76 protein-coding genes, 3 tRNA genes and 1 pseudogene (1 of these 80 cut by a window edge) are annotated in these 84207 nt (G+C 42.7%); 34 read left to right on the forward strand and 46 right to left on the reverse strand.

Going from position 1 to position 84207, the window contains the following annotated elements:
* The 20 genes from QYT14_RS03515 to grpE form a co-directional block, all read right to left on the reverse strand.
* Positions 1–39: the beginning of a DUF4421 domain-containing protein gene (locus QYT14_RS03515; RefSeq protein WP_288325194.1), read on the reverse strand. Its footprint begins 1095 nt before the window's first position; 39 of the gene's 1134 nt are visible here — the first part of the coding sequence; the start codon lies at positions 37–39; its stop codon lies off the left edge, out of view.
* 10 nt (positions 40–49) lie between these two features.
* Entirely contained in the window at positions 50–1039 is a 990-nt protein-coding gene (locus QYT14_RS03520) for a Gfo/Idh/MocA family oxidoreductase (RefSeq protein WP_237038346.1), read from the reverse strand.
* Between the two features lie 89 nt (positions 1040–1128).
* Positions 1129–1944, reverse strand: a complete 816-nt coding sequence (locus QYT14_RS03525; RefSeq protein ID WP_288325192.1) for a transporter substrate-binding domain-containing protein — start codon at positions 1942–1944, stop codon at positions 1129–1131.
* A gap of 8 nt (positions 1945–1952) precedes the next feature.
* Complete coding sequence (locus QYT14_RS03530; RefSeq protein WP_237038345.1) at positions 1953–4055, reverse strand: putative porin; 2103 nt, start codon at positions 4053–4055, stop codon at positions 1953–1955.
* A 93-nt stretch (positions 4056–4148) separates the two neighbouring features.
* Complete coding sequence (locus QYT14_RS03535; RefSeq protein WP_237038344.1) at positions 4149–4691, reverse strand: 2-oxoacid:acceptor oxidoreductase family protein; 543 nt, start codon at positions 4689–4691, stop codon at positions 4149–4151.
* Positions 4692–4704: 13 nt separating this feature from the next.
* The gene (locus QYT14_RS03540; protein WP_237038343.1) at positions 4705–5469 is read right to left on the reverse strand and encodes a thiamine pyrophosphate-dependent enzyme; all 765 of its coding nucleotides are present in this window, start codon (positions 5467–5469) and stop codon (positions 4705–4707) included.
* Between the two features lie 18 nt (positions 5470–5487).
* Positions 5488–5655: a hypothetical protein gene (locus QYT14_RS03545; protein ID WP_237038342.1), complete on the reverse strand. Its 168-nt coding sequence runs from the start codon at positions 5653–5655 to the stop codon at positions 5488–5490.
* Between the two features lie 7 nt (positions 5656–5662).
* Positions 5663–6745: a 3-methyl-2-oxobutanoate dehydrogenase subunit VorB gene (locus QYT14_RS03550; RefSeq protein ID WP_237038341.1), complete on the reverse strand. Its 1083-nt coding sequence runs from the start codon at positions 6743–6745 to the stop codon at positions 5663–5665.
* A 14-nt stretch (positions 6746–6759) separates the two neighbouring features.
* On the reverse strand, positions 6760–6990 hold the full coding sequence (locus tag QYT14_RS03555) for a ferredoxin family protein (protein ID WP_005936330.1): 231 nt from the start codon (positions 6988–6990) through the stop codon (positions 6760–6762).
* Between the two features lie 12 nt (positions 6991–7002).
* On the reverse strand, positions 7003–7281 hold the full coding sequence (locus QYT14_RS03560) for a tetratricopeptide repeat protein (RefSeq protein WP_237038340.1): 279 nt from the start codon (positions 7279–7281) through the stop codon (positions 7003–7005).
* 318 nt (positions 7282–7599) lie between these two features.
* Positions 7600–8682 carry a DUF4468 domain-containing protein gene (locus QYT14_RS03565; protein WP_288325191.1) on the reverse strand — a complete coding sequence of 361 codons (1083 nt, stop codon included), beginning with the start codon at positions 8680–8682 and terminating at the stop codon, positions 7600–7602.
* 103 nt (positions 8683–8785) lie between these two features.
* Entirely contained in the window at positions 8786–9220 is a 435-nt protein-coding gene (rpiB, locus tag QYT14_RS03570; protein ID WP_237038338.1) for a ribose 5-phosphate isomerase B, read from the reverse strand.
* Positions 9217–11229 carry a transketolase gene (locus QYT14_RS03575; RefSeq protein WP_288325190.1) on the reverse strand — a complete coding sequence of 671 codons (2013 nt, stop codon included), beginning with the start codon at positions 11227–11229 and terminating at the stop codon, positions 9217–9219. The genes rpiB and QYT14_RS03575 overlap by 4 nt, the downstream gene beginning before the upstream one ends.
* 136 nt (positions 11230–11365) lie before the next feature.
* Positions 11366–13456 carry a TlpA disulfide reductase family protein gene (locus QYT14_RS03580; protein ID WP_288325188.1) on the reverse strand — a complete coding sequence of 697 codons (2091 nt, stop codon included), beginning with the start codon at positions 13454–13456 and terminating at the stop codon, positions 11366–11368.
* Positions 13457–13561: 105 nt separating this feature from the next.
* Entirely contained in the window at positions 13562–14716 is a 1155-nt protein-coding gene (gene galK / locus QYT14_RS03585; protein ID WP_237038335.1) for a galactokinase, read from the reverse strand.
* Positions 14717–14757: 41 nt separating this feature from the next.
* Positions 14758–16029 carry an MFS transporter gene (locus QYT14_RS03590; RefSeq protein ID WP_237038334.1) on the reverse strand — a complete coding sequence of 424 codons (1272 nt, stop codon included), beginning with the start codon at positions 16027–16029 and terminating at the stop codon, positions 14758–14760.
* Positions 16030–16071: 42 nt separating this feature from the next.
* Entirely contained in the window at positions 16072–17166 is a 1095-nt protein-coding gene (locus QYT14_RS03595; protein ID WP_288325186.1) for an aldose epimerase family protein, read from the reverse strand.
* A 94-nt stretch (positions 17167–17260) separates the two neighbouring features.
* On the reverse strand, positions 17261–18547 hold the full coding sequence (locus QYT14_RS03600) for a folylpolyglutamate synthase/dihydrofolate synthase family protein (RefSeq protein ID WP_288325185.1): 1287 nt from the start codon (positions 18545–18547) through the stop codon (positions 17261–17263).
* A gap of 155 nt (positions 18548–18702) precedes the next feature.
* Entirely contained in the window at positions 18703–19878 is a 1176-nt protein-coding gene (dnaJ, locus tag QYT14_RS03605) for a molecular chaperone DnaJ (protein WP_237038331.1), read from the reverse strand.
* 19 nt (positions 19879–19897) lie between these two features.
* Positions 19898–20521 (reverse strand): nucleotide exchange factor GrpE, encoded by a 624-nt coding sequence (gene grpE, locus QYT14_RS03610; protein ID WP_237038330.1) that lies wholly within the window; start codon positions 20519–20521, stop codon positions 19898–19900.
* Between the two features lie 179 nt (positions 20522–20700).
* On the opposite strand from grpE, the gene QYT14_RS03615 reads away from it, so the two are divergent.
* Complete coding sequence (locus tag QYT14_RS03615; RefSeq protein WP_237038329.1) at positions 20701–22317, forward strand: ATP-binding cassette domain-containing protein; 1617 nt, start codon at positions 20701–20703, stop codon at positions 22315–22317.
* A 151-nt stretch (positions 22318–22468) separates the two neighbouring features.
* On the opposite strand, the gene QYT14_RS03620 is transcribed toward QYT14_RS03615, so the two are convergent.
* Together QYT14_RS03620 and aspT are read right to left on the reverse strand one after the other, a co-directional pair.
* Entirely contained in the window at positions 22469–24112 is a 1644-nt protein-coding gene (locus QYT14_RS03620) for a bifunctional aspartate transaminase/aspartate 4-decarboxylase (RefSeq protein ID WP_237038328.1), read from the reverse strand.
* Between the two features lie 21 nt (positions 24113–24133).
* On the reverse strand, positions 24134–25831 hold the full coding sequence (gene aspT, locus QYT14_RS03625) for an aspartate-alanine antiporter (RefSeq protein ID WP_237038327.1): 1698 nt from the start codon (positions 25829–25831) through the stop codon (positions 24134–24136).
* 128 nt (positions 25832–25959) lie between these two features.
* On the opposite strand from aspT, the gene QYT14_RS03630 reads away from it, so the two are divergent.
* On the forward strand, positions 25960–26781 hold the full coding sequence (locus QYT14_RS03630) for a hypothetical protein (protein ID WP_237038326.1): 822 nt from the start codon (positions 25960–25962) through the stop codon (positions 26779–26781).
* On the opposite strand, the gene QYT14_RS03635 is transcribed toward QYT14_RS03630, so the two are convergent.
* Complete coding sequence (locus tag QYT14_RS03635; RefSeq protein ID WP_288325183.1) at positions 26773–28977, reverse strand: tetratricopeptide repeat protein; 2205 nt, start codon at positions 28975–28977, stop codon at positions 26773–26775. The genes QYT14_RS03630 and QYT14_RS03635 overlap by 9 nt on opposite strands.
* A 52-nt stretch (positions 28978–29029) precedes the next feature.
* Positions 29030–30214, reverse strand: coding sequence for a DUF418 domain-containing protein (locus QYT14_RS03640; RefSeq protein ID WP_288325182.1), 1185 nt, complete (start codon positions 30212–30214; stop codon positions 29030–29032).
* A 107-nt stretch (positions 30215–30321) separates the two neighbouring features.
* On the opposite strand from QYT14_RS03640, the gene mfd reads away from it, so the two are divergent.
* The 7 genes from mfd (at position 30322) to QYT14_RS03675 (ending at position 40896) form a co-directional block, all read left to right on the forward strand.
* Positions 30322–33687: a transcription-repair coupling factor gene (gene mfd / locus QYT14_RS03645; RefSeq protein WP_288325181.1), complete on the forward strand. Its 3366-nt coding sequence runs from the start codon at positions 30322–30324 to the stop codon at positions 33685–33687.
* An 83-nt stretch (positions 33688–33770) separates the two neighbouring features.
* Entirely contained in the window at positions 33771–34847 is a 1077-nt protein-coding gene (locus tag QYT14_RS03650; RefSeq protein ID WP_237038322.1) for a CapA family protein, read from the forward strand.
* A gap of 74 nt (positions 34848–34921) precedes the next feature.
* A tRNA-His gene (locus QYT14_RS03655) sits at positions 34922–34995 on the forward strand.
* A 1055-nt stretch (positions 34996–36050) separates the two neighbouring features.
* The gene (locus tag QYT14_RS03660; protein ID WP_288325180.1) at positions 36051–38084 is read left to right on the forward strand and encodes a polysaccharide lyase 8 family protein; all 2034 of its coding nucleotides are present in this window, start codon (positions 36051–36053) and stop codon (positions 38082–38084) included.
* Between the two features lie 11 nt (positions 38085–38095).
* Positions 38096–39079, forward strand: a complete 984-nt coding sequence (locus QYT14_RS03665) for an aminodeoxychorismate synthase component I (protein WP_288325178.1) — start codon at positions 38096–38098, stop codon at positions 39077–39079.
* Complete coding sequence (locus tag QYT14_RS03670; protein WP_237038315.1) at positions 39063–39656, forward strand: aminotransferase class IV family protein; 594 nt, start codon at positions 39063–39065, stop codon at positions 39654–39656. Before QYT14_RS03665 ends, QYT14_RS03670 begins: the two co-directional genes overlap by 17 nt.
* A gap of 91 nt (positions 39657–39747) precedes the next feature.
* Positions 39748–40896: a hypothetical protein gene (locus QYT14_RS03675; protein WP_288325177.1), complete on the forward strand. Its 1149-nt coding sequence runs from the start codon at positions 39748–39750 to the stop codon at positions 40894–40896.
* On the opposite strand, the gene QYT14_RS03680 is transcribed toward QYT14_RS03675, so the two are convergent.
* Both QYT14_RS03680 and pheS read right to left on the reverse strand, forming a co-directional pair.
* Positions 40893–42086 carry an MFS transporter gene (locus QYT14_RS03680; RefSeq protein WP_288325175.1) on the reverse strand — a complete coding sequence of 398 codons (1194 nt, stop codon included), beginning with the start codon at positions 42084–42086 and terminating at the stop codon, positions 40893–40895. The genes QYT14_RS03675 and QYT14_RS03680 overlap by 4 nt on opposite strands.
* Before the next feature lie 83 nt (positions 42087–42169).
* Positions 42170–43204, reverse strand: coding sequence for a phenylalanine--tRNA ligase subunit alpha (gene pheS, locus QYT14_RS03685; protein ID WP_237038312.1), 1035 nt, complete (start codon positions 43202–43204; stop codon positions 42170–42172).
* A gap of 111 nt (positions 43205–43315) precedes the next feature.
* Between pheS and QYT14_RS03690 the strand changes: the two genes are divergently transcribed.
* From QYT14_RS03690 to QYT14_RS03700, 3 genes are read left to right on the forward strand one after another with little or no spacing between them, the layout of a single operon-like run.
* Entirely contained in the window at positions 43316–44176 is an 861-nt protein-coding gene (locus tag QYT14_RS03690) for a DUF4348 domain-containing protein (protein ID WP_237038311.1), read from the forward strand.
* Between the two features lie 15 nt (positions 44177–44191).
* Positions 44192–45205 carry a UDP-N-acetylmuramate dehydrogenase gene (gene murB / locus QYT14_RS03695; RefSeq protein WP_288325174.1) on the forward strand — a complete coding sequence of 338 codons (1014 nt, stop codon included), beginning with the start codon at positions 44192–44194 and terminating at the stop codon, positions 45203–45205.
* A gap of 7 nt (positions 45206–45212) precedes the next feature.
* Positions 45213–45992 (forward strand): MBL fold metallo-hydrolase, encoded by a 780-nt coding sequence (locus tag QYT14_RS03700; protein ID WP_288325173.1) that lies wholly within the window; start codon positions 45213–45215, stop codon positions 45990–45992.
* On the opposite strand, the gene nth is transcribed toward QYT14_RS03700, so the two are convergent.
* Positions 45989–46633 carry an endonuclease III gene (nth, locus tag QYT14_RS03705; RefSeq protein ID WP_237038308.1) on the reverse strand — a complete coding sequence of 215 codons (645 nt, stop codon included), beginning with the start codon at positions 46631–46633 and terminating at the stop codon, positions 45989–45991. The genes QYT14_RS03700 and nth overlap by 4 nt on opposite strands.
* Positions 46634–46796: 163 nt before the next feature.
* Between nth and QYT14_RS03710 the strand changes: the two genes are divergently transcribed.
* From QYT14_RS03710 to queF, 3 genes are read left to right on the forward strand one after another with little or no spacing between them, the layout of a single operon-like run.
* Positions 46797–47483 carry a queuosine precursor transporter gene (locus QYT14_RS03710; RefSeq protein ID WP_288325172.1) on the forward strand — a complete coding sequence of 229 codons (687 nt, stop codon included), beginning with the start codon at positions 46797–46799 and terminating at the stop codon, positions 47481–47483.
* Between the two features lie 3 nt (positions 47484–47486).
* Positions 47487–48143 (forward strand): 7-cyano-7-deazaguanine synthase QueC, encoded by a 657-nt coding sequence (gene queC, locus QYT14_RS03715; protein WP_288325171.1) that lies wholly within the window; start codon positions 47487–47489, stop codon positions 48141–48143.
* Between the two features lie 28 nt (positions 48144–48171).
* Positions 48172–48627 carry a preQ(1) synthase gene (queF, locus tag QYT14_RS03720; RefSeq protein WP_237038305.1) on the forward strand — a complete coding sequence of 152 codons (456 nt, stop codon included), beginning with the start codon at positions 48172–48174 and terminating at the stop codon, positions 48625–48627.
* A gap of 65 nt (positions 48628–48692) precedes the next feature.
* On the opposite strand, the gene QYT14_RS03725 is transcribed toward queF, so the two are convergent.
* The gene (locus tag QYT14_RS03725) at positions 48693–50522 is read right to left on the reverse strand and encodes a DNA polymerase III subunit gamma/tau (protein WP_288325168.1); all 1830 of its coding nucleotides are present in this window, start codon (positions 50520–50522) and stop codon (positions 48693–48695) included.
* A 119-nt stretch (positions 50523–50641) separates the two neighbouring features.
* On the opposite strand from QYT14_RS03725, the gene QYT14_RS03730 reads away from it, so the two are divergent.
* From QYT14_RS03730 to QYT14_RS03745, 4 genes are read left to right on the forward strand one after another with little or no spacing between them, the layout of a single operon-like run.
* Positions 50642–50935, forward strand: coding sequence for a septum formation initiator family protein (locus QYT14_RS03730; RefSeq protein ID WP_237038303.1), 294 nt, complete (start codon positions 50642–50644; stop codon positions 50933–50935).
* Positions 50935–51732: a HipA family kinase gene (locus QYT14_RS03735; RefSeq protein WP_288325167.1), complete on the forward strand. Its 798-nt coding sequence runs from the start codon at positions 50935–50937 to the stop codon at positions 51730–51732. Before QYT14_RS03730 ends, QYT14_RS03735 begins: the two co-directional genes overlap by 1 nt.
* The gene (locus QYT14_RS03740) at positions 51729–52175 is read left to right on the forward strand and encodes a hypothetical protein (RefSeq protein WP_237038301.1); all 447 of its coding nucleotides are present in this window, start codon (positions 51729–51731) and stop codon (positions 52173–52175) included. Before QYT14_RS03735 ends, QYT14_RS03740 begins: the two co-directional genes overlap by 4 nt.
* A gap of 42 nt (positions 52176–52217) precedes the next feature.
* Entirely contained in the window at positions 52218–52535 is a 318-nt protein-coding gene (locus QYT14_RS03745) for a hypothetical protein (RefSeq protein WP_288325218.1), read from the forward strand.
* Between the two features lie 468 nt (positions 52536–53003).
* Here QYT14_RS03745 and QYT14_RS03750 read toward each other — a convergent pair whose 3' ends face one another.
* Together QYT14_RS03750 and QYT14_RS03755 are read right to left on the reverse strand one after the other, a co-directional pair.
* Entirely contained in the window at positions 53004–55190 is a 2187-nt protein-coding gene (locus QYT14_RS03750; protein ID WP_237038300.1) for a S46 family peptidase, read from the reverse strand.
* Entirely contained in the window at positions 55190–57355 is a 2166-nt protein-coding gene (locus tag QYT14_RS03755; RefSeq protein ID WP_288325166.1) for a S46 family peptidase, read from the reverse strand. Before QYT14_RS03755 ends, QYT14_RS03750 begins: the two co-directional genes overlap by 1 nt.
* Positions 57356–57550: 195 nt before the next feature.
* Here QYT14_RS03755 and QYT14_RS03760 point away from each other — a divergent pair, with 195 nt between their 5' ends.
* Positions 57551–58264: a DUF4369 domain-containing protein gene (locus QYT14_RS03760; protein ID WP_237038430.1), complete on the forward strand. Its 714-nt coding sequence runs from the start codon at positions 57551–57553 to the stop codon at positions 58262–58264.
* 3 nt (positions 58265–58267) lie between these two features.
* On the opposite strand, the gene QYT14_RS03765 is transcribed toward QYT14_RS03760, so the two are convergent.
* The 10 genes from QYT14_RS03765 to QYT14_RS03810 form a co-directional block, all read right to left on the reverse strand.
* Positions 58268–59020: a lysophospholipid acyltransferase family protein gene (locus QYT14_RS03765; RefSeq protein WP_237038298.1), complete on the reverse strand. Its 753-nt coding sequence runs from the start codon at positions 59018–59020 to the stop codon at positions 58268–58270.
* 87 nt (positions 59021–59107) lie between these two features.
* Positions 59108–60268: a metallophosphoesterase gene (locus tag QYT14_RS03770; protein ID WP_288325165.1), complete on the reverse strand. Its 1161-nt coding sequence runs from the start codon at positions 60266–60268 to the stop codon at positions 59108–59110.
* 25 nt (positions 60269–60293) lie between these two features.
* Positions 60294–61184, reverse strand: coding sequence for a vitamin B12 dependent-methionine synthase activation domain-containing protein (locus tag QYT14_RS03775; RefSeq protein ID WP_237038296.1), 891 nt, complete (start codon positions 61182–61184; stop codon positions 60294–60296).
* Positions 61181–62521, reverse strand: a complete 1341-nt coding sequence (locus QYT14_RS03780) for a dihydroorotase (RefSeq protein ID WP_288325164.1) — start codon at positions 62519–62521, stop codon at positions 61181–61183. The genes QYT14_RS03775 and QYT14_RS03780 overlap by 4 nt, the downstream gene beginning before the upstream one ends.
* Positions 62518–63267, reverse strand: a complete 750-nt coding sequence (locus QYT14_RS03785; protein WP_237038294.1) for a polyprenol monophosphomannose synthase — start codon at positions 63265–63267, stop codon at positions 62518–62520. The genes QYT14_RS03780 and QYT14_RS03785 overlap by 4 nt, the downstream gene beginning before the upstream one ends.
* 155 nt (positions 63268–63422) lie before the next feature.
* On the reverse strand, positions 63423–64049 hold the full coding sequence (locus QYT14_RS03790; RefSeq protein ID WP_237038293.1) for an outer membrane beta-barrel protein: 627 nt from the start codon (positions 64047–64049) through the stop codon (positions 63423–63425).
* Positions 64050–64082: 33 nt separating this feature from the next.
* Positions 64083–64721, reverse strand: a complete 639-nt coding sequence (locus tag QYT14_RS03795; RefSeq protein WP_288325161.1) for a DUF4136 domain-containing protein — start codon at positions 64719–64721, stop codon at positions 64083–64085.
* A 128-nt stretch (positions 64722–64849) separates the two neighbouring features.
* Positions 64850–65341, reverse strand: a complete 492-nt coding sequence (locus QYT14_RS03800) for a copper resistance protein NlpE N-terminal domain-containing protein (RefSeq protein WP_288325159.1) — start codon at positions 65339–65341, stop codon at positions 64850–64852.
* Positions 65342–65424: 83 nt separating this feature from the next.
* A complete protein-coding gene (locus QYT14_RS03805; RefSeq protein ID WP_288325157.1) occupies positions 65425–66816 on the reverse strand; it encodes a S41 family peptidase in 1392 nt (463 codons plus the stop codon).
* A gap of 36 nt (positions 66817–66852) precedes the next feature.
* A complete protein-coding gene (locus QYT14_RS03810) occupies positions 66853–68013 on the reverse strand; it encodes a DUF1343 domain-containing protein (RefSeq protein ID WP_237038289.1) in 1161 nt (386 codons plus the stop codon).
* A 54-nt stretch (positions 68014–68067) separates the two neighbouring features.
* On the opposite strand from QYT14_RS03810, the gene QYT14_RS03815 reads away from it, so the two are divergent.
* Together QYT14_RS03815 and QYT14_RS03820 are read left to right on the forward strand one after the other, a co-directional pair.
* Positions 68068–68604, forward strand: coding sequence for an HD domain-containing protein (locus QYT14_RS03815; protein ID WP_237038288.1), 537 nt, complete (start codon positions 68068–68070; stop codon positions 68602–68604).
* Between the two features lie 929 nt (positions 68605–69533).
* On the forward strand, positions 69534–72263 hold the full coding sequence (locus tag QYT14_RS03820; protein ID WP_288325156.1) for a putative LPS assembly protein LptD: 2730 nt from the start codon (positions 69534–69536) through the stop codon (positions 72261–72263).
* A gap of 14 nt (positions 72264–72277) precedes the next feature.
* Here the strand turns inward: QYT14_RS03820 and ung are convergent, their stop codons facing one another.
* Both ung and asnA read right to left on the reverse strand, forming a co-directional pair.
* Positions 72278–72940 (reverse strand): uracil-DNA glycosylase, encoded by a 663-nt coding sequence (ung, locus tag QYT14_RS03825; protein ID WP_237038286.1) that lies wholly within the window; start codon positions 72938–72940, stop codon positions 72278–72280.
* Between the two features lie 113 nt (positions 72941–73053).
* The gene (asnA, locus tag QYT14_RS03830; RefSeq protein ID WP_237038285.1) at positions 73054–74094 is read right to left on the reverse strand and encodes an aspartate--ammonia ligase; all 1041 of its coding nucleotides are present in this window, start codon (positions 74092–74094) and stop codon (positions 73054–73056) included.
* Positions 74095–74295: 201 nt separating this feature from the next.
* On the opposite strand from asnA, the gene QYT14_RS03835 reads away from it, so the two are divergent.
* Positions 74296–74367 (forward strand) — tRNA-Arg (locus QYT14_RS03835).
* 52 nt (positions 74368–74419) lie between these two features.
* Here QYT14_RS03835 and QYT14_RS03840 read toward each other — a convergent pair.
* From QYT14_RS03840 to QYT14_RS03855, 4 genes are all read right to left on the reverse strand, one after another.
* Positions 74420–75682 (reverse strand): site-specific integrase, encoded by a 1263-nt coding sequence (locus tag QYT14_RS03840; RefSeq protein ID WP_288325154.1) that lies wholly within the window; start codon positions 75680–75682, stop codon positions 74420–74422.
* Positions 75683–75698: 16 nt separating this feature from the next.
* A complete protein-coding gene (locus QYT14_RS03845; RefSeq protein WP_288325153.1) occupies positions 75699–76727 on the reverse strand; it encodes a hypothetical protein in 1029 nt (342 codons plus the stop codon).
* 648 nt (positions 76728–77375) lie between these two features.
* Positions 77376–77621, reverse strand: a complete 246-nt coding sequence (locus tag QYT14_RS03850) for a hypothetical protein (protein WP_288325152.1) — start codon at positions 77619–77621, stop codon at positions 77376–77378.
* Between the two features lie 46 nt (positions 77622–77667).
* The gene (locus QYT14_RS03855; protein WP_288325151.1) at positions 77668–78222 is read right to left on the reverse strand and encodes an XRE family transcriptional regulator; all 555 of its coding nucleotides are present in this window, start codon (positions 78220–78222) and stop codon (positions 77668–77670) included.
* Positions 78223–78563: 341 nt separating this feature from the next.
* On the opposite strand from QYT14_RS03855, the gene QYT14_RS03860 reads away from it, so the two are divergent.
* From QYT14_RS03860 to QYT14_RS03910, 11 genes and pseudogenes are all read left to right on the forward strand, one after another.
* A complete protein-coding gene (locus QYT14_RS03860; protein WP_288325150.1) occupies positions 78564–78941 on the forward strand; it encodes a hypothetical protein in 378 nt (125 codons plus the stop codon).
* The gene (locus QYT14_RS03865; protein ID WP_288325149.1) at positions 78938–79237 is read left to right on the forward strand and encodes a DUF3853 family protein; all 300 of its coding nucleotides are present in this window, start codon (positions 78938–78940) and stop codon (positions 79235–79237) included. Before QYT14_RS03860 ends, QYT14_RS03865 begins: the two co-directional genes overlap by 4 nt.
* A gap of 6 nt (positions 79238–79243) precedes the next feature.
* Positions 79244–79459: a hypothetical protein gene (locus QYT14_RS03870; RefSeq protein WP_288325148.1), complete on the forward strand. Its 216-nt coding sequence runs from the start codon at positions 79244–79246 to the stop codon at positions 79457–79459.
* A 248-nt stretch (positions 79460–79707) separates the two neighbouring features.
* Positions 79708–79932: a hypothetical protein gene (locus QYT14_RS03875; protein ID WP_288325147.1), complete on the forward strand. Its 225-nt coding sequence runs from the start codon at positions 79708–79710 to the stop codon at positions 79930–79932.
* A gap of 11 nt (positions 79933–79943) precedes the next feature.
* Complete coding sequence (locus QYT14_RS03880; protein WP_288325146.1) at positions 79944–80387, forward strand: DUF4494 family protein; 444 nt, start codon at positions 79944–79946, stop codon at positions 80385–80387.
* 49 nt (positions 80388–80436) lie between these two features.
* A tRNA-OTHER gene (locus QYT14_RS03885) sits at positions 80437–80572 on the forward strand.
* Positions 80573–80659: 87 nt separating this feature from the next.
* Positions 80660–81016 carry a hypothetical protein gene (locus QYT14_RS03890; protein ID WP_288325145.1) on the forward strand — a complete coding sequence of 119 codons (357 nt, stop codon included), beginning with the start codon at positions 80660–80662 and terminating at the stop codon, positions 81014–81016.
* Positions 80997–81431: a recombination protein NinG gene (locus tag QYT14_RS03895; RefSeq protein WP_288325144.1), complete on the forward strand. Its 435-nt coding sequence runs from the start codon at positions 80997–80999 to the stop codon at positions 81429–81431. Before QYT14_RS03890 ends, QYT14_RS03895 begins: the two co-directional genes overlap by 20 nt.
* On the forward strand, positions 81428–82357 hold the full coding sequence (locus QYT14_RS03900; RefSeq protein ID WP_288325143.1) for a hypothetical protein: 930 nt from the start codon (positions 81428–81430) through the stop codon (positions 82355–82357). Before QYT14_RS03895 ends, QYT14_RS03900 begins: the two co-directional genes overlap by 4 nt.
* Before the next feature lie 188 nt (positions 82358–82545).
* On the forward strand, positions 82546–82830 hold the full coding sequence (locus QYT14_RS03905) for a DUF3127 domain-containing protein (RefSeq protein ID WP_288325142.1): 285 nt from the start codon (positions 82546–82548) through the stop codon (positions 82828–82830).
* Positions 82831–83341: 511 nt separating this feature from the next.
* Positions 83342–84207 (forward strand): annotated as a pseudogene (locus QYT14_RS03910) (hypothetical protein); the annotation flags it as partial.

Below are 84207 nucleotides of genomic sequence, written 5' to 3' on the forward strand. Positions count from 1 at the left end.
GAAACTGAGCAGCAAACAGATTTTTCGGGCGTTTGTCATAAATGTGATATTAAAGTTTATTTAAAATACGATCCATTACCCAGTTTGTGGGAGTAGCACTGATTCCGTCACAGGTACAGATTGCCTTTCCTTGCAGATGCTCTACCACCGCCTTGATAAGAGGGAGTTGTACGTGAGGGGGATTTTCGGGAAGGAATTCTTCACGTCCTCTTTCTGTGTGCAGAGCGATGGGTTCGTAAGTGAAGACTGAGAAACAAATCATTCCCTTGTCGCCGATGATTTCGATGCGGTCTTCTTTGGCTGATTCATGTGCCACAAAGCACCATGAGCCGGAACCGGGCAGACCGGAATCAAATTTGAAACAGGCGCTGATGGTGTCTTCTGCCTGATAAAGACCGCCACGGTTACTTTTATATCCTTCAGCTTCGAGTATGCAGCCGAACATATCTTGTAGCAAGTCTAATTGATGGGGGGCGAGGTCGTAGAAGTAGCCGCCTCCTGCAATGTCTGCCTGTACACGCCAAGGCAGGTTCGTGCTGTTATAATCGAGGTTACGCGGAGGTTGGGCAAAACGGATTTGTATGTTGATTACATTGCCGACTTCTCCGTTCTCTACCATTTGGCGTACTTTCTGAAAGTAGGGAAGATAGCGGCGGTAGTAAGCTACAAAACACGGAACACCAGTTTCTTGCGAAATGCGGTTGATGCGGGCGCAGTCTTCATAACTGGCTGCCATCGGCTTTTCAATATAGACAGGTTTTCCGGCCTTCATTGCCATGATAGCAAAGGTGGCATGGGAAGAGGGGGGCGTGGCGATATAGACGGCATTTACATCTTCATCACCAATGAGTTGCTGCACGTCGGTATACCAACGTGGAATATTGTGTCGTTTGGCATAAGATTCTGCTTTTTCTTTGTTGCGACTCATCACAGCCACTACTTGAGAGCCTTCAATCATAGCGAAGGCGGGTCCACTCTTTTTCTCGGTTACTTCACCGCAACCGATAAAACCCCATTTTACTGTTTCTAGCTTGTTCATTACTATACTATTTTCGTCATTCCTCTTGAAATGACAACAATTCAGATTGCAAATATATTAAGATTTTGCAACTTAATCCGTATAAGAAATCACTTATTATAGTATTTCTTCTGTAGTTCTCTGAATTCGGGGGTCTGTGTGTAAGTGTCGAGCCATGCATTCAAACTGTCCAGCAAGATGGGGGAATGTTTGCTTACTCCCCATGAATAGAATTGGGTGAAGCTGATGGCTGTCTCTATGTCCAGTTGCGGAAAATCATTGATGGAGGCTTGGGCTATGCTTTCGTCGCATACCGTGTAGTCTATATCTCCGTGAGCCACCATTGCCAACAGTTGTTCGGGGCCGTATTTCTCTACTTCTTGAATGTAAATGGTATCTCCGATTTCATTGCTCAGATTATGGATGCGGAGCAGGGCGGGTGAGCCTTTGACCACGTGAAGGGTTTTACGTGCCAGCTCTAATTGGCTGTGGATATACATACTGTCGTTTTCCTGTCCGGGTTTACGTTGTACCAGCACTTGCTTGTTGAGAAGGATGGGGTGGGTGAACAGCAATGAGTCTTTTGATTCGCTGGTCACTATGGTGCTGTTTGCCAGTATGTCGTATTTTCCGGTTAATATGCCTTCCTGTCTTTTTTCGAAACTCATTTCCGGAGTAATTTCAGGCGCCAGTCCTTTGCTGCGGGCAAACGCATTCAATAATTCATAATGAAAACCGCTTACGGTATCTCCGTCGGCAAAATAACTGATGGAATTATATTCTGTTACAGCCCGCAGAACTCCCGATTCGACTATAGCCTGGTAGTCTCGCGGTTCACTCTTCTCTTTCTCTTTTTTGGGGAAAAGGAGGGTATAGAGGGCGACAGCCACAATTCCTATTATGATATATTTCAAATATCTCTTCATCACTGCGGTTAGTCAAAGAAATTCCATGAGAGTCCGAACTTAATCATTTTCGGATTGACCGGATAATGGGGTGCAAGGAAGTATCTTGAACTGCCCGAACCCTGATTGATATGATACATCATTACAAAGAAACGAGTACGTTTCAAGTGCAGATTGGCATAGACATTGATGATAGGATAAGAACCGATTTCAATCTTGTCTTCGGGGTTCTGATTATAGAATTGACCGATGGCAGGAGAATAGTCCGGTGCATAATACTTGGTGAAGTAACGCACATCGGCTCCCAGTTCCAGTTGGAGCACTTTCTTGGCAAGTCCTGTTTTGATATAGAGATTGCCATACATAGATAGTTCGGGCAAAGGCAGGATATCTTGCTTGCTCGATTTCTGATAAGCTACTTCACCGTCCAGATGCAGGATGCCGAATTTAAACTTTTGCTGCAACACAGCACTTAATACCTGAATATTTCCGGTGTATTGCTCTACGGCAGCATTGTTCTTAAAGGAGAGGATTTTGCCTTCACTGTCCTTTACAGGGACACTTGTATTGGCAAGGTAGGTGTAGTTCTTGATATTCTCTACGCCGGCACGCAAAGTCGTTCCCCATTTGTCGAAACTCAATTTTCCTTCCAGTCGGGTACGCATGATTTTGGATAGGTCATCATTATTCCACCAGTAATGCTTGGAATGGAAATGCCTGAAATAGAAGACCGGATTCTGGTTCTTGATAAATGCATTGGCTTCCAGCCGAACGGTGTCGCCAAATAGAGGTATATTCAAATCTCCGTTACCTTCGATATTGAATTGTCCGGCATCTTCACCTGCGATAGCCAGCTCGCCTAAAACATTATAGTGCAGCAGTTTGCCTTGACGCTTGGACAATTGGCCTCCAATGGATAGTACGCTTTCTTTATAATGCTCCAAACGGCGTTCTTTGGGAACATCTGTCGTATCTGTCAGTGTAAAGTTGCGGTATTCGTAACTCATAAAAGCGGTAAGTCCTGCCTTGGCCCATTTGTTGAAGCCTTCGTGCAGTGATATGCCGATGGTATTTTTGATGGAAGAGCGTCGGGTCTTGTCAATAGAGTCATTACCCAAATAATTGTGTTCAAAATATTTCTGATTCTGTTCGTCATCATAAGAGATGTATTTGCGTCCGTTCAGGTCGACTTGCAACGTATGGATGAAGCTGGTGACAGGAACAAATTCCTGGATAATCCTTACAGAATCTTTAGCTACACTGTCCGTCTTTTCTTTGTGAAAGCCAAGGTTGTAGCGCTGGGTCATAAATACATGATAGCTGGTATTATGGTTCCACACTTTATTCAGGTTGGTGGGAATATCATAGGATTTGTATTCCTTTTTTCCTTCCGCCATGTCTAAAGGATTGGTGATATAGCGGTCGTCGGCGATACCGCCGTTCTCAGCCATTTTCAGGTTGTCATTGTTGAAGACAAAATGCATATTGTATTTGTCTCCCCGATAGCTGGCAAACAGTCCCCCATTAAAGAATGCTGTAGACTGGCTGGCGTAGAGACCGCGTCCGTAAAGATAATCGATATAAAAACCGATACCGAATCGCTTGTTGGCATTGATGGCGAAGTAAGACTTGAAACGCTCTTCACCGTTACGGCTGTCGAAAGTCTTGTAATAGCTCAGATTGGTAAAGGGGGAAAGCGTATTGGTAAATATGATGTCTTCCGGACGGAGCACGGTAAGGTCATAAGGGTCGGTAAAAAAGAACTGGCTGGCATCCCGGCGGTCGAAAAAAAGACGTGACAGGCGGGGAGAACCTAAGTTACCCAGATAATTATATTGTCCGGTCATGCCTCCGGTGTCGTTTGTATTTTGGAAAGCGTGCGTCAGGGTATCCACCGGCACGACGGTCACATTACCGAAGCGGCTGTCTATTTTCCATGAATATAGTCCGATGGGAATGGTGTTTGCATCGACTACGGCAGTTGTATCTATGGGGTTTCCATTACGGTCGCGCTGCCCCATGCTTAATCCGCTGGCAGAAGAACCGAAGTTATTATTCAGTGTGTTTTGTGCTTGCAACACCACTTGGCTGCACAAAAACATTAATAGAATGAGTGAGAATATTCTTTTCATAACGCCCGCAAAGATACAATATAAAAATAAAAGGAAGAGCTTTTCCACTGTGGAAAGTTCTTCCTTTTATTATTCGTTTAGAGTTATTTTAACTTACTGAGGCTTAATAATCTCCATTCCGATGTGAATTGCTTCTTCGTTTACGGGGATAAGGTGGTGGTGGCGTTCGGGCAATGTCTTGCGTAACGCTTTCAGTACACTTTCAATGGCTACCACCGGACGCAGTTTCAATAATCCTCCCAAAACAATCATATTGAATGTTTTGGCAATGCCGCGTTCATTGGCTGCATCCATAGCATCGATGCGGTAAATTTGAATGTCTTTGCGGGTCGGCGGTTCAATAATGCCATATCCGTCGTAAATCAGAATACCTCCCGGTTTTACCTTGTTTTCAAACTTAGCCAGTGAAGGCTGGTTCAGTATGATGGCCGTATCATATTGGCTGAGAATGGGAGAGGAGATGCGTTCATCGCTGACGATAACTGTAACGTTGGCGGTTCCTCCTCGTTGTTCGGGGCCGTATGCCGGCATCCAGGTCACTTCCTTGTCTTCCATCAGTCCCGAGTAAGCCAGTATCTTACCCATTGACAATACGCCCTGACCGCCAAATCCTGCTATAATTATTTCCTGTTTCATCACTTCTGTTTTTTTATTCTTTATCTTTCAAATCGCCTAACGGATAGAAGGGGAACATGTGTTCCACCATCCACTCATTGGATGCCTGAGGTGTCATCTTCCAGCCTGAGTTACAGGTGGAAACAATTTCTACCAGATTGGAACCTTTTCCGTTCATCGAGTTCTCGAAAGCTTTGCGGATGGCTTTCTTTGCCTTGCGGATAGCGGCAACTGTATGAACAGCCTGACGGGTGACGTAGGCTGTACCCTCCAGCGTGGCGGCTATTTCGGTCATCTTCAACGGATAACCGTGGATGGTTACGTCGCGGCCGTAAGGACAGGTAGCGGTTTTCATACCGATTAGTGTGGTTGGAGCCATCTGGCCGCCGGTCATACCGTAAATGGCATTATTGATAAAGATGATGGTAATGTTTTCTCCTCTGTTTAGCGCATGGATGGTTTCGGCAGTACCGATACATGCCAAGTCACCGTCACCTTGATAAGTGAATACCAGACGGTCGGGCCATAAACGCTTCACGGCTGTGGCAACGGCAGGTGCACGTCCGTGGGCAGCTTCCTGCCAGTCGATGTCCAGATAGTTATATGCAAATACGGCACATCCCACCGGCGATATGCCGACGGTTTTGTCTTCCATGCCCATTTCTTCGATTACTTCGGCTATCAGCTTATGAACCACACCGTGGCTGCATCCGGGACAGTAGTGCATCGGATTGTCGTTCATCAGCGTTGGTTTTTTGTAAACCAGGTTTTCGGGTTTTATGATTTCTTCTTTTGTCATATTTTCTCCTCCTATCGCTTAACACATGAACCGTAAAAAGAACTCTATCAGCTTGGTAAAGATAGCTGCGGCGCAAACATAGATGAATATTTTAAAGTCACTGACAAAGAAGTAGGTAAGAACGGCTGCCAGTGCCAATACCATAAATATGATATTCAATATGTTTCTAATCAGATTCGTGTTCATACGGTTATTATTTAATAATTTTTTCTTTGAGTGCGGCAACTACTTCATCCGGGTCGGGAACGATACCTCCCAAACGTCCGAAGTATTCGACGGGCACTTTACATTCTACAGCCAGACGGACGTCTTCCACCATTTGTCCGGCATTCAGTTCTACGGTGAGGATACCTTTTACCTGGCGGCTGCGTTCGGCAATTGCTTTAGATGGGAACGGCCACAATGTAATAGGACGGAGCAAGCCGACTTTGATGCCTTCTGCACGTGCTTCCTCCATTGCTTTTTGAGCAATGCGGGCACATGAGCCGAAAGCGACAATTAAATATTCGGCATCGTCGCAATGAATTTCTTCATAGCGCACTTCTTTTTCTTCTATTTCGGCATATTTCTGCTGAAGATGGATGTTGCGCTTTTCCATTTCGGCAGGGTCCAATTCTAATGAAGTCACAATGTTGGGACCGCGATGCTTGAGTCTGCCGAAGGTTGCCCATGGACAACGTGCCATGACTTCTTCGTCAGTGAGGCGCGGACGCTGTTCGGGTAATACCACTTTTTCCATCATTTGTCCGATAACACCATCTGCCAGAATGATGGCAGGATTGCGGTATTTAAATGCCAAATCGAAAGCAAGTCCTACAAAATCAGCCATTTCTTGAACTGATGCCGGTGCGAGGGCTATTAAGCGATAGTCACCGTGTCCTCCACCTTTTACAGTTTGAAAGTAGTCTGCTTGACTGGGCTGGATAGTACCCAGACCGGGACCTCCACGCATGACATTTACAATTAAACAAGGAAGCTCGGCTCCTGCGATGTATGAAATGCCTTCTTGTTTCAAGCTCACACCGGGGCTTGAAGAAGAGGTCATAACCATTTTTCCGCTGGCTGCACCTCCGTATACCATGTTGATAGCTGCTACTTCGCTTTCGGCCTGAAGCACTACCATTCCGGTAGTTTCCCATGGCTTTTCATCGGCAAGAGTTTCCAATATTTCCGATTGGGGGGTGATGGGATAGCCGAAATAACCGTCTACTCCAAAGCGGATGGCGGCATGGGCTATGGCTTCATTTCCCTTCATTAAAACGACTTCTTCTGCCATATGTTTCTTATTTTTTATTGTTGTTTTACTTTATATACACTGATGCATCCATCGGGACACACTGTAGCACAAGACGCGCAGCCGTTGCAAGTATCTTCCAATACTTGTTGAGCAAACGTATATCCTTTCTTATTCACTTCTTTGGCGGTGAGCGATATTACATGTAGCGGACACGCCACCACACAGAGATTGCAGCCTTTGCAACGCTCTGTGTCGACCACAATTGCACCTTTAATTTTTGCCATAGGGGTTAGTTATTATTGATTATACATGTCTTTGTTATAGAAATTAAGAATATCCATCAGCATGGTATGGGCCTGGACTGCCGGACTTTTGGGATTTTGTTCGATGGCTTCCAGATAGTTGTTCAGAGCTTGTTGCCAGTCACCTTTTTTGCGATAGGCATTGCCCAGCAAATAATAGGCTTCATCTTTAGAACCCTGATGGTTTCCGATGAAATTAGTTAGCGCGTCAATCGCTGTATCTGTTTCTCCTTGTTCTATAAGTTTCTTTATGTCTGATAATTGCTCTGCCATTGCTTATGGTAATAATCTTGTTGCATACAAAGATACTCTTTATTTGTAACTAACAGGAAGTTTAAAGTGGAAAAAACGAGCTTTCTGCTAAATTCATTTAAAACTTTATGTCCGCGAGGCAGGTGAAAATGTCCTTTTGTTTTTCCTAATGATTTGATTATGATAGAAATAGTTTCAAATGAAACCATTAAAAATCGGCTCTGTTATTTATTCTTAAAGAGAACAATCGTCCCACGACTGTGAAGGGAATCCTCTCAGGGTCGTGGGACGATAGAGCAGTCGGCACGGTATGTCCGGCTGTTTTTGTTTCGGCGGACTTTATTTTATGATTTCACCAACATACATATTGTATGTTTTCTGTCCGTCGTTGTTTGGATTCATTTTTTTCGCTTCTTCGCCAGTGATGTTCTGTTGCATCAGTTTTTTACACTTGACCACTACGCACGGTTCATTGTTGCCTTGCATGTAGAAAGAAACCGTATAGTTGTCGCTTTGTGACAGAAGCATATTTCCCATTGTTTTCTGTGTGTCAATCAGACAAAACGCTACGTCTTTGCCGAATAGCTTTCCAAATCCGCCCCAACATTCTTTGCCGATTTCGAATTGTTCGTCGTTGCCTGCGGTGATGGTCATACGGACAGAGGCTTGTATTTGTGCATCAACGTTTTGGGCTGTTGGTGCAATTGGAGCAGTCGGTGCAACAGGGGCTGTTGGTGCAACCGGAGCTGTAGGCTGCGTATTGGCAGTGTTGGATTGTGTCACAGTTACGCCCGGAGTAGCCATGGTTACGGCCGGAGTCGGTGCAACGGGAGCCGGCTGTAATCCCAAAGCAATCATTCTGTTGCCTAATGATGACTGGATGGATTTGAACAGTTCATCTTTCAGGTCAATTGTTTTTCTTCTGAATTTGCCGCAAATGGGGGCCAGCTTAGTCTTTGACTTGTTGAGTGCCATATCGTCGGTAATCCATTCTTCGGCAGTATATTTCTCGCCGCCGTCACGAGCTTCATCGTACCAGTAGCGGATACGTGTCATTTCCAAATCGCATTTGCCCGGTTTGCAGGTCATAAGAAATTGGTAATAAATGCGTGTTCTGTCTAATGACAATGCTGAGGAGGTGAATACAAGGTATTCTTCTCCACCGGCTGCTATTGTACCTTCTTCTTTATTGGTATAAAGAACACGTGCGTTGAGTTTGCCATCAGGTTTGAAGTATGTATTGGCCCAGTCAAGCAATGCGTCATACAGTTGTTCTTGCGAGAGGGCAGGAACTTGCATTTCTGTGGTAAAAGAAACTTTTCCATCGACAACGGGAATAGCTCCCGCCAAATATTTCTCATCGGTTTGTGCCTTGGCAAATAGTGGCAGACAGATAAGTACTGAAAGTAGAAACTTCTTCATAGTAATAATATTAATTGTTTTAATAGTAAGCAAAGATAGAAATAAAAAAAAAGAGAAGCTATAAAGCCTCTCTTTTTTTACTTTTATTATTATAGCTTGAAATCTACTTCACAGGTATCTTGTCGATACGTTTCTGATGACGCCCGCCTTCGAAATCGGTTGAGAAGAATTCGTTCATGATTTTGTCTGCCATTTCATGGTCAATGAAACGCCCCGGCATTACCAAAACGTTGGCATCATTATGCTGACGTGCCAGATGAGCAATTTCGGGCATCCAGCACAATGCGGCACGAATGCCCTGATGTTTGTTCAGGGTCATGCTGATACCTTCACCGCTACCGCAGATGGCAATACCCGGATAACATTCTCCGGCTTCGACTGCCAGTGCCAATGGGTGTGCAAAATCAGGGTAGTCACAACTGTCTGTGCTGTGGGTACCAAAATCTTCAAACGGATAGTTCTTGGCTTTCAGCCAAGACTTTACATACTCTTTCAATTCAAATCCGGCGTGGTCGGATGCCAAACCTATTTTTTTCATGCCAGCATTTCTTTTACCTGGTTATACACATTCTGTGCCGTGAAGCCCAGTTTTTCATCCAATACTTTATAAGGAGCAGAGAATCCGAATGATTCCAATCCCCATATTTTGCCATTTGCACCTACCAGACCTTGAAGATTGACGGGCAGGCCGGCTGTCAGACCGAATACTTTGGCATCGGCAGGGATAACACTGTTTTGATATTCTTTGCTCTGATTGCGGAACAGACCTTCTGACGGTACTGAGACAATGCGTACTTTGACACCGTCTTTGCGGAGCAGTTCTGCACCTGCCACTAAAGTGGATACTTCGGAGCCGGAAGCTACAAGAACTACGTCGGGGTCAGCATCCGAACCTGCAACAATGTAAGCACCTTTTTCTACTTGGCTGTAGTTGTTGCCTGCGGGCAGGTTGTTGATATTCTGACGAGAGAAAATCAAAGCAGTCGGAGTAGAGGTGTTCTCCATTGCCAGTTTCCATGCAACGGTGGCTTCTTCTACATCGGCCGGACGGAGTACCAACATGGAGTTGTGTCCTTTGTGGTTCTTCAGTTTTTCCATCAGACGGATTTGTGCTTCTTGTTCTACCGGTTCGTGAGTAGGACCGTCTTCACCTACACGGAAAGCATCGTGTGACCAAATGAACTTAATGGGAAGTTCCATTAGGGCTGCCATACGGATAGCCGGTTTCATGTAGTCTGAGAAGACAAAGAAAGTGGCACATGCAGCGATGATACCACCGTGCAAAACCATACCCAGACAGCAACATGCCATGGTCAGTTCGGATACGCCTGCTTGCAAGAAGGCACCGCTGAAATCACCATAAGTGAATGCATGGGTTTTCTTCAGGAATCCGTCTGTTTTGTCGGAGTTGGACAAATCGGCAGAAGATACAATCATGTTTTCTACTTCGGTAGCCAATACTCCTAGAACAGTTGCTGATGCGGCACGGGTGGCGGCATTGGCTTTCTGTTCGATAGCGTTCCAATCGATTTGGGGAGTCTTACCCGAGAACCAGAAGTTCATTTTGGCTGCCAGTTCGGGGTTTGCCTTTGTCCATTCGGCCTTGTATGCATATCTTTCGGCTACGATTTTTTTCAGTTCTTCTTTGCGTTTAGCATAGAGCTCTTCCACTTCTGTAAAAATCTGAAATGGATTTTCGAGGTCACCACCCAGATTCTTGATGGTGTTGATATATGCGTCGCCACCCAAAGGAGCACCGTGGGTACCGCAGTTGCGTTCATAGCTTGAATTATCCGCTTTGCGTGCGCCTTTTCCCATCACGGTTTTACCGATAATCAATGTCGGTTTGCCGGTTACGGTTTTGGCTTCGGTCAGTGCGGCACGAATGGCATCAGGGTCATTGCCGTCGATAGTCATTACTTTCCAGTGCCATGCTTCGTATTTCTTGGCGACATCTTCGCTGGTAACCGCATTCGTTTCGGTAGAAAGCTGAATGTCGTTTGAATCATAGAACATAATGAGATTATCCAAGCCCAAGTGACCAGCCAAACGACCTGCTCCCTGAGAAATTTCTTCCTGGATACCCCCATCTGAGATGTAAGCATATATAGTCTGATTCATCACGTCTCCCAAACGGGCTTTCAGGAACTTGGCTGCGATGGCTGCACCTACCGCAAATGTATGTCCCTGTCCCAAAGGACCGGATGTGTTCTCAATACCGCGCATGATGTTCACTTCGGGATGGCCCGGAGTGGGGCTTCCCCATTGGCGGAATTCTTTTAGTTCGTCTATGGTGAACTTGCCACTCATTGCTAATACGGAGTAAAGCATCGGTGACATGTGCCCCGGGTCGAGGAAGAAGCGGTCACGACCTTCCCAACACGGATTTTCCGGGTCATATACTAAGAACTCTGAAAAGAGTACGTTTATGAAATCAGCGCCACCCATGGCACCGCCGGGGTGACCGGAATTGGCTTTCTCTACCATCGCTGCGGCTAAAATACGGATATTATCGGCTGCGCGATTCATTAGTTTCTTATCATTCATAGCGTAAAATGTTATTTATGGTGCAAAGATAATTAAATCTTTGATAATGTCATTCCTAACTCTATGAAGAATATTCTATAGAATATATTTTCATCTTTCGGTCTAACAAACTGGTATGGTTTATGGTTTGTTTTATTTATAAAAGTTCCAGCAATTGTTTTTTTACTGTATCTACTCCCGGGAAGCCGGTAAACTTATTTTTGATGCTTCCTTCTTTATCAATAATCATATAAGTGGGCACTCCCTGAATGCTGAATTGTTTGTTGATGTAAGCCCATTGTGCATTGGTGAGGCGATAATGCTCTCCATGAATGTCGGAAATCATGTTTTCCCATGTTTCTTTTGGCGAGTTTTCACCGGCAATGAATAAATATACTATGTCTTTGCCTGCCAATTCTTCTTTCATTGGCTTCATATTTTTCATTGCCATTTGGCAGGGGCCGCACCAGGTTGCCCAGAAATCTACCAGCACGACTTTTCCTCTGAACTTGGAGATGATGGATGCGAATAAATCTTCATTTGCTACCTCACCGGTTTCGTTGACGGTGAACCCTGTTTTCTTTTTGTTGGCTTCAATCGTTTCTATCAGCTTATTGTTCATCGAAGTCAGTTTTTCCAGATAGTAAGGGTTTTCCATCTGGCGAATTTCCTGAAAATCGGTTTCTGTCAACGGTCGGAAGTCGGTGATTTTTTCGGCATATTTCATTGCTTTGCGTATATCAAAGAAAAATCCTTTATCAGTACCCATATAGTTGGTCACTACTTTCATGCCGGCTTCTTGTACTTTCTTGCTGTATTCCATGAACAGCGGGTCATATTTCTTTCTCAAATCCTGCATCTTTTCGGCTAATGCTTTGGCACTTTTTCCTGCATCAATACTGTCTTTATATGCTTTGATGACTGCTGCATCTTCGGCCGAAGTCCGGTCTGACGAACTAACATAGCTGAATATGTCTTTCATATTGCCGTCCAATGGAACGCGTATTTCATAGCCTAAATATTTTAGCATTCTGGAATAGCCGTTGCAGTAAAGCATCTCATTGCTGTTCATTGCTCCTATGGTTCTTATATAGTCATAATAGTCGGCTGGCAAATCGGGGGCCTTATAGCTCTTGTATGCTTCTCTTTCGGGTAGCCCACTATAATATATATGTGCATTCATCAAATTTGAGTCGATGCTGTTAAGTGCTGCGATGCATTGGTATTTATTGTCTATCAGTAACAGTTGACGGGATGCATTGTCCAGTTCTTTAGCGTTTTGTATGGTTGAATTTCTGTCTTGGTATTTATTCAGGCAATAGGCTTTATATTCTTCCGCCGACATATTATATACATCTTTCAGAAAATCTTTTCCTTTCCATTCGGTTGCCCATTTGCTGTTCAGGGTTTTGTTGAGTTGCGCCATTGTACCTGAGAAATACAGCTTTTCTCCTTCCTGTTGGTTTTGTTTCAGCAATTTGCTTTGCGAACGGCTGATTTCCCGTAAGTTAATGACAACTTTTGTTTCTTCTCCGGGAGCCACAAATAGTGTGCTTATTTTCTCCCTTCCCATCACTAAATCAAGGCTGGTCGGAGCGGAGAGATCGATTACTGTACAGAAGCTGCCGTCTTCTTTGATTTCGATGGGTATTTCGCTTTCATTACCGGTCAATAACTCACAAAGGTAGGCATTCAAGTTGAGTTGATAGTTTGGTTTATAGTCCAGAAGTTTTCCACTTAGTGTAGCCTTTCCCATTGTCAATTGAGGAGTGGGTAATGTTTCTATAGCGTTCGTTTTTTGTGTTACCTCTTCCGGCAACACTAATTCAGGCAATTTCCCATTTAAAGGAATGCCCCATACTTTGTAGCAATCTTCGCAGTCACTTTCTATAAAGTCTATGGTCTTTACGGTAGCCGGCAGGGTAGGGAATATCAGACTGAAAGTAGCCTCACCGCTGTCGGGCATCCAGAATTCTTTGTCGAGGGTAATGCCGTTGCCCGACCGGATGGGAAATTTTTCACCGTTATCAGCCAGCAGATAACTTTCTCCACTGATTCGAATCCAGTAGTGAGGACGATAATAGGCTTTGATGTCCAGAACGGTAGCGGTGTCAGAGAGGGTGATTTGGTTGATTTCTACTGTAGATGTGTTACGGGCGATGAACGGAGGCTGGTTCACTTTACGTTCTTGGGCTTGTATGGAGCATAAGGTTCCCAGAGCTAACAATAATGTGCATAATGTTTTCATGATATAGTTTTGTTTTAGAAAAAAGCCGCCATTAATTTTCATTGTTCAATGGCGGCTAATTTAAGTTTATTTTGACTTTTGTGTCAAGTTCACATATCCGTGAATTTAGATTAATTTACGAGAACCGTCGCTGATAACTACATCGTAAACTTTCGGGCTGCGACCGAATTTTTCTTTGAATCTTTCTTTTGCGGTAGTGATGAATGTTTCATAAAGTTCATTCTTCACTAAGTTGATAGTACATCCGCCAAAGCCACCGCCCATCACACGTGAGCCGGTAACACCGCAATCGAATGCGATATCATTTAAGAAGTCAAGTTCTTCGCAGCTAACTTCATATAATTTGCTCATGCCATTGTGTGTTTCGTACATTTTCTGGCCGACAGTTTCGTAATCACCTCTTTCCAATGCGTCACAAACATCAAGTACACGTTGGATTTCTTCGATTACATATTCTGCACGCATGTAGTCTTCTTCGCTGATGTCAGCTTTAGCTTCCTGCAACATTTCCATTGTACAGTCACGCAAGAATTCTACGTGCGGATGCTTCTTTTGGATAGCAGCAACAGCTGCTTCACAGCTTTGACGGCGTTTGTTGTATGCAGATGATGCCAATTCGTGTTTGACTACAGAGTCTACCAATACCAAACGGTATCCTTCCGGCTTGAATGGGAAATATTGGTATTCCAATGAACGGCAATCCAAACGAATTAAACTGCCTGCTTTACCGAATACAGAAGCAAACTGGTCCATGATACCGCAGTTTACACCACAATAATTATGTTCAGTTGCCTGACCTATTTTAGCCAATTCGAATTTATCTATTTTGTTGTCGCCAAACAAATCATTGATGGCAAAAGCATAGGTACTTTCCAATGCAGCTGATGAAGACATACCGGCACCCAAGGGCACATCACCCGCAAATGCAGTATCAAAGCCTTTTACGTTTACGCCACGCTTAATCATTTCACGGCAAACTCCGAAGATATATCTTGCCCAACTAGCTTTAGGGGCATCTTCTTCGTTTAAACCGAATTCTACATAGTCTTTCAGGTCGATAGAGTAAGCGCGTACTTTATCTGTTCCGTTAGGTTTGATTTCAGCAATCATGCCTTTATCTACAGCACCCGGAAATACGAAACCACCGTTATAATCGGTATGTTCACCAATGAGGTTGATACGGCCGGGTGAAGCATATACTGAACCTGTTGTGCCATCAAAATGCTTGATGAAGCGACTTCTTACATATTCTATGTCCATGATAATTCTATAATTTAAAGGTTAATATATCGCATTTATTATTATTCTGCTTCTCTTCTTGTAACCTTGCTGCCGATAAGAGCGTAGAACAGCAGGTAGACAGCGCAAGCTACTACACACCAGAAGCTCTGAATATAGCCTACGAGGTCGGCAACGGTGGCTTGGATAAACATCATCACAGCACAACCGAATACCATTGTCATAAAGATACCGGAAGCGATGGCTGTGTACTTGCCAAGACCTTCAACTGCCATATTGAAAATAGCTCCCCACATTACTGAAGTACAAAGACCTACCAGTAGGAATGAGAAGATGCCCAGAGGAATTTCTTCCCAAATAATTTGGAGGGTACCCCAATTCACACCGGGGAAAGCTACTTTGATGGAAGGTGCAAACATACCGAATAAAACAAGAATGATAGTAGCTGATGATACAACGGTAATCATGGTACGGCTTGATACTTTTTCACCGATGCTGGCGCCTACGAAGCGGCCAATCAGCATCATGAACCAATAAACTGCCACAATCATACCTACCGTACTGGCGGGGAGTCCGTAGTCACTAATAAGGTACTGTTGTACAAAGTTAGGTACACCTACTTCGATACCCATATATACGAAAATACCCAAAGTACCCAGTGCAAAGTGACGGTAGCTCATTGCGCCTTTGATAAGGTCGAGCTGCACGGGAGCTTGTTTGGGTTCTTCAATTTTAGTAAATGAGATAACGATGAAAGCCACTACAAAAATAGCAAGTGCAATCATCAAGGCAGGTGTTGCATCAGAAATCTTGGCTTTTGCAGCATCACCGATGAGGGCACCCATCAGGATATAACAAGCTACAGCTGCGGTAGAATTGAATACACCACCAATCTGAATCAGCTGGTTACCGCTGTTACCACCACCTCCAAGGAGATTCAGCATAGGGTTAACCACGCAGTTAAGGATACACATACACAGACCGGCGATGAAAGCACCAATCAGGTAAACAGTAAATACGAGACCGAGATTATTGTCCACATCCATCAGACCGCTAATCCATTGGATAAGGATACCTATACTACCTACGACAAGACCGATAAGAGCTGTTCTCTTATAGCCATACTTGGAGATAAGCATACCGGCGGGGATACCCATTACGAGGTAAGCGATAAAGTTACCATAGTTACCAATCTGTGCAAGCACATTCGAAATTGGTCCCTGGTTTTTGATAATTGTTGCCATAGGTGTACACAAGTTAGTCACGAAGGCAATCATTGCAAAAAGGGCAATCATGATGATGATAGCACCCCATTGTTTTGTTTTTTGAGCCATTGTTAGATCGTTCTTTATGTTTATTTTTAAAATTGTTTTTGCTTATTTTTCTACGCCGAATTTATAGACGGTTATCTGTGTATATGCCTCTCCCGGTTTTAATACACAAGAAGGGAAATGGCCTTTATTCGGAGTGTCAGGGAAGTGCTGTGCTTCAAAGCAGATAGCGCTTCTGGCAGGGAAAGTAGCTCCGTGAGCTCCTTCAAAACCATTGTGCCAGTTGGCGGTATAGACTTGAACACCCGGTTCGGTGGTGTAAACTTCCATGCTACGTCCGCTTTCGGGTTCAACACATTTGGCGGCAAAGCTAAGCGTTCCTTGTTCGCGTTTATTGAGTACGTAGCAATGGTCATAGCCGGCACCAAACTCTAATTGTTCGAATTTATCATTAATGCGGCTACCCACGGCATGAGGAGTGCGGAAATCCATCGGTGTACCTTCTACTTTGGCTATCTCGCCGGTAGGAATAGATACATTATTCATAGGAGTATAAAAGTCTGCATTAATGGTTACGATGTTGTTTTCAACACTTGCCGTAGGATTGGCAATACCTGAAAGGCTGAAAAAGCCGTGGTGAGTGAGATTGACTAACGTTGTTTTATCTGTTACTGCTGAGTAGGTTATGATGAATTCATTCTGGTTACTCAGTGTATAAACTACAGTTACATCCAGATTTCCGGGGAAGCCTTCTTCGCCATCTGCAGATAAATAATGTAGCTTTAAACTTTGCGGAGTGACTTGTTCTGCGTCCCAAACACGTGCGTGGAAACCGGTTGGTCCGCCGTGTAGTGAGTTTGGCCCGTTATTGATTGTCAGTGAGTATTCCTGACCCTCTAAAAGGAATTTCCCGTTTGCGATACGATTTCCATAACGTCCTACCAATGTACTCAGAAAAGGTTCGTGACTGTTGATTACGTGGTCTATACTATCATGCCCTTGGATGACATTAGCAAATTTACCGTTTCTATCGGGAGCCATAATTGCCAAGACAGCACCACCATAATTGGTGACAGCTATTTCAACTCCATTTTCATTTTTTAGTATGAAAAGGTCTGTTTGTTTCCCATCTACTGTTTTTTGAAAGTCGGCCCGTTTCAGACCGCACAAATTCTCATCGGAAGTTGATGTGTTTATCATATTATTGAAAATCTTTTTATAGTAAGTATAAAACTATTGCAAATAAAAAGATTTTCTTCGGTATTCCCAAACTTTTTGTGGAAAAGTGAACTCGCTAAACGTGAAATTTTAATAAATCAGCTACGATAAAGCTGCTTCCGCCAACAAAAATGAAGTCATTTTCGCAAGAATGTTGTTTTGCTGCTTCTACTGCTGCTTTTACGTTGGGATAAGTCCGGCCTTGTAAACCAGCTTGTTGTGCCAATTCCTGTAAGTCATTTTCCGGCAGGGCTCGGTGTACACTGGCATGGGTGAAATAATAAATGGCATCTTTGGGTAGCATACTGAGCACTCCGCTGATATCTTTGTCATTTACCATGCCTATCACGACATGCAAGCGATCATATTTTTGATGTCTCAATTGTTCTACGATGTAGGAAATGCCTCCGACATTGTGTCCGGTGTCGCATACCAATGCAGGATGTTCTTCTAACTTCTGCCAACGTCCCATCAGGCCTGTCAGTTTTGAGACATGGGCGAATCCTTCGCGTACATTCTCTTCGCTGAAGTGGTAGCCTATTTCTTTTAATTGGCGAATGGAGGAGAGCAGTGTGTTCGTGTTTTTAAGTTGGCACAGTCCTCCCAATTCCCCTTTTAAATCAGTGTAGTCGGCTGTCTGATAAATTCGTTCGCCTGTTTCGTTCACAGAGGAACTTTGTAAGAGATGTTCTTCTTCGGCAAATAGGATAGGGGCATGAACTTTCCGTGCGCGTTCAATAAAGACCGGTTTGGTCTCGGGAGTAGTTTCGCCAATGACGACTGGTGTGTTTTCTTTGATGATACCGGCTTTCTCTCCGGCAATCTTTGCCAGTGTATTACCGAGAAACTGTACGTGGTCAAAACTGATGTTGGTAATGAGACAGAGGTCGGGATGAATAATATTGGTGCAGTCCAAGCGTCCGCCCAGTCCCACTTCAATAATAGCTACATCTACTTGTTGGGTAGCAAAATAATGGAAAGCCATAGCGGTGGTAAGTTCAAAGAAAGAGGGGTGGAGCGGCTCGAAGAAGGCACGGTGCTTTTTAACAAAATCAATTACAAACTCTTGAGAAACCGGAGTTCCATTGATGCGGATTCGTTCGCGAAAGTCGATGAGGTGAGGAGAAGTATAGAGTCCTGTTTTATATCCTGCAGATTGTAGGATTGCGGCTAATGTGTGTGAACATGAACCTTTTCCATTGGTGCCGGCTACATGGATGGTACGAAATTTGCGATGAGGATGTTCGAAATATTCATCTAAAAGACAAGTGTTTTCTAATCCTTCTTTATAGGCATCCTTTCCTATATGTTGGAAAAGGGGGGCACTATTATATAAATAATCCAGTGTTTCTTCGTAAGTCATAATCGTAAAAGTTGTTATCCGTTATGATGGCGTGTGACAAAAATGGTCGGATATAAGGGTAAAATACACTTCCATCCACCGTAAAGATGCAAGTATCGTATCTTTATGGTGGATGAAAGTGTTATCTTAGTCATGGCCCGACGGCTATAAAGCAGTTAATCAAAGAAGTTCTTGAATTTCTTGAATATCTTCTCCTTAATGCTCAGGTTCGGTTTGAAGTTGTCAGATTCCTGCATCTTCTCCATGATTTGCTTTTCTTCTTTGTTCATTGTTTCGGGTACGTATACACTGACATTGACCAACAAATCACCGGTGCCTGTGCTATATCCATAGCTGTTTACATTTGGCAATCCTTTACCTCGCAAGCGTAGCACTTTGCCCGGTTGGGTTCCTGCTTCAATCTTTACTTTTACTTTACTGTCGATAGTCGGGATTTCCACAGTTCCGCCCAAGGCAGCTGTAGGGATACTTAATAGCAAGTTGTATATCAAATCATTTTCATCACGAATTAGGTCGGGATGAGATTCTTCTTCAATGACAACAAGCAAATCACCCGGTACTCCGTTGTGTTTTCCGGCATTACCTTTTCCGTTTACTGTCAGTTGCATACCTTCGGCTACTCCGGCAGGGATTTTTACTTCCACCACTTCTTCGCCATATACGATGCCCTCACCCGAACAAACCTTACATTTGTTTTTGATGATTTTACCTTCACCGTTACATTGGGGGCATACACTTTGCGATTGCACCATTCCGAAGATACTTTGTTGGGTGCGTGTCACACTGCCTGTTCCGTGACAAGTAGGACACGTTTCCGTACCTCCTTCTCCTTCGGCACCTGAGCCGTGGCAGTGATCACATGCCACATATTTTTTTAATTTGAATTTCTTTTCTACTCCCGTAGAAATTTCTTTCAAGCTCAGTTTGACCTTGACACGTAAGTCCGAACCACGGTATTTTCGTTGAGAGGCACGTCCGCCTCCACCGAAACCGCTGAAGCCTCCGAAACCTCCACCACGTCCGCCGAATATATCGCCGAACATAGAGAAAATATCGTCCATAGACATACCTTGCCCGAATCCTTCGAAACCGCCACCGGCAGCTCCACTCATGCCTGCATGTCCGAACTGGTCGTAACGGGCGCGCTTGTCAGGGTTGCTCAGTACATCGTATGCTTCGGCAGCTTCTTTGAATTTCTCTTCCGCTTCTTTATCTCCCGGATTTTTATCAGGATGATATTGTATCGCTTTCTTGCGGTATGCTTTCTTTATAACATCAATAGTGGCTGTCTTGTCCACTTCCAGAACTTCGTAATAGTCTCTTTTTGCCATGTTGTTTTATGATACTATTTTATTGAGCCACTACTACCTTGGCGTGGCGGATTACTTTGTCATTCAGCTTATAGCCTGTCTGAACGCAGTCCAGGATTTTTCCTTTTTGTTCTTCAGACGGCGCAGGAACTAATGCGATGGCTTCGTGATAATCGGTATCAAAATCTTTGCCGTCAGTTTCTATTTTCTGAAGTCCTTCCTGATTCAATACCTTTAAGAATTTATTGTAAATCAGTTCGATGCCTTCGCGCATTGCTTTTACGTCGTCCGAGGTTTCTGAAGTTTTCACGGCACGTTCCAAATCATCCAGAATAGGCAGAATGGCGGAGATTGTTTTTTCACCTCCGTTTTTAATTAACTCCGCTTTTTCCTTCATGGTACGTTTGCGGTAATTGTCGAACTCGGCAGAAAGACGTAAATACTTGTCATGCTGCTCTTCTATGGTCTTTTGAGCGTCAGCCAAATCCTTGTTCACCTTCTCTTCAGCAGATAATTCTTCTGCTGCTTCCTTTTGAGTCTCTTCGTCAAGAACAGCTTCTTCTGCCTTTTCTTGGTTTCTCAAAACTTCCTCATCCTGAGGTTGGTTCTTCTCTGTTGGGTTCATATTCTTATTAAACTTTTTGTTTTTCTTATTCTTACTCATAATCAGTCAGGGGTTTTAGGTTAATTTATTGCTAACAAATTTCGTGCCTACTTGTTTCCCCGACTCAAATATTTTGCAAAAGTAGGGAAAATATGTCACACTGGCATACTTTTCTGAATTAAAATGCCTACCTTTGCACTTTCAAAAATCGAAATAACATATAAATAAGGTATATAAGGATGATTACAGTTTCAAACTTAGCCATTCAATTTGGTAAAAGAGTATTGTATAATGATGTGAATATGAAGTTCACCAACGGCAATATTTACGGAGTAATCGGTGCAAACGGTGCCGGAAAATCGACTTTTCTGAAAGCAATTTCAGGCGAGTTGGAGCCGACTAAAGGGTCTGTGATATTGGGGCCGGGCGAACGCCTGTCCGTATTGAGCCAGGACCATTTTAAATTTGATGAATATACCGTGATGGACACGGTTATGATGGGACATACAGTGTTATGGGATATTATGAAGCAGCGTGAAGAACTGTATGCCAAGACCGATTTTACGGATGAGGATGGCTTGAAAGTATCTGAACTGGAAGAAAAGTTTGCTGAGTTGGACGGTTGGAATGCCGAGAGTGATGCAGCTATGCTGCTGAGTGGACTTGGCATCAAGGAGGATAAGCATTATATGAAGATGGGTGATTTGAGCGGTAAAGAAAAGGTGCGTGTCATGTTGGCACAAGCTCTTTACGGAAACCCGGACAACTTGTTGCTTGATGAGCCGACCAATGACTTGGATATGGAAACGGTAACATGGTTGGAAGAATATCTTTCCAATTTTGAGCACACTGTATTGGTTGTGAGTCATGACCGACACTTCCTTGACTCTGTTTGTACACATACGGTTGATATTGATTTTGGTAAGGTGAATCTGTTTGCCGGAAACTATAGCTTCTGGTATGAGTCCAGTCAGTTGGCACTTCGTCAGCAGCAGAACCAAAAGGCAAAAGCTGAAGAGAAGAAAAAGGAATTGGAAGAGTTTATCCGTCGTTTTAGTGCGAATGTGGCCAAGAGTAAACAGACTACCAGTCGCAAGAAAATGTTGGAGAAACTGAATGTAGAAGAAATTAAACCGTCTTCTCGTAAATATCCGGGTATTATCTTTACTCCCGACCGTGAACCGGGAAACCAAATTCTTGAAGTATCGGGTTTGCGTGCCGAGACAGAAGATGGAGTGGTCTTGTTTAATGATGTGAACTTTAATGTTGAAAAAGGGGATAAGATTGTATTCTTGAGCCGTGACCCTCGTGCCATGACTGCTCTTTTTGAAATTATTAACGGAAATCGTAAGCCGCAAGCCGGTAAATTCGACTGGGGAGTAACAATAACCACCGCTTATTTGCCGTTGGATAATACTGATTTCTTTGAATGCGACTTGAATCTGGTAGACTGGTTAAGCCAGTTTGGTGAAGGAAATGAAGTCTATATGAAAGGTTTCTTGGGGCGTATGTTGTTCTCGGGTGAAGAAGTGCTGAAAAAAGTAAATGTTCTTTCGGGAGGCGAGAAGATGCGTTGTATGATTGCCCGTATGCAGTTGCGCAATGCCAACTGTCTGATTCTTGATACACCGACCAACCACTTGGACTTGGAGTCTATTCAGGCTTTCAATAATAACTTGAAGAGTTATAAGGGAAATATATTATTCGCTTCTCATGACCATGAATTCATCGAAACGGTTGCTAACCGTATCATTGAATTAACTCCGAATGGCATTATCGACAAGATGATGGAATATGATGAATATATCACTTCGGATCATATTAAGGAAATGCGTGCACGTATGTATGGAGCATAGTATGTTTCTAGGATAATCATTTTCAAGATAAAGAGATAGGCTGCTGTTTTCATCAGCATGGAGATGTGTCGAAACTCTCCTTTTATCGAAATCACCCTCGCTACAACTATCTGTGGCGAGGGTGATTCTTTATCCGCTTTTTGATTAGCCGTCAAGATTTGCTTTTATTCTTCCATGTTTCGGCATATTCGTTCAGGATTCTGCGAATACTCAGTCCTATCTTGATGTAATCTTTCTCATTGAGATTAGCTAAAGAGACTCGTACGCTCCATTCAGGTCCGTCAAAACCTCCTCCGTTCAACACCACCAATCCGGTTTCTGTTGCCAGACGGAAGACCACATTTAGTGGATTATATGTCGACTTCAGATAATTGACAAAGTCATCGCCATAGAATTTCTTTGCCCATACCAGCATATCTATTTCTGAATAATATCCGGCGCGAAGCGGGTCATCGGGTAAAATAAATCCAGTATTATCCCATAATGCTTTCAGTCGGCTATGAATCAGATGAAGCATGGCGTGACGATATTTATCCTCTTTGTCGAGCAATGAGAAAGCAGCAAACAATGACATTTGCATCTGCTGTGGAAGTGACAGTCCGGCAGTATGGTTAAGAGCAACCTGTCGGCTGTCGGCCACCATGCGGTCAATGAATTTCATCTTTTCCACGTCTGTTGTCAAAGAACCGTATCGCTTGGCAAGCTCGCTTTTACGTTTGCGGGGCAAAGCGGCAATTAGTTTGTCGAATACATTATTCTCGTGGACGGCATTGACGGCTATACGCCATCCGGTGGCTCCGAAATATTTCGAGAATGAATATACGCAGATGGTATTGAACGGTAAATCTGCCAGCAGGCTTCTAAATCCGGGAACGAAAGTACCGTAGACATCATCTGTTACTATCATCAAGTTCGGATTCCAACGATTTACTACATCTTTGATGGCATCTACACATTCCTTGTTCAGTTCATAGCTGGGCGGATTGCTCGGGTTGATTACAAACAGGGCTTTGTACTTCGGGTCGCGCAACTTGTTGATATCCTCTACTTTGTACTGCCAAGTGTGCAGGCCGTTCTCGTCCATCGTGTCGGCACTGATATTCAGTACATCATAATCGTAACGCGCCAATTCGGGTATTTCGATGTACGGAGTAAAGGCAGGAACCATCAAGGCGATACTGTCTCCACGGTGTAGCAGGAAGTTTTCTTCCAGTGAATCGAATACATAGCACATGCCTGCCGTACCGCCTTCGGTGGCAAAAAGATCAAAGTTGCCTTGCGGGGGACGTCCGTCACACATTTCCCGGTTCAGGTAGTCGCGTACAAGTATCTCTGTATACTTCAAGATACGGTCAGGCATTGGATATTGGTCGCCTGCCATACTGTCGGCCCACTCATGTACTAATGAATCAGGGTCGACGGCATGTTCCATCAACATATAATTATAAGTACGCTTCAGCAGGTCAATTCCCGGTTCGCCTTCATGGGTCTTCAGCCACAGTTCAAACCGTTGGGCGATACCTTCTTTTTGAGGAATACCGGCTATTCCTTCCGGCATATCCATGACACGTCGAGATTCTGCAATAGCGAAAGACCCCAAGGTGAAGAAGGCTTCACGAGCTTCGGTAGCAATCCAGTTGGGATTTCCTCTTCCCGCATTCAGCATGACGTGCGCCATCTTCTTTACACTTTCATCTGCCATTTCTATCAAACGGTTCTTGAGCTCAAAGGGACTAATCTTTTCCAGATTCTTGTCCATTTTCGCTACACTGCTCTTATCGCTTAAATATTCCATAATGTTATAAGGTTTAGGTGATTATACTAATAAAACAATGACTACTCCCCAAATAATGAGAAGGGTATTTCCCACAGCGTAAGTCACTGTATAGCCAAGTGATGGGGTTTCACTACCCACAGCCTCCTGAATAGCTCCCAGTGCAGCAGTGGTAGTTCGTGCTCCGGCTGTACATCCCAATGCCAGTGCAGGGTGGAAGTGAAATACATATCTGGCCAATATCAGTCCCAACAGCAGAGGCAATGAGGTGGCAAGAACACCGATGACAAAAAGCATCGGTCCCACTTCTTTTAATCCTTGAATGAAGCTGGGCCCTGCAGAGATTCCCACTACAGCTATAAACATATTCAGTCCTACATTATTTAACACCCATAGAGAGGATTCGGGTATTTGTCCGAATGTGGGGCGTTTACTGCGTAACCATCCGAATACCAAACCTGCAATCAGTGCTCCTCCGCTGGTGCTAAGGCTGATGGGGACTCCGCCTATATGAATGGCTAAGGCACCGATGATACCTCCTATTAAGATGCCGATGCCGACAAATACCATATCGGTAGCATTGGTCGGGCGGTCGATATATCCTAATTGCTTGGCAGCTGTCTCTACTTCTTTCTTCAATCCAACCAATTCTAATGTATCACCCGAATCGATTACCGTTTGAGCAAATACGGGAATATCGATGCCTGCACGTTTGATGCGTCTTACACTTACTCCGTGCATGAAAGGTTGTTTGCGGATGAATTCAAGTTTACGGTTGGCATACGGCTTTTTATGTATCATGACCGGCAATACCTCTACAGGAAAATCAAGTAACTGGGGATCTATTATTTCTTCGCCAATCCAATCTTCTTCGCCTATAGCAAATTCACGGCGTCCGCTTAATACTACTTCGTCACCTTTTTGTAATAATTGTCCTGGCAGAATTTCGTTGATGATAGTATGATTATGTCTCATCCTTTCAACAAACAGCCTTTTCCCTTGTGAAACAAAGTAAGATTCGAGTTGCTCTACCGTTTTGCCGTTTCCAAACCAATCGTTTTCTATATTGTAGGCACGGAATACGACCGGTCGACGCGCGTGTTCAAAACCGGGTTCATCGGCTTCGCTGGTTCCCATTTGGGCTTCCAATTCTTTACAGGCAGCTTTCACTTTTTCAAGTCCGCCCAACATTTTCGGACCCAAGGAAGAGAGTACCCACGCCGATCCTGCAGTTCCGTAAATATAAGTAACAGCATAAGCAACGGGAATGATATTTATCATGTTGCTTTTCTGCTCTGCACTGATGTTTAATCCATTGATGGTGTCGTCCGCTACTCCGATAACTGCGGAAATGGTCTGTGCGCCTGCCAGTAACCCGGCTGCTTCGCCTGCATTATAGCCCATAATAAGTGCTAAAAGCCAGGTTATAACCAAACAGCCGACACACATCAAAACGGCAAAGCCCACTTGTGGTAAACCATCTTTTTTTAATCCGCGAAAGAATTGCGGTCCTACTTTGTAACCGATGGCAAATAAAAATAGCAGAAAGAAAACGGATTTGACAGGTTCCTCAATGGTGATGTTGAGTTGACCTACCAATACTCCGACTAAAAGTACGCTGGTAACAATTCCTAAACTGAATTGTCCTACTTTTATTTTACCAATCCAGAATCCTGCGGCAATAGTGAGAAAAATTGCCAGTTCCGAATGTTGTCTTAACAGGTGTATTATCCATTCCATATATTCCTATTTCTTTTATAATTGCAGTCTACAACAGAAGGGAGAAAAAGAAGTTGAGTTAAAATCATGCAAATTGTGCATAGTTCTAATATTTTTTGTTTTATTTGCACAGATAGGATGATTGGAGTATGAAAATTGAAGCGATTGTAAAATATATTGTAGTAAGCTTCTTACTGTTTGCAAACTTGAGTTGTAAAGATAATAAAGACGAAACACTTATAGCAAAAGTAACAGATCTGACAGGAGAAGAAGAGGTTATATCGGATATAGAGTATGATAGTGACGGCAGAATAATACGTTATGGTGATACTCCGATAGTATATGAAGGCGATAAGGTAACCGTAGGAGAAATGGATTGCCTTCATTCGGGAAGTAAGCTTTGCTCGGTAACTTTTAAAATGGCTAAAGGCAAGGCAATAGAAAGTCGTACACGTTGTTTGCTGAAAAGAGGTGCGGAAACGTGGGATGCTTTTAAGACTTCGACTTATGAATATGGGGCTGATACGCTGTGTATCAGGTCGGACTATTTTGGGGTGGAAGAAAAGAATTTCTTGAAACACGTCTGTACGAAATATATATTTGGCGATGATGGAAAACTGACGGAATCCATTACTTCACATCGTGAATCAAACGACAGTACTTATGTGTGTCACAGTTATTATAATTATGATAATCACATTAATTATCGGGCAAATTTGAATATACAGGCTTATGTAATGGATAGTGACGGCTTGGACGGCTTTTTCTATTTTTTACTGAACCTGGGAGATTTTAGGGTAGACACGGTTTTACCCAATGATATCGGACGTTGTATAAATCATGGTAGCGAGACTTATAACGTGCATGCTAATTATAGGTTGGATGATGAATCTCCGATAAAGATAGAAGTCCTGTATAATTACACAAAACTTCTATCCCGTATCGAATTATCTTATAAATCATTAAAGTAGCGCATCCAATAAGATGTAGATATCCTCTTCCGAAAATCCTTTTTCGATAAGATATTCTTTGTCTTCCAGACAGAAAGTAAGGAACGAGTCACTGTCTTCGCACATGCTCCGTGCTTTTTGATAATACTGAATGGCTGTTTCGGTATTTCCCAATGTATAGTATAAATGCCCTGCATTCATCCAGTCTTGCATTTTGGGTTTGGGAGCCTGAAGCAGCAGATCATAATATTTACGTGCTTCTTCATACTTGCCGATGACAAATGAACACCAGCCGATAGCACGGCGTGCATTGTTGGGATTCTTTTCCAGATATTCCACTTTAAAGAAGTAGCCTAAAGCCTCTTCGTATCTTTTCAAAGCTACCAGACATTGGCCTATCTGCAAGGACAGGTTTAAGTTGTCGGGCTGAACACTTTCTATTTTTTTGAAGTATTGCAGTGCTTGTTCAGGCATATCTAGCTTTTGATAGCATAAAGCTAAATGACGATTGGTCCATAAAGTATCCGGGGCAATAATATCAGCCTGTTTATAATAATCCAATGCCTCATTGTAACATCCCGTTTTCTGGAGGGAATAACCGGCTTTTTGCCATAGCTCGGAATTTGCTTTATTCTCTTCAAGCAGAATACTGTAGAGTTGGAATGCCTCCTCCATATAATTTTTCTGAAAGAAATAATCTGCCAGCTTTTTCAGCTCTTCCGGCCGGGTTATTGCTTTTTTAAGGCTGTTATAATTCCACAGTTCAAAACTATTTTCGAAGATGTCTTTTTCTTCGGAACGGCGTGACCATAATTTAAAGAAGCGATATAAATCATGAATATACTGGCGGCTGATATTCTCTTTTTTCACGGTAGCCTTGGCTAGCTTTGTTATCTGTTCCATTTGTTCTTGCGATACAGAACTTTGCTCGTTCATCTGATGTATCATCATCTTTTTTTGTGGTTCAGGCATTTGTATTAAGCTGAAACAGAAAGAATATTTATCAGAGCTGCAAAAGGTATTACTATTGAGTATAACGTCCAATAGAGATACTCCCTTTTCCTCATCATTTCCAAACATAGAAACGATATCGGGGAATTGGCGGTCGAAAGGATAAAACCAGTGTGACATCTGGCGGAAAAACGGGAACTGTTTTAGTTGGGAGAACGTACTCATATAAACATCTGCTCCTTCCATTTGTAATTCGCCCATTTCACGCAACTTGTCACTAATGCCCGATTTGTCAATCCAAATTTCCCATTCCGGGTTAAGATCGTCAGAGTCTTCTGCTTCATCTAATCCGATTCGGTTGGAGTTTCCGATATTCGGACTTTTCATCATTTCAGGAAGGATTTCTTCCCGCATCTTCCTGTCTATTTCCTGTGTTTCGCGTGAAAGCAGCAATTGAATCTGTACGGTATGCAGATTTTTGATAAAATCGTCATCTTCATTGAGTAACGAGAGCTTTGCACGTGCTTCGGGATACATCATGATACGGTGCTCATAGAAAAGTATAGTTATCACTATACCTACGATAGCGCGTTGGTTCACCATAGGGTCAGGGTGATTGTACGCTTCGAGGAGTAGCATAAATTTCCGTATATCGAAAATCTTGGATTGGTTCATGGTGATAGCACTGATGAAGACACAAAGGTCATTGACCGGTACCAAAAGAGAATTAAGCAGTGCCTGAGCTTCCAAAGCTTCGGCTTCCGTCCAATATAAAGAAGTCCAAGTTCTTTCGAATAACTCATTGAGTGCTTTTTCATGACGTTCGCGTATTCCTGCTAATTCTTTTTCACGGCGATTGGCATCACTGTAAATCAGAGGAGCTGTCGCTGTATCTTCCGTATAGGCTTCCAATTGCATTTGTAGTTCGGGAAGAGTATGCGGTTTAGTATGTTCATAAGTGCGTATCAAATCATAATATAAAGCAAAAGATGATGTACTTTTCTTCATGGTATATGTTCGTTCTGCCATTTCGTAGGCCGATCGGAATATTTTATTATACATATCCTTTTGTTTTGGATCTTTCATGCCTTTCGCATTGTATTGCAACATCAAATCGTATGTCGTTTGCAGTGCTTCTACATCAGTGCGCAACTGCCAGTTGGAACATTGAGTGGCAATTGTATAGATTTGTACCAATGCTTCTTTCAAACGATGACGCTCGAGTAAGTTGAAGATGTATTCTATTTCATCATACATATTAGTCATAAGTTATATTGTTTATTTATGTGTAAAAACAACCGAAAGCTCTTTTAAGTTCTCATTTTAACCAGGTAGCACGCTTCCATATATATTCCATCGGCCCATGTGAATGATGACTCATCCACCAGCGGCAGAATGTAAATTGCAAAATGAAGAACGCGATACCGGCCAGACAACTGACGGTGATACCAAACTGGTTGTGAAGAGCAAATCCCCAGTTATAATATAGCATAGAACCTACTATGCTTTGAGTAATATAGTTGGTAAGACTCATTTTTCCATAAGGAGTGATTTTCATTAAAAGATGGTGTAGGTTCGTATTATAGAATGCAAAAATAACCCCCGAAACCAATACCAGCATAAATGAGAAGTTAGAAAGCGAGGTGATGATAAGTAACAAGGGGGTCAATATTGATTTGTTGACAATGAACGTCGGCAACATATTGCCTAATCCGTATAAAGGAAAGAATGCGATAAGCGCACCGGCAAGTATTTTATTCCATACCTTCAGGTGCTCTTTTTGGAATAGTCCGCGTCGTCCGATTAACATACCCAACAAAAACAAAGCTGCTGTTTGGAATACACGTCCATGGTCCCATGCCCAGGCAAGGCTGGCTATTTGCCCTTCCCATAAATTCACACGGACGGTTTCCAGGAATGAACCGTGACTTTGTACAGCAAAAGTAGCATCCCAAAAACTACGGGTGGGAATGGCCGGAGTGACAAAAGACGAATCCAGACAGGCACGTATTACATAATAAAGAGGCAAGGGCTGAATCAGTAGTACACAAGCCAAAAGAAATACCCATTTATCTTTTAGCCGGCAGGTAAGCGGCAGGATAAAACCGACCAGTGAGTAAAGTACCAGCACCTCGGCTGTGAAGAAACTGGCATTGATATTGCCTATCAGGAATAAAAGAACGAGTCGCCAGCAAAATCGTAACCGGAAATCATTACCGCGCATACGTTGGTTATCGTTCTGAATAAAGAAACTGAAGCCGAACAGAAGAGCAAATACAGCGTAAGCTTTTCCTCCGAACATGAAGAATAATCCATCCCAGATAGCTTTGTCCGTAAAGTTAAGCCAGTCACTCTGAGTGGCTGTGTCAGGAAATGAATAGAAATTGAAATGTTCGATAGAATGCAGAATAATGATTCCCATTACTGCTAATCCACGTAGCACATCAGCTACATCTATACGTGCGTGTCCTTTAATTGCGTTTTTTATTACTTTTGTTTCCATGATTAAAGCATTGAGTTGCAAAAGTAGGCAAAATATTAAATAGTTGGTTATAATTAGAGGAAGTAAAAAGAAAATTCTCTAATTTTGTTCCCATCTTAAACGAAGATATGGACATTTCGGAATTACAACGTATATATGCCGGACACCCGAATACTGCGGGCTTGGCTGCGTTACTGGAAGATTCCTCGGTGAGGACTATTTTCCTGGGAGGATTACATGCTTCAGCGGCACCTTTATTTATTTCCTCCTTTATCAGAGAGAATAAACAGACGTTTGTCTTTATATTGGGCGACCAGGAAGAGGCAGGTTATTTTTATCATGACTTGACGCAAGTAAATGGAGAAGAGAATATTTTATTCTTTCCTTCTTCATATCGTCGTGCCGTCAAGTACGGACAAAAGGATGCGGCCAATGAGATTCTCCGTACGGAAGTATTGAGCCGTTTGCAAAAAGGTGATACACTGTGTATTGTGACCTATCCCGATGCTCTTGCCGAGAAGGTTGTTTCACAAGAGGAACTGACTGATAAAACATTGAAGCTGAGTGTGGGTGAACATGTGGATACCGAGTTTATCGCAGAAGTGCTTACCGGCTATGGGTTTGAGCATGTGGATTATGTGTATGAACCGGGACAATATGCAGTGAGAGGAAGTATTATCGATGTTTTTTCTTTTGCCTCAGAGTTTCCTTATCGTATAGACTTCTTTGGCGATGAGGTGGACAGTATCCGTACGTTTGAAGTTGAGAATCAGCTCTCGAAGGAAAAGAAACAAAGCGTGGCTATTGTACCGGAGCTGACAAAATCAACGGATGGAAGCGGCGTTTCCTTTTTTGAGTTTATATCAAGGGATGCTGTATTGGCTATGAAAGATTTCTTGTGGGTACGGGAAAGAATTCAATCCGTCAGAGATGAGGCTCTTTCTCCACAGGCCTTGGCCGCTTATGAGGGGGAGAAAACAGAATTGATGAGTCTGGAGACAAAGTTGATAGATGGTGCCGAATTTACAGTCCGTGCGGTAGAGTTCAAAAGAATAGAATTCGGAAATAAGCCTACAGGTACTCCGCAGGCAACCTTGACCTTTGATACAAGTGCGCAACCGATTTTCCACAAGAATTTTGATTTGGTAAGCAGTACGTTTACCGATTATTTGGAACAAGGCTATACATTATATATATGTACGGACAGTGAGAAGCAGGCAAATCGACTGAAAGACATTTTCGAGGAGCGAGGAGATAAAATAGCATTTACTCCGGTCAATAAGACTTTGCACGAAGGGTTTAGTGATAATAATCTGCGGAGCTGTTTCTTCACCGACCACCAAATATTCGACCGTTTTCATAAATACAATCTTCGGAGTGATAAGGCCCGTAGTGGCAAAGTGGCATTGACGCTAAAAGAGTTGAGCCAATTTGAACCGGGGGATTATGTGGTGCACATTGACCATGGAGTGGGAAGGTTTGCCGGATTGGTGCGTATTCCTAACGGTGATACCACACAAGAGGTTATCAAATTGGTTTATCAAAATGAAGATGTTGTCTTTGTATCCATTCATTCCTTACACAAGATTTCCAAGTATAAAGGGAAAGAAGGAGAGACTCCGCGCCTGAATAAACTGGGAACCGGGGCTTGGGAGAAAATGAAAGAACGCACCAAGACTAAGATTAAAGATATAGCCCGTGACTTGATTAAGTTATATTCTCAGCGTAAGCAGGAGAAAGGTTTCAGTTATACTCCTGACAGCTTTTTGCAGCATGAGCTGGAGGCTAGCTTTATTTATGAAGATACTCCCGACCAACTTAAAACGACTCAGGATGTAAAAGCTGATATGGAAAGCGAACGTCCGATGGACCGCTTGGTGTGCGGGGATGTTGGTTTTGGAAAAACGGAAATTGCAGTACGTGCTGCTTTTAAGGCTGTGGCGGACAACAAACAAGTGGCGGTACTTGTACCGACTACCGTATTGGCGTATCAGCACTTTCAGACTTTTTGCGAACGGTTGAAAGATTTTCCTTGTAAGGTGGATTATTTGAGCCGTGCCCGCAGTGCAAAAGATAGTTCGCGCATCGTAAAAGAACTGGAAGACGGTAAAATTAATATTTTGATCGGTACGCATAAGATTATCGGTAAGAGTATAAAATTCAAGGATTTAGGACTGCTGATTATAGATGAAGAACAGAAATTCGGAGTCAGTGTGAAAGAAAAGCTTCGCCAGATAAAAGTAAATGTTGATACCTTGACCATGACAGCTACTCCTATTCCGCGTACGTTGCAGTTTTCACTGATGGGAGCGCGTGACCTTTCTGTGATACAGACTCCCCCTCCCAATCGTTATCCTATCCAGACTGAGGTACATACGTTCAATGAAGAGATTATTACTGAAGCAATTAACTTTGAGATGAGTCGTAACGGTCAGGTGTTTTTTGTCAATAATAGAATCCAGAATTTGGTGGAGCTGGAGGCTATGATTAAACGGAACATTCCGGACTGCCGTGTTTGTATCGGGCATGGACAGATGGAGCCGGAGAAACTAGAGAAGATAATCTTTGACTTTGTGAACTATGATTATGATGTGTTGTTGGCGACTACAATTATTGAAAGTGGAATCGATATCCCCAATGCCAACACTATTATCATTAATCAGGCACAGAATTTCGGCTTGAGTGATTTGCATCAGATGCGTGGACGCGTGGGACGCAGCAATAAGAAGGCATTTTGTTATTTATTGGCTCCTCCACTCACTTCGTTGACTCCCGAAGCTAAACGCCGCCTGCAGGCTATAGAGAATTTTAGTGATTTGGGTAGCGGCATCCACATTGCCATGCAAGACTTGGATATTCGTGGCGCGGGAAATATGTTGGGCGCTGAACAGAGCGGTTTCATCGCTGATTTGGGATACGAGACGTATCAGAAGATTCTGGCTGAGGCTGTGAAAGAGTTGAAAGAGGATGAATTTGCAGACCTTTATGCCGAAGAGCTGCAAGCGGCAGGTGAGGAGAAAATAAGTGGCGAAAACTTTGTGGATGAGTGCTTGGTGGAAAGTGACTTGGAGTTATTATTCCCCAATGAATACATTCCCAGCAGTAGCGAACGTATGTTGCTCTATCGTGAATTGGATGGTTTGGAGCTGGATAAAGATGTGCTTGCGTTCAAATCCCGTTTGGAAGACCGTTTCGGAAAGGTTCCGCGTGAAGGTCAGGAATTGCTTCGCATTGTTCCGTTGCGCCGGATGGCAAAGCGCTTGGGTGCAGAAAAGGTTTTTCTGAAAGCCGGACGGATGACGTTGTTTTTTGTGAGTAACCCTGACAGCCCTTATTATCAGAGCGCAGCTTTTGGAAAAGTGATTGATTATATGGGTAAGAATCCCCATTATTGTAATCTTCGTGAGCAGAATGGTAAACGCAGTATGGTTATAAAGAATGTGGAGACAGTAGAAACGGCCGTCAGCATTTTGCAAGAAATAGTGAGCCTGTGATACGCGGGACGTAGCGGAATATTTGGTGTTTCCGAATATTCTCTTTATCTTGCCGGTCATTAATGTTTAAACCGTATTCTTTTATGCGACAGCTTTTTATACTGTTCAGTTTGTGCTTTAGTCTTTCGCTTACTGCGCAAGAGAAAATAACCTTGTTGTTCGTAGGAGACCTGATGCAGCATCAGGCACAAATTGAGGCTGCTCGTGTGGGGACATCATCGTATGACTATTCTTCGTGTTTCAAGCATGTAAAAGAGGAGATAAGTGCGGCAGATTTGGCCATTGCCAATCTGGAAGTGACATTGGGAGGCAAGCCCTATAGCGGTTATCCGGCTTTTAGTGCTCCCGACGAATATTTGTATGCTGTCAAAGAGGCCGGTTTTGACGTATTGCTCACAGCGAACAATCATTGTCTTGACCGAAGAAAAAGAGGATTGGAGCGCACTGTCTTCATGCTGGACTCCTTAAATATTCCACATGCGGGTACCTATATAAATAAAGACAAGCGGTCTGAGGATTATCCTTTATTGATAGAAAAGAATAATTTCCGCATCGTTCTGCTTAATTATACTTATGGGACAAACGGCATTGAAGTTACTCCGCCCAATGTGGTGAACTACATTGATAGGGAACAAATAAAAAAAGATATTCTTAAGGCGCGTCGTATGATGCCCGACGTCATTATAGCGTGTATGCATTGGGGCATAGAATATCGTTCATTACCTGAGCGTTCGGAACGGGATCTGGCAGATTGGATGATAACCCAGGGGGTGGATCATGTGATAGGCTCACATCCTCATGTGCTTCAACCCATGGAGGTCATACAAGATAAGCATACTCCCGCCAAGCATGTGGTTGCTTATTCTTTAGGCAATTTTATATCGAATATGTCGAAGGAAGATACGGATGGGGGAGTTATGGTGAAATTGGAATTGCAGCGTATTTTCAGGATTACTCGTTTGATTAACTGTGATTATTCATTTGTTTGGACTTCACGTCCCAATTTAAGTGGGAAAAAAAACTTTGAGCTTTATCCGGCTTCTTTTCTTGATAAACCGATTAAGAATGAGGAACTTAGTGTGATGAAACGTTTCCTTATAAGAGCTAGAAAGCTGTTTGGTATACACAATAAAGGGGTAAAAGAATACTTTTTTGAATAATTTTTCGGCAAAAAGTTTGCAGATATAAAAAAAAGCCTTACCTTTGCATCGCTTTTGAAAGGAAAGCCAATACGGTGGCTGTAGTTCAGTTGGTTAGAGCGTCAGATTGTGGTTCTGAATGTCGTGGGTTCGAGTCCCATCTGCCACCCCCCCCCGCAAAAAGAGGAAATTCGATAAGAATTTCCTCTTTTTTTATTGTATATAAGGGATTTACGAGAAGTTCTTCAGAAATTCTGGGTCAAGTCAAAAAAGTATGTGGATATAATATTTGAGAAACATTTAAAGGGGCAATCCGAAATCGAATGCTTTAGTCAAAGATGTCATTATAATATATGTATAGGCTTATGCGTACGTACGTGTAGCCCGATGCGTACGTACGTGTAGGCTTACGCGTATATACGTGCAGGCCTATGCCACCGTATGTGTGAACCGATGCGTACATGCGCATTTAAAAATAGGCAGCTCACACTGAATGTTGCAAAAAAGACCTTGATGTTTTCAAAAAAGCTCGGTATGTTTTCTAAAAACTCCAGCACCTTTTTTAAAAAGCTCGGCATGTTTTTCATGTAGAGGCAGATAGGATTACCCTTCCTCTCACTAATCCGGTCATTCCTTTTTCTCCGTTCATCCTTACATTTTAATCCAAATATGCACAGAATCAGTCGGTTAAGAATGACAGGATATCCCTTCATCCTCGTTTCAGCCGTGCTGCCCAAGTCTTTTCAAATCTGCCTTCAACTAGTCAACCAAAAAACAGAGTACACAAAGAGTACACATTAAGTACACAAAGAGTACACAAGAAACACATTAGTACACAAAGAGTACACATTAAGTACACAAAAAGTACACATTAAGTACACAAAGAGTGTACATTGCCTTACGGATGAAAGGAGGCTGAGAGGCTGATGACGAGATGTCTATTCACTATCGGAACCCCCACCGGTAGGGCGTTTCAATGGTTAGTGAAAGAAGGAAGGAAGAAACAGAATTTCGCTTGTAGCACGAATGAAAAGAATAATAAAAGAGTCTGGATATATACAAAAAGAGGTTGCTGAATCATTCGGTCTAACTTTGCCCGAAACAAAGTGGGTAGCACCCATATCGTTATCAATCGTGGATTGGCTTTATTTTAGATTTTAATTTATCGTTGAATCGAAAAAATACATTAAATTTGTTCCTCAAACGCATAATAGCAATAAAACAATGAGCAATACTTTAAAGTTGACCTTAATCTGTAGCTTGTTATTCCATGTCTTGATGGGTAAAGCTACCGGAGTCGAAGAATTGAAACAGATAAAAGAGAATTATAGGCAGATGTTGATACCGTCATCCGCAGAACAGGATTCATTGCTTTCGGATTTGGTAAAGATAAAACCGGAAAAGGAAATGTCCGATCAGGCGGTGGTGGAGTTGCACCAACTTTATCCTTTTGATTTAAAGAAAATAGACGGATATTTGGCATTAATGACGACAGACGGTTCGTGGACTGACATTAATTATGCAGATACCAAACGTTCGGGTTGGGAACCAAAACTTCATGCGGAACGAATATTGGAACTGTCAAAACTATATTACTCGGAAACTACAAAGTATTATCATTCGGAAAAGGTAAAAGAGGCAATTCATTTGGCTTTGAAATATTGGTTTGATGCCAAGCCCCGTTGCTTGAATTGGTGGTATAACCAGATTGGTATTCCTAAAACACTGGGGGCTGCTTTCATTTTATTGGAGGAACAGCTGACTGAACAGGAACGCCGGGCTGCTGTGGCAGTAATGGAGAACGCTAAGTTTGGGATGACGGGACAGAATAAAGTATGGCTGGCCGGAAATGTATTGATTCGGGCTCTTTTGCAAAATGATGCAGATTTAGTGAAGGCTGCAAGGGATGCCATTGCATCGGAAATCGTATTGGGGCGAAAAGAAGGCATTAAAGATGATTGGAGTTTTCACCAGCATGGCCCGCAGCAGCAATTCGGAAATTACGGATTGTCTTTTGTCACGGGGATGAGTTTTTTCTTTCGGTTGTTCAAAGATACCGGCTATGAGTTCACCGGACAGCAGAGGGAAATATTAGTTTCGCTGATTGACAAAGGTTATAGATGGGTGATATGGAACAGATATATGGATGTCAGCTCGTTGGGACGGCAATTCTTTCATAATGCTCAGATACATAAGGCATATAGTTTGGCCTTTGCTGCTGAAGATATGGGATTGGAAGGTTTTCCTGCGCATGGCAATACATTGATAGGTCATAAACATTTTGATGATTCCGATTATACGGTTCATCGTAGTAAGGATTGGATGTCTTCGGTTAAAATGGCTTCTCGTAGAGTGATTGGTACGGAACTGGTAAATGAAGATAATCTGAAAGGATATTATTTGGGAGACGGAGCAACTTATTATTATGTTCGGGGAGATGAGTACCTGGAAGTATTTCCTTTCTGGGACTGGCGGAAGATACCGGGTGTCACTTCGTATGAGGATATTGCGCCGATTCCCAATGTAAATGTGACAAGGTCTGGGAATAACAGCGATTTAGTGGGTGGCTTGAGTAATGGAAAAATCGGAATGACGGCTATGGAGTTGAACCGTGATGGGCTGGAAGCGTATAAGGCATGGTTGTTTGCCGATAAATTTGTTTTCTGTTTGGGAGCGGATATTCATTCGGATACCACGTTGTGTGTTACGACTTCTATAGACCAGCGTTCAAAGAACGGAGAACTTTATGTTTGGAATAAGAAGAAATGGAGTGCAATTACAGGAACAGAAGCGTTCCGGCAAAAAGATTTGCGCTTCTTTCATGATGCTGTCGGTTATATCGTTTTGGGCGGGGATACGTGTGTGGTCCAATCGGAAGAACGCGAGGGACGTTGGAGCGATTTTATGGGAATGTATACGCCTGCTACTCTTCATGGAGAAGTGGCGGCATTGCATTTGCGTCATGGTGTGAAGCCGTCGGGGGCTTCCTATCAGTATATTGTTCTTCCTGCTGCTACAAAGAAAGATGTGGAAGAGTTTGATTCAAAGATGATTAGAGTCATTAAAAATGATAAGGTTGCTCAGGTTGTCTCTTCTCCGGCGTGTGGAGAAGGATATTGGATGGCTGTTTATCAATCAGAAAGTTTTAATGTCGAAGGAATATCTTTTAAAGCAGTTCTTCCGGGAATCTATTATGTAGAGAGGGGATGGGGAGGTCTGGAAATAAAGTTATCCTCTCCTTTTAGAGTTTCGAAATAAATAAATTGCGGATGCAGCTATATAGCCGAAAAGAAAGTATTGAACGGATGAATGACTTGGCCGGCAAAGGCAGGCCGTTTCTCTTTGTCACAGATTATAGGCAGGAACATTCCTATGTGGAGGAAATCAGTGAGGTTGATTCAGATTTTTGTCGATATAGTTTTAATGGGGTAACCAATGTAGAAAAGGAGTGCGAAGAATATGATGGGACATTAATATGGGAAGTTGCTCCACCGGCTTTGGAAGAATATCGTATCGCCTTTGATGTGGTGAAGGATAATATTTGGGCCGGCAATAGTTATCTCACCAATCTGACCTGTAAGGTTCCGGTTGAGACTAACTTGACGCTGGAAGCTATTTTTCGGTATTCCGACGCAAAATACAAGTTGTGGCTGAAAGATACATTGGTCTGTTTCTCACCCGAAATTTTTGTCCGTATTGAGGAAGGAAAGATAAAGTCGTTTCCCATGAAGGGTACCATCGACGCTTCATTGCCTGATGCACGCCGGCTTTTGATGAATGATAGGAAGGAGGCAGCCGAGCATGCGACTATTGTAGATTTAATTCGGAATGACTTGAGTATGGTATCGGAACAGGTAACTGTCACCCGTTATCGTTTTTGTGATTGTCTGGAAACGAATAAGGGGCCGATACTTCAGACAAGTTCAGAGATTTGCGGGGTGTTGCCTGAAGATTATTTGTCACATATCGGAGATATTGTTTTCAGGCTCTTGCCTGCCGGCTCCATAACCGGTGCTCCAAAGCCGAAAACAATGGAAATTATTGCTGAAGCCGAAAACTATGAACGGGGCTTTTATACCGGGGTAATGGGATATTTCGACGGCCGTAATTTGGATAGTGCCGTGATGATACGTTTCATAGAACAGGAGAACGGACATCTTTATTTTAAAGCGGGTGGGGGCATTACTAGCAAAAGTGCTTTGGAAAGTGAATATAATGAAGTAATACAGAAAATATATGTGCCGATTTATTGAAACCATACGGATAGAGAAAGGAAATGCCTGCAATCTGTTTTATCATAATCAGCGGTTAAACGAGGTGCGTAGGTATTTCCGGCCGGAATGCGCACCCTTGCTGTTGGAAAATTATCTGCAATTGTCTGCTGATATGAATAGTGTGAAATGCAGAGTGGTGTATACGGAAGAGGGTATAACGGAGGTATCTTATTCTCTTTATGAGATGCGGCCTGTCAGATCTCTGCGTATGGTCTGTTCGGATACCATAGATTATTCTTTCAAGAGTACGGATAGGGAAGAGTTGAATCGTTTGTTTCAGATTCGTCAGGATAAGGATGATATATTGATAGTGAAGAATGGGCTATTGACAGATACTTCTATTGCTAATATTGCTTTATATGACGGTAATGACTGGTGTACTCCCTTGCATCCTTTGCTGAAGGGAACCAAGCGGGCGGAATTGTTGGATAAAGGCGTATTGAAAGAAAAAGAAATAAAAAAGGAAGAACTGTCATCTTTTTCGGCAGTCAGATTGTTTAATGCAATGATAGGCTGGGGAGCCATAGAGTTTCCGGTTGCCAATGTGTCTGACTAGATTGTTAATCGCAGGCATTTTTTTGAGAATTTCTTTTGTTCCCTTAAATAATTTGCTATATTTGCAAAAAAAATATAAATATAGGTAGGGTATGAGATTGCGGACAGTTGCAAAATTAGGTGTAGTGCTTTCTGTTGTATTGTTCTGTATAGCAGTTGGCTTTTATGGATTTACACGATTGAGCATGACCGATAGAGGTCGGGAGTTCAATCTCTTCTCCTTGGTACCCTCAACCAGCATTGGTGTTTTGGAAAGTGATAACATCACTTATTTTTTGAACGATTTTCCACAACTTAATTATAGTAATGAACTGGGAGATTTTCAGTTTCCCGGCTTATTCAATTTTATTCTTGGAGGATTGAATGAGTATACCACTCAGAAAGCGCATGGTTTGAGCAGTCAGATGAGTCGTTTATTGGTGAGTTTTCATGCTCCGGGTTCTCCGCGTGATCAGGTTGTGTATTTCCGCATGGGTGCAGGAGATGAAAAGCTGCTTGCCAATATGCTGCAAGAGCGTGCTCCGGGCGATTTTCAGCCGAAGAAGGAAAAGTACAGAGGAAAGGCTATTTATATTTATCCTTTGAGCAATAATGACTTTTTGGCCGTTTATAGTGAGTCGGGATTTTTTGTTGTGAGCTATCAGAAACGGTTGATAGAAGAAGTTATAGATGCCAAGGAGGATGAAACGGCATTGAGTGATGACGCGGTATTCTCGAAGGCTCTTGAGAAAAAGAAATCTCATAATTTCCTCACATTATACGGTCGTACGCCTTCGATGCCTTTCCTGCAGAATAATAACCGTTGTTGGAGTGAATTTGATTTTCACATGAATAGTGATGTGGTATACCTCACAGGGGATACTTTTATGCCCGATACTTGCAGTTGTACTTCCGAATTTATGGCAAAAATGCAGGCTGTGCCCGATGTCAAGGAAGACAGTATTGTTATCTCGGGCAATAAAGATTCGATGAACGGATATATGGATGAGGCAATAGAAGAAAATGACGGTAGCAGTCGGACACTGTTTGACGAGTGCGTGGCCAATCTCTCTCGTGATGCTGCTTTCATGTTAGTGGCCGATATGCATAAGGTATCTGAAGATCCTGAGCGTTTTCGCCCCTATCTGCCTCCGTTTATTTTAGAGAATGCTACTTTATTTCATTCATTTATTCTGTCTACCCAACTGTCCATTTCAGATGACCGTCTTTCCCATATTATGGTGCTGACGTATAAGGACTAACGTAACTTATACTGATGAAAGTGCGGAGCTACTTTTGCCCGAAAATAGAATAAAGAAGCAACCGTTAATACTGCCCCGAATAAATAAGCTATTTTGAAGGTGGCTATTTGTGCGATATATCCGCCTACCAGCATACCTGCTCCTATCCCTACATCCCATGAAGTAAGATAGGTGCTGGTAGCCGTACCTCGTTGGCTGTTGGGAGCCAGATTGACAAACAATGTATTGAATGCCGGAAACATGGTTCCAAAACCGATGCCTAGTAATAAAGCTATGAAAAAGAAGAAATAGGTAGTCCACTGTAGGCTGAAGTCGATTAACCACCCGCAGGCACTCAGGCCGAAAAAGCAGAAACAAACCAAATAAAGTCCGGCTTCAATAACTTGTGTTATCTTTCCACGGTCGACCAATCGCCCGCTGAACAGTCGGCTGGTAGCCATTCCGAAAGCCATGAATGTGAAAAAGAAACCTGTCTCAGCCGTAATTCCTATTTGTTGCGAATACATGGCGATATAGTTGGAAGTCATTCCGTAAGGAACGGACAATAGCAATAGGCAAATTCCGGCGGGAATACCCTTTAATAAAATGAATCGGTCGAGTGATATCGGTTCTCTTTTAACGGGTTCTTTAGCAGGTGTTTTCACCAGTGATGCCATGACCAGTCCCAAAGCACAACTGACGAGTGCACACCAAAATATCACTTCAAAAGAGTATGCATTATGTAGAAATAATCCTACCATCGGCCCGATACTCATTGCTGTGTTGTTCATCATTCCATAATATCCCAATCCTTCTCCACGCCGGGAGCTGGGCATAATATCGATTACTACCGTATTTCCCGCTACAGTGACCGTTCCAAAAGCGAAGCCGTGGAATATGCGGATGAGTGTGAATAAAGTGAGTGTGCCGGCCAACAGATATCCGCCAAAGGCAGCCGTAAAAAGAAAATAAGCTAATAAATAAAGTGGCTTTCTGGCAAAAGTATCCAACAGATAGCCCGAAAACGGACGGATACATAAGGCGGCCATTGTGTAGCATGAAAGGATAATACCAATGGTTCCTTTTTCGCTGTTAAATACCTCAGCCAGATAAAACGGCAGTACCGGCATTAATAAATAGAAACCAAAGTAGAGCAGAAAGTTGGCTGCGAGAATTTCTATATAGTTTTTTGTTACTAGCTTATCTTTCATACATTATTATATAAAGAAACGATTAACAGACAAAAGAATGTTCCGTCTATTAATCGTTTTATGAAATTCAAAACAAAGACTGATTAATTGGCAGCTTCGAACTCTTTTAAGAAACGTGTATCATTTTCAGAGAACAAACGCAAGTCGTTTACACGATATTTCAGGTTGGTGATACGTTCGATACCCATACCTAATGCATATCCCGAGTAAACTTTGCTGTCAATGCCATTGGCTTCCAATACATTCGGGTCTACCATACCGCAACCCAAAATTTCTACCCAGCCGGTTCCTTTGCAGAACGGACATCCTTTTCCGCCGCAGATATTACAGCTGATATCCATTTCCGCACTTGGCTCGGTAAAGGGGAAGTAGGAAGGACGCAGACGAATCTGAGTTTCGGCACCGAACATTTCCTTCGCAAATAGAAGCAATACTTGTTTCAAGTCGGTAAATGATACGTTCTTGTCAATATAGAGAGCTTCTACCTGATGGAAAAAGGCATGTGCACGATAGCTGATAGCCTCGTTACGATATACACGACCCGGACAAATAATTCGGATGGGTGGCTGGGTGCTTTCCATTACCCGGCTTTGTACAGATGAAGTATGTGTACGTAAAATGACGTTGCCCTGTACATGCTCAGGATTGGCTTCAACGAAGAAAGTATCCTGCATATCGCGAGCCGGATGATCTTCGGCAAAGTTCATGGAAGAAAAAACATGCCAATCATCTTCTATTTCCGGTCCATCGGCAATGCTGAAACCGAGGCGATGGAAAATATCGATAATTTCATTCTTGACAATGCTTAACGGATGGCGGGTTCCTAATTCAATAGGATATGCCGTGCGGGTAAGGTCCATTTCGGCAGCTCCGTTGTCTTGTGTCTCAAAAGTTTCTTTCAGCGTGGTAATACGTTCTTGAGCTTTGTTTTTCAGCTCATTCAGCTTCATTCCCACTTCTTTCTTTTGGTCGGCAGGTACATTGCGGAAGTCTGCCATCAACTCATTAATTGCCCCTTTTTTACTAAGATATTTAATACGCAGGGCTTCTAATTCCTCTGCATTAGCAGCGTGTAAGCCTTCAATTTCCTGAAGTAATTGTTCTATTTTAGCTAACATACTTTCTTCTTTATTTTTTTAATGACCGCAAAGTTAGCGAATTAAACCGAATATTTTGCTGAAAACTAAAAAAAGAGATATTTTTGCATCGATTTTTTCTAAAAATAGAAAATGAGAAAACTAATTATCGGAGTTTGTCTGGTTATGCTGGTCAGCTCCTGTGGAGGCGGTAAAAAGAAAATAGACCCCTTCGAGATGCTCACTGAAGAGATTGATTCGTTGACAGCCGTTCCTGATACGGCAGAGGCGATGGAGGTGGTAGAAGAAGAACCGATGGTTCCGGCTACTGCTGATGAAAGTTTTGCTGACTTTATCTACAATTTTGCGATTGATGAAAAGCTGCAAGTGTCGCGTATCGTGTTCCCGTTGCCTTATTATACGATGGATAAGAAGGAACATATCGAAAAGAAAGATTGGGAGCATGACTTGTTGTTCAGTCAATTAGACTCTTATACTGTTCTTTTTGACAAGACGGTGGATATGGAAGCTGAGAAAGATACTACTGCTACCAGTGTGAAGATTGAGTGGATTTATTTGAAGACGAACAAGATAAAGCGATATTATTTTGAACGTTTGAAGGGGCTCTGGAAGTTGGAAGCCATTGATTTTGCAGATATGCCGAAGAGTGAGGACACCAAGGAGAACTTTTATGAGTTTTATGAACGTTTTGCCAATGATTCTGTTTTTCAGCAAACACGCCTTCATCATCCACTGAAGTTTGTTACGGTAGATCCGGACGATGAATTTCAGATAATAGAAACGACTCTTGAAACGGGACAGTGGTTTGCTTTCCAACCGGTGCTTCCCCGTGAGTTTTTGACAAATGTAAATTATGGACAAAACGAGAATCCTAAATCGAATACAAAGGTAATCGAGATAAAAGGATTCGGTAATGGATTTAACAATACGCTTTACTTTGAACGGCGCAATGGACTGTGGAAGTTAGTGCAGTTTGAGGATTTAAGCGATTAACCCAATTAATGACGGATGAGAGAAATAAAGGACTATTCACTGTTGCCGCATAATACTTTCGGCATGGATGTAAAAGCGTCTGTGTTTGTAGAATATGACTCGGTTGCTGAATTGAAGACTATATTATTAAATAAGGATTATTTAGAATCTTCATGGCTACACATTGGCGGTGGCAGTAATTTGTTGTTTACGGCAGATTATGAAGGGGCTGTTTTACATTCGGCCATTCATGGTTATGAGGTGGTGAGTGAGAATGATAGAACTGTCGAAGTCAGGGTAGGAGCCGGAGAAATATGGGATGATTTTGTAGCTTTTGCCGTGCAGCACGGATGGTACGGTGCGGAGAATTTATCTTTGATACCGGGGGAAGTGGGAGCTTCGGCTGTGCAAAATATTGGTGCATACGGTGCCGAGGCGAAAGATTTGATTGTTTCGGTAGAAACGGTAGAAGTCGCTACAGGGCGGGAACGTGTGTTTTCTAATGCTGAATGCCACTATGCCTATCGTGAGAGTATATTTAAAAAAGAATTAAAAGGAAAATATATAGTTACTTATGTGACTTACCGTCTTGGAAAACATCCGCTTTTTAATCTTGAATATGGCAATGTGAGAGGTGAATTGGAAAAACGCGGATGCGGGGTAACACTCGAAAACGTGCGCAATACAGTAATAGCGATACGTGAGGCAAAGTTGCCGGATCCAAAAGTGCAGGGCAATGCAGGAAGTTTTTTTATGAATCCTGTTGTGCCGCGTCTGCAATTCGAGACATTGCTAAGAGAATATCCTGAGATGCCTCATTATGATATGGGGGAAGATAAAGTCAAGATTCCGGCAGCGTGGATGATTGATTGTTGTGGCTGGAAAGGTAAACAAGTAGGCAATGCAGGTGTTCATTCTAAACAGGCTTTGGTATTGGTAAATTGTGGAGGGGCTACCGGAAGAGAAATCGTGGATTTGTCTCGGCAGATACAAGAGTCTGTTTTTCTGAAATTCGGGATAACTATTTCTCCCGAAGTGAATTTTATTTAACTATTATATGAAGATTACAATATTAGGTAGCGGAACATCTACGGGAGTACCCGAAATAGGGTGTAAATGTCCGGTTTGTACCAGCAATGATGCTCGGGATAACCGTTTGCGTTGTTCGGGACTGATAGAAACGGAAGGAGTGCGGATTCTGATGGATTGCGGTCCCGATTTCCGTGAACAGATGATACGCCTGAATGACTTTAAAGCCCTTGATGCTGTATTAATCAGTCATGAGCATTATGACCATGTGGGTGGTTTGGATGATTTACGCCCTTTTTGCCGTTTCCGTGATGTGCCGGTTTATGCGGAACAATATACGGCAGAGCGTTTGCGTCAACGTATTCCTTATTGTTTTGCAGAGCATCTATATCCGGGAGTGCCTCGCATTCTATTGGAAGAGATTGTACCGGACTCTCCTTTTACAGTCAGTAATTCGGAAGGAACTGAGATAGAGATTATTCCCATCCGTGTGATGCATGGCAAACTTCCTATTTTGGGATACCGCATTGGCAACATGGCGTGGATTACAGATATGTTGACCATGCCGGAGTCGGAGTATGAACTTCTGGATGGACTGGATGTGCTGGTAATGAATGCCTTGCGTCCCCAATCTCATAATACGCACCAAAATTTGCAGGAGGCATTGGATAATGCAAAGCGCATCGGGGCTAAAGAAACTTATTTTATTCACATGAGTCATCACATGGGGCTACATTCGGAAGTTGAGAAACTGCTTCCCCCTCATGTGCATTTTGCTTATGACGGAGAAGTAATTTCTGTCGGTTAGATTTTCGGTTTTAATGAATATTGGCAGAGTCCGTTTAGTCCACATTCTTCACATTTGGGAGTTCTGGCCATGCACACATACCTGCCGTGCAAGATGAGCCAGTGGTGGGCTGTCGGAACGATTTCTTCCGGGATGTATTTCATCAGATATTTTTCGGTCGCCAGCGGAGTAGTACAAGTTTGCGGCACCAGACCGATGCGGTGGCTTACTCGAAACACATGAGTATCTACTGCCATTGCCGCTTTATTGAATACTACGCTTTGAATGACATTAGCTGTTTTTCTTCCTACTCCCGGCAACTTAATCAGTTCTTCCAGTGTGCCGGGCACTTCACTATGGAAGTCTTTGACCAACATTTGTGCCATGCCCACCAGATGCTTTGCTTTATTATTGGGATAGCTCACACTGCGGATGTATTCATAGATGACTTCCGGAGTAGAGGCTGCTAAAGCTTCCGGTGTAGGGAAATCCCGATAGAGGGGCGGGGTAATCATGTTTACGCGTTTGTCCGTGCATTGTGCACTGAGGATGACCGCTATCAGCAGTTCAAACGGATTGTTATAATGCAGTTCCGTTTCTGCAACAGGCATTGCATTTTGAAAATACGTTATTACCTTATCATATAATTCTTTCTTTCTCATGATGGTCCTTAACTTATTCCCGAGGTCTTTAATTTAAATTAGTTACAAAGATAATATTGTTTCTGAAAAAAGTGCGTATCTTTGCATCCGAATTTCACAATAGACGTATGATGCCGTGAATAGCGGTCGTGTATTCTAGAACACCACGTAAAAAACAGGAAAAATGAAGAATAATAACACTGTATCTGTATCTTTTATGTTGCTTGGCATACTGTTTTGTGTATGTCTTGTTGCAGCAAACTTATTGGAAACCAAGGTAGTCCAGATTTGGAAAATTACTGCTACTGCCGGGCTTGTCGTATTTCCTATTTCTTATATCATCAATGACTGCATAGCCGAAGTATGGGGCTTCTGTAAGGCAAGGCTGATTATTTGGATGGGCTTTGCCATGAATTTTATGGTTGTCGCACTGGGGCAATTGGCGATTATGATGCCTGCGGCACCGTTTTGGGAAGGCGAAGAGGGCTTCAATTTCGTTTTCGGCATGGCACCGCGTATTGCTGTGGCAAGTCTGACTGCTTTTTTGATTGGTTCTTTTCTCAATGCTTATGTCATGAGCAAGATGAAGCTGGCTTCGGGAGGCAAGAATTTTTCACTTCGCGCCATCACTTCTACATTGGTGGGTGAAAGTGCCGATTCGCTGATTTTCTTTCCGATTGCTTTCGGGGGACTGATGCCGGTGAGTGAGTTGATTAAAATGATGATTCTGCAAGCTCTTTTAAAAACACTTTATGAAATCATTATCCTCCCTGTTACCATCCGTGTGGTGAATTATATAAAGAAGGTGGACGGAAGTGATGTTTATGACGAGAATATTTCCTACAACGTATTAAAAATCAAAGAACTGTAATATATGAATAGGAGTGATGCATTGGTTGTGTTCAGCGGTGGGCAGGACTCGACTACTTGTCTGTTTTGGGCAAAGAAACATTTTAGAAAAGTATATGCGTTGAGTTTTGTCTATGGACAAAAACATGTGAAAGAGGTAGAACTGGCACGTTCCATAGCTGCCGGGGCAGGAGTAGAGTTTGAAGCGATGGATGTTTCTTTTATCGGCCATTTGGGTAAGAATTCATTGACGGATACCAGTATTGCAATGGATAAGGAGAAACCGGCCGATAGTTTCCCAAATACGTTTGTTCCGGGGCGTAACCTGTTCTTTTTGAGCATCGCAGCCGTTTATGCTCGCGAACATGGCATCAATCATATTGTGACCGGTGTGTCTCAGACTGATTTCAGCGGTTATCCCGATTGTCGGGATGCTTTTATCAAGTCATTGAATGTCACGCTCAATCTTGCCATGGATGAGCAATTCGTTCTTCATACTCCGCTGATGTGGATTGATAAGGCGGAAACATGGGCACTGGCGGATGAATTGGGAGTTCTTGATTTGATTCGCCGGGAAACATTAACTTGTTATAATGGCATTCAGGGGGATGGATGCGGACATTGTCCGGCATGCAAGCTTCGCCGTGAAGGTTTGGAAAAATACCTGGCAAGTAAGAAGTGATTTCTTGAAACTAAAAAATAATAACTATATGGAAAGAAAAGATGAATTGACAATATTAGGGAAGAAGACGGAATACAAGCAGGATTATGCTCCTGAGGTACTGGAATCTTTTGTAAACAAGCATCCCGGAAATGATTATTGGGTGCGTTTCAATTGTCCCGAATTTACCAGTCTTTGCCCCATCACCGGACAACCGGATTTTGCTGAGATTCGTATTTCTTATCTGCCCGACATGAAGATGGTAGAAAGCAAGAGCCTGAAACTTTATCTGTTCAGCTTTCGTAATCACGGTGATTTTCATGAAGATTGTGTAAATATCATTATGAAGGACTTGATTAAGTTGATGAATCCTAAGTATATCGAAGTGACCGGCATCTTTACTCCGCGTGGCGGCATCTCTATTTATCCGTATTGCAATTACGGACGTCCGGGAACTAAGTATGAAGAGTTGGCGCAATACCGTTTGCGTAATCACGATTTATAGGCGATAGGCTTCCACCGATAGGGGGTGTGCTTAGAGGTCACTCCCTTCGGCGGAAACAAAATATCTTATGATAATTCCAGTCCCAACGCTTCTTTTAATTTCAGCAGGTTGGGATTCTTTTTACTCATCATCTGGAAACGTTCTACATGACTGTAAGCACGTATATTTTCAGTCGGAGCGCTTACCCGGACTGTCATCGTTATCTTTCGGTTATGGAGACGTTCGCGCAAATGGTTTTGAATAGCCTGAACTAACTGCATCATATATTTTTCTACCATCTCATTGTCTACCAATACTTCGAAAGTGGTATCATTCAGCAGCTTCGGATTCATGTTCATCATGCGTGCCGAGTTCGCTTTTTCTTCAATCGGCAGATTAGCTGCAAATTCACGCCAATAATAGTTCAAATCCTTTTCGTTAAAGATATAATCCTCGTAAGGGGCAGCACTTGAGGCAGCGGTTGCATGGATGGCAGCAGTTGTTTTTTCATTTGTTTTCTCTGCTGTTTGTTCATGCAGGGGACGACGTATGGACATACTCAGCGTACCCGCCTTAAACACCGGAATCTTTTTCTCTTCTCTGGCTTGGGGCAGCGGACTTGGACGGCCTGCATTCACAGAACCGGCCGCACCCTGTGGTGCAGTCGACGATGAAGCAGCCGGAGCAACACCGGTCTGTGCAGCGGCAACCGGAGCCTGAGGCTGTGATTGCGTAGTAACTTCAGAAGTTGCTTGCTGCGTAAATATGGGTTTGAGTTGATTCTTCTTAGGGCTGCGCCCACCAACCAAATCGTCAGCGTCGGGTAAGGTCAGTTGTGCACATTGTATCACTGTCAGCTCTACCAGCAGACGTTTGTTCTTGCTGGCGCGATAACTTAAATCACAGTCGTTGCACAGTTTCATGGCCCGATACAGGAACTTGGCGTCACATTTCCGGGCTTGTGCCTGATAACGCTCGCGTATGCTTGCCCCTACTTCCAGTAATTGCAGGGTTGAGTCATCCTTACTCACCAATAAATCGCGGAAATGCGAAGAGAGCCCCGTAATAAAGTGGTTGCCGTCGAATCCTTTTTTCAGTACATCATTGAAGAGCAGCATTGCTTCGGGTACCTTGTTTTCGAGCAATAAATCCGTCAATGTAAAGTAGTATTCATAATCCAGCACGTTCAGGTTCTCGATGACACTTTTATAAGTGATGTTTCCCCCTGTAAAGCTCACCACCTGGTCAAAGATGGAGAGTGCATCACGCATACCTCCGTCTGCTTTTTGGGCAATGACGGTCAGCGCTTCGGGCTCGGCATTGATATGTTCCTGTTTTGCTACATATTGCAGATGCTCTGTGGTATCTTTAATTCCGATACGGTTGAAATCATAAATCTGGCAACGGCTCAGGATGGTAGGCAATATCTTATGCTTTTCGGTAGTGGCAAGGATAAAGATGGCATGATGAGGAGGCTCTTCCAGGGTCTTCAGAAAAGCATTGAAGGCAGCTTGGGACAGCATGTGCACCTCGTCAATGATATATACTTTGTATTTGCCAATCTGTGGCGGGATGCGTACTTGCTCTATCAACGAACGGATATCTTCCACCGAGTTATTGCTGGCAGCATCCAACTCATGAATGTTATAGGAGCGTTGCTCATTAAAGGCAAGGCACGATTCACACTGGTTGCACGCCTCTCCGTCAGCGGTAGGAGACAGGCAGTTGATGGTTTTGGCGAAGATACGTGCACACGTTGTCTTCCCCACACCGCGTGGTCCGCAGAATAGGTAGGCATGTGCCAGCTTGCCGGTAGCAATCGCATTTTTCAGGGTAGTGGTCAAAGCACGTTGGCCCACAACCGATTCGAATGTAACGGGACGATATTTTCGTGCCGATACGATATAATTTTCCATAAGCGGAGTTCCTTTACTAAATATGAGTTCTGCAAAAGTACATAAATTATCGGTGTTTTTATGTATGGTTGCCTGAAATATTTCTATCTTTGCACAAAGGAGAAAAAAGAACGTTCGTTATGAGTAAATTGCTGACTATTTGGAACTACATCCGGCACCATAAGTATATGATTACGGTGCTGATATTTATTGTGGTTATCGGTTTCTTGGATGAAAACAGTCTGATTCAGCGTGTGCAGCATCGCAATGAAATCAGTGCGCTGAACAGTGAAATCGAAAAATACAGAAAGCAATATGAAGAGGATACCGAGAAGCTGAAAGAGTTGACCAGCAATCCCGAGGCTTTGGAGAAAATAGCCCGTGAGAAGTATCTGATGAAGAAACCAAATGAGGATGTTTACGTTTTTGAATAATGAAACTACCTGTATATAAGGCAATATCTTTTAATGGTATTATATTAGAAGGCGGGCATTCTAAACCTTGGGTGGTTTCGGTAAATGCTGAAGGAGAGTTGAAGCCTTTTGTCGTGAAACTATATCGGACTATTGATATCGAGGCCAGGAATAAGATGACAGCCGAGATATTGGGATGTCTATTTGCAGAAGATTTTGATTTATTGTCACCGACTCCTGCAATAATAGAATTTACGGACGAATTCAGGATGTCTTTGGGTAAGGAATATGAAGAAATCCTGAACTTATTGGACGAAAGGGCAAAGTTTGGCACTGAATATTATGAAGGTACGTTTTTGTTTGCTCCCCAGATGTCTTTAGAAGAAGCTTCAAAAATAATTCAGGTTGATACATTATACGCTTTTGATTATTTTATTTGTAATAGAGATAGAACTTTGAGAAAGCCCAATTTGTTGATAAAGGATGGAAAAGGTATTTTAATAGACCACGAAATGGCTTTGGAAATAGATAATGAAACTATCTCCCGTTTTCAAGAGGAAAAGTGGAATGACAAATATCAATATCACTTATTTTATAGACTTTTGAAGGAGGCAGACCGGCAGTCGAAAGCTACTTTTTTCGAGGAATTTGAATTTTATCTGCAATCATTAAGATTAAAGAAGTATGATGATATCTTTGCGCAATTAAGTGAGTTCGGTTTTACGAACTTAAGAAAAGAATTACTGGAAGAATATTTTCAAGCAGTATTAAAAGAACCGCGAAAGTTTAAGAATATATTGAGAAAATCCATAGAATGAGACGAATAGTATATAGCTTGTTACAATACCGTCATTCATTATTGCGTAGTGACACATTCAATATTGGTATTGTTTTTTATTTTCCGGATGAGGGAGATAAAATGTTATTTTATTGTTCACCGAATATAAAAGCATTAAAAAGTTTATACCCCGATATGGATTATCAAATGCTTATTACCTATTTAAGTTATATCAACGACAATGTACAGCGAGGGCGTATTAAGCATTATATGGGAACATCTGTAGACGTGGAGTTGAAAATATTTTTGAAGAAATACGTTTTGCTTGAAGATGCTACAGTACTACGTTTTGACGAACCTGTTATCATATCTAATATTGAACATGGTAAATCTATTGATATGTTGAAAAATTATACAAAAGTACTTCTTTCTTTTAGGGATGGCAACGAATATAATCAAATTAGTAATTTATTAATGCAGTAACCTGTATTCAGAATAATGAAGAATCTTTATAATATAATATCTATGGCAGGCGCCGGACTGTTGCTGGTTGGTGCTGTATTGCAAATAACTCGTTGGGACTTTGCCCCTTATCTGTATACATTGGGTGCGGTGATGTTCGGTTATGTGCAGGTGATGGGGAATCGGTATGATGGCAGTAACTTTATCATCAAGCGATTGCGGAAGCAGCAAATCTTTGGTGCCATTGCATTGGTTTTTGCGGGGGTACTGATGTTTACGATGAACCGTAATGAGTGGATTGTCTGTCTTTCCATTGCTGCCGTACTCGAACTGTATACAGCATTCCGCATTCCGCAGGAATTGGATAAAGAGAACAAATAGCTCTTTCTCATCCTTTAATAGCACTTTCTCATCCTTTGAACAAAATATCGTTTTGTTCTATTTTGATGCATCTCTACACATCATGCAAGACTAATATGAATGATAAGTCCTGGCATTAGTCAGATTAAGCCCTTTTTTCCTTTAGGCTAAGTCCTCACATACGGCAAACTTTTATAGACTGCGGCAATGGACTGTACGGTCTGCTGCGGTGGACTGTACGGTCTGTTACGGTGGACTGTACGGTCCATTGCCGAAGTCTGTAATAATCTTCCGCTTAAAAGACCTTAATCAATAGCAGGAAATGGCTTAACCTTCCTTTTGTTTGCAGATAAAAAAGCAGGTAATCGGTTTGGGATAATTTCTTGGCTCCGGGTATATATAAAAAAGTTCCCCGAACTGATGGAGATAGTCGGGGAACTTTTAGAGATGATGGTGAAGGGAATGCGTCAAAATCAAAACAAATTGCCGCTATTCCACGATAGTCATTTCGTCTACCAGATGTTTTGCACCTGCAAACTTGTCGATGATAAACAAAGTATATCGGATATCTACACAAGCGGCACGTTGTAACTGCGGATTGTAGGCAATATCGCCTGTCAAACCTTCGTAGTTACGGTCGAATCCGGTACCGATTAATTCGCCTTTACTGTTGAAGACAGGTGAACCGGAGTTACCTCCCGTATTGTCGGTGGCTGTGGCAAAACAGATAGGCATTTCTCCGTTCTTCATGGCATAACGGCCGAAATCCTTGTTGTTATATAATTCTTTTAGTTTTGCCGGTACCACGAACTCGAAATTATCCGGGTCTTCTTTTTCCATTACGCCTTTCAGCGTCGTATAATAGCTGTATACCACTCCGTCCTTCGGGCTGTAAGAACCTATTTTTCCGTAAGTGAGGCGTAATGTAGAGTTGGCATCGGGATAAATGGGCGTACCTTCCTGCTGTTTCAGTTTCATCATGCCTTCCACCCATGTCTTGTGTGCCAGGTTGTACGCGTCCGTTTCCGCTTTCATGGCCTTGTCGGTATCTTCATAACCTTCGTTTACAGACTTGGCATATTGCACCATTAAGTCGTTTTCTATGGTTTTGGCGTCCGGTTTAGCTATGAACTGGTCAAAGGCTTCACGACTGCGGAAGATAGAAGTATCGAAACAGGCATCTACAAATGCATCGATATCTCCTTTGAACTTCTTGTCTATCACCCGGAATATGCTGATTCGCTGTTCGGCAGGAATCAGTTCGGCATAAGTCTTTAATAATGCCTTTGAGACTTTGCGGTCTACTTCGGGACTGTAATCCTTGTTGAAGAACTTGTCGGCCCGCTTGCTCAACTGGCTCAATGCATAATCCAGCGGATTGATTTCTTTGGTAGCGTGGGGCACTTTGTAACCTTGTTTCAGTGCTTCCAGCACTTGGTCTGTGGAAGGGATTTTATAGAATTCCGTTCCCAGTTTGCAAACTTCATAGATGGCTTGCTGGTGATAAACAGCGTCATGGCGTTTGCTTACAATGTCGCGGATGGCATCAAATGCTTTTTGATAAGTATCTGTTCCTGTTTCACGACCGTATGCCAGAAGTTTTTCTTGTTGCTGTTTCTTGGTGTCGAGCACATTGAGGTGAATCAGTCCTTCGTTCATGCCGATGGCATTCTTCCAGTAGTTGGCCGAAGATGCATACTTGCTGGCATACTGGATGCGTACTTTGTCACTTTTCAGCATTTCTTCGAGCAGATTGTTGAGGCGTACCGTACGCACTGTTTTACGCATGAAATTGGTTGTCTGCATACGTTCTTCCACTTCGTCGGAAATCATATAGCGCCAGTTGCGTCCGGGGAAACCCATTACGAAAGTAAAGTCGCCTTCTTTTACGCCACTTAAATTGATGGTGAGGTGTTTCTTCACTTTCAGAGGAACATTAGTCTCATTGTATTCGGCCGGTTTACCATCGGGAGTAGCATATATGCGGAACATGGAAAAGTCACCGCAGTGACGGGGCCACATCCAGTTGTCGGTGTCGGCTCCAAACTTACCGATGGAAGAGGGGGGAGCTCCCACCATACGGACATCTTTGTAGATGGTCTTTACAAAAAGATAGTAACGGTTTGCTCCATAGAAAGGCTTCAACTCCAAGGCGGTGAACGGAGTGACTTCTATATTTTCCTTTTTGGCAAAGCGTTCGGCTACTTTGCTGAGATAAGACGGAGAGAGATAGTTCAATCCTTCCGGGTCCTTGTCTTTTGCCAGCTGTTCTTTGACGTAAGGAGTAATATCCAGAATCTTGTCGATAAAAGTGACGGTCAAACCGTCGCACGGCAATTCCTCCTTGCGGGTCATTGCCCAGAATCCGTCTGTCAGGTAGTCGTGCTCCACCGAACTGTGTTGCTGGATGTATCCGTAACCGCAGTGGTGGTTGGTCAGTACCAGTCCTTCCGATGAAATAATCTCACCGGTGCAGCCTCCGCCGAAGTGTACCACGGCATCTTTCAGGCTGATGCTGTCGGGGCAATATACTTTGTCAATGCCGATGTCCAGTCCCATGTCATACATGGTAGCGGCATTTTGTTCTTTCAGGTCTGTCAACATCCACATCCCCTCGTCGGCATGGCCGGCCAGGGTAGTGATGCTGAGAAGTGATAGTATGATTGTCTTTTTCATTATTCTACTATTGTCATTTCGTCAATCAGGTGACTGCAACCACCCAGCTTGTCAATAATAAAGAGTACATAGCGGATATCTACGGCAATACAGCGTTGGAGGTTATTGTCAAAGTTGATATCTCCACTCAGTGATTCCCAGTTACCGTCAAAGGCGGTACCAATCAGTTCGCCGTTGCCGTTGATGACCGGAGAACCTGAGTTGCCACCTGTAATGTCATTGGTAGTGAGGAAACAAGTGGGCATCTCACCGTTAGGCAGTGCGTAACGTCCGAAGTCTTTGGCGGTATAGAGCTCTTTCAGCTTGGCTGGAACTACGAATTCAGGGTTAGTGGGGTCTTCTTTTTCCATCACGCCTTTCAATGTCGTATAATACTTGTAGTGTATACCGTCTTTCGGATTATAAGATTTCACGTTACCGTAAGTCAGGCGAATGGTGAAGTTGGCATCCGGTGCTTTAGGTTCGGGAGAATACATTTCGCATAAACCGCGTACATACGTTTTGTGCAGCAGTTCCAATCCTTTGAGTGAAGTTGACAATTCCTTAACCAATTCATTACCCAGTGCATATTTGGATTTGACAAAGGCATACATCGGGTCTTTCTCAAGAGCTTTTACATTAGGTTTGCTGATGAATTTATTGAAATTCTTTTCATTGGAGAAGATGGAATTATCATATAAATTGTCGATATATGCATCATAGTTGCCCTTGAAATCATTTCGGATTGTTTGATAGAAAGAAGGCAATGCGTCCGCCTCTACCATTTCGGCGTAGAGGGGCAACAGGGCTTTAGCCACTTTGCGGTCTACTTCATGGTCATAATCCTTGTTGTGAACGGATTTATAAACGTTCTTCATCATATCGGTATATTTTTTGATACCGGCTTTATCCTTGTTCTTTATTGCCACTTTCAGGCTGTCCATCACAATATAAGGAGTACCGAACTCAATGCCGCTTCTCAAAATCTCATTGAAGCAAGTGAACTGATAAAGAATAGGATTGCTCTTTTCGATGATGGCATCGATTTCTCCTACTACCTTTGCATAGTCGGCCTGATTGTTGTCTTTTGCAAACTTGGCAAAGCGGGCTTCTTGAGCTGCTTTGGTTTCCAGCACCTTATTGTCTACGATAGCTTTGTTCATACCGATGGAATTCTTCCAGTAGTTGCTGCTTCCCGCATATTTGCTGGCATACTGAATGCGTACTTTGTCGCTGGCTGCCATTTCTTTTTTCAGCACATCCTGACGGGTACCGCGAATGCGGATACGAGGCTCATTGCTGGCAGTCATGCGCTGTTTCACTTCGCTTTGAGTCAAATAGCGGCTGGTGCTTCCGGGGAAACCCATAATCATGGCATAGTCACCTTCTTCGATGCCTTTCAATGAAATGGCCAAATGTTTCTTTGCCTTGAGAGGGATATTGTTCTCGTTGTATTCGGCCGGTTCACCGTTAGCGTCTGCATAGATACGGAATACAGAGAAGTCGCAAGTATGGCGGGGCCACATCCAGTTGTCGGTTTCACCACCGAATTTACCGATAGATGAAGGAGGTGCGGCAACCATGCGTACGTCACTGTATGTTTTTAAATAAATCAGATAAAACTTGTTTCCGGCATAGAAAGGAAGTGCTTGTGCACTGATACCCGGTTTTCCGTTCAGGTCACTTGCTTTCAGTTCCTCGTTGGCGAATTTATATAAGAAAGGTTGGCCGAATGTTTCTTCCTCTTTCACTTCTCCGGCTTTAACCTTTGCATTTATCTTATCTGTGACATCCACAATACGTTCTACAAATTTGAACTTCAATCCCGGAGTAGGGAGTTCTTCTTTTCGGTTCTTTGCCCAGAAGCCATCCGTCAGATAGTCATGTTCTACTGAACTGTGTTGCTGGATAGAAGCATATCCGCAATGATGATTGGTCAGGATAAGTCCGTCGGGAGAAATAATTTCTCCTGTGCATCCTCCACCGAATATACCTACTGCATCTTTCAGCGAAACTTTGTTGGGGTTGTAGATGTCGTCGGCATCCAGTTTCAGCCCCTGTGCTTTCATGCGGTCTGCCAAGTGCTGCTCCTGCATCAGTTGCAATAACCACATACCTTCGTCTGCCTTCGATGGCAAGAATGCCACGCACATTAATGCGAGCATTAAAAGTTTAAATCTTTTCATGTTGTGTACTAAATGTTATTTCTTTATACTTATATCGGTTACAAAAATAGGAAAAAAACGGCAAGTATCACCCAAAAAACTCAATCACAGTGATAATCTTCTATTAAGTTTTAAATTTTAATAAAAAATTTTTGTCAGTGGATTATAGATTGTACCTTTGCTCACCGAAAAATAGTAAAGGGTGTGTAGATGAGCATGAATAAACTTTTTTTCTCCGTAGTGTCTTTATTGGCTTTGACCTCGTGTGCTAGCGAATATAAAATAGAAGGTAGTTCTTCTGTTTCGAGGTTGGATGGAAAGATGCTGTTTATAAAAGTTCCCGATGGTAACCGCATGGTGAAGGTCGATTCTGCCGAGGTTATTCATGGGATATTTAAAATGGAAGGAGTTTTGGATTCGTCCGTTATCGCCTCTTTATATATGGATGATATAAATATCATGCCTTTTGTTATCGAAAAAGGAAAGATAGCCATTAACATCGACAATGCCCGCATCATGGTAAGCGGAACTCCGCTTAATGACCGTCTCTATGATTTTGTAGGAAAGAAAACTTCGCTTGATGATCGTGCCTACGAGTTGGAGCGTAAGGAAAGCCGCATGATTATGGATGGGAAAGACCCCGATGAGATTCACCATGTTATTATGACAGAACGTGAAAAACTGGCTGCCGAGATGAATGACTTGGCAAAGCAGTTCATTAAAAAGAATTATGATAATGTATTGGGACCGGGGGTATTTATCATGATATGCAGCAATTTTGATTATCCGGTCATGACTCCGATGATTGAGGAAATTGTCAATGATGCTCCCGATAGTTTCAAAAACAACCCGATGGTAAAGGAGTATATCACAGTAGCCCGTGCCAATATGGAGAAACTGAAGAGTACACAATCCGTTCCCCTTGACTAAAGATTATTGATCAGGATTGTCCACTTTTCCCTGATATTCTTCTGGCAATGACTTTTCTATTTCTTTGTAAGCTTCTTCCATGGTTGCCTTTATATTGTCTATTCCTTGAGTTTGGGGATATATCGGTTTATGAATGACCAGTGTCATCGGATGCCATGAGACGAAACCTCCGGTACGCGGAAGGACGTTGAATGAACCGATAATGGTAAGCGGCACTACCGGCAACTGTAACTCGTCTGCCAGTTGGAAAGCTCCTTTCTTAAAATACCCCATGTGTCCTGTGAAAGTGCGTGCTCCTTCGGGAAATACGACCAGTGAAGTGCCGTTCTGCAATACGCTGCGGGCATGTTCAATTGTCTCTTTTACTTTCTTCGGTCCGGATTTATCTACAAAGATGTGTCCTGCCGCTTCGCATGCTTTACCAACGAAAGGCATTTTCCGCAGGCTCTTCTTCATCATCCATTTGAAGTTGCGCCCCAGAAAACCATAAATAAGGAATATGTCGAATGACCCCTGATGGTTGGCGACAAAGACGTATGAAGTCTTGTCCAGCACTTCGGGATGTCCCACCACCTTTACAGGAATCAGTAGTACATAGCAGAATAGTTGTGACCAGATTTTCCCCGGATAATATCCCCAAACGTGCGGGTCGCCTATCCATGAGCCCACAATGGTGACAAGGGCTGTAAGTATTGTCAATACAAGAAGTATAGGAAGTGCTATAAATATCTGATATAAAATATAGAGTGCTTTCATGGGTTTTAATTTTTGAATCATACAAAGATACTAAAAAAGATAATTTATCGGGCAAACAGTAATAAGTTATCATTGAAAAACATGCGACTATTCTTTTTTTAAAGTGATGACCGTTATTTCCGGCCATGCTCCAAGACGCATGGGAAACATCAGATAGCCCAGTCCCACATTGACAAAAAGTGCTTGGTTGCCTTCCCGGTATAATCCGTTGTGCTCGGGGTAAACAAACTTGGCCGGGGAGAATCCGAAGATGCTGAATTGCATTTCATGGGTATGTCCCGACAGCATTAACTGCACATCACTTTCGGGCAATACCTCGCGGCGCCAATGGGTGGGGTCATGGCTGAGCAACACTTTAAACATTCCGTCTGTACCCTTTAAGGCTTTGGGAAGATTGCCATGATTAGGGAAAGGAGGATTACCGCTATTTTCCACTCCCACCAAAGCAATGCTGTCGTGACCTCGGTGAATGACGGTATGTTCATTATTCAGCAGTTGCCAGCCCATACGTGCTTCTTTAGCCAACAAACTGTCGAGATTGGCTTGTTGTTCAGCTTCTGTCTTCCATTTGATATAAGGAGAATAGTCATGATTCCCCAGTACTGAGTAGACTCCGTCTTTACCTTTTATCTGGCTCAGTATGGGTATAAATTCATCTAGCTCGGTGGCTATATTGTTGACAATGTCGCCTGTAAAAACCACCAAGTCAGCTCGTTCGGCATTGACCATATCCACGGCTTTTTGTATTGCTTTTCCATTCCGTGTCCAACTGCCCGAATGGATGTCCGACAGTTGGAGAATGCGATATCCGTCAAAAGCATCCGGCAAATCTTTATAGCCGATAGTCACTTCTCTGATTTGAAAATGCTGTTTCCCTTCGGTAGAGCCATATACGACGTATGCCAATGATGCCAGTGCCAGTACGCCTGCAATATAGCCTCCATAGAGCCTTCGTCCCGAAATGAGGAAAAGCAGTTTCATGATAAGGATGACGATGACAAATATGGCTTTAGGTACGGCAAAGCATAGGAATATCAACAGAAAATTGCTAAGCCGATACATGGAATCGGGCATTGGCTCGTGGATAGAGAAAATCACCGCCATTCCTGTGAGTAGGAATAATGTTGGTATCCAATAAGCCCAGCGAATCCATTTTTGTGAAACACGGCGGATGTAAGCTCTGTATATATACCAGTCGGGCAATACCAACAGTAATAAGAAAAATATAAAGAGTTTTATTAGCATCATGGCAATGAGTCTTTTTTTATGATATCTATAGATTGGCAGCCAGAAACTTTTTCATTTCCTCTATACTCATCCTGCGCCGGTTGGCATAATCGGCCAGTTGGTCTTCGCCTATTTTCCCTATGGAGAAATAGCGTGAGGCAGGATGGGCGAACATCAGTCCGCTGACAGAAGCATGAGGTCTCATCATGCCATTCTCGGTCAGGGAGATACCGATTTGTTTCATGTCCAGCAGTTCGTCCAATACGAAATTGACGGACTGGTCGGGCAATGAAGGATAGCCGACGGCAGGGCGGATTCCCTGATACTTCTCATTATGTAAATCTTTTATATTAAGATTCTCGTCGGGAGCGTATCCCCATATCGTTTTACGGATATCTTCGTGTAATTTCTCGGCAGTTGCTTCCGCCAAACGGTCGGCAAGGGTTTGCACCAACATCCGTTTATAGTCATCTCTGTCGTAAAGATGTTCCATACCGGCATCCACAGTGGTGGCAAATGCTCCTATTTTATCTTTGATGCCCGACGACAGGGGACGTATAAAATCGCTCAAGCAGAGAAACGGTTCGTCTGCTTTGAGTTTAGCTGCCTGCTGACGCAGCAAAGGAAAACGTGTACCACCGTCCAACCATAAATTATCGCCATCGGCATTGGCGTCCATCAGACGAAAAACACCATGCGTCTCAAAATCGGCATCCAGTTCATTCAACATTCTGTTGGCTTCTTTCGACAGTTGCATTGCTTCTGCAGCTTTCGACCGTTCTTCTTCGGGAAAACCGGCCAACCACATGGCACGGCATGAATCGCAACCATGTATATCGGCTATGGCAGCATATTTAGGCTGGAATCCCCATGCATGAAAGAAATAAATCCAGTTTATGTATTCACTGACCTGGTGTATTTTGTAATGTACAATCATCGTTTAAATCTCAGTTCTTTTCCTCTGTGAGCTTCGTCCACTTGGTGGTTGTGATAGACTAAATGCCCGTTGACGAACGTTTTTTCTACTTTCGAGTGGAATGTCTGTCCTTCCATAGGACTCCATCCGCATTTGCTCAAGATGCAGTCGGAAGTGACTGTCCATTGACTGTCGGGGTTTACCAAAACCAAATCAGCATAATACCCCGGTCGGATAAATCCCCGCTCTTCTATATGATATAATTCAGCGGGAGCATGACACATTTTCTGTACCAGTTGTTCGATGGTCAGTACTCCTTCCCGTACCAGTTCCATGATGGCCACCAACGAGAATTGTATCATCGGCATACCCGAAACGGCCTTTAAAGCACCGCCTTGTTTCTCTTTCAGCAAATGGGGGGCATGGTCGGTACCGATTACATCGATACGGTCGGTGGGCAAAGCCTGTCGTAATGCTTCACGGTCGGCTGCAGTCTTGATGGCCGGATTGCACTTGATGCGTGCTCCCTGCGTTTCATAATCTTTATCGCAGAAGTAGAGATGCGAAACACATGCCTCTGATGTTATCTGCTTTTCGCTCAATGGCTTGTCTTCAAATAAGCTCAGTTCGTCGGCCGTGCTCACATGTAAAATGTGCAAGCGTGCTCCTGTTTCTTTGGCTAGTTTTACTGCCAGAGAAGAAGAGTGCATGCAAGCCTCTGCACTCCGTATTTCGGGATGATATTTGATGTCCGGGTCTTCTCCGTATTTTTCTTTGAAAGCAGCAGTATTTGCACTGATGATGGATTGTTCCTCGCAGTGGGTGGCAATCAGCATACCGGCATTGGCAAAAACTTTGCGCAACACTTCCATGCGGTCTACCAGCATATTGCCGGTACTGGCTCCCATGAAGAGTTTTACACCGCATATACGGGTTTTGTCCAGTTGGGGCAGCATATCTGCATTGTTGTTGGTGGCACCGAAATAAAATGAGTAATTCACTACACTTTTCGTGGCGGCATCGGCAAACTTAGCTTCCAGCGCTTCGAGATTGGTGGTCTGTGGAGTTGTATTGGGCATATCCATAAAAGAAGTCACCCCTCCGGCAGCGGCTGCTGTACTCTCTGTATGCATATCCGCCTTATGAGTCAGTCCCGGGTCGCGAAAATGCACATGGTCATCTATCACACCGGGTATCAGGTAGCAACCTCCGGCATCTATTTCCTCGTCACAGGGATGGAGTGGGAGAGTGCCGTTTGCCATTACTTCCGCTATTCTGTCATTTTCAATTACAACCGAACCGTGAAAAGTCTTTCCTTCATTCACAATTCGTGCATTCTTTATCCAAGTACGTTTCATAAGTTTTTCTTTTGAGGATATTTATGGAACCAGCTATACCATTTCAGTTGGATAACTCCCATAATCGCTTCGCCGAAAATGCTGCTGTTCATTTTGGAAGTCCCCAGTTCGCGATTGACAAAGATAACCGGGACTTCGGCTATTTTGAATCCGCATTTATAAGCGGTGAATTTCATTTCTATTTGGAAGGCATATCCTTTGAAACGGATTTTGTCCAATCCGATGGTTTCAAGTACTTGCCGACGATAGCATTTGAATCCGGCTGTGGTGTCGTGGATGGGCAGACCGGTGATGATGCGTACATATTTCGATGCAAAATAAGACATCAAGACACGTCCCATCGGCCAGTTTACAACATTTACTCCACTGACGTAACGCGAGCCGATGGCTACGTCATAACCTTCATGGGCACATTTGTCATACAATCGGGGCAAATCATTGGGATTGTGGCTGAAGTCGGCGTCCATTTCGAATACATAGTCATATCCTTTTTCTATCGCCCACTTGAACCCGGTGATATAGGCAGTTCCCAACCCCAGTTTACCCTTGCGCTCTATCATGAACAGGCGGTCGGGAAACTCCTGCTGCAACCGGCGTACAATGGCCGCTGTGCCGTCAGGAGAACTGTCTTCTATAATTAAAATATGAAAGAACTTCTCCAGGCCGAATACAGCCCGGATAATATTTTCTATATTCTCCTTCTCGTTATAGGTCGGTATAATAATGATGCTATCGGATTTCTCCATACGTTTATTTGTGTTAGCTGAATAAATATCATACAAATGTAATTAATATATTATGAACCTCTGCAGAATTTAATTTTATTAAATAAAAAAAGAAGGGTTAACCCTGCTTTCATGCACGGATAACCCTTTCATTTTACAGAATAGTTTAGTTTTCTTTAGAAAGCCACACCTACGCGGAATCCGAAGTTTTGTAGTTTATCCATGTCGTAGTTAAACACAGTTCCCTTGTTGGTGGAGTAGTTGTAGAATCCGGCCAAATGGAAACCGATGCTGTTGGGCCATGGGTAAATGTTTACACCGATTTCGGGAGATACATAGAAGCCCCATGTATCATCTTTCACTTCGTAGATGTAGAAGTCGCTAGACATCTTTGTATAGTTGGCACCCAGCTTCAATCCGATGTAGGGTTGAAAGACACCGTCACTGAAGCGATAGTGAGTGGCAAAACCGAAAGGCAACTGGAATACGGAGTGTTGCTGGTCGGTGGTCAGTGCAGACGAATTGTTGATAGGCAATGTCTGACGCGGAATGTATTCATTGTTAGTGTGATAGTTGATAAATGCACCGATAGATAAATCGGGCAAAACATAATATCCACCTTCAAAGTTCATACCCCAGCCACTTGCTTTGTTTGAAAAGTTGTTGCTGATGGGAGCACTGAACTGCCAGTCTACATTAAAGTAGGTCATTGGAGTGATTTGTGCTTTTGCCGGTAGAGCAAAGGCAATGGCGATGGCAGCTACCGCCATTATTCTATAAGTAAAATATTTTATAGTTTTCATAAACTTGCTAATTTATTAAAATGATTTATTTGTTTATTTCTTCAAATAAGGGCTCTGAGTAAATGCCTGATTGATAGCCGTTGTAGCACGGTTCACATTCAGACTTCCGCTGCTACCGATTAAACCGCTGATGTAGGCATTCCATACAACAGGTAGTTTTTCTTTAGCTCCTTCGGGTGCACCCAGATTAACTAAATCAGCCAGTAATGAACCGGTGCTGTAGCTATAAGTGATGGAGTACGGGTAGTACCATCCACCTCCCCAGTATTCGCCCCAGTATCCGGGAATCCAATAACCGGGATAATAGTTCCACCATGGGCCGTTGTTATAATAGCCGCTAAAGTAGTAAGTGCTGGCTACGTAGCTCAATTGCAATCCGAGGTCGGCATCTTCTTTGTCTAATGCACGCATATAACCGGCGCCGTCCATTTTTGCAACGAATGCGCTGATAATCAGTTGAGCGTTATCATCTTTCCAGTATTCCGGTTCTTTAGAATCACCGATTACAAGAATGCTGTCGGGAACGTAATAAGTGCTGAAGCTGTTGAATTTAGCACTAGTGTCATGATTGGTAAATACCAGATACTCATTGTCCAGTTTGTCCATGTCCGGGTCTTTTTCGCAAGATACCAAGGCAAAGACCGCCAGAAGGATAGGAATTAATTTTTTCATGTCAAGTTTTTGTTTAAGTTAATACTAATTTTTTTCGTTTGTTGTACTCCTAAAAACGAAGGAGTTACGCTTTTGTTCACTACAATCATTTTTTTTGTGAACATTTTCTCATCGGACAAAGCTATTCGTTAAAACTTCTTTTTGAGCGTGTAGTTCAGTTTTGATATCGCTTTTTTGAAATCTTTGCCCACCATGGTCAGCGCACTGTCGCCTTCGGCTACAAAATTGGTCTTTTCATGGCCGGGAGCTGCCGAAACAAGTTGGTAGATAATGGCGGTGCTGTCATTGGGGATACCGATAATGGTTACAACGGTACCGCTATCAGAAAAGACCTGGTCTTGCCCGTTGTTGGCACCCAGGTAAGTGGTAGTCAAACTATATGTACCCAGAGAGTCTTCTCCCACTTCCTGCAGGGTGAGCAGATAGTTGATGCCCGAGACATCGGCACCCGGCAAAACCCCTTCGTAGGTATAGGTCTGTAAATCGCCCAAAGTGCTGTCATTGACTGCAAACAGAGAGTCACTTTCACTTTCGGCTATCATTTCGGCAGATTTATTTCCTTTGGAGCCGCAAGAAACAATCATGGCAGCCAAAGCTGCTGCAATAAATACTTTTTTCATTGTTAAGTCAGGTTTTTAATGGTTATTTGGCTAAATAACACCTGCCTGACTTATTTTGTTTAGCGGAGTGAATTTTTTTGTATTTAGCGTAACAGCACGCCGTTTATTTTCTTTCTGCTGAATGAGTTATAAAGTACTTTTGCCGATTTGGTTTCTGTTTCTTCCAACTTTTCCGCATCGGGCATTGTACCGGTAGTAATTAATGAGAGGGTATTTCTCAGCATCAACTCGTTTTCATCGCCCAACGGGAGGAGGGGAGAGATAAGTTCTCTTTCGTTCAATTTATAATCGGGGGTGATGCCGTTTACATAATCCGCTTTTCCATCGGCATTGAGGACGTATGCCACTACCGGCCATAAGATGAAGTCTATCTCATCTTTGGTGTAGCCGGACATGGCAACCGGTTTTCCGACTGTAGTTTCACCTATCACGACCACATTGTCGTCACCCATGTAAGGACGCAGACAGTTGATTACGGCTTCGGATGCCGAAGCGGTAAAAGTAGAAGTGATGACATACAGTTTGTTCAGATTAAGATTCTGTGCCGAGGTTGTCGATATAAAATTATAAGTTGTGTCTTGCGGAGTTGTAATATCATTGTATTGCATGGTGCAAAACGGTTTGCCGAGCGCCGATTCCGGAGCCAGCAGGCTGGCTAGTTCTTGCGCACACGTCAGATAGCCGCCGGGATTATAACGGAGGTCGAGAATAAATGCATCAGGAGCTTCACTCTTGAATTCCGAGAAAATCTGCAACATCTGTTGTGCGTAGTCTGTTTCGTATCCGTTGTCTAGGGGCCCGGTACTGAATTTGTTATATACCATGTAGGCAATCTTCTTGCCGTCTACATTAAATACTTTATTGACATAAAAAGGATTTACTTCCACCGGACGCGATGCTCCGATAGAAAGCACGTCGACATCCGTCCAAACATAGTCGCCTTCACTGGCAATGATACTTTTTCTGGTCAATGTGGTAGCGCCTCCCGAAATCAGATAACCATAGTTGTTGACATTGATTTGTGCATCTCCTACGGCAGAAATCCAGTCACCGCGTCGAAGTCCCGCTTCGGATGCCGGTGAATCGGGAAGAACGAACAATACTCGCGCATAGGTGTGTGAAGTTGTTCCCAGCGGATCGGTGACGAGTTCGAAATCGAATCCGTAAGTCGATGTCTGGTTAAGGAAAGAACGGCTGACATTGGTCTTCATTTCTACATACGAGAATGGGTCACCCTTTCCATCCAATGCCTGCGAATAGAGTAACTTCCGTAGAAACTCCTCCGGTTCGGCAAAATAATCCTTTTCAGAAATTTCGGGCATTTGGTCGTACCACAGATAGTGCTGTTTCATCACTTCCTCTATCCACATATCATCGCCCACGAGTGCGTAATACTCTCCACTGCGGTCTACTCCGCACGACGTAATGAAAAATAGAGTTGTCAGCAAGTAAAATGTATGTAGTAAATATTTCATTTTATATCGTTTTTTAGGTTTGCAAAGCTAGGTATTTTATTCGTAAATCAGATATTTTTCTCTCATCTTTTTATATTCCTCCAGTTCCTTTTGCCATCCGGCACGAATTTCTTCTTCACTTTTTCCTTCCGTGATTTGCTTTCTGACCTTTCGGTTTCCCACCAAAATGTCAAACCACTGAGGGCGGGTAAAGAATTTATCGGCCTTTCCCATATTCTTATATTCCTGGTAATAACTTATGACGTATCGTAAAGAGAACCCTTTAGGGGGCAACAGGCTTTTCATGTTATTTCCATAGCAATACTGTCCTTTGTACATTGGATTTTTGTCAAAACCTTCCAAAGCTTCCGGCTTGAACCGGAAGGAAGACAGGCGGATGTCCGGCGAGCCGATGACTTGAAAAGGGTGATGGGTGCCCCGGCCCACACTGATGGCAGTGCCTTCGAAGGGGCACAGTGAAGGATAAAGCGCAATTGCCTGGTCGTTAGGTAGATTGGGAGAAGGTTTCACAGGAAGAGAGTAAGAATCACCGTGTTTCCATCCCTTTACGGGAATGACAGTCAGCTTGCATTTCCGTTTCCCCGCCAGCCATCCTTCACCGTTTATCATTTGCGCGAGTTCGCCCACAGTGCAGCCGTGCAACACAGGAATGGGGTGCATGCTTACGAAGCTTTTTAATTCTTTTATCCGAACAGGGCCGTCCGTATAGTCACAAGGATTAGGCCGGTCGGTGACAATCAGCTCTTTATGGTTCTCTGCGCATGCTTCCATTACATAATGCATGGTGCTGATATAAGTATAGAATCGCGCTCCTACATCCTGAATATCGAACACCACCACATCGATGTCCTGCATCTGTTGTGGCGTGGGTTTCTTGTTTTTTCCGTAGAGTGATTGGATGAGGATACCTGTGCTGATATCTTTGCCGTTCTTAACTGTTTCGCCGGCATCGGCATTTCCCCTGAATCCGTGTTCGGGCGCAAATACTTTTTTTATGTTGATATTCGAGGCAAGCAGTGTATCCAGCAGATGTACATTGCCTATTATTGATGTTTGGTTTACCACCAATGCCACCCGTTTGCTGCCCAGCAAAGGGAGCAGAGTTTCCATTTGTTCAGCTCCGTTTATTACCTTCTGGGCAGACAAAGCATTGATAATAAACAAAAAAGAAAGAAGGAAAAGATATTTTGTTTTCATGTTTATATGCGGATTATTTTGTAATATTGCACAAAAATAAGAATTTAATTGAAGATGGACGCACTTGCTATCATTAATAAATATTATCCTGAAGAAAACGAGTTGAAACATATTCTGCTTACCCATAGTCGTTCGGTAGCTGACAAAGCGTTGCAGATTGCCGTCAAACACCCAGAACTTCATTTGGATACCGGTTTTTTGGAAGAGGCCGCCCTGTTGCACGACATCGGTATTTTTATGACTGACGCTTCCGGTATTCAGTGTTTTGGCATTCATCCATACATTTGTCACGGCTATTTAGGCTCCGAACTGCTGATGAACGAAGGGTATCCCCGCCATGCATTGGTTTGCGAGCGTCACACTGGGGCCGGAATGTCATTACAAAGTATCATAGAGCAGGATTTACCGATTCCGCATCGTGATATGGTTCCTGTTTCGATAGAAGAGCAGGTTATTTGTTTTGCAGATAAATTCTTTTCTAAAACACATCTTGACAGAGAGAAAAGCGTAGAAAAGGCGTTGAAAAGCATTTCGCGCTATGGAGAAGATGGAGTGATACGCTTTAAGCATTGGTGTGAATGTTTCTTGTGATAGAATAAGACTTAGAGCTTGTTTAAAAATGGCTGAAATCTTTTTATTATAAAGCTTCCGTATCAGCCGAATCGTTTCTTCCTCTCTCCTTTCATTAGCCGTTGAAACGTCCTGTTGATAGGCTTCCGGCCATGAAGGGACATCCCGTCACCGCTCTTTCAACCTCCTTTCATTCGTAAAAAGCGGGAATTGCTTTTTAACTTTTTCGATAGCGCTTTCATTGACTGTAGGGGCGGACCCATGTGTCCGCCTGATAGCCCCGATAGCTTGAAGTGAACTGTTCCCGGGCAGACATACGGGTCTGTTCCTACAAAAAACGGCAGGCTGAAAAGAAGTGTAGGAGTACACAGCTTGCATTGTGTGCTTTGAAGGCAGATTGTGAAGGGACTTGGGAAGCACGGCTGAAACGAGGATGAAGGGATGTGCTGTCATCTTTAACCATTTGACAGCCAGTGCGTTTTGACTAAAATGTAAGGATGAAGGGAAAAGAAGGAATGACCGGATTGGGGAGGGGTGATTCCATCTGCCTCTACATGAAAAGGTGCTGATGTTTTTAAAAAACTTCCCGAACTTTTCCAAAAACTCCCCGAGCTTTTTTGAAAACATCAAGGTCTTTTTGTGTACGTACGCATGGGTCTACACATACGGTGGCACAGGCCTACACGTACGTACGCATAAGCCTACGCATATATACGCATCGGGCTACACGTATATACATATAAATCTGCACGTATAGGGGGAGATGGAAAGGTGATAATCTTATCTTATACTCTATCTTTTTCTGATAGATTTATTGAGACGAGACTAATATAAAAATCGGCAATAACAAACTTATGAGTAACTAATAAAATAAATTAAATATCCGCTTAATAGTTCATAATTGGCGGATTATGCTTAATTTTGCTCCCCAAAGCGTAAAAGTATTGTGAATGACGCCACTAAAACGACATAGATTTATACCATTTTTACTACTATTTGCCTGCCTGATGCTTTCGTTAAGCTCGGGCGCACAACGCAGAAGGAGGAACCCGGCATCAGGTAGAGATACCCTGAACGTAGATACAACACAGGTAGATACGCTTTCGGTAGATACTGTTGCACCTAAAAAGAAACAGCCATTGGACGCTCCCGTAGTATATGAGGCTAACGATTCCATTGTATTTACCGAAGGCGGATATGCGCATCTGTATGGCGACGGAAAGGTGAACTATGAAAAGATTGAACTGACTTCTGCCGTAATCACCATGAATATGGACAGTAGTACGGTATACGCCCGCGGTGTTCCTGATTCGGTAGGCGTAGAAACCGGTACTCCTATCTTTAAGGATGGAGAGACTCCATACGAGTCTAAAATCATGCGCTACAATTTCAAGACTAAAAAAGGATTTATCAACAATATCGTGACTCAGCAGGGTGAAGGATATGTCACCAGTGAAGAGTCTAAAAAAGGAGCGGGTGATGAGCTTTATCTTCGTCACGGTAGATATACTACTTGTGACCAGCATGATCATCCTCACTTTTATCTGAAACTTTCGATGGCGAAAGTACGCCCCAAGAAGAACGTGGTTTTTGGACCCGCACAGTTGGTAGTGGAAGATGTGCCTCTGCCTATTGCCGTGCCATTCGGTTTCTTTCCTTTCAACAGTAGCTACTCTTCAGGATTCATCATGCCTACTTATGGTGATGAAATGAATCGCGGTTTCTATTTGCGTGACGGCGGATATTATTTTGCCATCAGTGACCGTATGGATTTGAAGCTTTTGGGTGAAATCTTTACGAAAGGGTCATGGGGACTTTCTGCACAGTCCAATTATAATAAGAGGTATAAATATAGCGGCAACTTTAATGCCAGTTATTTGGTGACCAAGACCGGTGAGAAAAATATGCCGGACTATAGTGTGACGAAGGACTTCAAACTTTCATGGAGCCATCGTCAGGATGCAAAAGCAAGCCCGAACAGTTCATTCTCTGCCAATGTGAATTTTGCTACCAGCAGTTACGACCGCCGGAGCATCAGCAGTTTGTATGATCCCAACCAGTACTCAAATAATACCAAGACATCAAGTGTGAGCTATTCGCGCAACTTTCCCGAAATCGGTTTGAACCTGTCGAGTACGTTCAACCTTTCTCAGAATACGAAAGACTCATCTATTAATGTCACATTGCCCGACTTGAATATTTCTTTGAACCGTATTTATCCTTTCAAACGCAAGAACGGTGCCGGAGATGAACGCTGGTATGAGAAAATTTCTTTTCAGTATACGGGGCATTTGACCAATAGTATCAATACAAAAGATAATTTGATTCTGAAGCAGGGTATCAGTAAATGGAATAATGGTATGCAACATAATATTCCGGTTTCCGCTACTTTCACTCTGTTCAAGTACTTTAATGTGGTGCCTTCATTCAATTATACCGAACGTTGGTATACACGCAAGATTGAGCAAAGCTATGATCCTAATGCTGTCGGAAATGTGAAGCGGGATACCATCAATGGGTTTAGCCGTGTATATGATTACAGAATGGGTATTCAGGTGAATACTAAACTGTATGGTATGTATAAGCCTTGGAAGAAACTGTTTGGTGATAGGATTGATGCTATCCGCCATGTCATGACTCCGTCTGTTTCTGTCAATTATGCTCCTGATTTCGGGGCTTCTCATTATGGATATTACAAAACGTATCAATATACGGACGAGAATGGAGAGGTGCGCACTGTGGAATATTCACCGTTTGCCGGTCAGTCATTCTCACCTCCGGGTAAAGGAAAGTCGGAGAGCTTTACTTTCGCACTGGATAATAATGTGGAAATGAAGGTGAAAACGGCTAATGACTCCATAAAGAAGGTGAGTCTCATTGACCAGTTATCGGCATCGCTTACTTATAATGCGGCGGCTGAAATTCGTCCGTGGAGTGACTTGAGCATGAATCTGCGTTTGAAACTGACAAAGAGTTATACTTTCAGCATGAATACATCGTTTGCTACGTATGGGTATAAGTTTGATGAAAACGGAAATGTGGTAGATAATGACCGTACAGAATGGTCTTATGGACGTTTTGGACGTTTTAAAGGATATAGCGGTTCTTTCTCTTACACATTGAATAATGATACATGGAAGAAGTGGTTCGGTCCGAAGGATGATAAGGACTCGAAAGATAAGAATAAAGGGAATGACAACGAGGCGCTTGATCAATATGATGACGAAAATACTGAAAAGGAAGACGAGGATAAATCCGGCTTGCGCAAGACGGAAGCTGCAGCTGTGGATACGGATGGGTATATGGCATTCAAGATGCCGTGGTCTCTGAGTTTGAGTTATAGCTACAGCATCAGTGAAGACAGGTCGAAGGAAATTAATAAGAAGAGTATGCGTTATCCTTATGCGGTCAGTCATTCACTGAATGTGTCGGGTAATATAAAATTAGGCAGCCGTTGGAATATCAACTGTTCTTCGGGTTATGACTTTAATACTAAGGAGATGTCTATGACAACGGTGAATATCAGCCGTGACTTGCACTGTTTCAATATGAGTTGTGGTTTGGTGTTCGGTCCGTTTACTTCTTATAATTTCAGTATCCGTGCAGCTTCGAACTTGCTGACGGATGCACTGAAATGGGACCAGCGTAGTAATACGGGCAGCTCGGTTACTTGGTATTAAAAAGATAGAGAAGTCTACCACTGTATGGGTTGTTGCCCATGGGCTGTCAGATACTCATTGGCTCGGCTGAAATGTTTGTTTCCGAAGAATCCGTTATATGCTGATAGGGGTGACGGATGTGCGGATGCCAGTACTAAGTGTTTGTTTCTGTCGATAAATGCTCCTTTTTTCTGTGCATAAGCTCCCCATAGGATAAATACCAGATTTTCTCTTTCTTCTGCCAATGCTCGAATAGCTGCATCGGTAAATTCTTCCCAGCCTTGGCGTTGGTGCGAAGCGGCCTGGTGTGCGCGTACTGTCAGTGTGGCGTTGAGCATCAGCACTCCCTGGTTAGCCCATCGTGTCAGATTTCCTGTGGTGGGGATAGGAGTTCCCAAGTCGCTTTGTATTTCTTTGAAAATATTCTGCAAGGAAGGTGGAAAAGGAACACCGTCATTTACCGAAAAACAAAGGCCATGCGCTTGTCCGGGGCCATGATAGGGGTCTTGCCCAATAATTACCACTTTCACTTTGTTAAAAGGGCAAAGGTTGAAAGCGTTGAATATCAATCTTCCGGGAGGGTAGACAGTGGTAGTTTGATATTCTTGTCTTACAAAGTTAGTAAGTTTCACGAAGTAGTCTTTTTCAAATTCAGGAGCCAAATGTTGCTTCCAGCTTTCTTCTATTTGTACGTTCATTCTAATTCCTTTTTAGTTAAAACATGCCCTAAAGATAAGCGTATTTTGTAAATGTGACAAATAAAAAGCACGAATCCGGCCGATTCGTGCTTAAAAATAGGGCTGATTGATTATCAAATGAGTTGCATGCCCAGTTGTGCACATTCTTTTCTCATTTCTTCAGGCCAAATGCTGGCTTGAATTTCTCCGATATGTGCTTTTTGCAGGTAGAGCATACACAAACGTGACTGTCCGATACCGCCTCCGATACAGAGGGGCAGTGTGCCTTCCAACAGGCGTTTATGGAAATAGAGTTCTTTACGCTTTTCCTGTCCGCTCAGAGTCAGTTGGCGAAGCAGTGCTTCCTTGTCTACACGGATACCCATTGAAGAAAGTTCCACTGAACGGTCGAGTACTTTGTCCCAAACCAATAGGTCACCGTTCAATCCCGGCAAATTATTTTCGGGGTTGACTGTAGAATAGTCGTCATAGTCTGGTGCACGGAGGTCGTGTTCTTTTCCATCGCTTAACCGGCATCCGATACCAATAATAAATACGGCTCCGTATTTTTGTGCAATAGCGTGTTCACGCTCCTTCGGAGTCTTGTCCGGATACATCTGCAGCAATTCTTCCGAATGGATGAAATGGATGTCATGGGGCAGGAACGGTTTGATTTGCGGATACATTTCACATACCATATATTCAGTGCGGCGCATGGCTGCGTATATACGTGTGACAATCTCTTTCAGGAAATGGACGTTGCGTTGTTCTTTGGTAATCACTCGTTCCCAGTCCCATTGGTCGACATAGAGTGAATGTAGATTGCCCAGCTCTTCGTCTGCACGGATAGCATTCATATCAGTATAAATTCCGTATCCGGGCTCGATATTATATTCTGCCAAAGTAAGTCTTTTCCATTTGGCAAGTGAGTGAACAACTTCTGCTTGTGCGTCTCCTAAGTCTTTGATTGGGAAAGAAACAGGACGTTCGGTTCCGCTTAGGTCATCATTGATACCCATTCCTTTCAAAACGAACAATGGGGCCGTCACACGACGAAGGCGTAACTCTGATGATAAGTTCTGCTGGAAGAACTCCTTTATTTGCTTGATGCCCAACTCTGTTTGCTTTAAATCCAGCAAAGGTTTATAGTTGGCAGGTTTAATAAGGTAACTCATTATATATTGTTCTAATTATTTTAATAGTTCGCAAATATAGAAATTATTTGTGATAATGTTATTGTTTTGGCCGAAAATATAGTCAAATTGATTGTTTTGTGCTTAAATTAACGAGCAAAATATCATTTTACTTCATAAAATCTGTTTTTTATTAGGAGAAAGAAGATATATTTTGTACTTTTGCGCGTTCATTAAAATAACGCACCCGTAGTTCAATGGATAGAATACCGGATTCCGGTTCCGACGATATGAGTTCGATTCTCATCGGGTGTACAATTGATATTGAATATCAACTATTTAACCAATATGGGGACTAAAATAGGGACTAACGATTAAAAAGAGTCATAGCTTCTTGTTTTACTTTGTCTGCTATGTCAATATAGGGTTTCATAGACTTGTAATCTCTGTGGCCTGTCCATTTCATCACAATATTAGGCGCGATGCCTAGCATGAGCGCATTGCATATAAAGGTTTTCCTTCCACAATGTGTGCCGATTAATTCGTGTTTGGGATGTATCTCATCTATTCTTTCCGAACCCTTGTAATAGGTTATGCACACCGGTTCATTGACTTCACAAACTGCACATACTTCTTTTATGTATTTATTCATCCGTTGGTTGACAGGGACAGGGAGCGCGTAGATACCCTTTATATCCTTGTATTTGTCCAATATGGTTTTAGAGTACTTATTAAGCTCTATCTTTAGCGGCTCGTCTGTCTTAATCGTTGTGGTGGTAATATACCCATCGAAGACGTCAGCTTTCTTAAGGTTCTTCACGTCAGAGTATCGCAGGGAGGTGAAGCACTGAAAACAGAATACGTCTTTCGCTATTTCAAGATGAGGCTCATCCGGGAATGATGAGTTGTACACTCTAATTAATTCGTCCCATTCGAGGTATATCACCTTTGACGGAATCGTTTTCAGTTTTTCTTTGAATGTCATAAATGCAAGTTCCTTATTGATTCCTTTATCCGCTGCCCATCTGAGGAACCATTTAGTCAGATTGATATACTTCTTCGCGGTACGGTTCTTCATTCCGACTTCATCATCTATCTCTACGTTCATCAAGTAGTCAACAAGCTGGGACAATCCTTCGTGTGTGAGGTCTGCAAAGGTAAGATTGGGGGCAAACTTCTTTAAGTGGTTCATTGTGGTTTTATGCCTCTTATATGTATTCTCGGACCAGCTATTTTCTTTACCCTGCTCCGTAATGAATTGCATATAGTAATCGAAGATGGTTTTTTCTTCTTTTTCTACGATTCTCCCATTCCTTCTATTGACTTCATTCCGAAATTCATCCGTGGAGGGTATGTGCTCGGTTTGCTCGAAAAAAAAGAAGGCGTCATTAATCAGCTCTTCGAATCGGTTTATCTCGGCATTGATGGTCGATGCCGGTACCTTTTTCTTACCATGGGTAGTGTTTACCTTGCATCGCTGGGCTTCAGCTACCCACTTGTTGTTATCTACTCGATAGCCAATATTAAAGGCTACTGTGTTGCCGTTCCACTTAATCCTATATCGGAGTTTGGAATCGGGCTTGCCTTTCTCCTTGTCCAGGAGAAAGGTAGTTGTTCGTTTGATGTTCATGATGTTATAATGATAGCTATTCTATATTTAAAGCCTGTTTTAGTTCTTTCTTGGATTTATAGCAATCTTTTTCAGATATATATGCAATAATGTCTGCGCTCATTTTGCGACCTATCCCATAGTACACGCCATCCGAATTTATATGAGCACTCATGATTTCGTAGCTTTTAGGCTCTTCATCCTCTAATACCCAAACGTAATCTCCCTTATCGAAGAGGCTGTTTATATTAAGTTTTAAATCTCTTGGTATAGAGAAATCGAAGACAGATTGATTACTGTATCCTCCATGTGGTATATTCCCTTTAAAGAAGAAGCAATATTCTCCCGCGTCCAGGAAGAATTGGGGAGTGACCTTAAAGGTATGGTCATTTATGACCTCAATATTGACTTTAATAGCCTTCTTTCCATCTATTCCGGTAGTAGAGCCTGCGTAGAGATTGATTTTTCCTGTTTCTAGTTCTCTGCGTCCTTTTTTGCTTACTAGTTCAACCAAGGTAAATTCATTGGGTGATGATGCAGCAGAAAACCACCAGTTTGTTGCAGATAAACCTAAATCACCTTGCCTGTTGGCGTTGAAGTAGAAATAGAATTCAGGTGAGTTGGTTGCCACTACGTTACTTGAATGTGCTCCATCCATTGTAGATTTAATCTTGGTGTTAGCTAAACCGTAAGAGAATGCAGTAGCTAATGTGTTAGTTTGGGAACCTGAAAAAACAGAAGGTAGTATTTTGATAAATTCATCCCCGTTTTTGTAATAGATGCCCGATCTGTCTGTGTCGTTATTTTTGTTATTGCTTACAGGAGCATGGTTTATCATGGCAATGATGATATCGTTATTAACCCCCATTTCTTTCAATGTCTTCAAGCTGTCAATGCTTGTGTCGAAGTTGCATGTACTACTATTTATTTTGCTAATGATTATGTCGTTGGAAAATCCAAGTTTAACCATTTCTAGGATAGAACTATTAGTAATTTTTTCGTCTTGGGCATATATGGGTTGAGTTAATGCCGCACAGATTAGCAATCCAAATAAAGTTTTTTTCATACTGTTATCTTTTGGTTTTTAGAAATTTCAATATGCAAGGGAGACATTTATCTTCGCATGCTACAGCTAGCGTGATTTTTAGCTGCTCTCTTAGTAATTCGATTTCTTTTTTTTGTTCTTCAACGATTATAGAAAGTGTTTTGGTATTAGTTTCCATGTTTTTGGTTAATTTGGGAATATTTCTTAATACAAAACACTATAATGATATATTTTGTTTAAATCAATATGATATTCATTGGTTAATCCGTTTTTATGTTTATATTAGGGAGTTTTTAAATTATAATTATGACAGACGAAGAAATTAGATTGGAAGCAGCTAAAATGGCTACTCAATGCTTTATTGCGAACAATAGCGATAGGGTATGGAATACATTCTCTATAAACGTTACTATTATCTACGACTACATTAAACATGGGATTCTCCCCGAAAATAATTGTATTTATAGGGAAATCTTGCAAAAGAAAGAGGTTAGAAAAAAGTAGTCCTGCTATATTAAGGGACTTGTCCGTTTTTCCTCTTTATCTGTCATTCTTTTATAAGCCTTTGAGCCATTTTTTGCCTGATGGAGTTTTGAGCCATATTAAAAAACCGCCCATTATCACGCACCCAATGGTGTAAGTTAAAGATAACATATCCATATTGCCTCCTTATTTTAGTGTTAAATTAGCTATTATAGCTGATAGGATTGTAAAAATACAGCCAGCAATAACTCTATATATGTCAATTACATGGTCTGTATTATCTGACTTTATAGAAACAAGTCCACCTACAACAAGCCCGGCAAAGGAAAGTTTGGATAAATCAAAAAAATATCCTGCAAGTTTTTCTCTTCGCGTCTTGTCATTTTGGGCTGTTTGGTTCATTTGTTTAAAGATAGGAGCTTCTTTTATCATTTCCAAGTAATTAATAGTTTTTATTATTTATATAAGAAACCGCAATTTATATCGCTTTCTTAAGTAATTCCTTATAATCTAACACAGATTTTTCTTTTTCCTTAAGTTGTGAGTCTTTTATCATCACCTCGATTCTGAGTTGTTGATTTTCATCAGCAAGCTCTTTATTTGAGTCATGGAAACTTTTCAAGGTTTTGGCTAATTCTTCACTTCCTTCCGAAAGTTCGGTTACTTGCATCTTTAATTTGGTATTCTCTTCCACAAGTTCTTTCATTCTATTGATAGTGTCATTATATATATGATAGAGTATGGATGCTTCGGGTGTATCTCCTGCTGTACTGATAAGTGCAGGTTGAGGCTCAACTATCTGCTCATGTTGAGGCTTAATCATATCACCTTCACCGCGAAGAAGCCATTCAGACGATATGTCTTCAAATGCACTTAATGTCTTTAATATAGTATCAAAGCTAAGAGAGCGTTCTCCACGCAATTGCTGATTAATTGTCTTCTGGTTGGCTCCAATCATTTTAGCAAATTGAGTTTCAGAATCAGATCTTTGTTGGCAAATGATGATAATCCTTTGTAAAACACCTTCTTTCATAAAACATTATTTATATTAATTATAAATAGAGCTATTGAGCTAAACTTTTTAAACGAAAACATTGTTTTAAGTTCAAAAGCTCTTAACTTTGCATCCGTAACCAATCAACAAGCGGTTGCAAAAGGGTATAAAAATGGCTGTACGACTGTTTGCCGTACTATCCAATCCAAATCCGCTGCAAATATAGTGCAGACATTTTTAATATCCTAAAAATCAGATTAAAAAATAGACGATACGGTTTAGTGGTGTTTACCGTAATTAGGACATAAATAAAGCTCTTGCTAAGTATCAGCCAAACACCAATTATGCTGAGAACAGCGAGGGCTTTTCTTTTTAAGAAAATGGAAAAGAGATATGTATTGACATTGAAACAGCGTCCTGATGGAACGTATGAGGTAAAATTGGATAATGGGCTTAATGCCATAATATCTGATAGAATCCCTCATGAATTTGTGGATATTTTTGAGAGTAGTGAGATAGGCCTTGTACGATTTATGATAGATAGTTTTTATAGCGCAAATTTCAAAGAGATCTGTGTAAGCGAACTGAAAGAATGTGAAGATGTAAAATTTGCATCAGAAGAAAATTCTCAAAGAAGTAGTAATGATATTGAGTTGAGGAAGGAGATCGTTAAGATGTTGTCAGCCGGTGTTGCCGATTCAGACCTTATTTATCGCGTGGATTCTATCTATAACTGGATCAAGGAGGGTAAATTATGATACCAATTGAAAGACGGATAAGCGATGATACCAGGTTGATAGATCTAACCGTAGGGGAGCTGAAAGAACTCTTTGAAAGCCTGGTTCCAAAGATTACACCTGTGGTTCCCACGCAATCTAAATCAGAGAAACGATTAGTATATGGTTTGAAAGGAATTAAGGAGTTATTCCACGTGTCAGATTCCACCGCTAGAAAGTTAAAGAACGGACCAATAAAGAGGGCTGTTTCCCAATCAGGCAGAACGATTGTAGTGGATGTGGAGATGGCGTTAAAATTATTTTCCAATAAATCTTAATGAGGTATGGCAGTAGGAAAGTTGGCGTTAGCCAGAGCGGAAGTGGAGAAAGCCCGCGAGTTGGTTTTTTCTTTGGAAGAAGAGTTGTCGAATGATATTGGAAATTTTTATGAAAAGGTAGCCAAATTGAATTGCGCTCGTATTGACCACGCAAGGAAGTTGGATTTACTGAGGAGAAAAGTAATGAAAGCTAGAGGTAATGCTGATAGATTACGACTATGAAGAAGGTGACGAATATATCGATAAGTATATGCTATGAAAGCGAGGCTGTTAAAGAAGGCTGTTCGTTTTTAAAATCAGTAAGAAGATCGGTTCTTGTGAATGGGATCAAAACCTATGAAGATGAGATGAGTCCTGATATGTTTGTTTCATGCCAGGACCCGATTAGGAAGCTGGAAGAGTTTTTGGTCGGAGTAGAAAGGGGCAAAACGGACGAAAATTTAAAAAGACATATACGATTAATCAAGATTATGAACAAGATAACAAAGCAAATACTGTGGATAATAGCAGCTGTGATTCTGCTGGGTGTTGCCGGCAAGTGTGACCATGACGAACAGGTTATCTACAACATGCCTGACGATGTATATCAGGCATTGAAGAAAGAGTTAGGCAATCCCTCTGATGGTCAATTGGTGGATGAGTACATCAGGAACCGTGCCCATTGGGATAGCATAGGGAATAGTTTTGAATATTAAACAGTAGCGTTATGAAAGAATGGTTTACAGGCGTGGTAAGAGGTGTTTCAATCTTGCCTAATGGTAAGAGGAAAAAGGTAAGTGATACTTACCTGGTTGATGCCATGGGCTTCACGGAAGCCGAGAATGTATTGGTTAAGCATTGCTTCCCACTGTATGGAGAAGCTAAGGTTATGACCTTGAAACGGGAAGTCATTGAAGAAGTATCCGGTTTCGACAAGGAACAGTGGTGGAAGGTCGTTATCGGCATATCGGATGTCACTCCGAAAGGTAAGGTGAAGATTCGCAGATATAACCACATAGTGTCTGCCGATAACGTGTCTCAGGCTAAAGAGCTCATCACAGAGCGGATGAAAGGAACTATAGGCGATTGGAAGATACTGAAGATAGAGGTTACTCGGTTCAAAGATATAATTATCCATTCCGATGGTACATCCAAGGATGAATTACGATAAGTTTTAGTTTAGGTTTAGCCGTCTAACCTGTGAGGGCGAAGCGGCACAAGGGCGGTTAGCTCAGGGGTAGAGCGATGGCAGTTATCGAAGAGTTGTGTGTTTTTAATCTCTTTTCATGGTATTGGTAGTTAAGTTTTTTTCTTCGGCAAAGCTATAGGTCGCGAGTTCAAGTCTCGTACCGCCCACGCATTCAAACTGAATGCCATATAGGTTACTCATTTTATCCCGGTGTGGCTTGATTGCCTATCCGGGAACCATTAAAACGAACAGTTATGAAATTAAGAGAAATACCCATTCCTACCGGATGTACACGAGTATCCGTGGAGCAGGAGAATGACAAGATAGTTATCTTGTTTGAAGGCAATAACAAGGAGTTTGTATTGGATTTGACCGGGGAAACCGAGTCCCCTCCTGAAATCGGAGACCTTGCAATATTCTGGAATGCCGGTAAGGAATACCTGGCTGTCATTGCGCTGCTGGCGGACAAGGAATGGGTGCCGGAAGCTGAAAAGTATCCTTATAAGGCAAGTAGTGAAGAGTGGTATAGCCACGCAATCAGATTCCGTAATCTCTCTCAATTTGTAAAAATAATCAAACATAGATTTAGAAATGCTCAAAAAAACAAATAATGCATCTCTCAAGAGGACCGCAGACACCGAATTTTCCCGATATATCAGGCTTCGCGATATGATACCGGGGACAACCGTATTCCGTTGCATCTCATGCGGGTTGATTAAGCCGATAAATCAAGCTGACTGTGGTCATTACATCAATCGTCAGCACATGAGTACAAGGTACAATGAGATGAATTGCAACGCTCAATGCAGAAGCTGTAACCGGTTTGACGAGGGTAATATACAGGGATACCGAAGAGGGTTGATTCAGAAGTATGGCGAACAGAAGGTATTGTTGCTCGAATCGATGAAGAATGATTATGTGAAGTATTCCGAAGCAGAATACCGGATATTGATTGCCGCTTATCGGTCAAGATATAAGAAAATATTAAAAAAAAGAAACTTGAGCTTATCATGTTTGACAAAATGATATTCAAAGCAAAGATAGACACAGCCGATATAGATACTATCGTCCTTAAAAACTACCTGGAACAGTGTACCGAAGGCGATGAGATCTATTACAAGTCTACGGCTTATGCGAATTTCGATGGTTGTTTCATCGAGATTCGGGGTGATACATTAAAATGTAAGTGCTCTATCCACAAGTTATACAGCAGGGGGAAATCGGGCAAGCTGGACAACAGCCGCCCGATGACCTTCAGCCATGCCGGATGGACGATCAATGAGTTGCTCTTAAGGCTATGCGCGAAGATAGAGAATGTAATAGTGACATACTATGAGATAGGGGTGACAATGAAGATGTCCATGCCGGCAGATGCATACATCAGACAGGTGGAGGAAGCCGCCGGTCGGGTGTTGTGGAACGATGCCAATTACCCGGAATTCCGGCAAAAAACTACGGAGAAGAGCAAGTATTACCGTAAGGTGCTCAAGATCTACGACAAGAGTTTTGAAGCCGGGGAAAAGGGACGGAATGTGGGTGCCAATATCTTACGTATCGAGACTGTGTATAAACACCAGTCAATGCCGTTGGCGGAACTCCTTGATAATGCATCCCTGAACAAAATCGGGCGGATATTTTACAAGGATTGGTCGGAGATGCAGTTCATCAGGGAATTGCAGCCGGCAAAGGGTGTAAAGCTGTCCCAATTGGATAAAGCCAGGGAAATTCAGAGGATTGGCGTCACTCGATATAAGGAAAGATATAAGGCGTTGTTCCAGGCAGGGAGGTTGACGAAGAAGCAATGGGAAACCATCCGCGTGTTTGCCAACAACTGGCACAAAGAAAAGGATAAGTATATCGAAGAGATAGGTCCGCTTGAAGCAGAATTCAAGGAAAAATTGCTTGCGGGATTTCAATCAGGGTCGATTACACCAATTAAGAAAAGAAGATAACTAATTGATAATCAATATTTTACATGATTTACAAAAAGCACCATAAGGTGCGGATATAAAATATTGGAAATCAATTGATTACGAATGAAAAGATATAAATTTAACAATTTACGGCAACTTGTCCTATACTGCCCGAAGGGTAGTCGGGACGACTTAAGAAGGCAGTAAAAAAATAAGGAGGATAAAAAATGAATTGCGAAATAAAAGGAAGAATTACGGCAGACCTGGGAAAGAGAACAGGTGTGAAGGATGGTAAGGATTGGGAATGCCATGAGTATATCGTCACAGAGATGTTTCAATACGGGAAGAATATGAAGTTTTCAATATTCAGCTCTGATGGACCGATTAGCACTCCCCTGTCGATTGGTGATGATGTGACGGTGAAGTTTAACGTTGTTGCAAGAGAACACCAGGGTAAATGGTATAATGACGTAAGAGCATGGAGTGTACAGGTAACAGGTCATCAGCAGTGACGATCTATTGGCAAACCAGGGACAGGGAAGCGATTAAGGCGATAGTTGACAGGTTTAATCTTCCGTGTTACATGTCGGTCAATCGGGAGACAAGATGCAGGATTAGTGATGATGATATGCCTCTCTTAATGGAATGTGAGAAAAAAGGATTAATCAAACTCAGAAACAAACAGGAATCATGAAAAGAGAATTAACACCTGAGAATATTCAGGAACTGAAAGAGAATCAAATATTCGTTTTTGGAAGCAATATGAACGGCAATCACGCCGGAGGTGCAGCTAGATTGGCAGTTGAGAAGTTTGGCGCAATTATGGGGCAGGCAGAAGGAATACAAGGTCAGTCCTATGCCATTCCTACGCTGGACAAGGATATGCAGAAAGTTACCGAAGAAGAGCTGGTCGTATTTTTAGGGAACTTCGGGAATTACGCTAACGAGCATCCGGAAAAGGAATTCCTCCTAACTGCCATTGGCACCGGGATAGCCGGATTTGATGCCAGCTACATGGCGTACATGGTACTTAGGGCAAACCTGCCGGATAACGTTACCCTGCCAAAGGAATTTATCAAAATCAAAGGATACAAAGGTTTTAACCCCGATATGACATGTAGGGATTTTCAATACGAAGAAGGTAAGGACTACGAAGAAACAGGCGATATAATGGCTTGCAGTAACGGATTTCACTTCTGCCTCCATCCGTTGGATGTGTTCGGTTACTATCCACCTGCCATAGTTGGTATGAATAAGTTCCACGAGGTTGAGGGGACTGGCGATATGGACGCAGATACGGATGATACGAAAATTGCTTGCTCAAAAATCCACATAGGAGCGGAACTAAGTATTAAGAGTATTGTAGACGCAGCCGTTAAGTTTACGTTTGAAAAATGCAAGTGGAAGAAGGGTAAGTCAGCCACAGGCTACCGAGGTGCAGCATCAGCCACAGGCTACCGAGGTGCAGCATCAGCCACAGGCTACCGAGGTGCAGCATCAGCCACAGGCGACCAAGGTGCAGCATCAGCCACAGGCTACCAAGGTGCAGCATCAGCCACAGGCTACCAAGGTGCAGCATCAGCCACAGGCTACCAAGGTGCAGCATCAGCCACAGGCTACCAAGGTGCAGCATCAGCCACAGGCTACCAAGGTGCAGCATCAGCCACAGGCTACCAAGGTGCAGCATCAGCCACAGGCTACCAAGGTGCAGCATCAGCCACAGGCTACCAAGGTGCAGCATCAGCCACAGGCGACCAAGGTGCAGCATCAGCCACAGGCTACCAAGGTGCAGCATCAGCCACAGGCTACCGAGGTGCAGCATCAGCCACAGGCGACCAAGGTGCAGCATCAGCCACAGGCTACCAAGGTGCAGCATCAGCCACAGGCTA

The organism is uncultured Phocaeicola sp. (genome assembly GCF_948499155.1).
GTDB lineage: Bacteria > Bacteroidota > Bacteroidia > Bacteroidales > Bacteroidaceae > Phocaeicola > Phocaeicola faecalis.

Excerpts from the sequence above, each read along its gene's own strand:
- QYT14_RS03615 (WP_237038329.1), top strand. The coding sequence starts at position 20,701 with ATGATTACAGTTTCAAACTTAGCCATTCAATTTGGTAAAAGAGTATTG.
- QYT14_RS03595 (WP_288325186.1), bottom strand. The coding sequence starts at position 17,166 with ATGATAAACACATCAACTTCCGATGAGAATTTGTGCGGTCTGAAACGG.
- QYT14_RS03620 (WP_237038328.1), bottom strand. The coding sequence starts at position 24,112 with ATGGAATATTTAAGCGATAAGAGCAGTGTAGCGAAAATGGACAAGAAT.
- QYT14_RS03590 (WP_237038334.1), bottom strand. The coding sequence starts at position 16,029 with ATGGCTCAAAAAACAAAACAATGGGGTGCTATCATCATCATGATTGCC.
- QYT14_RS03880 (WP_288325146.1), top strand. The coding sequence starts at position 79,944 with ATGAAAGAATGGTTTACAGGCGTGGTAAGAGGTGTTTCAATCTTGCCT.
- QYT14_RS03850 (WP_288325152.1), bottom strand. The coding sequence starts at position 77,621 with ATGATAAAAGAAGCTCCTATCTTTAAACAAATGAACCAAACAGCCCAA.
- queC (WP_288325171.1), top strand. The coding sequence starts at position 47,487 with ATGAATAGGAGTGATGCATTGGTTGTGTTCAGCGGTGGGCAGGACTCG.
- rpiB (WP_237038338.1), bottom strand. The coding sequence starts at position 9,220 with ATGAAAAAAATAGGTTTGGCATCCGACCACGCCGGATTTGAATTGAAA.
- QYT14_RS03810 (WP_237038289.1), bottom strand. The coding sequence starts at position 68,013 with ATGAAAACAAAATATCTTTTCCTTCTTTCTTTTTTGTTTATTATCAAT.
- QYT14_RS03895 (WP_288325144.1), top strand. The coding sequence starts at position 80,997 with ATGCTCAAAAAAACAAATAATGCATCTCTCAAGAGGACCGCAGACACC.
- QYT14_RS03740 (WP_237038301.1), top strand. The coding sequence starts at position 51,729 with ATGAGACGAATAGTATATAGCTTGTTACAATACCGTCATTCATTATTG.
- QYT14_RS03525 (WP_288325192.1), bottom strand. The coding sequence starts at position 1,944 with ATGAAGAGATATTTGAAATATATCATAATAGGAATTGTGGCTGTCGCC.
- QYT14_RS03700 (WP_288325173.1), top strand. The coding sequence starts at position 45,213 with ATGAAGATTACAATATTAGGTAGCGGAACATCTACGGGAGTACCCGAA.
- QYT14_RS03795 (WP_288325161.1), bottom strand. The coding sequence starts at position 64,721 with ATGAAAAAATTAATTCCTATCCTTCTGGCGGTCTTTGCCTTGGTATCT.
- QYT14_RS03725 (WP_288325168.1), bottom strand. The coding sequence starts at position 50,522 with ATGGAAAATTATATCGTATCGGCACGAAAATATCGTCCCGTTACATTC.
- grpE (WP_237038330.1), bottom strand. The coding sequence starts at position 20,521 with ATGAGTAAGAATAAGAAAAACAAAAAGTTTAATAAGAATATGAACCCA.
- QYT14_RS03665 (WP_288325178.1), top strand. The coding sequence starts at position 38,096 with ATGCAGCTATATAGCCGAAAAGAAAGTATTGAACGGATGAATGACTTG.
- murB (WP_288325174.1), top strand. The coding sequence starts at position 44,192 with ATGAGAGAAATAAAGGACTATTCACTGTTGCCGCATAATACTTTCGGC.
- QYT14_RS03775 (WP_237038296.1), bottom strand. The coding sequence starts at position 61,184 with ATGATTGTACATTACAAAATACACCAGGTCAGTGAATACATAAACTGG.
- asnA (WP_237038285.1), bottom strand. The coding sequence starts at position 74,094 with ATGAGTTACCTTATTAAACCTGCCAACTATAAACCTTTGCTGGATTTA.
- QYT14_RS03710 (WP_288325172.1), top strand. The coding sequence starts at position 46,797 with ATGAAGAATAATAACACTGTATCTGTATCTTTTATGTTGCTTGGCATA.
- QYT14_RS03550 (WP_237038341.1), bottom strand. The coding sequence starts at position 6,745 with ATGGCAGAAGAAGTCGTTTTAATGAAGGGAAATGAAGCCATAGCCCAT.
- QYT14_RS03565 (WP_288325191.1), bottom strand. The coding sequence starts at position 8,682 with ATGAAGAAGTTTCTACTTTCAGTACTTATCTGTCTGCCACTATTTGCC.
- QYT14_RS03870 (WP_288325148.1), top strand. The coding sequence starts at position 79,244 with ATGGCAGTAGGAAAGTTGGCGTTAGCCAGAGCGGAAGTGGAGAAAGCC.
- QYT14_RS03690 (WP_237038311.1), top strand. The coding sequence starts at position 43,316 with ATGAGAAAACTAATTATCGGAGTTTGTCTGGTTATGCTGGTCAGCTCC.
- QYT14_RS03555 (WP_005936330.1), bottom strand. The coding sequence starts at position 6,990 with ATGGCAAAAATTAAAGGTGCAATTGTGGTCGACACAGAGCGTTGCAAA.
- aspT (WP_237038327.1), bottom strand. The coding sequence starts at position 25,831 with ATGGAATGGATAATACACCTGTTAAGACAACATTCGGAACTGGCAATT.
- QYT14_RS03640 (WP_288325182.1), bottom strand. The coding sequence starts at position 30,214 with ATGGAAACAAAAGTAATAAAAAACGCAATTAAAGGACACGCACGTATA.
- QYT14_RS03780 (WP_288325164.1), bottom strand. The coding sequence starts at position 62,521 with ATGAAACGTACTTGGATAAAGAATGCACGAATTGTGAATGAAGGAAAG.
- QYT14_RS03535 (WP_237038344.1), bottom strand. The coding sequence starts at position 4,691 with ATGAAACAGGAAATAATTATAGCAGGATTTGGCGGTCAGGGCGTATTG.
- QYT14_RS03750 (WP_237038300.1), bottom strand. The coding sequence starts at position 55,190 with ATGAAAAAGACAATCATACTATCACTTCTCAGCATCACTACCCTGGCC.
- queF (WP_237038305.1), top strand. The coding sequence starts at position 48,172 with ATGGAAAGAAAAGATGAATTGACAATATTAGGGAAGAAGACGGAATAC.
- QYT14_RS03575 (WP_288325190.1), bottom strand. The coding sequence starts at position 11,229 with ATGAATGATAAGAAACTAATGAATCGCGCAGCCGATAATATCCGTATT.
- QYT14_RS03755 (WP_288325166.1), bottom strand. The coding sequence starts at position 57,355 with ATGAAAAGATTTAAACTTTTAATGCTCGCATTAATGTGCGTGGCATTC.
- QYT14_RS03905 (WP_288325142.1), top strand. The coding sequence starts at position 82,546 with ATGAATTGCGAAATAAAAGGAAGAATTACGGCAGACCTGGGAAAGAGA.
- QYT14_RS03770 (WP_288325165.1), bottom strand. The coding sequence starts at position 60,268 with ATGATGCTAATAAAACTCTTTATATTTTTCTTATTACTGTTGGTATTG.
- QYT14_RS03785 (WP_237038294.1), bottom strand. The coding sequence starts at position 63,267 with ATGGAGAAATCCGATAGCATCATTATTATACCGACCTATAACGAGAAG.
- nth (WP_237038308.1), bottom strand. The coding sequence starts at position 46,633 with ATGAGAAAGAAAGAATTATATGATAAGGTAATAACGTATTTTCAAAAT.
- QYT14_RS03840 (WP_288325154.1), bottom strand. The coding sequence starts at position 75,682 with ATGAACATCAAACGAACAACTACCTTTCTCCTGGACAAGGAGAAAGGC.
- QYT14_RS03860 (WP_288325150.1), top strand. The coding sequence starts at position 78,564 with ATGGAAAAGAGATATGTATTGACATTGAAACAGCGTCCTGATGGAACG.
- QYT14_RS03900 (WP_288325143.1), top strand. The coding sequence starts at position 81,428 with ATGATATTCAAAGCAAAGATAGACACAGCCGATATAGATACTATCGTC.
- QYT14_RS03765 (WP_237038298.1), bottom strand. The coding sequence starts at position 59,020 with ATGAAAGCACTCTATATTTTATATCAGATATTTATAGCACTTCCTATA.
- ung (WP_237038286.1), bottom strand. The coding sequence starts at position 72,940 with ATGAACGTACAAATAGAAGAAAGCTGGAAGCAACATTTGGCTCCTGAA.
- QYT14_RS03680 (WP_288325175.1), bottom strand. The coding sequence starts at position 42,086 with ATGAAAGATAAGCTAGTAACAAAAAACTATATAGAAATTCTCGCAGCC.
- QYT14_RS03660 (WP_288325180.1), top strand. The coding sequence starts at position 36,051 with ATGAGCAATACTTTAAAGTTGACCTTAATCTGTAGCTTGTTATTCCAT.
- QYT14_RS03530 (WP_237038345.1), bottom strand. The coding sequence starts at position 4,055 with ATGAAAAGAATATTCTCACTCATTCTATTAATGTTTTTGTGCAGCCAA.
- QYT14_RS03800 (WP_288325159.1), bottom strand. The coding sequence starts at position 65,341 with ATGAAAAAAGTATTTATTGCAGCAGCTTTGGCTGCCATGATTGTTTCT.
- QYT14_RS03760 (WP_237038430.1), top strand. The coding sequence starts at position 57,551 with ATGAATAAACTTTTTTTCTCCGTAGTGTCTTTATTGGCTTTGACCTCG.
- mfd (WP_288325181.1), top strand. The coding sequence starts at position 30,322 with ATGGACATTTCGGAATTACAACGTATATATGCCGGACACCCGAATACT.
- QYT14_RS03730 (WP_237038303.1), top strand. The coding sequence starts at position 50,642 with ATGAGTAAATTGCTGACTATTTGGAACTACATCCGGCACCATAAGTAT.
- QYT14_RS03670 (WP_237038315.1), top strand. The coding sequence starts at position 39,063 with ATGTGCCGATTTATTGAAACCATACGGATAGAGAAAGGAAATGCCTGC.
- QYT14_RS03865 (WP_288325149.1), top strand. The coding sequence starts at position 78,938 with ATGATACCAATTGAAAGACGGATAAGCGATGATACCAGGTTGATAGAT.
- QYT14_RS03735 (WP_288325167.1), top strand. The coding sequence starts at position 50,935 with ATGAAACTACCTGTATATAAGGCAATATCTTTTAATGGTATTATATTA.
- dnaJ (WP_237038331.1), bottom strand. The coding sequence starts at position 19,878 with ATGGCAAAAAGAGACTATTACGAAGTTCTGGAAGTGGACAAGACAGCC.
- QYT14_RS03560 (WP_237038340.1), bottom strand. The coding sequence starts at position 7,281 with ATGGCAGAGCAATTATCAGACATAAAGAAACTTATAGAACAAGGAGAA.
- QYT14_RS03600 (WP_288325185.1), bottom strand. The coding sequence starts at position 18,547 with ATGACTTACGAAGAAACACTGGATTATTTATATAATAGTGCCCCCCTT.
- pheS (WP_237038312.1), bottom strand. The coding sequence starts at position 43,204 with ATGTTAGCTAAAATAGAACAATTACTTCAGGAAATTGAAGGCTTACAC.
- QYT14_RS03875 (WP_288325147.1), top strand. The coding sequence starts at position 79,708 with ATGAACAAGATAACAAAGCAAATACTGTGGATAATAGCAGCTGTGATT.
- QYT14_RS03745 (WP_288325218.1), top strand. The coding sequence starts at position 52,218 with ATGGCAGGCGCCGGACTGTTGCTGGTTGGTGCTGTATTGCAAATAACT.
- QYT14_RS03855 (WP_288325151.1), bottom strand. The coding sequence starts at position 78,222 with ATGAAAGAAGGTGTTTTACAAAGGATTATCATCATTTGCCAACAAAGA.
- QYT14_RS03580 (WP_288325188.1), bottom strand. The coding sequence starts at position 13,456 with ATGAAAACATTATGCACATTATTGTTAGCTCTGGGAACCTTATGCTCC.
- QYT14_RS03520 (WP_237038346.1), bottom strand. The coding sequence starts at position 1,039 with ATGAACAAGCTAGAAACAGTAAAATGGGGTTTTATCGGTTGCGGTGAA.
- QYT14_RS03540 (WP_237038343.1), bottom strand. The coding sequence starts at position 5,469 with ATGACAAAAGAAGAAATCATAAAACCCGAAAACCTGGTTTACAAAAAA.
- QYT14_RS03675 (WP_288325177.1), top strand. The coding sequence starts at position 39,748 with ATGAGATTGCGGACAGTTGCAAAATTAGGTGTAGTGCTTTCTGTTGTA.
- QYT14_RS03820 (WP_288325156.1), top strand. The coding sequence starts at position 69,534 with ATGACGCCACTAAAACGACATAGATTTATACCATTTTTACTACTATTT.
- QYT14_RS03650 (WP_237038322.1), top strand. The coding sequence starts at position 33,771 with ATGCGACAGCTTTTTATACTGTTCAGTTTGTGCTTTAGTCTTTCGCTT.
- QYT14_RS03805 (WP_288325157.1), bottom strand. The coding sequence starts at position 66,816 with ATGAAATATTTACTACATACATTTTACTTGCTGACAACTCTATTTTTC.
- QYT14_RS03890 (WP_288325145.1), top strand. The coding sequence starts at position 80,660 with ATGAAATTAAGAGAAATACCCATTCCTACCGGATGTACACGAGTATCC.
- QYT14_RS03545 (WP_237038342.1), bottom strand. The coding sequence starts at position 5,655 with ATGAACACGAATCTGATTAGAAACATATTGAATATCATATTTATGGTA.
- galK (WP_237038335.1), bottom strand. The coding sequence starts at position 14,716 with ATGGACATAGAATATGTAAGAAGTCGCTTCATCAAGCATTTTGATGGC.
- QYT14_RS03845 (WP_288325153.1), bottom strand. The coding sequence starts at position 76,727 with ATGAAAAAAACTTTATTTGGATTGCTAATCTGTGCGGCATTAACTCAA.
- QYT14_RS03815 (WP_237038288.1), top strand. The coding sequence starts at position 68,068 with ATGGACGCACTTGCTATCATTAATAAATATTATCCTGAAGAAAACGAG.
- QYT14_RS03630 (WP_237038326.1), top strand. The coding sequence starts at position 25,960 with ATGAAAATTGAAGCGATTGTAAAATATATTGTAGTAAGCTTCTTACTG.
- QYT14_RS03790 (WP_237038293.1), bottom strand. The coding sequence starts at position 64,049 with ATGAAAACTATAAAATATTTTACTTATAGAATAATGGCGGTAGCTGCC.
- QYT14_RS03635 (WP_288325183.1), bottom strand. The coding sequence starts at position 28,977 with ATGACTAATATGTATGATGAAATAGAATACATCTTCAACTTACTCGAG.